Source organism: Pseudomonas sp. G(2018) (assembly GCF_005502415.1).
Taxonomy (GTDB): domain Bacteria; phylum Pseudomonadota; class Gammaproteobacteria; order Pseudomonadales; family Pseudomonadaceae; genus Aquipseudomonas.
In genome coordinates this window covers 1-115,343 of sequence record NZ_SCOO01000002.1, presented here as the reverse complement: position 1 = coordinate 115,343, position 115,343 = coordinate 1, and the positions used below count along the sequence as shown (strand labels likewise).

The window sequence follows — 115,343 nt, the reverse complement described above, 5'->3', positions numbered from 1 at the left end:
CGGGGTCACAGCAGGGGTCGGCGCGGTAGCGGAGTTCGATGCGCTGACCGGAGCGGCCGGGGTTGCCGGTTTGGCGGCTGCCACTGCCGGTTTTGGTGCGGCGGCTTTTGGAGCGGCCGGCTTTTTCACTGCAGGCTTCTTCGCGGCGGCAGGTTTTGCTGCAGGTTTCGCGGCTGCGGTTTTTGCTGCTGCAGGCTTGGCAGCAGGTTTCGCTGCCGGTTTAGCCGCGGCTTTCGCTGCTACCGGTTTGGCTGCAGTCTTGGCAGCAGGTTTTGCAGCAGCAGTTTTGGCAGCGGGTTTAGCCGCAGCTTTGGCCAGTGGCTTGGCTGCGGTCTTGGCGGCCGGTTTGGCAGCTGGTTTGGCTGCCGCGGTTTTCGCCGCAACAGGCGCAACCTTGGCACCGGTCAGTTTTTCGATTTGCTTGGTCAGAGTATCGACCTTGCTGTGCAGTGCCTTGACCTCATTGCGGCTCGGCACGCCCAGACGCGAAATGGCGCTGTTCAGACGCTTGTCGAAAGCCCCTTCCAGTTCATCCCACTTGCCCAGCGCCTTGTCTTTCACGCCGCTGATGCGCGACTTGGCCGAAGAGGCAGAGCCCTTGGCGCTGTCCTTGGCAGTGTCGACTTTCTTGCCAATCGCCTTCTCGGCCTTCTCGCCGTCTTTAACCAATGCATCGAAGATTTTGCTGCCGTCAGTGTCGATCTTCGAGTACACGCCTAAACCAGCCAGCCAGATTTTGCGGGAGTAGTCTTCGACTTTCCCGATCCACGAGCTGCCTTCTTTTTCGGTGTTCTTTTTAACAGCCATCCCGTTCTCCTTAAGATTTACGCGCGACGCGTTCGAGCAATGCCGTCAGCTCATCGAGCTTGACAGAGAGTGTCTCCACGTCATGTTTAGACGGAATGCCGATACGATTCAAGGCACTTGCAACGCGCGAGTCAAAAGCCTTCTCGACCTTGTCGAGCTGAACTTCAACCTTGCCCTTGAATGTACTCACTTCGCTCTTGGCTTCATCGATCTCGGCATTGGCCGCTTCGAGCTTCTCGGCAACTGCTTTTTTTCCTTTCGTTTCAACAGTTTGACCAGCCTTGATCAACTCTTGAAAGTACTCGCTACCCTCTTGGCCAACCTTGGCGTAGGCACCCAGGCCTGCCAGCCAGATCTTGCGGGCATACGATTTGACGTCGCCCAGAGCGGTAGTCGAAGCGTCGATTTTTTTCTTCAAAATAACTTTGGCCATGGTGCACCTCACGCGCAGAAGGTTTGAGGAACTGCCCGCGAAAGTGTCGGGCTCCGGCACAAAGTAGGGAGAAAAATTAGAAACGGCACCCTAACAACTGACATGAAACTTTGGGCACACCACAAACAAATGTGGGAGCCAGCCTGCTGGCGATAGCGATTTATCCATCAACACCAATGTTGACTGATGCACCGCCATCGCCAGCAGGCTGGCTCCCACAGGGGATGTGGCTCGACTCGGAAATCAGACGAGGGCTTTATCCAGCGCCTTCTCGATCTCGCCTTTGATCATGCCGCTCATGGCCGACATCATCAGGCCCAACTCCACATCGACCCTGATCGAGCCCTCGCTTACATACACAGCACCTTTCACACCCGGGCGCGTGAGGTTCAGGGTGTCGCCGGACCATTGCGGCTCCAGGCCATACTGGTCGGAGAGTTTCTGCGCCAGCTTGTCAGCCTTCTCGCGCGCCGCTTCCTTACCCAGGCCATGGGCACGCTCAACACTAATACGGGCCATCGAATGACTCCTGTTCTATGAATACTGATTCGGTGGATCCTGACCGCTGCTGCGGCAAAACGTCCCGAGGTTGACCCATCTTACCTTCAGCCTTGCCAAGACAAAGCATCCCATGGGGATTAGAATGTCGCGCATTCTCTTTTGGTGACAGCGATATGACTGATCAGCGCAAAGGCAGCGATGCCGAACCCACCACTCACTTCGGCTTCAAAAACGTTCCGGAAAGCCAGAAAGCGGAAAAAGTCGCTGAAGTTTTCCATTCGGTAGCGGCCAAGTACGACCTGATGAACGACCTCCTGTCGGGCGGCATGCACCGTCTGTGGAAGCGTTTCGCGATCGAACTGTCGGGCGTGCGCGCCGGCAACCGCGTGCTGGACATCGCCGGCGGCACCGGCGACCTGACCCGCAAATTCTCGCATCTTGTTGGTCCGACCGGTCAGGTCGTACTGGCCGACATCAACGAATCCATGCTCAAGGTCGGTCGTGACCGCCTGCTGGACCTCGGTGTGGCCGGCAACGTCGAGTTCGTCCAGGCCGACGCGGAAAAACTGCCGTTCCCGGATAACCATTTCGACTGCGTGACCATCGCGTTCGGCCTGCGCAACGTAACGCATAAAGAGGACGCCCTGCGTTCGATGCTGCGCGTACTCAAGCCCGGCGGCCGCCTGCTGGTGCTGGAGTTCTCCAAGCCGACCAACGCGCTGATGTCCAAGGCCTACGACGCCTACTCGTTCGCCTTCATGCCGTTGATGGGCAAGCTGATCACCAATGATTCGGAAAGCTATCGCTATCTGGCCGAATCGATCCGCATGCACCCCAACCAGGAAACCCTGAAGTCGATGATGGTCGAGGCCGGTTTCGACCGCGTGACCTATCACAACATGACCGCAGGCATCGTCGCCTTGCACCGCGGCATCAAACCCTGATGCTGCTCGCCGGCCTGCTCGCCAGCGTTGAACTCGGTCTGAACCGGGTGCTGCGTCTCGACAGCACGGCGCTGCCGCGGCTCGCGCATTTGAGCGGCAAAGTGATTGCCGTCGATTGCCGCAGCCCGGCGCTGCAATTGTTCATCCTGCCCAGCGATGAAGGCCTGATGCTCGCCTCCCAGTGGGAAACCGGCGCCGATTGCACCTTGCGTGCACCGGCCTCCAGCCTGTTGAAACTGGCGATGAGCAAGGACAAGACTGCGGTGCTGCATGCACCCGAAGTCGAGCTCGATGGCGACAGCGGTGTGCTGCTGGAACTGGCGGCTATCCTGCAGGACCTCGAACTGGACTGGGAGTATGAACTCTCACGCTGGCTCGGCCCCGTCGCCACACAACTGGTCGGCGGCCACCTGCGCAGCCGCGCCCGCTGGTATCAACAAGGATTTGCCAGCCTCAACCAGAAACTCGCCGAATACCTGGCCGAAGAGTCGCGTACCCTTGTCGGTCAACGCGAAGCTGAAGCCCGATTCAGTGAACTGGACCGGATCAAACTCGATCTGGAACGACTTGAGGCGCGTTTCGAGCGCCTTTCCCGATCCCTCGACCCAAGCGATAACGCATGAAGCTGCTTGCCGTCCGCCGTCTGTTGCGCATCCAGCGCGTCGTGATCCGCTACCGCCTCGATGACCTGCTGTTCGCCCTGCCGCTGCCCTGGTTTTTGCTGGTGCTGCGTTATGCCTTGCCGTGGCGCTGGTTCCCGCGCAAGACCCTGGACCTGAGCCGTGGCGCCCGATTGCGCCTGGCGCTCCAGGACCTGGGGCCGATCTTCATCAAGTTCGGGCAGATTCTGTCCACCCGTCGCGACCTGCTGCCCGAAGACATCGCCGATGAATTGATGATGTTGCAGGACCGGGTGCCGCCGTTCGACTCGCAAGTGTCGGTCAAGCTGATCGAAGAGCAGCTCGGCAAAAAGATCAGCGAGGTGTTCAGCCGCTTCGACGTTGAACCGCTGGCCTCGGCCTCGGTGGCGCAGGTGCATGCCGCGCAACTGAAAACCGGTGAAGAAGTGGTGGTCAAGGTGATCCGCCCGGGCCTCAAACCGGTGATCGCCCAGGATCTGGCGTGGCTGTTCATCCTGGCCCGCGCCGCCGAAAAAGTTTCGGCCGATGCGCGCCTGCTGCATCCGGTGGACGTGGTCAGCGACTATGAAAAAACCATCTACGACGAACTCGATCTGCTGCGTGAGGCGGCCAACGCCAGCCAGCTGAAACGCAACTTCGAGGGTTCGCCGCTGCTGTACGTGCCGCAAGTCTATTGGGACTGGTGCCGGCCGAAAGTACTGGTGATGGAGCGCATCTACGGAATTCAGGTCACCGACCTGGCCACCCTGGCCGACCAGCGCACTGACATGAAAATGCTCGCCGAGCGCGGCGTGGAAATCTTCTTCACCCAGGTGTTCCGTGACAGTTTCTTCCATGCCGACATGCACCCCGGCAACATTTTCGTCAGCACCGTGCAGCCGTGGAGCCCGCAATACATTGCGATCGACTGCGGCATCGTCGGCAGCCTGACACCGGAAGACCAGGATTACCTGGCCCGCAACCTGTTCGCGTTCTTCAAGCGTGATTACCGTCGTGTCGCGCAATTGCACATCGATTCGGGCTGGGTACCGGCGGAAACCAAACTCAACGAATTCGAAGCGGCGATCCGTACTGTGTGCGAACCGATCTTCGAAAAACCGTTAAAAGATATTTCCTTCGGTCAGGTGTTGATGCGCCTGTTCCAGACGGCCCGGCGCTTCAACATGGAAGTGCAGCCGCAGCTTGTTCTTTTGCAGAAAACCCTGTTGAACATCGAAGGCCTCGGCCGGCAGCTGTACCCGGACCTCGATTTGTGGAACACCGCGCAACCGTTCCTCGAGCGCTGGATGCGCGAGCGCGTCAGCCCCAAGGCCTTGTTTGGCAACGTTCAGGGCCAGATCGAGCAGATCCCGCACCTGGCCAACATGACCCGCGACTTGCTCGAACGCCTGTCCCAGCCCCACGCCAGCGACCCGTCGCCACCCTGGCACCGACGCCGCGACGACTGGTTCCTGCGGTTACTCGGCACCGCCCACCTGGCTGGCGGCGCGATCCTGGCTGCAGGCGGCCCATTGAACGACCTGGCCTACTGGCCGGCGGGCATCATGATGGCTGTCGGTTTGTATCTGGTCGTTCGCCGATAGCCAGTTGTGCTGCGCACTGGCACACTGTTTCAACGTTGAGCCCGGCTAATGAAGTGCCGGGCTCGCTGTCGGAGTCGAAGATGAAAAACTGGCTGGACGAGATCAAGTGGGACGCCGATGGCCTGGTGCCGGCAATTGCCCAGGATCACAAGACCGGGCGCGTCCTCATGATGGCCTGGATGAACCGTGAAGCGCTGGAACTGACCGCTGCCGAGAACCGTGCGATCTACTGGTCACGCTCTCGTGGCAAACTGTGGCGCAAGGGCGAAGAATCCGGCCATGTGCAGACCCTGCACGAGATGCGCCTGGACTGTGACGCTGACGTCATCATTTTGATGGTCGAGCAAATCGGCGACATCGCCTGCCATACCGGCCGTCAGAGCTGCTTCTACCGCGTCTACGAAAACGGCGACTGGACAACCGTCGACCCGGTCCTCAAAGATCCGCATGCCATTTACTCCGCAGGACACAAACATGAGTGACACACTGACCCGTCTGGCCCAGGTGCTGGAAGAGCGCAAAGGCGCCGCCGCCGACAGCTCGTATGTCGCCAGCCTGTACCACAAGGGCTTAAACAAGATTCTGGAAAAAGTCGGCGAAGAGTCGGTCGAAACCATCATTGCCGCCAAGGATGCCGCCGTCAGCGGCGACTGCAGCGATGTGATCTACGAAACCGCCGATTTGTGGTTCCACAGCATGGTCATGCTCGCCCAATTGGGGCAGCATCCACAGGCTGTACTCGATGAACTGGACCGTCGCTTCGGTCTGTCCGGACACGCTGAGAAAGCCTCGCGTCCGTCCGCTTGAATAACTATTAGAGAGGAGCAGCAATATGGGCATTTTTGACTGGAAACACTGGGTCGTCATCCTGGTTGTTGTCGTGCTGGTATTCGGTACCAAAAAGCTGAAAAACCTCGGAACCGACGTTGGCGAATCGATCAAGGGCTTCCGCAAGGCCATGAACGACGACGAAAAGCCGGCCGATCCGACCGCGACTCCAGCCCAACCGGTTCCGCCTGTTCAGCCACAAGCCACACAGTCGGTAAACCAGCCGCACACCATCGACGTGCAGGCACAGAAAGTCGAAGAGCCGATCCGCAAAGACGTGTGAGCACTGACTAATGTTTGGTATCAGCTTCTCTGAACTGCTGCTCGTCGGCCTCGTTGCCCTGCTGGTGCTGGGTCCCGAGCGCCTGCCGGGCGCTGCGCGCACCGCCGGCCTGTGGGTCGGGCGCCTGAAGCGCAGCTTCAATGCGATCAAACAGGAAGTTGAACGTGAAATCGGTGCCGACGAAATTCGTCGGCAACTGCACAACGAACACATTCTGTCTCTGGAGCAGGAGGCGCGGAAGATTTTCACGCCGACCCAGCAGGAGCCGACACCGGTCGAGCCTGTGGCGACGCCGACGATTCATGCGCCTGCCGCCACCGAGCCAGCACCGGTTACAGCGAGCGTGGAACCCGCGCCCGTTGTTGCAGCGCCCTCGACTGAACCTGTTGCTCCAGCCGCTGCGCCTGTCGCGCCGGCCCCTCAAGACCCAACATTGCCGGCGCGAGCCCCATGAGCGATCTTCCTGAAAACGACCAGCACATGCCGCTGGTTTCGCACCTCACCGAGTTGCGTACCCGCCTGCTGCGCTGCGTAGCGGCGGTGTTCATCATCTTCGGCGGGTTGTTCGCCTTCACCCAGCAGATCTACACCTTCGTCTCCACGCCTCTGCGCCAGTACCTGCCAGAAGGTGCAACGATGATCGCCACCGACGTGTCGTCGCCGTTCCTGACGCCTTTGAAGCTGACGATGATGGTGTCGCTGTTTCTGGCGATCCCGGTGATCCTGCACCAGATCTGGGGTTTCATCGCGCCGGGCCTGTACAAGCATGAAAAACGCATCGCCGTGCCCTTGCTGGTTTCGAGCATCGTTCTGTTCTACGCCGGCATGGCCTTCGCCTATTTCCTGGTGTTCCCACTGATCTTCAAGTTCTTCGCTGCCGCCACCCCGGCCGGTGTGGAAATGATGACCGACATCACCAGCTACCTCGACTTCGTCATGACGCTGTTCTTCGCTTTCGGCGTGGCGTTCGAAATCCCGGTGGCCGTAGTGCTGCTGGTTTGGATCGGCGTGGTTGACGTCAAATACCTGAAGAAAATCCGCCCGTACGTGATCATTGGCTGCTTCGTGGTCGGCATGATCCTGACACCACCGGACATCTTTTCGCAGACGCTGCTGGCCGTACCGATGTGGCTGTTGTTCGAAATCGGCATCCTGTTTGGCGGCTTGATCAGCAAGCGCGGAGAACATCCGGATGACCAGCCGGCTGACGATCACAACGACCAGCCGCCAGCGACCCAAGCGTGAACCTGCTGCTCCTCATCGAGGCCGACTTCATTGCGGCCGACCGGGTAATCCTGCGCGATCGCCGGTTGACCCACATGCAGGAAGTCCATCGCTGTGAAGTCGGTGACCGCATGCGCGTCGGGCGGATCGGCGGGTTGATGGGCTCGGCCGAAGTACTGCGCCTGGACGCCGCCGAAGCGGAATTGCGCGTCACTCTCGACCAGCCACCACCGGCCAAGCTGCCATTGACCCTGGTTCTGGCCCTGCCACGCCCCAAAATGCTTCGCAGGGTGTTCCAAACCGTGGCCGCCATGGGTGTGCCGCGCATCGTGCTGGTGAACAGCTATCGCGTCGAGAAGAGCTTCTGGCAGACCCCGTTCCTGGAACCGGAAGCCATTCGCGAGCAGTTGATCCTCGGTCTCGAACAGGCCCGGGACAGTGTGTTGCCGGAGGTCATCATCGAAAAGCGCTTCAAGCCATTCGTCGAAGACCGTCTGCCAGCGATCAGCGAAGGTACCCTCGGGCTGGTTGGCCATCCCGGCAACTACCCGCCCTGCCCCCGCGCGCTGACTGAACCGGTGACCTTGGCCATCGGCCCGGAAGGCGGCTGGATTCCTTACGAAATCGATTTGCTCGGCAAGTCCGGCCTGCAACCGGTGCAGTTGGGTGAGCGCATTCTGCGCGTGGAAACGGCCGTTACCGCACTGCTGGCACGCCTTTTCTAACAGCAGACACTATCCCCTGTTCGCGAAAGCGGTGTTTCAGCTACTGACATGTCGGCTGACACTCCCTCTTCGCGAGCAAGCCCGCTCCCACAGGTCTTCACTTGCATCCGCCCGTCCATCGGGTGCCGCCTACAGAACCCCACTCCCCTGCCGATACAACCCCCATAAAACCAATAGATGGTCCGAGGGAGTTGCAGCATGTACCAATGGCTGGCCGAGAAACTAGGGAATGTAAGCGTCAATCGCAAACTGGGTGTCGGCTTTGGCCTGGTGCTGCTGCTGACATTGCTGATCACCGTCACCGGCTGGACCGGACTGAGCGATGTGACCAGCCGCGGCGACAAGCTGGGGTTCATTTCCGATATCAACGGTTTGACCAAAGACCTGCGCATCGCCCGCCTGGACTATGAAATGCGTCGCGGCGAGCAAGGCCCCGGCATCGTCAACGACTTGCTGGCCAAGATCGACACCAGCCTGCAGGCCGCTCGCCAGATGATTGAGCAGCCCGCCGACGTGGCCATGATCGACCAACAACTGGCTGCCCTCAGCCAATACAAACAAGCCTTCGGCACCATGACCCAGGCCGGCGCCAACCGTGAAGACGCCCGCAGCAAACTCGGCGCCACTGCCGACAATGCCGTGGCCAAGGTCGCCGAAGTCGAAAAATCCATGTTACAGGGCGACAGCGTTGCGCAGTTCAACAGCGTGATCGACCTGAGCAAACTGATCCAGCAAGCACGCTTCCAGGTTCGCGGCTACACCTACAGCGGCAAATCCGAGGCCGAACAGCCAGCGCTGGATGCCATCGACAATGCCCTGAAATACCTCGAAAGTCTTCCGTCGAAACTGCCGGAACAACACATCGCCAACTTGCAGCAAGCGACCGACTCGCTCAAGGCCTACCGCGCTGCCGTCAGCCAGTACCGGGATTCCCAGGTCGCCGCAGCCGAAGCGCTCAAGCACATGGCTGCCCAGGGTGAAATCCTGCTCGACGTCAGTAAGAAGCTCACCGCTTCGCAAACCCTAGTACGCGATACCGACGTGGCGCACGCCAAAAATATGCTGCTGCTGGCCACCGTCCTGGCCTTGATTTTCGGTCTGTTCGCCGCTTGGGCCATCACCCGTCAGATCGTGATTCCGCTGAATCAAACCCTCAAGGTAGCCGAACGCATCGCCGCCGGCGACCTGACTCACAACCTGACCTCCAAACGTCAGGACGAATTGGGTCAGCTGCAACGCGCCATCCAGAGCATGACCCAAGGCCTGCGCGAGCTGATCGGCGGCATTAGCGAGGGCGTCACGCAAATCGCCAGTGCCGCCGAAGAGCTTTCGGCGGTCACCGAGCAGACCAGTGCCGGAGTCAACAGCCAGAAGGTCGAGACTGACCAAGTGGCCACCGCCATGAACGAAATGACCGCCACCGTGCAGGAAGTCGCGCGCAACGCCGAGGAAGCCTCCGAAGCCGCCGTCGCCGCCGACCAGCAAGCCCGCGAAGGCGACAAGGTGGTCGGTGAAGCCATCACCCAGATCGAACGCCTGGCCCTGGAAGTCGGGAACTCCACCGAAGCCATGGGCGAGCTCAAGCGTGAGAGCGATAAGATCGGCAGTGTGCTCGACGTGATCAAGTCCGTGGCCCAGCAAACCAACCTGCTGGCGCTCAACGCCGCCATCGAAGCCGCCCGCGCCGGTGAAGCCGGACGCGGGTTTGCCGTGGTCGCCGACGAAGTCCGCAGCCTGGCCCAACGCACCCAGAAATCCACCGAAGAAATCGAAGAGCTGATCGTCGGCCTGCAAAACGGCACCCAGCAAGTGGCGACCATCATGGACAACAGCCGCAGTCTGACCGACAGCAGCGTCGAACTGACCCGCCGTGCCGGCGGCTCACTGGAGAGCATCACCCGCACAGTGTCGGCGATCCAGGCCATGAACCAGCAAATCGCCGCCGCTGCCGAGCAACAAAGCGCCGTGGCCGAGGAGATCAACCGCAGCGTGCTGAATGTGCGCGATGTGTCGGATCAGACGTCGGCGGCGAGTGAAGAGACAGCGGCGTCCAGTGTTGAGCTGGCAAGATTGGGGACGCATTTGCAGATGCTGGTGGGCAAGTTCAAGACCTGAGGCTAATGGGTGGAACATCGCACAAACAACCAAGTGCTGAACCTACAAAAAATACAAGAAGCGGCTCAGCCTCCAATGCTGTCGAAGCGGTTAAATAAACCATAAACAACTTTTAGCGAAAAATATGATGCAAGGATGACAGCAAATAAAAAAGTCAACACAAACGGTGTCAACCCATTGTAGAGAGCGTCCATTGCTACAGAAGCAAAAACAAGCATTGGCAAAACTGAAACCAGAACGTAAGACAGTGTTTTTGAGTAAAAATGTTCAGGTAACAATGCAAATGTAAATATCGAGGCGTGGATATAATCAACGGGCAAATCACGCTGAGTAATGAATGAAAACGAGCTCAGCCCCAAAAGGAAGGTTATACCCGCCACCACTCCAGCCATCAGCGTGATCACATACAGCACTGTATTGACCGCGCTGACAGCAAAAGAATGAAAATCGATTTTGTTCGAAAGCATGCACATTACAATGAGCAGGAGAGCGACCAGCAGATAAGACACTTGGCACCACCTGAACAGAATCAACACTAGTAAGTTAAAAGGTCGCACCAGAAGAATATCTACCCGCCCGAGTGTTAGCTGTCGAAAAAAATCTGTAATGCCTGAACTAAAAAAACTGATTACCAAGCCTCCCAATGCATACGACATAAAAAAATCAGCAACCAGTTGGCATCGGTTTTGTCAGCCTTAACCAATGACCCTATGACATCAAAAAATATGAACTGCAGGCTATAAAGGGTAAAAAGCGCCAGAATAGAGCCGAGAAAATTGGCCTTATACCTTGCTTCTTCTTTTATTGAATTGAGGATCAGATTACACACACTCATTTAACCTCCCGCTCCTGCATATCTGTTACTGGCAAAACCGAATATGGTTTTACAGGCCGCCAGCAATATTAAAAACCAAACAATGTACAAACATAAGAGTTCGAGCAACAACCCACTACTTGGGCGCAATAGGAATTCCGCGGGGCCGCTGATAATAAGTCGAAATGGGTTATATCTCATTAGAGGTTCGAGATAGGCAGGCCAATATGCGATGGGCAATAGAGTACCGCCAATAACACTCGCCAGCACGACCTGAAGGCTAAGTATCATATCAGGACGAGTAAGCCAGAAAGTAAACAGCGACATGAAAAAACCCAATAAAAAACAAAAACCCAAATTTACAATACTCAAAGAAACGAATCCCAGAACGCCAATCCACTCTCCGCGCCAAGCCGTCACAAAAAATGCGATCATAACAACAGGAATATAGTAAAGAATACTTCCACCGACAAAGAGAAAAAAATTGTATTTGAAATAGCTGATCGGCTTTATAAGTATCCCCTCCAACTGCCCTTCGTGCACATGTGTAGACACCCGCACGATAAGATCGTAAGCATTATTCAATCGATTGAGGGCCAACACTGCAACATAATAGAGATAAGTTTCTTCCAGGCTATATTGCGAAACCATATCAGTGGCGGCCCCTTCGTAGACAAATCGCCAGATTGCGAACTGTATGAGAAATGGCACGCCCGTGGCGATCAAGAGGTCCGTAATCAACATGGACCGGTCTCTATAGACCGAGAGCAAACCTGTTTGCACCAATTTAAAATAAGCAGCACTATTCACGACTCACTCACCAGACCATGTCTTGAAAAGATTCACCACATTGCTTTCAAAGTCCATAGGGGAAACCTCTAGACAATAAACTCCCCCTTGAAACTTATCAAATATCGCTCCTAACGATATCTTTGGCACATGGTAAGCTATTTGATTTTGCCCATCATTTATAATGCCGACACCTTGAAATACCTCCATCGCCTTTTTAAATTCGGTTAATCTGCCCTCACTCTGGACTGGATCTAGCGTAGTAACTATTAACTTCACGCCAGCTTTGAAATTTTCGCTGAGTTCGCGCATTGAACCATCAAATCGTATTTTTCCTTTATCGATAATAATAGCGTCATCACAACACGATTCGATATCACCAAAATCATGACTTGTAAGAAATACTGAAAGATCGCCCTGACTCCTTTTATAATTCAAATATTTTCGTATTTCATACTTTGATGTAACATCCAGACCAACAGTCGGTTCGTCCAGAAAAATAAGCTTCGGAGAGTGCAAAAGGTTCAATGTAAGCTCACATTTTACGCGCTCACCTAAACTTAAATTGCGCACTGGTTTGTGAAGAGTCTTACCAAGGTCCAACGCCTCAGCTAGCTCCGAAAGTCGCTCGTGATAATCAGAATCTTTAATGTTATAAATTTTTTTATATGTATCTAAACTAGTCTTTACCGGAAGATCCCACCACAACGAAGTTTTATGTCCAAACACAACACCTATTTGATTGAGAAACTCTTTTTCTCGAAGTGCTGGATCATAACCAAGAACCTTAACGGAGCCTGATGTAGGTTTTTGTATCCCACATAATATTTTTATCAAGCTGGATTTGCCCGCCCCGTTTGGCCCAATAAACCCAACTGCCGCACCTTTAGAAATATTGAAACTTACCTCGTTCAAAGCCTGAAACGATACGTAGCTCGGCTTCATGACCTGCTTGCACCATTCCATAATGCTGCGCGATTCCTTGGCCAAATAATATTTTTTGTCGACGCAATTTAAATCGATCAGAGTTTCCATAGGTCCCTTTACTTTCGCCTGAAATACTGGCGCACCCTATTTCTTAGCTGACGCCGTACAGAACGGGATGAGCCAAGTTAATGTACTTGGTTTGAACTCAATTCTCTCAACTGCCCATTCGAAACTTCAAAAAAGCGAGTACTCACGTTTTCGATGAATCGCACATCATGAGAAACAATTATTGCCGCGGGATCCAGGCGTTGAATCTCGCTCTCCAAAAATTCTTGAGAACTTATATCCAAATGATTGGTTGGCTCATCCAAAATCAAAAAATTTGGTGATTTCAAGCGAAGTGCTAACATGAGAAGGCGTGCACGCTCACCGTAGCTAAGATGCCCAATCATTTTTTTCGACTCCAAATAAGAAAAACCAGAGGACGCGAGTTTATTAATTGCCTGCTGCCGATCGAGCTCAAAATTAACCGCAAAAAATTCCAAAATTTGTAGATCTAGCGGCAACGAAGAAAGCTCTTGATCAACAACACCAACTTTAATGGATGGTCCCATTCGGATTTGGGGGCACAAATTTAATATCGCTTTGAGAAAAGTACTTTTACCGCATCCATTAGCTCCAGAAATTACCAATCGATCACCTCTATTAACAACGAGGGACTTAATGAAAAACAGTAACTCTCCTTCAGGTGAGCACAACGATAAATCATCAATCTGAAGTATTTTTCTGGCGCTTAACTCATCTACCGCCAAGGTGACGCAATTTTTTTTGGATACGGGCTTGCCAGGCACTATCGACTCAAGCATTTTAATTTTTCTTTCGATTCTTTTTGCCTTCTGCAGCGCCTTGTCACTATAATTATTTACGCCTAACTGGCGCTGGAACTGCGCACTCTTTTTTAATCTTTGGATTTCATTAACGGTTTCGATTCTTGCACGTAACAACTCCTTTTCATTCGCCAGAAACAACTTTCTAGACGGCGTGAAAGAAGCTTTAAAATGAGCCAACATTTTATTATTCAGGATAAATGTACTTGAGGTTACGGAGTCTAAAAAATATCGATTATGACTCACCACGGCGAATGTCGGCGCAATACTGTTATCTTTAAGCAAACTAGTTAGTTTCTCGATATGAACCTTATCCAGGTGATTCGTTGGCTCATCCAACAACAACAGGTCTGGTTCCAAAAGCACCGCTCTGGCAATCATTAACATCTTTTTCCAGCCACCGCTCAACTGGCAGAATCTCAGTGTACGGTAGTCCTTCGGAAAACCAATTAACTCGAACACATACTCGGCTTTCCATTTATCTGAGACAGTTTTATGCAGACAACTCTCCAATATCTCCAGAGCAATTGAATCATCCCAACCCGAGGAAAAGCCCTGCTCTACGTATTGACAACGCAGCCCTCTTGAATGGCTAATATCCCCCTCATGCTCATCCAGTAATTTTGCTATGCTGCGCAGTAACGAGCTCTTTCCAGAACCATTGTCACCAATGATACCTATTCTGTCTCCACTATTTATGGAGAAGTTTAGATTCGAGAAAATCGTTTTTTCGCCTAGAGATAACGACACATTATCGAATTTAACCAAAGACATCGTCAATCCAACTCCCACTCTCGCACGATGCTTCTACGTTTGTATGAGTTTTGCTCTGGGAGAGTGTCAACTTCGAAGTGCAAAAGATTGACCGTGTATCCGAATAATGAGGAAAGCCTGATTTTCAACTGCTCCAACATTGTTGGCATATTTTTGTTTGGCTCACCAATATATTTAGTCAACAACTCTATCGTGTCTGAACTTGTCTGAACCAAACGGAACGCTCCCAACGTTCTGTCGGTTGCAAGCAATATATCGTCTACTGCGGCAAGAATTGATGCGCTGGGAACGAGTTTGTGTTCGTAAGTACGGAAAGCATCATCTCGTCGACCATTTATTTCTTTAAGCGATGTACAAAGGCTACCGCACTCACAACATTTTTGATCTCGAACTCCCTTCGCAACATCACCATGGTCATATCGTATCAATGGCATCAATTCATTACTTAGGCCTGTGCAGATAACATTGCCAAAACCCTGTTCATCTTCATTTACAATCTCCAGGAAAACATTATCCTCTGCTACATGATATTGACCATGAGGACACTGTGTTGCAATCATGCCAATTTCCTCAGAACTATACTCGTCGAATACAGGAACCCCCAAGGCTTTCGAATAGTAGGTTCGTTCCAGCTGCGTGCTACTTTCAGAGTTAGTTAAAACGGCTTCAACGCCACTCATTATAAGCTCAGCCTTATGCCGAAGTATTATTGGAAGGTAGCTCGGTAAGGTGACGAGCAGTTTTGGTCGCAAGAAGAGCAAGTGCTCGCCCAATGGTGTGTCTGGAAGTAAATCTGGTAATTGAAACGTCCTGTACTTTCCATGAAGTGACGAAAATGCCAGTCCTGCGTGATGGATCATATAAATCCAGTCATGCTCCCGCAGGGGAGTTTGCAGGCATGAATTATAAAAACGCATTAAATGCAAGTGCTCCAGCACAATGTAATTATCATCTCTGTACACCGAAAAAGGCTTGCCGCTTGAACCTGATGTTCGAGCGATATGTGCTCTTTCAATAACGTCCGGATTGTTCACTCTAGTGCTGTCGTCGAAACTGTTAAGAATAGCTTTGGAGACGATTGGCAGCTGTTCGAAATCGGAAAAGCTAGATATACCACCCTCAACATACCCACATGCCCCATAAAACTCACGATAAAAAGGGACATTGTTATAAGCACTATCAACCAGGCTTTTAACTCTTGACAGCTGAACCTTTTTCATAGCTTCTTTAGACTTACATAAAAATTCCTTCATTGACTCCATGCTCGTTGACCATCTCTGGAGCGTTTCACCTTGAAGTCTATGATTATCGGTCGGTCGCTTAAACGCCTGCTTAGCTAATTCATTGATCAGCGTTAAATTGCCAGTCTCCAACTGCGAAGCATAGATTGTTTCTGACTTCTGAAAGCTGCTCACTTGAAACCCCTAATAAAATGTTGAAGTATGTCTATTACGAAGAAAAAGTATTTCAGGATGCCGGAATTTTCCGCCTTGCAAACAACGCGAAAATCATCAAAAACTTGAATTAGACCTTTCCAAAAACATCGTCAATAGTGATTGCGCATCACTACTATTTCTTCAAGGACGAAGGTACCCCTATGGTTTATTTCAACAAGCTCATACCAGAGCTGATCGTTTCAAACATAAAATCTAGTTTAAAATTTTATTGCAAAGTACTTGGCTTCATTGTTGAGTACGAGAGACCGGAAAATGGCTTTGCATTCATCTCGTATAACGGAAGCCAATTGATGTTAGAACAAGACAATCTCGATCCGTCACCTTGGCGAGTGGAGCCTCTGGAACAGCCTTATGGACGCGGGATGAACCTTTCAATCGATTGCCCGGATGTCGCTACGCTGGCGAAAGCAATAACCCTATCTGGATACAAACTGCACAAGCCCATAGAAACATCATGGTATAGAGAAAATAAATCCCTTCTTGGTGAAAGTAATTTCCTTGTACTGGATCCTGACGGCTACCTGCTGCGATTTGCTCAGGCTCTAGGTTCAAAACCTGTTGTGCGTGATGAGCTGTGACGTTTTAAAACAACTTCCACATTCTACATTTTAATATCAACCGATTTTTGAGCTTTCGCTACGGCGGGAGTTCAAAAACCGGTGACTATTCAGCCAACTTTTAAAAGTAGTCCATATTTTTTATCCAGCCCCAGCCGATCAACAATGCATCAATATAGATGCGCTACAGAGCTTTGGCCGAGTCCGATTTGACTATTTTAGTCGATCACAACCAAATTCAAGAATTCGCCGTACTGCTTGAGCAAACAACTTATTAACGGTTTCTTTTTCTTGCGCTGCCAAGTGCGATGTCACAATCAGACTTTTGCTGGGAAGCGTAAGCAAACCATGTGCATCATTATACTGGCCTTGATTTCGAACCCACTCACTATAATACCCATCCATAAAACAGAATGCTTCAGAATTGCACAAAAGGTACTTCTTCAAAGCAACGGGACAAATTATATTCGAATCCGACAAATTAAATATTTTCAACTCCGACGATGCCTTTTTTAAAACTGCCTCATCAATCAGATGGTAAGTCTCATCGCAACTCGTAATAAGAATGCATAAAACATCAACGGTGTTAACTATATGATCCAAAGATTCGTATCGTAGACCCAACGAAGTCTCCAACTCGACCTTCTGACTTCTAGACCAATAACTTATGTTTCTACACCCTCGCAGGTGAAGCTGGTGAGCCATTTCGCTACCGATACCACCCATGCCAACAAAACCGAAACTCAACTCAGACAATGAACGCCAGGGTGTTTGAATCCACTGTGTCCCGTCTTTCACGCGTTCGACACTTTCAAACACTTTTGCCAGGCAGGTTGTCATCATGGCCAGCGTGAACTCTACTACCGCCTGGATGTTCATATGCGGGGTATTGGCTATTCGAATACCTTTTTTCGTAGCGTATTCGATGTCCACGAAACTGGCGGTACCGGTTCCCATCACAACCAAGTTTTCTAGCCGAGTTGCGTGATCTATAAAACGAGCAGACAAATACTCCGGCCCACCCAAAATATAGTCCTGGACATCAGACAAGACGTCTAAAATTTGCTGCTCATCGATTGGACATCGAATATGAATGAGCTCGAAATCCTCTGGAAATACATTATCTCCAATGGAAAAATCTCCTGTAACCAGAATCTTTCTCAACACACACCCTCCACTAAACTCTTGCGGTCCGAAGCATTTGCATCTTTAAGCGCTTTGAGCGCTTTCTTTAAACGCAGAATTGAAGGGCCGAACTGGTCATCCGGTTTAAGAAGCGCAATTCTGATACGATTATGTCCCGCGACTTGATGACTATTCCAATAAAAATACCTGCCTGGCAAGACTGCAACGCTGTAGGTTGCAAGATATTCAGTCAATTCAAGATCAGATAGCCCGGTTTTCTCAATATTTAGCCACATGATTGTCATCGTGGAGTCTGGTTCCAGCGCTTCGATGGTGATCATCGAATCTTTTAGCTCTGACGTCGCGATTTCGATATTTCTGGAGATGATCGACTGGATGTAAGAAAGCCCTCCTTTTTTCAGGGTCGCATCAATAAATGCGATGATCAATCTCAATGAAAAATTTGAACAGCACAGGTATATCTCTTCATAAATATTACGGATATCACGCGCCAAATTTTCGCTATATGAAAGTAAGCTGGCTTTGGTATCCAATGTCGGCCACTGCTTGCCAGTGTCCTCCAGAATGATAAAGGAGCAGCCCTTTTCTATAAGTAGCGCATACTCATCTATGTCGGTCTTGTGGCAGAAGCGGAAAGAAGTGTCTAGTATCAATACCACGTCTAGCCGACTGCACAACTCGACAATGTTCGACATCGTGGCTGCATCGATAACTAAACCTGTTGGATTATTTGGGTTTACCATGAACAAAGCATCAAGCTGCTTGCTACAAAGCAACTCTTCCAGCAAAACCATGTCAGTAATCACAACTTCTGAAATGGCTTCCAACTCCACTTCCCTACGACGAAGCAACTGCGCAAGATTATCAAAAGCGGGTTCGACAAGCCCAACTTTGTAGTTCATTGATCGCGCCCAGGCACCGACGATATCTATGCTATTGGATGCCGTTGGGCATACCGAAAAATGTGTGTGCTTGCTCAAACCTTCCAGAGCGAAGTATTCTGCAAATTTATTCTTGAAGAGCTTTTCCATCTCTGGCACAGAAGTTTCAACAGCCGAACTCCATAACAAAGGCAATTCAGACAATACCGTACTGAAATGCTTCTCGGCTGAAATATAACTGTGTCCATCTGCAAGATTATATTGTGCCGACAGGCCGAAAACCTCGAGCTCAGTCAGATTGTTATTTTGGTGACTAGACAAAACTTTCATCTTGGATTGCGACCCCATCAGGTAGTTGGCATTCAGACAATAGCTATTCAGTTCCAGCCCCTGAATCCTAATAATCTGAAATCCACGTGTAAAGTTGATGAAGCTTGATACTGTCTATCCAGATATTTCCTCTCTGACTCCGCCCTTCATATTAATATTTTTAATTATTACTACCGCGACATTTTCGAGAGAAATCACCATCCACTTTAATTTATCAATAGATTTTTTATTTCTTAACTATTCTGGCCAAGCCTATCCTCGACATATCTGAAATATAAAATTGGGAATTAAACTCAAGGTATTTCCAGGTCATTTCCCATCAGTCGCATTACTTTACAAGTATGTGGAAACAGTTTGCACAAGGTTATCCGGCAAAGCATTCCATCATCTGCTACTCCTGATGAAAAAAAACGAGTGGATGGCCGTTTTCGAAAAGACAAACAAGCCGACGCTTCCCCAGTAATCACATCACAACAGAGTTCCAGAATCACAGTTTTGCCAAGGAGACCGCGCAAGACCTAGCAGATCTGATAGGTAGACATCATTCTCATTCCAGTGGAGTCTGCCTTCATAACCTAACTACCTGAAGTTGCCCCATGTCTCACGCCCCTGAAAGCTTATTAATTCACTACCATTACGATGCTCTCGACCGTTGTATCAGTTGCGTGCCCAATGGGCAGCTCCGTCAGGAACGCTTCTATCAAAAGGAGCGGCTGGCTACGGAAATCCAAGGCGATGTTCAGCAACAGATCTTTCAATTCGAGGACGTATTGCTAGCAGAACTGCATAAGGAGGGTAGTCAACGGACGGCACTGCTGATGACCGATAGGCAACGTTCGGTGTTACAGACTACCGACGGCGATTCGGCCTATACACCTTACGGTCATCGCACCGTCAATGAGGGATTGCCGAGTCTTCTTGGCTTCAATGGCCAACGTTCGGAACCGGTCACCGAACGTTACTTACTTGGAAATGGGCACCGTGGGTTCAGTCCGATTCTCATGCGCTTCGATCGTCCAGACAGCTTGAGCCCATTTGGAGAGGGTGGCTTGAATTGCTATGCGTATTGCGGGGGAGACCCGATCAATCGCACAGACCCCACAGGACGAAGCTGGTACGGATGGGCTTGGTTCGGAAATGCGGCCCTGGGTGCTGTGAGCGAATATTTGGTTCGCTTCACCCCCAGAGCACTTGTTTCTGGATTGAGAGGCAAGACATTTGGGCAGGTTACAAAAGCCATGGCAGGGGTAAGCGGATTGGCTGCGACTGCAATTTATCTGGTCATGAACCGCATTGAAGCCGGGCATCCTGAATCACCCGCTAATGACCCGCTCTTCTTCGCTTTTTTGACGGCCAGCACTTTCAGCACCGTAATGGGGGCTGGTTTTACCCTGCATAAAATAGCCCGGCGAGCGCCTAAATCGCCACCGCCACGACTGATACGATCCCAATCGCTTCCCAACATCGGCAGCTCCACGCCATCCCAGTTACCTGCGCGTCCCGTCACACGATCCGGGTCGCAACCCAACATTCATCAAGGATTCGGTGGTAGAACGTCTGACCCAGTCAAGATTTCGAATGAGCATAAATTCGACGTGATGATGAAGTTTGGTCGGAGCCCGTCAAGACCGGGATCGGGTGTTGCGCAGAACGCCACCACGATCCGGGAACCCAGTCGCTGATCTTCAGCCAAACAGATTGTCGAAGCCCGCAACGCCGAAGCGATTGCGTGTGTCGCATTGACTCACAACACCTGCCGCAAAAACGCCTGCGCCCGCAGGTCCTTCGGTGCATCGAAGAACTCCGCCGGCGAAGCATCTTCAAGCAACTTGCCGTGATCGAAGAACAACACCCGGTCCGCCACTTCCCGGGCAAAGCCCATTTCGTGGGTGACGCAGACCATGGTCATGCCTTCCAGGGCCAGGTTTTTCATCACGTCCAGCACTTCGCCAACCATTTCCGGGTCCAGCGCCGAGGTCGGTTCGTCGAACAGCATGACCTTCGGCTCCATGGCCAGTGCGCGGGCAATCGCCACGCGCTGTTGCTGGCCGCCGGACAGGCGCGACGGAAACTCGTTGGCCTTCTGCGCAATCCCGACTTTCTCCAGCAGCGCCAGCGCCTTGGCCTCGCGCTCTTTCTTGCCGCGCTTGCGCACGACCTTCTGGGCCAGGCACAGATTCTCCAGCACGGTCATGTGCGGAAACAGGTTGAAGTGCTGGAACACCATGCCGACTTCGCGGCGATAGGCGTTCACATCGGTTTTCGGGTCGGCCAATTGCAAGCCATCGATGCTCACCGAGCCAGAGTCGAACGCTTCCAGGCCATTGAGGCAGCGCAGGAAGGTCGATTTACCGGAACCGGACGGACCGATCACCACCAGCACTTCGCCCTTGGCTACATGGGTGGACACGTTATCCACCGCGCGCACCACCTGGCCACGGGTGTCGAAGACTTTTACCAGATTGCGGACTTCAATCACTTTGCGCGAGCCTCCGCTCAAGCCGGCCGGCGATTTTCGACAGCGGCAGGTTGATCAACAAATACAGTCCGGCAACGCAGAACAGGATTTCGAACGGCGAAAACGACGTGGTGATGACTTCACGACCGCTTTTGAGCAGTTCGGTAATCGCGATGACCGACACCAGCGAGGTGTCTTTCACCAGACTGATGAACTGCCCGGCCAGCGGTGGCAGCACGCGTTTGAACGCTTGCGGCAGGACCACGTGACGCATCGACTGGCCAGCGCTCAAACCCAGGGAGCGCGCGGCTTCGTTCTGGCCACGGGCAATCGACTGCACGCCGGAGCGGATGATTTCCGCTACGTAAGCGCCGGTGAACAGTGACAGCGCGGCAATCCCGGCGAATTCCCGGGACAGGTTCATCACCGTACCGATGAAGAAATAGAAAATGAAGATCTGTACCAGCAGCGGTGTGCCGCGCACCAGTTCGACGTAAATGGTCGAGAGGTCGCGCAGGGTCGGGTTGTTCGAAAGCCGGCACAGGCCGGTGGCGAGGCCGATCAGCAGACCGAGCACGCCAGACACCACGGACAACCACAAGGTCGTCCAAAGCCCCCACATCAATGGCCCTGCGGCCCAATGGCGGGTTACGCCGATCACATCGCCTTCAGCCACATCATCGCCCTGGGCGACTTGCAGGCTGTTTTCGTCAACGGTCAGGTGTTGCTCGTCGCCCGCGTCGTTGCGCAAGGTAATTTCAGCCTTGTCGCCCTTGCGCACCAGTTCGCTGACGGTGGAGATGTCGGCGGCGCGCTGGGACTCTTCGGCGTGGTAGGCGAAGTACTGCGGCACACGGTTCCAGCGCCATTCGTAGGACATCAGCGAGGTGGCGTAATACAGCGCGCCGGCCAGGCCGATCAGCACCAGCACGGTCAATACGTGCCAGGGCCATTGGGCTTTTTTATGCTTCATTGCAAATTCCGGGATTTGTGTTGCCTGTCAGGCCGTCATCGCGGGCAAGCCCGTTCCCACAGGGATCTGGCTGTGCACAAGATTTGTACTCACCGCAAAACACTGTGGGAGCGGCGGTGCGACGATTCGACTTGCCCGCGATTGAAGGCGACTCGGTCTAACTGACCGGGTTATTCCATGTCCTTGAGCCACTCGGTGCTCTTGAACCACTTGTCATGGATGCGATCGTAGGTGCCGTCTTCGTGGATCTGGTGCAGGAAGTTGTTGATGAAGTTGAGGCTGTCGTAGTCACCCTTCTTCAGACCGAAGGCCAGAGGCTCGTAGGTGAACGGCTTGTCGAGGAACACCAGTTTGCCATTACCCACCTTGTTCAGCGCCACGACGTTGTAAGGCGCGTCGTAGATAAAGGCATCAGCCTTACCGTTGACCACGTCGAGCACGGCTTCCTGCTCATTGTCGTAGCCGTGGTACTTGGCTTTGGAGATCAGCTTTTTGGCGACCATTTCGCCGGTGGTGCCGAGCTTGGAGGTGATGCGGTAATCGGCAGTATTCAGGTCTTTGTAGGACTTGATGGTGCCTTCCAGCTCCTTGCGGATCAGCAGCGTTTGGCCGACCACAATGAAGGGGTCGCTGAAGTTCAGGCGCAGGTTGCGCTCCTGGGTCAGGGTCATGCCGCTGCCGATCATGTCGAATTTGTCGGTCAGCAGGGCCGGGATAATGCCGTCGTAACCAGTGGACACCAGTTCCAGCTTGACGCCCATGGCCTTGGTCATGGCCTTGAGGATGTCGACTTCGAAGCCGATGATCTCGCCGCGTTTGTTGGTCATTTCGAACGGCATGTAGGTCGGATCCATGCCGACCTTCAATGTGCCGCGCTTGACCGCGTCATCAATGGCACCTGCCTGCGCCGCGCTGACTGCAACCAATGCCGTGACGCCGACCAGCAGCATCGACAGATACTTCTTCATCTTCAAGTCCCCAAAACCATTGCGTTTGCGGCGCGAAATCGACAGTTTTCCAGTGAAAACCGATAGATACGGACACAAAACGGTCCGGGCGCACCAATTCGGGGACGGATGCTAACGCACTCGCTCGATTGCACAAGGGTTTAGGCTGGATTTTGGACAATAAAAAACCCGCTTTCGCGGGTTTTTTATCATGCCATCTGAGGCTGTACGCTCAGCGGCCTGAGCGGCAGCAGCGGTGCATGGGGATCGGCCTTGACCGACTTGCGCCATGCGCCCAGCCACTCGGCGTGACCTTCGTTCCAGACCTGATCATGCAGGCGAGCCAATGCCACCGGGTCGCTCAGCAACTGCACACGCTCGTTGTTGGTCAGGCCTTCCGGTCCGACCTTCATAGCGTGGCGTACCCGATCCACCCGCAACCATTCGATCGGCTCGGCCTCGCGGTGACGGGACGTCGCCAGCGAACACGCCAGGGCGTTCTGCTGTGGATCGACCACCGAACGGATGAAGCCGTCGTTCAGTGCGTGCCAGCGATTTTCGTGGGTGTACTGGTCGGTCGCCAACAACGCCTGTGGCGGATTGTATTCCTCGGGGATGAGGAACAGGCTCTCGTCACGGGACTTGAGGCCCAGGCCGACACGACTGGAAATCACCGACACCGGGATCGACAGCATCAACGAACCGACGATTGGCACCAGCCACCACAGGAAGCTCGGGTTCAGCCAGATCACCAGCAAGGCCCAGAAGAAGCCCAGCAAGGTTTGCGGACCGTGGCGCTTGACCGCTTCGCTCCATGGCGTGGAGTCATCGTCACGCTGCGGCGAGTTCCAGGTCGCGGCCCAACCGAGGAACGCGGCGAGGACAAAACGGGTGTGGAAAATCATCCGCACCGGCGCCAACAGCATGGAGAACAGCATCTCCAGCAGCATCGACAGCGTCACCTTGAACTTGCCACCGAACTCTTTCGCGCCCTTGGCCCAGATCAGGATGATGCTCAACAGCTTCGGCAGGAACAGCAGCACGATCGTGGTCGAGAACAGCGCGATTGCCTTGTCCGGGTGCCATTGTGGCCACAGCGGGTAAAGCTGGCGCGGTTCGAGGAAGTACTGCGGCTCCATCAGCGTGTTGACCGCCAGCAGCGCCGTCGACAACACAAGGAAGAAGAACCACAGCGGCGCCGACAGGTAAGACATCACGCCGGTCAGGAACACCGCACGGTGCACCGGGTGCATGCCCTTGACCAGGAACAGGCGGAAGTTCATCAGGTTGCCGTGGCACCAGCGACGGTCGCGCTTGAGTTCGTCCAGCAGGTTCGGCGGCAGCTCTTCATAGCTGCCCGGCAAGTCGTAGGCAATCCACACGCCCCAACCGGCACGGCGCATCAGCGCGGCTTCTACGAAGTCGTGGGACAGGATCGCACCGGCAAACGCGCCTTTACCGGGCAGCGGCGCCAGGGCGCAGTGCTCGATGAACGGCTTCATGCGAATGATCGCGTTGTGACCCCAGTAGTGCGATTCGCCCAGCTGCCAGAAGTGCAGACCGGCGGTGAACAGTGGACCGTACACCCGGGTAGCGAACTGCTGCATGCGCGCATACAAGGTGTCCATACCCGACGCACGCGGCGCGGTCTGGATGATCCCGGCATCCGGCGTAGCTTCCATCAGACGCACCAGGCTGGTCAGGCACTCGCCACTCATCACGGAGTCGGCGTCGAGTACGACCATGTATTTGTAATCACCACCCCAGCGCCGGCAGAAGTCGTCGAGGTTGCCGCTTTTACGTTTTACGCGACGACGGCGGCGGCGATAGAAGATCTTGCCGAAGCCCTTGGCTTCGCGGCAGACGTCCAGCCAGGCCTGCTGCTCGGCGACGCAGATGTCGGCGTCGTTACTGTCGCTGAGGACGAAGAAGTCGAAACGATCGAGGTCACCCGTGGCCGCGACCGACTCGAACGTCGCGCGCAGACCGGCGAACACCCGCGGCACGTCTTCGTTACAGATCGGCATCACCAGTGCAGTGCGCGCGTCCTTCGGAATCGGCTCGTTGCCGGCGCTTTTGCCGGAAATGCGGTATTTGTCGTGACCGGTGAGCAACTCGAGGAAGCCCATCAGCGCCGTCCAGAAACCGGCCGAAACCCAGCAGAACAGAATCCCGAACAGGATCAGGATGCTGGTCTGCAACGCATACGGCAGCACTTGCGTGGCGGTTTGCAGGAGCGGTTGGTGCAGGACCTCTTCTAGGTCGACGAACGACCAGCCCTGGTAAGGCATGATGCCTTTCATGTACCAGCCGGCGACGATGGTCTGGCCGAGCATCAGCACCAGCAGGATGTAACGGCGGATCGAACCGACGGTGCGCCAGCGTGCCGCCGGAAGTACGTTTTCGTCTTTCGGCGGTTTGGGCGGATTGGTGCGACCGGTCAGGCGCCGCCAGCCGCGCACCAGAATGTTGGTACGCCATGGCTCCGGCACAACCTTGGTCCGGCGAATCGGTGGGGTTGCCTTGAGGCAGACCCGACCGCTGGCGTCGAGTGCCAGCATTTCGGCGTCCTGCAATTCTTCGGCGGTGCTGAGCGCCAGGCGCTTGCCGACCGAAGCCTGGGCGGCCTCGGTCGGCGCGTCGAATGTCGAAGACGACAGACGCTCATGCAGTTCACTGAAGGACCTGCAGCCCGCGAGTTCCGCGCGCTGCTGGTCGGTCATCGGCAGATGCGCCAGATACTCGGAAAGCGTCTCTGGCTGTACTTGAGAATTACTCATCGGCAGGCAACTGATAGCTCCAGGTCTCGGTCAGGACTTCTTCAGTCGGTGCCGATTCCGGTGTGGCTGGGGCCGCGTCGGCAGCAGCAGGCTGCTTGGCGTCATTGTTGTTCGCCTTGTCCTTGGCAGCTGCGACTGGCTTGGCTTCGGCCTGCTTGGCTTCGGCGGCTTTCGCTTCCTTGTCCGCTTTCTCCGCTTGCTTGGCAGCTACCTTGTCGGCCTTGGCAACGGAAGAGTTGGACGCAGGAATCGAAGTCTTGGCCAGATCGGCAGGCACGATGTTCTGCACCAGTGCAGCACGCATCTCGGTGGACTTGCTCGGGTCCTTGATCTTCATGCGCAGGGTCAGGCGCCAGCCCTTGGTTTCAGGGTTGTAGCGCACGCTGTTCTCGACCAGTTCGGCGTTTTCGCCGACGCTGACCTGACTGCGCACATCGGTGTCCGGTGCCAATGCCGCCAGGGACGGACCTTCGAAGTCCACCAGATAGGCAACGCTGCCGTCCGGCTGACGAATCAGGTTGGACTGTTTGACGTCACCGGTGGATTTCAACGTCTGACTGACCCAGGCACTGTCCGGTGCGTGCAGCGCCGCTTCGTCCATGGTCCAGTGCATGCGATAGGCGAAGTCCAGCGGCTGGCCTGGCTCCGGCATCTTTTCCGGGCTCCAGAAAGCCACAATATTGTCGTTGGTTTCGTCGGCGGTCGGAATCTCGACCAGATCGACGGTGCCCTTGCCCCAGTCGCCTTTCGGTTCGATCCAGGCGCTTGGACGCTTGTCGTAGCGGTCGTCGAGGTCTTCGTAGTGGCTGAAGTCACGGCCACGTTGCAGCAAGCCGAAGCCGCGCGGGTTCTCGACCGAGAAGTTGCTCACCGCCAGGTGTTTCGGGTTGTTCAGCGGGCGCCAGATCCACTCGCCGTTGCCGGCATGGATCGCCAGGCCGCTCGAATCATGCAGCTCGCGACGATAGTTGAGGATTTTCGACGGCTGGTTGGCGCCGAACAGGAACATGCTGGTCAGTGGAGCGATACCCAGTTTGCCGACCTTGTCGCGGAGGAACATCTGCGCCTTGACGTCGACAATGGTGTCGCTGCCCGGACGCAGGGTCAGACGATAAGCACCGGTCGCCCGTGGAGAATCCAGCAGCGCGAAGATCACCAGATGCTTGTCGCCCGGCTTCGGCTGCTCGATCCAGAACTCGCGAAAACGCGGGAATTCTTCACCGGACGGCAACGCGGTATCGATCGCCATGCCGCGAGCGGACAAGCCGTAAACATGCCCCTTGCCGACAACGCGGAAGTAACTCGCGCCGAGCATGGTCATGATTTCGTCTTGCTTGTCGGCCTTATTGACCGGATACAGCACGCGGAAACCGGCATAGCCCAGTTGTTCGGTGGCCTTGGGGTCGAACTTGACGTCGCCGAAATCGAAACGACTTGGGTCGTATTTGATCTCTTCGACGGTGTTCGCGGTAATTTCGTTGATTTTCACCGGCGTATCGAAGTGCATGCCCTGGTGATAAAAGGACAGCTTGAATGGGGTCTTTTGATCCGCCCATTCGGCTTTTTCCGTCAGAAAACGAATTTTCTGATAATCGGCGAACTTCATTTCGCGGAATTCGGTCGGCAGGTTACTGCGCGGCGCTTCGTACTTCTGACCGGCCAGCTCTTTTGCCTTGACCGACACATCATCCAGATTGAATGCCCAAAGCTGGCCCGCGCTGAGCAGGCAGAGCATTGCCGAGCCCGCTACCAGAGCGCTACGTAACCGTTTGGCAGACAATTTTGGTGCGTTACAGGGACTAACAATCACGAGCAACCCTCGCCGAAAACAGATCAAAAAACCAACGGCCAGTTAAAGGGTCTGTACGGTGTCCGGTGTGAAAAACCCGGCCTTGCAGACCACTCTTGCCAAGTTGGCGAGCATTGTTCCGACTCCGATGGGGCGAAATGATTCCCCAAACGGTTCAGGACAAGTCTCTACCTAAGTCAAAATGGACCAACGAACGCTGATCCCCGTAGCGCGCGATTATCTAGTAGGCCGCGTTACAACGCATCAGGGGTAACAAAGTATTTATCGGGAAAAACGCCTGTTTTCATTCGAAAAGCGCTTAAAAAGATGTTTCAAGCGCTTTCAGGTCTGTAACAGGAAGGTTACCGGGCCATCATTGACCAGGTGCACCTGCATATCCGCGCCGAATCTACCTGATGCCACAGTGCCATGCACCTGTTTCGCTTTAACTAATAGATAGTCGAAAAGCTCCTCACCCAAGGCCGGGGGGGCTGCGGTCGAGAAACTCGGGCGCAACCCGCTCTTGGTGTCGGCGGCCAGGGTGAATTGCGAGACCAGCAGCAACCCGCCGCCCACATCCGACAGGGACAGATTCATCTTGCCCTCAGCGTCGCTGAACACCCGATAGTTAAGCAGCTTATTGAGAAGTTTGTCGGCGCTGGCCCGGGTGTCCTCAGGCTCGACGGCCACCAGCACCAACAAGCCCTGGTCGACCGCACCCACCACCTCCCCCGCTACCTCGACTCGCGCGCCGCGCACGCGCTGCAGCAGTCCCTTCATGCTTCGTCGGGGGCCAGATCGAGCAAGCGCCGCGCCATCCGATCGGCAGCACGCACCAATGCATCGGTAATCCCCGGTTCAGCGGCGGCATGACCAGCGTCACGGATGATTTGCAACTCGCTATTCGGCCAAGCCTGGTGCAGTTCCCAGGCGTTATCCAGCGGGCAAATCACGTCATAGCGACCATGGATGATCACGCCGGGCAAATGAGCGATTTTGTCCATGTCGCGAATCAACTGATTGGCTTCAAGGAACGCATTGTTGGTGAAGTAGTGGCATTCGATGCGAGCGATGGATAGCGCACGCTGGGGCTCGGAAAAACGATCGACCACCAAGGGGTTCGGCCGCAGGGTCGCGGTCCGGCCTTCCCACGTGGACCAGGCCTTGGCCGCGTGCATCTGGGCGATCTGATCGTTGCCGGTCAGGCGCTTGTGGAATGCGGTGAGCAAATCGCCGCGCTCGTCCAACGGGATTGGGGCGATGTAGTCCTGCCAGTAATCGGGGAACAAGCGGCTGGCGCCAGCCTGATAGAACCACTCGATTTCCTGCGGACGGCAGAGAAAAATGCCGCGCAGGATCAGACCGTGTACACGCTCCGGGTGGGTTTGCGCGTAGGCCAGCGCCAGGGTCGATCCCCAGGAGCCGCCGAACAGCACCCACTTGTCGATGCCCAGATGTTCGCGGATTCGCTCAAGGTCGGCGACCAGATCCCAGGTGGTGTTGTTTTCCAGACTGGCGTGGGGTGTGGAGCGACCGCAACCACGCTGGTCGAACGTCACGATGCGGTACAGATTGGGATCGAAGTAGCAGCGACTCGCCGCATCGCACCCGGCGCCGGGACCGCCGTGTATGAAAACCACCGGCAATCCTTCCGGTGAACCGCTTTCGTCGACATACAGCGTGTGAGTCTCGTCGACGGCCAGATCGTGCCGGGCGTGAGGTTTGATCTGCGGGTACAAAGTCTGCATTGCGCGCTCCGTAAGGGGTCGAGGTCATCCCTGGGGGGACTTCTATTATTCTGCCGTCCGGCATCATAAACCCGAATTACGCCAATGAGCATGCCCTTGCAGAGTCAGAGTTTTGCCGCCAGAAAACCAATCAATGTTTCATACAGCGCATCGACCTCGGCCGCCTGCCCTCGCGCCCGTAAACAACCATGAACCAGTCCATTGCCGTAGTACAGCGTCGTGGGCACGCCGGCGGCGTTGAGTCGTTCGGCATACTGCACGCCGTCATCGCGCAGCGGGTCGAACTGCGCCACGGCTATCCAGGCCGGGGGTAATCCGCTCACATCCCCGGCCAGCAACGGCATCGCGTAAGCGCCCGGCTTTGGTGTGCCACGCAGATACAACGCCTGATAACAATCCAGATCGCTGCTGCCCAGCAACGGGGCGTCAGCGCATTCGCTGCGTGACGGTAACCGGTGATCACCACCGAGTCCCGGATAAATCAGGACTTGAGCGCATGGCACCGGCTCGCCGGCATCGCGTAGCGCCAGGCACAGCGCAGCGGCAAGATTGCCGCCGGCGCTGTCACCGGCCACCAATGTGCGCTCTGGGTCGAGCCGAAACGGCCCGGCACGCAACGCCCGCCAGACAGCCAGGCAGTCATCGAAGGCGGCCGGAAACGGATGCTCCGGCGCCAGGCGATAATCGACGGCGATCACCAACACACCCAGTGTCGAGGCCAATTCGGCGCAGATGAAATCGTGGGAATCAAGATCCCCTACCACCCACCCACCGCCGTGCAGGTAAACAACGCAGGGCACACCGCCAGCAGAGGGTGAATCCGGGGGTTGATACGAGCGAACGCAGACACCCGCCAACTCGAAATCGACCACGTACAGCCCGGCCGGACGGGGTGGCGTGAACGCCCGGCACATCTCGCTGTAGGCCTGGCGCAATCCCTCCAGACTCGTTTCAGTGCTGTTGAAACTGACGGTTTTCTCGACGAAAGCCTGCATCTGTTCAGAAAGCGGGTAAGGAGCCATGAGCCTGGTGCCCGTTGAGGGAAAATATAGGGGGCCAAACCGTGTGGGAGTGAGCCTGCTCGCGAAGGCGGTGTGTCAGACAACATCCATTTTGGCTCGCACACCCTTTCGCGAGCAGGCTCGTTCCCACAGGTTTTGCGGTTGCCGTCAGTTTTTCAAACTGGCCTGAACCGTGGCCACGCCGTCCTTGCCATCAAAACTGCTGACACCCGCCAGCCAGCGCTGCAAATCCTGCGGATGCTCGCGCAGCCATTTTCTGGCGACATCCTGGGGCGTCTGGCGCTCCATGATGGGCACCATCAACTGGCTTTCCTGGGCGGCGGTGAAGGTCAGGTTTTCCAGCAAGCGATAGACGTTCGGGCAACGTTCGGCGTAGTCGGGGGCGGTTACGGTAGAAACGGTCGCCGCGCCCTCGTTCGGCCCATAGACGTCTTCACTGCCGGTCAGGTACGCGATGTTCATGTTGATGTTCATCGGGTGCGGGGTCCAGCCGACAAACACCACGAACTCCTTGCGGTTCACGGCCCGTTGCACCGCGGCGAGCATGCCGGCCTCACCGGATTCGATCAGCTTGAAGTCCTTGAGACCGAAGTGATTGGTCTCGATCATGGTTTTGATCGTGGTGTTGGCACCGCTGCCCGGTTCGATGCCGTAGATCTTGCCACCGAGCTGATCCTTGAACTTTGCGATGTCGGCGAAGGTTTTCAGGCCCGCGGCCGCCACGTAATCAGGGACCGCGAGGGTCGCCTGGGCATCGGCCAGGCTTGGCCGGTCCATGACCTTGACCTGATTGGCAGCCAGGAACGGCGCGATGTTCTTGTCCATCGCCGGTTTCCAGTAACCGAGGAAGATGTCCAGGCGCTTGTCGCGGATACCGGCAAAGATGATTTGCTGCACGGCGCTGGTTTGCTTGCTTTCATAACCGAGGCCATTGAGCAGCACGTCGGCCATGCCGCTGGTGGCGATCACGTCGGTCCAGTTGACCACGCCCATGCGCACGGCCTTGCAGGAAGGGTCGTCAGCGGCCAGGACGCTGGCGCTCAGAAAAGCAGTGCCGCAGAGGATTGAGAGACAGCGGGTGAACAGACCTTTGATGCTTGTCATGGGGAGCATTCTCGTGCGGCAGCGGATTATTGTCGGGCCGGTGTCTTTGTGCACCGTGCCGGAAACATTACGCAGCAGACGAGCGGTAAAAGCGACCTGTGGCGACCGTGTTTTGCACGGTGGCGACTGTCTTGCCCCGCAATCAAGCGAACGCACAGCTAATGTGACAGCGGGCTTGCTCGCGAAGTCGGTGTGTCAGTCAATACATATGTTGATTGATCTACCGTTTTCGCGAGCAAGCCCGCTCCCACAGGGGTTATGCGTTGTAGTGCTTTTCGCCCCAGGCCAGCAGGCCTTGCAACAGTTCCTTGAGCACCACCCGCGTTGGCTCCGCCAGATCCGCGCGATAACGGAACGGCTCGAACTCTTCCATATACGTGCACTGGCCCAACTCCAGTTGCACCGCATGAATGTTTTCCGCTGGATTGCCGTAATGGCGGGTGATGTGGCCGCCCTTGAAGCGCCCGTTCAGCACATGGCTGTAGTCCGGGTGTCCTGCGCAGATCGCTTCCAGCTGCGAAGCCAACTGCGGATCGCAACTGGCGCCGTTGAAGGTGCCGAGGTTGAAGTCCGGTAGTTTGCCGTCGAACAGGTGCGGGATCAGCGAACGGATCGAGTGCGCGTCGAACAGCAGCGCATAGCCGAACTCGGCTTTGAGACGCGCCAGTTCCTGCTGCAAGGTGCTGTGGTATGGCGTCCAGATCTGCTCCAGATAAGTCACGCGCTCGGCTTTCGAAGGTTCCAGCCCTTCGCGAAACAGCGGCACACCGTCAAACAGTGTCGCCGGGTACAGACCGGTGGTGGCGCCCACGTACAACGGCTTGTCGTCGGATGGCCGGTTCAAGTCGATGACGAACCGCGAATATTCGGCGGCCAGGGTGCTGGCGCCCAGTTCGGCGGCGAAGTCGTACAGTTGCGGGATGTGCCAGTCGGTGTCCGGCAGGCTTTTCGCCTGGGGGATCAACCCGGCTTCGACCGCCGGGGTCAGACGCACACCGGCGTGAGGCATGCTGATCAGCAGCGGCACGCGGCCTTGTTTGAAGTTCAGAACCTTATCCACAACTGCTCTCCTACACGCTTGTTTCGACGCCGTGGCGCACGACGCGTTTTTCCAGATCGCCGCCCAGCCAATACGACAGATCGGCTGGACGATCAATTTGCCAGGCGACGAAATCCGCCACTTTGCCGGCCTCGATCGAACCGTGGGTGTCGGCCATGCCCAATGCCGTAGCCGCATGGATCGTCGCGCCTGCCAGGGCTTCTTCCGGGGTCATGCGGAAACAGGTGCAGGCCATGTTCAGCATCAAGCGCAACGACAGCGCCGGCGAGGTACCGGGATTGAGGTCGCTGGCGATGGCGATTTTCACGCCGTGCTTGCGCAGGGCGTCCATCGGCGGCAATTGGGTTTCGCGCAAGAAATAGAAGGCGCCCGGCAGCAACACTGCCACGGTGCCGGACTCGGCCATGGCGATGGCGTCTTCTTCTGTCATGAACTCCAGATGATCAGCGGACAGTGCGTGATAACGCGCCGCCAGTCTGGAGCCGTGCAAGGATGACAACTGTTCGGCGTGCAGCTTCACCGGCAAGCCCAGTTTCTGTGCGGTGATAAACACGCGCTCGACCTGCGCTGGCGAAAACGCCAGGTATTCGCAGAACGCGTCGACCGCATCCACCAGCCCTTCGGCGGCCAGGGCCGGGAGCATTTCGGCGCAGATGTGATCGATGTAATCGTCGGCGCAATCCTTGTATTCCGGCGGCAGGGCATGAGCGGCCAGGCAGGTGCTGCGCACGCTGATCGGCAGTTCGGCGCCGAGGCGTCGGGCCACTCGCAACATCTTGCGTTCATTGGCCAGGTCGAGGCCGTAGCCGGATTTGATTTCGATGCTGGTGACGCCGTCGCGCATCAGGCTTTTCAGTCGCTTGGCGGCGCTGGCGAACAACTCGTCTTCACTCGCGGCGCGGGTGGCGCGCACGGTGCTGGCGATGCCACCACCGGCAGCGGCAATTTCTGCGTAGCTGACGCCCTGCAGGCGCTGCTCGAATTCACCGCTGCGGTTACCGCCAAACACCGTGTGGGTATGGCAGTCGATCAGGCCTGGCGTGACCCAGGCTCCTTTCAAATCGTTGACCGCCGGGTATTCGCCGGACGGCAGTTCACTGCGCGGGCCGACCCACTCGATGTGCGCACCGGACGTCACGATGGCCGCATCCTCGATGATCGAGTAGACGCCTTGCGCCATGGTTGCGACGTGGCAGTGTTGCCAGAGGGTTTTCATCCCTTAGTCTCCACAGTAGTCAAAATCGAATCGCCAGCAGGCTGGCTCCCACAGAGGTACGCATTGCAACTGTGGGAGCCAGCCTGCTGGCGATGAGTCCATCACAGGCTAGGTAAAAGCTTGGTAGTGATCAGCTCATTCAGGCAACGCGAAGCCAACAAATCGCTGGCGGCATTGATGTCCGGCGCGAAGAAACGGTCCTTCTCATAGAACGGCACTTCCTTACGCAGAATCGCCCGAGCCTTTTCCAGTTTCGGCGAGGTCTTCAGACCGTTGCGCAAATCCAGGCCCTGGGCCGCCGCCAGCCATTCCACAGCCAGAATGCCACGGGTGTTTTCAGCCATTTCCCACAGGCGCTTGCCGGCAGCCGGGGCCATGGACACGTGGTCTTCCTGGTTGGCGGAAGTCGGCAGGCTGTCCACCGAGTGCGGATGGGACAACGCCTTGTTTTCGCTGGCCAGAGCAGCCGCAGTCACCTGGGCGATCATGAAACCGGAGTTCACGCCGCCATTGGCCACCAGGAACGGCGGCAGTTGCGACATGTGTTTGTCCATCATCAGCGAGATGCGGCGTTCGCTCAGGGAGCCAATTTCAGCGATGGCCAGCGCCATGTTGTCAGCGGCCATGGCCACCGGTTCGGCGTGGAAGTTGCCGCCGGAAATCACGTCACCTTCAGCGGCGAACACCAGCGGGTTGTCGGAGACGGCGTTGGCTTCGATTGCCAGCACTTCGGCGGCCTGGCGGAACTGCGTCAGGCAAGCGCCCATGACTTGCGGCTGGCAACGCAGAGAGTACGGGTCCTGGACCTTTTCGCAGTTCTCGTGAGAATCAGAGACTTCACTGCGTTCGCCCAGCAGATCGCGGTAAGCGGCGGCGGCATCAATCTGGCCTTTCTGGCCACGGGCGGCGTGGATGCGTGCGTCGAATGGCGAACGCGAACCGAGTACCGCTTCGACAGACAGACCACCCAGGGCCAGGGCACCGGCGAACAGGTCTTCACCTTCGAATAGACCGCGCAGTGCAAACGCGGTAGACACCTGCGTGCCGTTAAGCAACGCCAGGCCTTCTTTCGCGGCCAGGGTCAATGGTTTCAGGCCAGCGACTTTCAGGGCTTCGGTGGCTTCCATCCACTCGCCCTTGTAGCGAGCCTTGCCTTCACCCAGCAGCACAAGCGACATGTGTGCCAGTGGCGCCAAGTCACCGGATGCACCGACCGATCCTTTAAGCGGAATGTGCGGGTAAACCTCGGCGTTGATCAGGGTGATCAACGCGTCGATCACCACGCGGCGAATACCCGAGAAGCCACGGCTCAGGCTGTTGACCTTGAGTACCATGACCAAGCGCACCAGCGCGTCGCTGATCGGCTCGCCGACACCGGCGGCATGGGACAGCACCAGCGAGCGCTGCAGGTTTTCCAGGTCTTCGCTGGCGATGCGAGTCGACGCCAGCAAGCCGAAACCGGTGTTGATGCCATAAGCGGTGCGGTTTTCGGCGAGGATCTGTTCCACGCAGGCGACGCTGGCTTCGATCTGGGCCGAGGCGCTGTTGTCCAGGGTAAGTGTCACCGGCTGCTGATACACATCACGCAGTTGGGCGAGGGTCAGTTGGCCGGGAATCAGGTTTAGCGCAGTCATTTTGTTCTCCTTTTGAGAGTCTTCTATTAACTACCAGACGCTCCGGAAATATCCGTTGTCCGTCGCTTCCCCCTTTTTGAGGGGGCTGGCGCCTTGGCACGCTGGCTTTTTATGGAAATCAGTTCAAATTCGGCAACGTTTTTTGCAGCAACACAGGATCTTTCAATACACCGGCAGCGGCAGCAATGTCCGGCGCCAGCCAGCGATCCTGATCGTAGGCAGGAACGCGCTCACGCAACAGACGCCACGCCGCATCGGTACCGGCGCCGAAGCGTTGCTCTTTCAAGAACTCAAACGCCTGGGCCGCCAGCAGGTACTCGATGGCGAGGATCTGCGTGCAATTCTCCAGCGCGCGATGCAGCTTCAACGCGGCGTTGGTGCCCATGCTCAGGTGGTCTTCCTGCAAGCCCGAAGTCACGTAGTTATCGAGTACTGCCGGTTGCGCCAGCTGACGGTTCTCCGCGCACAGCGAAGCGGCGACGTATTGCACGATCATCATCCCGGAGTTCACCCCCGGGTTGGCCACCAGGAATGCCGGCAGACCACTGACGTGCGGGTTGATCAACCGGTCCAGGCGTCGTTCGGCGATGGAGCCGATTTCCGCCATGGCAATGGCCAGCAAATCCGCTGCCAGCGCCACCGATTGACCGTGCGGGTTAGCCTGGGACATGACGCGAAAATTGTCCGGCGTACCCAGCAGCAGCGGGTTATCGGTGCAGCCGTTGAGTTCGGTTTCGACTTGTTTGATAGCGTGTTCGAGCTGATCGCGAGCGGCGCCATGCACCTGCGGGATAGAGCGGATGCTCAGCGCATCCTGAGTACGGATGCCTTTACTCTGTGCAATCACTTCACTGCCATCGAGCAGCGCCCGCAGGTTGATCCCGACCTGTTGCATGCCTGGATGCGGCTTGAGCGCGATGATCTCGGCATCGAATGCAGCGATCTGCCCACGCTGGGCCTCGAAGCTCATGGCACTGATCACGTCGGCCCACTGCAACAGACGCGTGGCTTCGGCAATTGCCAGACAGCTGAGACCGCTCATGCACGGCGTGCCGTTGACCAGGCACAGACCATCCTTGGCGCCGAGCTGAACCGCTTGCAGGCCTTCTTCGGCCAACGCCTGTTGTGCGGAAATGACTTGCCCGCGATAGCTGACGTTGCCGACACCCAGCAACGCAATGCTGATGTGGGCCATGTGAGTCAGGTAACCGACCGAACCCTGGGAGGGCACTTGCGGGGTGATGCCGCGATTGAGCAGCGCCAGCAGGGCTTCGACCACCCGGCGATGCACGCCGGATTTGCCCTGGGTGAAATTGAGGATGGCCGCACACATGATCGCGCGGGTCTGCTCGTCGGCCAACGGAGCGCCAACGCCACAGGCGTGACTGAGCAGGGTGTTGCGCGACAGTTGGCTGAGTTGCTCGTCCTTGAGCGAGACATTGCACAAGGCACCCAGGCCGGTGTTCACGCCATAGGCGCGTTCGCCGCTGGTGACGATGCGCTGGACGATTGCCTGGGCATTCTCGATCCGCTCCCAGGCCTGCGCCGACAGCTCCAGCTGTGCGCCATGACGGGCGACCGCGACCACATCCTGCCAACGCAACGGGGCATCGGCGATAACGATTTTTTCAGCCTGGGACATTATTAACCTCATGCGTACAACCTGAATATTGATGCAGCTCTGCTCGCGAAGAGGCCAGCTCAAACACTGCAAATCTTTAAACCACCGCCGCCCGCCGCTGTACGAACCGGTCGACATACTCATCCGCCGGCGAATGCAGGATCTCTTTCGGTGTGCCGACCTGGATCAGGCGGCCGTCCTTGAGGATCGCGATGCGGTTGCCGATGCGCACGGCCTCGTCGAGGTCGTGGGTGATGAAAACGATGGTCTTGTGCAGGGTCTTTTGCAGTTCCAGCAACTGGTCCTGCATTTCGGCGCGGATCAGTGGGTCGAGGGCACTGAAGGCTTCGTCCATCAGGATGATGTCCGTATCCGCCGCCAAGGCGCGGGCCAGGCCCACACGCTGACGCATACCGCCCGAGAGCTGGTGCGGGTATTTGTTTTCGTAGCCCTTGAGGCCCACGGTGTTGATCCAGTGCAGCGCGCGCTCGGTACACATCTGCTTGCTCTCGCCGCGCACTTTCAAGCCGTAGGCGACGTTATCCACCACGGTTTTGTGGGGCAGCAGGCCGAAGCTCTGGAACACCATGCTGATCTTGCGCCGACGAAATTCGCGCAGGGCTTCCATGTCGTATTGCAGGATGTCCACACCGTCCACCAGGATCGCACCGCTGGTCGGGTCGATCAGCCGATTGAAGTGGCGTACCAGGGTCGACTTGCCGGAACCCGACAGGCCCATGATCACGAAGATCTCGCCACTACCGATACTCAACGACAGGTCGTTCACACCGACCACGCAGCCGGTTTCGGCCAGCACTTGGTCCTTGGTCTTGCCCTGGCCGACCATGGCCAGTGCATCCTGGGCGCGGTTGCCGAAAATCTTGAAGACGTTTTTGACTTCGATCTTGCTGATGGCTTCGTTGCTGTTCATTTGCTCACCTCATGCCGTGCGCGACCGTACGCCTGTGTAATGCGGTCGATCACCACTGCCAGAATCACGATCGCCAGACCGGCCTCCAGGCCACGTCCGACGTTGAGGGTCTGAATCCCCACCAACACGTCTTCACCCAGGCCACGGGCGCCGATCATCGAGGCGATCACCACCATCGACAGGGCCATCATGGTGGTCTGGTTGATCCCGGCCATGATGCTCGGCAGGGCCAGCGGCAGTTGCACGCCGAACAGTTGCTGCCAGCGGTTGGCACCGAAGGCGTTGATCGCTTCCATCACTTCACCGTCGACCTGGCGAATCCCCAGATCGGTCAGGCGGATCAGCGGTGGCGCGGCATAGATCACGGTGGCGAAAATCGCCGGGACCTTGCCCAGGCCGAACAGCATCAGCACCGGGATCAGGTACACGAAACTCGGCATGGTCTGCATGATGTCCAGCAGCGGCATCAGCACCGAACGCAGGCGATTACTGCGCGCCGAGAGTATGCCCAGCGGAATGCCGATGAGTACCGAGATGACCGTTGCCACCATCATCAGCGCGAGGGTTTGCATCAGCTTGTCCCAGAGGCCGACCGCGCCCACCAGGAACAGCAAACCGACGATGACCGCTGTGGTCACCACTTTGCGCGTCGCGTGCCAGGCCACGCCGGCAACGATCGCCAGCATCAGCCACCAGGGCGCGGCGCGCAGCAGCCCTTCAAGATTGACGATGGCCCACAACAGGGTGTCGGAGATGCTGCGGAACACATCGCCGTAGTTGGTGACCAGCGAATCGACCCAACCGTTGACCCAGTCGGCGATGGAAAAAGTAAAGCTTTCGGGAAACATAAGAGACTCTCAATCAAGGGGTTGCGATCAAGCATCCGACTGCCGTCGCCGGCAGTCGGTGAGGCTCAACCTACAAGGCCGCGTCGATCTTTTTGGCTGCGTCTTCGCTCACCCATGCGTGCCAGACTTCAGGATGTTCCTTCAAGAAGATCTTGGCCAGTTTTGGCGACTCGATTCGCTCTTTGCTCATGCGACCCAGGTTCTGGTTCAGCAGGTCGATTGGAACGTTGACCTTTTCCAGCACGGCCACCAGCTCCGGCGCTTGCTCGTGGAAAGTTTTGGACAGGCCGACCTTGATGGTCACGGTCTTGTTCACGCCGGGTTTCTCTTCGAGTTTCACTACGTCGACCTGGCCCATCAGCGGCGTAGGCGACCAGTAGTAGAACAGGATCGGCTCGCCACGCTTGTAGCTCGACAGCACGGCGGCATCCAACGCCGGGCCGGTGCCTGGGCGGAAGTTGGTGTAGGAGCTTTCCAGGCCGTAGCTTTTCAACATTTCGCTGTTGTCGAGTTCACAGGTCCAACCGGCCGGGCAGTTGTAGAAGCGGCCCTTGGAAGGTTCTTCGGCGTCCTTGAACACCGCCGAGTACTTGGCCAGATCGGCAATGTTTTTCAGGTCTGGCGCCTTGGCTTCGAGTTTGCGCTTGGCATCGCCTTCGATCACGTAACGCGGCACGTACCAGCCTTCGACGGCACCGACGACCGGAGCGCCGACACCGACGACTTTGCCGGCCTTCTCGGCCTTGTTCCAGACCTCGCTGCGGCCCACCCACTCTTCGGCGAACACCTGGATGTCGTTGCTGCTCAAGGCGTTTTCCATGGTGATGGAGTTGCCCGGCAGGCTGTCGGTCTTGCAGTCGTAACCCTTCTCCAACACGACTTGCATCACGTCGGTCAACAGCATGGCGCTTTCCCAGTTCAGGCCGGCGAATTTCACCGGTTTGCCCGACTCGCACCAACCCGCCGCCTGAGTGGCGCCGGCGCTGGCCAGCAGGCCCATGGAAAGCAATGTGGTCAGCAGGGTCTTGTTCGATTTCATTGTTGTGACGCTCCTAATCATGAGTTGGCTTACGGCAGTCAAGAGGCATCCAGCCCTGTCCACGTCCAGTCGGGCATTGCACCGCAGCGACGCGGCCTGCCCCACTCAGCTTTTGTTCAGTGATCGCGTCCTGCTCGACCGGCAGGATCCAACGGTCTGGTATTAGGTTATGCCACTGCCTGGCCAGTGAGAGCGAGCGTGCTCGCTCTCACATAAAAGCAGCTCTCACAGGTTTGGCATTACTTGCCGGTAATCATCGGCAGGTTCAGCCCTTGTTCCTTGGCGCAGTCGATGGCGATCTGGTAACCCGCATCGGCGTGACGCATGACGCCGGTCGCCGGGTCGTTGTGCAGTACGCGAGCGATACGCTCGGCCGCTTCGTCAGTACCGTCGCAGACGATCACCATTCCCGAGTGCTGGGAGAAGCCCATGCCGACGCCGCCGCCGTGGTGCAGGGAAACCCAGGTCGCACCGCTCGCGGTGTTGAGCAGGGCGTTGAGCAATGGCCAGTCGGATACGGCGTCGGAACCGTCCTGCATCGATTCGGTTTCGCGGTTCGGGCTCGATACCGAACCGGAGTCCAGGTGGTCGCGACCGATCACGATTGGAGCGGACAGTTCGCCGCTACGCACCATCTCGTTGAACGCCAGACCGAGCTTGGCGCGCAGGCCCAGGCCAACCCAGCAGATACGCGCCGGCAGACCCTGGAAGCTGATGCGCTCGCGCGCCATGTCCAGCCAGTTGTGCAGGTGAGCGTCGTCCGGGATCAGTTCCTTGACCTTGGCGTCGGTTTTATAGATGTCTTCAGCGTTGCCCGACAGTGCAGCCCAGCGGAACGGGCCGATACCACGGCAGAACAGCGGACGGATGTAGGCCGGTACGAAGCCCGGGAAGTCGAATGCGTTTTCCACGCCTTCTTCTTGCGCCATCTGACGGATGTTGTTGCCGTAGTCGAAGGTTGGAACGCCCATTTTCTGGAAATCCAACATCGCTTTAACATGTACGGCCATCGATTGCTTGGCGGCTTTCACAACAGCAGCCGGCTCGGTCTTGGCGCGAGCGCGGTATTCGTCCCAGGTCCAGCCGGCCGGCAGGTAGCCGTTGAGCGGGTCGTGGGCGCTGGTCTGGTCGGTGACCATGTCCGGACGCACGCCGCGACGGACCATTTCCGGGAGGATTTCAGCTGCGTTGCCGCACAGAGCGATAGAGATCGCCTTGCCTTCGGCGGTGTACTTGGCGATACGCGCCAGGGCATCGTCGAGGTCTTTGGCTTGCTCGTCGACGTAGCGGGTTTTCAAGCGGAAATCGATGCTCACCTGCTGGCATTCGATGTTCAGCGAGCAAGCGCCGGCCAGTGTTGCGGCCAGAGGTTGGGCACCGCCCATGCCGCCCAGGCCAGCGGTCAGGACCCACTTGCCTTTCAGGTCATCGTTGTAGTGCTGGCGACCGGCTTCGACGAAGGTTTCGTAGGTGCCCTGGACGATGCCCTGGCTGCCGATGTAGATCCAGCTGCCAGCGGTCATCTGGCCGTACATGGCCAGGCCTTTGGCGTCGAGTTCGTTGAAGTGTTCCCAGCTCGCCCAGTGTGGCACCAGGTTGGAGTTGGCGATCAGTACGCGCGGGGCGTTGCTGTGGGTCTTGAACACGCCGACCGGCTTGCCGGATTGCACCAGCAGGGTCTCGTCGTCGTTCAGGTTGGTCAGGCTTTCAACGATCTTGTCGTAGCATTCCCAGTTACGTGCCGCACGACCAATGCCACCGTAAACCACCAGTTCTTTAGGGTTCTCGGCGACTTCCGGGTCGAGGTTGTTCATCAGCATGCGTAGCGGCGCTTCGGTCAGCCAGCTCTTGGCGGTCAGCTTGTTACCGCGAGCAGCGCGGATTTCAACGTCACGAAACTTTGTAGGTTTATTGTCAGTCACGAAAAAGACTCCTCAGCGATCAATCCAAACCAACCCTGGCGGTAGGTAAGCCAGCCTGTGCGCATTGTTGCGCTACAAGCGAATCAGTGGACGTTGCGGGGAGTCTCGATCGACTCATACGCATACGTCTTTACTTGTACATACAAGCATATGCAATCAAGCGGCCAACTTGTTGGATGGGCATTCAAGAAAAATTCTGAAATGGCTGGAGAGCGCCTGAATCAAGGGTTCTGGCGTAGATGAAATTTTTTGAGGGGATCTGCTGGAGGGAGTGGGCGCTGTTACTTGAGCGTGTTTTTGCGCCACGCTGGGGCGTTCGGTAACAAAGTGGTGCGCTTTCGGGAACGGGTGTGTGTGTCGAAAAGCATCGCGGGCAAGCCCGCTCCCACAAGATCTTCACCGGACCTGTGGGAGCGGCGGTGCGGCGATTCGACTTGCCCGCGATAGTGTCACTTGAGTTTTGGATCAGCGTGCGGTGAGTTCGATCACGCAGCAGGCGCCGTTGCTGGCAACTTCCAGCAACCCGGTGTTACCCACCAGTTGCAGACAATCATGACGACCCAGTTGTGAAGCACTGTTACCGACCTTCACCTCCAGCGCATCGCTGATGCTGAACACCAGTACGGTCCCAGCCTCACTGAAAAACCGCTGCTCACCGCTCAACCATTGCAGCCGCGCGCTGTAACGCTTTGGCGCATAAATCAGGTTGAAATCGCGAATCGGTCCGCCGAGCAATGTGCAGGACACCTGGCTCTCGCCGCTGAAGGCAAACGGATCGATGGGTAACAACGGCCGCGTCACCTGACCGTCAACCGACAAGGTCATGCCGTCGCCCTGCAGTACGGTGATGATTCGCTCATATCCGGCGAAGGTGGAAAATCCGCCTGATTCGCCGATGTCGGCAATCGAGAGGCGCCAGCCGAAGCCGTCCAGGCCGGTGCCGGCGTCGCGGGTGATTTCTTCGGTGCTGCCGCCGCCGTTTTTCCACGGCATGCGCGGGTAATCAACTGCGCGTAAAACCTTCAAGCTGCTCATTTATGGAACCGACCTTCCAGACGATGACGGGAACCGGGGTGGATCAAACGGGCGGCGGTCACCGGCTGGCGGCCGGACCAGGTGCGGCGGCGGATCAGCAGGCACGGCTCGCCCTTTTCAATCTGCAACAACTTGCATTCGGAAGGTTCGGCCAGTATTGCCTCGACCACATGCTCGCCTTCGGTCAACGGCGCAACCTGATTCAGGTAGGCATAAGGCGTTTGCAGGGTGAAGTCCTGCTTTAGGTATTCCGGCGCCACCAGTGCGTTGACGAAACGGTCTTCGATTTGCACCGGGATGTCGTTTTCGAAATGCACGATCAGCGAGTGGAATACTTTCTGCCCTTCACGCATATCCAGGGCCAGGGCGCGCTCGGACCCCGCGGCCTCTTCTTCAAGCGTGATGACCTTGCACGTGTGGCGGTGACCACGGGAGGCGATTTCGTCGGCGATGTTGTGCACTTCAAACAGGGCGGACTGGCTTTTCGGCTCGGCGACGAACGTGCCGACGCCTTGCATGCGCACCAACAGGCCATCGGCGGTCATCTCGCGCAGGGCGCGGTTGATGGTCATGCGGCTGAATCCCAGCTGGCTGACCAGCTCGCTTTCCGACGGAACGCGGTAGTGCGGCGGCCAGTTTCCACTGTCGATTTGCTGGGTGATCATTTGTTTGACGCGGGCGTACAAGGGCGCCGGACTGTCGCCCATGTTCGCGGCCAACGGAGAAACTGGAGGCGGAGTCGGCACGGTGGATCCTTGTTCGTTGAAGAAAGATTGCTAGCTTGCCGGAGTTTACCGGGCAGGCAAACGTCTGTATATGTATATACAAATAACACACGATGGGGTGCTGAACCATGTCCGCCTTCTTTGCCGAACGCGCGCTGCTGCCTAGTGGATGGGCCAACAATGTACGTCTTGAGGTCAGCGCCGATGGCGTCCTGACCCATATCCAGGCCGATTCCCATGCAGATGGCGCCGAGCGGTTGAGCGGTCCGCTGCTGCCGGGCATGCCGAATCTGCACTCCCACGCCTTCCAGCGGGCCATGGCCGGACTGGCGGAAGTGGCGGGTAATCCGAATGACAGCTTCTGGACCTGGCGTGATCTGATGTATCGCCTCGTCGGAAAAATCAGCCCGGAACAACTCGGCGTCATCGCCCGTCAGCTGTACATCGAAATGCTAAAGGCCGGTTACACCTCGGTCGCGGAATTCCACTACGTGCACCATGACACCAGCGGCCAGCCCTATGCAGACCCAGCCGAACTGGCGTTGCGTATCAGCCAGGCGGCCAGTTCCGCAGGTATCGGTCTGACGCTGCTGCCGGTGCTCTACAGCCACTCCGGTTTCGGTGGCCAGACCCCGAATGATGGCCAGCGCCGCTTTATCAACAGCACCGAAAACTATCTCAAGCTGCAATCGCGCTTGCAGCCAATCCTGGCGCAGCAGAAAGCCCAGTCGCTGGGATTGTGTTTCCACTCGTTGCGAGCGGTCACCCCGCAGCAGATCAGTGAGGTGCTGGCGGCCAGCGACAAGCAATGTCCGGTGCACATTCACATCGCCGAACAGCAGAAGGAAGTCGACGACTGCCTGACCTGGAGTGGCCGTCGTCCGCTGCAATGGCTGTATGAAAACACCGAGGTCGATCAGCGCTGGTGCCTGGTCCACGCCACCCACGCCAACCCGGAAGAAGTCACGTTGATGGCCAGGAGTCGCGCCATCGCCGGCCTGTGCCTGACCACCGAAGCGAATCTGGGCGACGGGATTTTCCCGGCGGTGGACTTCCTCGCACAGGGCGGACGGATGGGCATCGGTTCCGACAGCCATGTGTCACTGAGCGTGGTGGAAGAACTGCGCTGGCTGGAATATGGCCAGCGTCTGCGCGATCAGCGGCGTAATCGCTTGTATGGGGCAGAGCAACCAATGGTCGGTCGCACGCTGTATGACGCGGCGCTGGATGGAGGCGCGCAAGCGTTGGGTCAACCGATTGGCGCGCTGGAAGTCGGCAAGCGGGCGGATTGGCTAGTGCTGGATGGAAACGATCCCTATCTGGCAACCGCCAGTGGTGACGGGATATTGAATCGGTGGTTGTTTGCCGGGGGCGATCGCCAGGTACGGGATGTGCTGGTCAATGGTCAGTGGGTCGTGCGTGACGGGCGGCATGCCGGGGAAGAGGAAAGCAACCGCGCCTTTACCCAAGTCCTGCGCGAATTGCTGGGCTGACACAAAACAAAATGTGGGAGCGGGCTTGCTCGCTCCCACATTTGATAGGCGCTAACCGCTAGTTCGAGGTCTTGGCCATCTGCGTATCCGACGCCCGCCAGATCAACCGCGTAGTGTCGTAACCCTGCTGACGCGCCTTGCTCAGCAACTCCTCCCGCACGACACCATTGACGGTCGGGGTGCGTGACAGCAGCCACAGGTAACGACGGCTCGGATCGCCGACGATGGCGGTCTTGTAGTCTTCGCTGACATACAACACCCAGTATTCGCCCTTCGCAACGCCCGGAATCAGCCTGGAGAACCAGGTATCGAACTCGACCCACAATTTGTCGGTCTTACCCGGCACCTGTGGATAAGCCGTGCCCTTGACCTCTTCCCACTCCCACTGCGGCGTCAGGCAACGGTTGAGCACCGCCACATTGCCGTCAGGCTTGAGCGTGTAGTGAGCTTCGGATTGCGCGCAGTTACGCTGGAAATACATCGGTAGCCGCGCCAATTCGTACCAGGTGCCCTGGTAACGCTTGAGATTGACGCTGTTGGCTGTCTTGGGCGCCAACGGATCCTGGCCAGAAGTGGCACAGCCGGCCAATACCAGGCCGGCAAAAAGCATGATCAACAACCGCTTCATTATTTTTCTCCCGTGGGCGCTCGGCCCCGGTTTACTTCAGGCCTTGGCCGGAAAACATCAGCACTTTGTCACCGGCATATTGCACGCTGATAAAGCTGTTCTTGTCGCCCCAGGTGCAGCTGGACATGCCGAGCGCGCCTGAACAATCGGCGGGTTTGCCCAGCAGGGTTTCAACTTCGGCCTTGTCCATGCCGGACGAGAGCTTCGAGTAGTTTTCCTGATTGACCTTGCTGCACGCAGCCAACAACACGCAGAACGAAAGCAGGGCGATGGATCGCAGCGACATGGTGTAACTCCAGGGGCAAAGGGGATTGGCATGGCTGCCAAGCAGAACCTTAGAAGAGAAAACCCCTTTCTGGTTCCATCACCCGCCGTGTATTTATAGGGCCGCTCGTCTGCCTGCGCCGATTAATCAATCACTTTGCAGGGCTATCGGACATTTCGTCGGGTTTCGTCAAAAAACGCCTAATCTTTGGCGCGACTCAGTCGACATACAGGGCAGCGCAATGCCCACTTGCGAGGCATTTGCCCCCTTTGTCGACGAGTCTTTCCGCGGTAGCTCATTTAATGACCAGAAACATGAAGTTCAGCCACAAGATCCTGTTGGCTGCTGCCCTCGTGGTGGCCGTTGCATTCGCTTGTTTCATCCTGTTCAACGACTATCGCCAGCGTCAGACGTTGCGTAGCAACACCGAGGCCTCGATGCAGGAACTCGGCAGCCTGACCACCAGCAACATCCAGACCTGGCTGGAAAGCCGCATTCAGTTGCTGCAATCGCTGTCCCAGCAAATCGCCGTGGACGGCAGCGCCCAGGCTAACCTCAAACGCGCCATCGACCTGCCTGCCTATACCGGCAACTTCCAGCTGAGCTACTTCGGCGGCACCGATGGCGTGATGTTCTCGATTCCGGCTGGCAACCGCGCAGCGGACTACGACCCGCGCGCCCGTGGCTGGTACAAAGCAGCCAACAGCGCACAGCAGACCATCGTTACCGAACCGTACATCGCGGCGTCCTCCGGCAAACTGGTGATCACAGTCGCCACGCCAGTAAAGCAGCAAGGCCAGATGATCGGCGTCGCCGGCGCGGACATCGACCTGTCCAGCGTCAGCGCGATCATCAACTCACTGAACTTCGGCGGTCACGGTCATGCCTTCATCGTCGGCGCAGACGGCAAAATCCTGATCCACCCCGACAGCAAACTGGTACTCAAGAACCTGACCGACGCATACCCCAATGGCGCACCGAAAGTCAGCCCGGGCATGAAAGAAGTCGAAATCGATGGCAAGCGCCAGTTCATCTCCTTTACCCACGTCAACGGCGTACCGTCGGCGGATTGGTATGTGGCGCTGGTTCTCGACCAGGACACCGCCTTCTCGATGCTCAGCGAATTCCGCACCTCGGCGATCATTGCCATGGTGATTGCGGTGGTGATCATCATCGCGTTGCTGGGCATGCTGATCAGCTTCCTGATGCAACCGCTGCTGACCATGGGCCGCGCCATGCATGACATCGCCGAGGGCGAAGGTGACCTGACCAAACGCCTGACCATTCACGGTCACGACGAATTCGGCGCACTGGGGCTGTCGTTCAATCGTTTCGTCGAACGGATTCACACTTCGATTCGTGAGGTGTCCTCGGCCACTGGCCAGGTCAACGAAGTGGCGCTGCGTGTGGTAGCGGCATCCAACTCGTCGATGTTCAACTCCGACCAACAGGCCTCGCGCACCAGCAGCGTCGCTGCGGCGATCAACCAGCTCGGTGCCGCCGCCCAGGAAATCGCCCAGAACGCCGCCCTCGCCTCCCAGCATTCGAGCGATGCCCGTTCGCTGGCCGAAGAAGGCCAACAGGTGGTGGATAAAACCATCTCCGCGATGCATCAGCTGTCGGCGAAGATCAGCGATTCGTGCGGCAACATCGAGACGCTCAACAGCAACACCGTCAACATCGGGCAGATTCTGGAAGTGATCACCAGCATCTCCCAGCAGACCAACCTGCTGGCCCTCAATGCCGCCATCGAAGCCGCGCGCGCCGGTGAAGCCGGGCGCGGGTTTGCGGTGGTGGCCGATGAAGTGCGCAACCTCGCTCACCGCACCCAGGACTCGGCGCAGCAAGTGCAAAAGATGATCGAAGAGCTGCAGGTCGGCGCCCGTGAAGCGGTGGGTACCATGACCGAAAGCCAGCGCCATAGCGAAAGCAGCGTGAACATCGCCAACCAGGCCGGCGAACGCCTGGGCAGCGTGACCCAGCGCATCGGCGAAATCGACGGCATGAACCAATCCGTGGCGACGGCGACGGAAGAACAAACGGCCGTGGTGGAATCGATCAACGTCGACATCACCGAGATCAACACGCTGAACCAGGAAGGTGTGGAGAACCTGCAGGCCACCCTGCGCGCGTGCTCCGATCTGGAACAGCAGGCGGCGCGGTTGAAGCAGTTGGTGGGTAGTTTCCGGATCTAAGGCGCTCTCACTGGCCTCTTCGCGAGCAGGCTCGCTCCCACACTGGATCTGTGTCGTTCACACACCCCCTGTGGGAGCGAGCCTGCTCGCGAAGAGGGCATCAGCCGCAATAAGGATTCAGAACCTTGAGCCCGGCTTCGAAAGAAACACTAATTCCTCAGCTGTAGATTCTCGTCCCAACACCGCATTGCGATGCGGAAACCGTCCGAACTGCGCGATCACTTTCTGATGCTGCTCGGCGTAATCCAGGTAATCGGCAAACAACGCCCTGTCTTCTTCCGGCTGCTGCGCCACCAGATCCATATAGCGTGAGACCGCTTCGTTCTGCACCGTGAGGTTTTCGCAGTGTTCGAACACCAGGTAGATAAACACCCGCTGAATCGGTTGCAACTGCCGATCGAAATCCGCCGCAATGCCTTGCGCCACCAGTGCCTGGGCCCGGGCATCACCGGAGTAAGTCTTGGGAGAGTCGCGAAAGATCATTCGAGGCAGTTGATCGAGCAGCAGCACCAGAGCCAGCCAACCTTCGGGGCGTTGCGCCCACTCGGTCAAACCGCCGGCCAGTGCCTGCTCGACCTGGCCCCCGAAACGCTCACGCGCTTCGAGGTCCTGGCTGTCACGCTTGCCGAACCACAACTTGCCCTTCTGTGCCGCCACTTCCTTCGATGATTCAGAGTTTCCGAACCACCATTCGAGCAACGGCTGCCAGGGCGCGTTCATGGTTTATTCCTTGTGGTATGCCGTGACGCGTGCAACTTCTTCTTTCGAGCCGAGGAACACCGCCACACGCTGGTGCAGGCCTTCAGGCTGAATGTCGAGGATGCGCTGGTGGCCGTCGGTGGAGGCGCCGCCCGCTTGTTCGACGAGGAACGACATCGGGTTGGCTTCGTACATCAGGCGCAGTTTGCCCGGCTTCGACGGCTCGCGGCTGTCGCGCGGGTACATGAACAGACCGCCACGGGTCAGGATGCGGTGCACGTCCGCGACCATCGCGGCCACCCAGCGCATGTTGTAGTTCTTTTTCAGCGGACCTTGGTCGCCTGCCAGCAGTTCGCTGACATAACGTTGTACAGGCGCTTCCCAGTGACGCTGGTTGGACGCGTTGATCGCGAATTCCTGGGTGGACTCAGGAATGGTGATGTCTTCGTGGGTCAGGACAAAACTGCCCATTTCACGATCCAGGGTGAAGCCTTTCACGCCGTCGCCCAGGGTCAGCACCAACATGGTCTGAGGGCCGTAGATGGCATAACCGGCGGCAACCTGTTGGGTGCCTGGCTGCAGGAAGGCCTTTTCATTCAGCGCTTCGTTCTGGCTCAGGTATTCATTCGGGCAACGCAGCACCGAGAAGATCGTGCCGACCGGGGCGTTGATATCGATGTTCGACGAACCGTCCAGTGGGTCAAATACCAGCAGGTACGCGCCCTTCGGGTATTTGCCCGGGATCTGGTAAGCGTTGTCCATTTCTTCGGACGCCATGCCGGCCAGGTGACCGCCCCATTCGTTGGCTTCGAGCAGGATTTCGTTGGAGAGTACGTCGAGCTTCTTCTGCACTTCGCCTTGGACGTTTTCAGTGCCCATGCTGCCCAGAACACCGCCCAGGGCGCCTTTGGAAACGGCGTGGCTGATCTCCTTGCAAGCACGCGCCACCACTTCGATCAGGAAGCGCAGATCGGCAGGTGTGTTGTTGCTGCGGGTCTGCTCAATCAAATAGCGACTCAAGGTAACGCGGGACATGGAAGGCTCCGGAGGAATGGGGGGCTTAAAAACCCGCGCAGTTTAGCGCGAGTCGGGGCGCATTTCCTCCTATCAGACGTGATCGGTCGAAGAGAGTTCATGCGCGGGGTTCAGCGTAGTAGGAAATGGATCGAATGTGGGCCCAAGAGTAGCGGTCATTTCAGCGTCTTTGTCGACTGATCGAGCGCTTTCGCGAGCAGGCTCGCTCCCACATGGGAACGTATGATCCTGCTCGCGAATGGGTGCAAAGCACCCGCCTTCAGGGCTTGACTGGTGGCTTGCGCAGCAAACTGAAAGCCATCGCCGCCAGAAAAAGCACGCTGAGCAATAACACTGCCCACAGGCCAAATTTCTTCCAGTCAGTGCCGGTCGGTGCCGGCACGGTCGCAGCAGCCGGGGTGACCACCGCCCCACCATCGACCGAAGCCCTGCCCAATGTCGCCAGCTTCGCTGCGCTGAAATCAGGAATCAGCGTCGACAACGGCAAATTCGCAGCCTTCGCCGTCGCACTACCCAGCGCCAGCGTAAAAGGTCCCGCCCCCCGCGCCAGAAACACCAATTGAGTGGCGCGTACGGCAAATTTCAGCGTGGGCGCCTGCCCCCCCAGGCCACCGCCGCGCTCGTCCACCACCAGTTTCAACTGCTGCACGGTTTGCCCCGACAACTGCAATTCGTTCTGCAGCACGTCCTGGCCGTTCTGGGTCAGGCGATACAACAAGCCGCTGCTCATCGGCTGCCACGGCAGGCTGCTCTCCCGGCGACCGGACAACACCACGGGCGCCAGGCTGTTGGGCTGGTCCAGTACGATCTGAACGCGCTCGACGTTCAGCCCCATCGGCAATTGCCAGATGTACTCCCCGGCCTTGACGCTGCTGCCGGCCAACGCTTGCGACCAGACCAACGGCAGCGGCAGGCTGCGTGGGCTGGCGCTCTGCAGCTGCGCCGACGTCAGGATCGGCGCCGCTTGCGGCGTGTTCCACAACAATCGCAGATAGCGCGCCGATTGCCCCGGCAGTCCGACTTCATGCTGCTCCACCCGTTCGTCGGCAAAGGTCAGCCGCGCCACTTGCCCTTCGCCCCAGGACTGCCAATGCTGCAAATCATCGCTGGCCTCGATGCTGAACCGCTGGAATCCGTCACGCTCGCTGGTCCAGTCGAGGATCAACTGCTGCAATGGCGCCTTGATGCCGCTGGCGTCGAGCAACCAACCGCGCAGTACTTCTTCACCCGCCTCCAGCTGACGGGACGGCTGCACTTCGACCAACGTGCCGTTTACGTTTGATTGCACTCGTACGCCCGGTGCACGCTCGGTGTCATCCGCCGAGTCGTACAGGGGGAACCATTTGACGTCGGTCAGCGTTCGATTGTCGTCGACCTGGGCAGTTTCCCGGGCCAGAGCATAGGCTTGCGGCTCGCCGGCAGCGTTGAACACGCGTACATCGCTGAGGTCGGTCTGCCGTGCATTCAGCTGAACCGCCAGGGGCAATTCAAGGCGATACCACGGACCTTCACCGCTCACGGACAATGGTACCTGCGTGGCGAAATCCGCCGGTTTTTCCTGAGCGCCGGCTGCCAGCGCCATACCCATTGCAACAGCGCCTAACCAGCCCAGGTTCAGCTTCTGACTCAAGACGACACTCCTTCGGTTTCCGGTGCCGGTTTTTCTGCTTCCGGCACGGCTTCAACGCGTTTGGGCGGCAACGGGGCGAAGTAGCCCACCACCAGCAGCAATACGCCAACGCCAATGAACGACACAATCCGCGCCAGCCCGCCGCGGTTGCTCAATTCGATAAAGAACAGCTTGGCCACGACTACCCCGATCAGCACGGCGCCCACCAGCCAGACCTCTCGACGACCACGCAGATGACCGCCGATCATCAGACTCAGGGCCATCAAGGTCCAGACGATGGACAGGCCAGCCTGCACCCGCATGGATTCAAGCAGCCGATCAAGCTCGAACGGCACGCCACTCCACTGGTGCGCCGTGCGCATGACCAATGCGGTGAAGAATACGAACAGCGAAACACCCGTGATCGCCAGAATGGCTTTGGCTGCGGATTCCCTGCCCACCCCAAGCTGTGTCACGGCACTGCGGGACCAGACATACACGCCGAATAACGCAAAGATCAGCCCCAACTCCAGCGGGTTGATCAGCGGCACGTAGGGCAATGGCTCGGCGCTGCCATCACTGAAGGCGTTCGCCAACCAGAACCAGGCAAGCATCAACAACGCCAGCGGTGCAGCAGCGTACACGCGGTATTCACGATTGCAGGCCGACACCGGCCACGGCCAGGCGCGCGGAGCCGCCATCAGCACCAGATACAGGCTTGGCAGAATCGCCCAGCCCAACCAGCGCCAGGCGTTGTATTGCTCGGACAACAGCAGCAAGCCGTAACGCAATTCCAGCGCCAGCACCCCGATCAACAACCAACAACCGAGTACATGAGCAGCACTCAAAACCCGCGCCGGCAACATCGGCCCCAGGCGCCGCAGGGAGATGAAATGCACCACGAACAACGCTGACCAGACCAGCCAGCCAAAATGGGCGGCCGGGTGATAGCGCGGGTACCAGACCCCAAGCAACACCAGTGCGGCAGCAGGGATCAACACCGTGCAGAGTACCCCCAGCGACGGCCATTTCAGACGCAGCGCCAGCACTGTCCACATCGCAACGCTTACGACCGCAACGATCAGTAGCAACGTCCCCTGCAGCGGCAACGGTGCAAAGCGCATCACATCACTGACCCACGCCAACATCCACCAAGCCGCGCCCCACACCAGCAATATCCGGGACAAACGCTGCAGACTCAAACCTTCAGACGCCATGGCAGGATTGCCGATGTGCAAACACCAGGCACCGACCAACGCAGCCAGCCCCAGCAAGAGCGGCGCCCAGAACCCACCATGGGTCAATGGCCTTAGCGCCTCACTGGACGGCGGCCAGGATACGAGGAACAGCACGCCACCCAACAATTGCACGGCAAGCGCGCTGAACAGGACTGCACGCGACTCAATGCGCAGACCGACAACTAATGTCACTAGCCCCGCCAAGGCCCAACTGATCACCGTGCCGTGGCTAAAGAAAAACAGCGGAGCCAGCAGATAGAGGAACACCAGACCAAGACAGGCCAACACCGGCATGCCCAAGCGCTCCCAAGGCTTGGTTCGCTCCGGCAACGCCTTATGCAACTGGTAGAAACTGAACAACAGGGCAACGCCCAGCATCAGAGCGCCCAACGGTGTGCCGTCGAGCAGGCTGCCCTCGCCGCCGCGCAGCTCGCTGAGAAACGTCAGCGCCGCCCCCAGTTGCAGCAGCAAGGCAAAGGCCCGGGCCAACGGCCGTTGCTGACGCAGGCCGAGCCAGAAAATCCCTGCGCCTTCCACCGCCCATGCTGCGGTGGTCCAACGCGCATCCAGCCCCAGCGGGATTGCCAGACTGGTGAAAATCACCCCCAACGCCAGGCAGGTTTCCCCCAACAACATTGCACGGCCAACCCTCAACAAACGGGCCAGCCCCATGTAGATCATGCCCAGCGCCAAAGCGCTGAAGGCAGCGGCAAACTCCAGATGCTGCACCAGGGCGAACTGCAACCCGAAGCCCACCAGTGGCGGGCCGAACAGCAGCGTGCCGTCAACGTAGTCGCCCTTGCGGGCCGACCAGCGCAATAGCGCTTCGCGATTCTCATCCGCAGGGGCGTCGCTCGTCCCTTGCAGCTTGCGACGGGCGAACAGCAACCCGATGGCCAGGTACATCAGGAAGAACAGAATCAGAAACGGCTCGGTACTCCACAGCAAATCCGGCGTGTAGGAACGCAAACCCCAAGCGAAACCGATGCCGAAGGTGCCGACGAAGCCGATAACGTTCAGCAAGCGCCAGGCCTTGAACCAGGCGATGGCCAGGATGCCGGCATTGAGCAAAGCGAAATAGCTGAACAGCGCAACGTGACTACCAGCGCCGGTGGAAGCCAGGATCGGTGCGGCGAACCCGCCCAGCGCGGCGACGGCCGCCAACCCCATGGCATTCTGGGTCAGGGCAAGAATCGACGAGAACACCGTGATGGCAACCAGGACGCCAAACGCCGCCGAAGGATCGAGCAACGGGTGCAGGCGCATCGCCGCAAACACCGTCAGGTACAACACCGCGATCCCGGCGCCTTGCAGCATCAAGGCGTAATTGTTGTTGCGCGTTCGCAGCCACCAACCCAGCCCGAGCAGTCCCAGTGACGCCGCCGCGACACCGGCGTAACGCAATTCGATCGGCACCACCATGCCTTCGGTGGCGTAGCGCAGCAGGAAGGCCAGACCGAGGAACAACAGGACCAAGCCCACCCGCAATACAGTGTTGCCGCCGAACAACCACGCGCGGGCAGCGCTAATGGCGCGTTCGATGAAATTGGGGCCGAGGGGGATCACGGGTTGTTGCGATTCGCGGGAAACCGGTTGCGGTTTCCAGGGGTCGACCGGCAACGGACGACTGGCTTCGGTGACGGGTTCGAGTTCGAGTTCGGGCGGGAGCTCCCAGACCAGCTCCGGGGTTTGCGCAGCGGTTTGCCCGACAATGCTGTCCGGGGCCGCAGTGGTTTCGCTGATGACAGGTTCAGCGTTTTCAGGGGCGGTGACGCCAGACACCTCCAGAAGCGCCAGCCGTTGCTCGACGCCATGCAGTGCCACCTGCGCCTGCTCCAGCTGACGGCGATGCTCATTGGCTTGCGAAGCCAACCGACTGATACGAATGGCCTGGCCAATCGCCAAACCGAGCAATGCGCCCAGCAGCGCGTCGCTGAACGACTCGTCGAGCATCCAGCCCAGCACCAGGCCAATCAGCATGAACATCCATTGCATGGTCGATATCCCTAAGCGGCCCCCTTCATGGGGCGAGTCCAGGCGGTACAGCGTCTGACCTGAGTCTAGTGCGCAACGGCACAAAACATGTGGGAGCGAGCCTGCGCAGTTTCCTGACTCTGGATGTACCCTGCCACCCGGTAAAACTGATGCTTAGTATATCGATCAGGCCCAACAAACGCCGGGCCTTGCTCGCAATTACTGTTGAAAGTCAGCCCAAAGCCTTCCAGATATCCGTGGCGTACTCGCGAATCGTCCGGTCTGACGAGAACCAGCCCATCCGCGCCGTGTTCAACACCGCCGAACGCCACCACTCCTTCGAATCATGCCAATGGGCTTCGACCCGCATCTGCGCGTTCCAGTAGGAATCGAAATCGGCGCAGACCAGGAAGCGGTCGTAGTCCACCAACGAATCGATCAGCCCTGTGTAACGCGACGGATCATCCGGCGAGAACACCCCACCGCGAATCGCCTGCAACACGTCGTTGAGACGGTGGGATGCAGCGATGTCCGGCACCGCACTGAACTCGTGGTTCTGCTTGCGTGCTTCGACCTGTTGAGCGCTGAGGCCGAAGATGAACATGTGCTCGGCACCGATGCGCTCGCACATTTCCACGTTGGCGCCATCCAGCGTACCGATGGTCAACGCACCGTTAAGGCCGAATTTCATATTGCTGGTGCCTGACGCTTCGAAACCGGCCGTGGAAATCTGCTCGGACAAATCCGCCGCCGGAATGATGCTCTCCGCCAGGCTGACGTTGTAGTTGGGCAGGAACACCACCTTGAGCAAGCCGCGCACCGTCGGGTCATTGTTCACCACCCGGGCGATGTCGTTGGTTAGCTTGATGATCAGCTTGGCCTGGTGATAACTGGCCGCTGCTTTACCGGCGAAGATTTTCACCCGCGGCACCCAGTCGATTTCCGGCTCCGCGCGAATCGCCTGGTACAACGCTACGGTGTGCATCAGATTGAGTAACTGGCGTTTGTACTCGTGGATCCGTTTGACCTGCACGTCAAACATGGCCGCCGGATTGACCGCCACTCCCAGCCGTTCGTGAATGATGTGCGCCAGGGCTTTTTTGCTGTGCAGGCGCTGTTCGGCAAAAGCCTTGCGGAACGCGGTCTTCTCGGCAAACGACTCCAGATCGATCAACTGCTGCTCGGGATTGTCCAGCACCTGCGGGCCGAGGGCGTCGACCAACATTGAGGTCAACTCCGGGTTCGACTGATACAGCCAACGGCGGAAGGTAATGCCGTTGGTCTTGTTATTGATCCGCTCCGGGTAGAGTTTGTGCAGTTCGGAGAACACCGTTTTGCGCATCAGTTGCGTATGCAGTCCGGACACGCCGTTGACGCTGTGGGAGCCGAGAAACGCCAGGTTACCCATGCGTACACGACGGCCGTTGTCCTCTTCGATCAGCGACACCGCACGCAGCACGTCGAAATCGTGGATGCCTTTGGCGCGCAACGAGTCGATATGCTGGGCGTTGATCAGGTAAATGATCTGCATGTGCCGCGGCAACATGCGCTCCATCAAACCGACCGGCCAGGTTTCCAGCGCTTCGGGCAGCAACGTGTGGTTGGTGTAGGACAACGTATCGACCGTGATCTGCCACGCCGCGTCCCAGGCCACGTCATAGACGTCGACCAATTGACGCATCAGCTCGGCCACGGCAATCGAGGGGTGGGTGTCGTTGAGCTGGATCGCCGCGTGATCGCCCAGGGTCAGCACCGAGGTGTGCATGTTGCGATGGCGGCGCAGCAAGTCCTGCAGGGACGCGGCAACGAAAAAGTACTCCTGGCGCAGGCGCAGTTCCTGGCCGGCTTCGGTGCTGTCCGCCGGATAGAGTACGCGTGAAATACTTTCGGCCCGAGCCACTTCGGCAACCGCACCCAGGTGGTCACCGGCGTTGAAACGCTCCAGGTGCAAATCTTCCATGGCCCTGGCGCGCCAAAGACGCAAGGTGTTTACGCTCGCCCCGCGCCAGCCGACCACCGGTGTGTCGTAGGCAATGGCCCGCACGGTTTCCGCCGGGTGCCAGACTTGCTTGGACTTGCCGGCGTCATCGGTCACGGTCTCGACGCTACCGCCGAAGCTGATCCGATATGCCACCTCTGGCCGCTCAAACTCCCATGGGTTGCCGAAATCCAGCCAGTTTTCGGTCTGCTCCTGTTGCCAACCGTCGACGACGGCCTGACGGAACAAGCCGTGTTCGTAACGAATACCGTAGCCATGACCGGCGATACCCAGGGTCGACATACTCTCCAAAAAACATGCCGCCAGACGCCCGAGGCCGCCGTTGCCCAGCGCCGCGTCGGGCTCCAGCAGGCGAATGCGCTCGATGTCGACACCGAGTTCCGTCATCGCCTCGCGGGCCACATCGAGCAGGCCGAGGTTGCTCAGACTGTCGTAGAGCAGCCGGCCGATGAGAAATTCCAGGGAGAGGTAGTAAACGCGTTTCTGACCCTTGCGGTAGATCTGCCGCGTGTGGTCCATCCAGTGCTCGACCATGTGATCACGCGCCGCCAGCGCAATGGCTTCGAACCAGTCATGGTCAAAGGCGTGATCAGGGTCTTTGCCCACCGCATAGGTGAGTTTGGTCAAGACGGCGTCGCGGAATGCGGCCACCTCTGCTTCGCGAACAAGTGGTTCTTGAGTCATCGATAGGACCTCGAGCGAGCTTGGAGTTGTCTGAGCCTAGACGGTCTGACAGGCGGTAGAGGCTCTGGTTCGGCAGTTTTCCTGATAAGCGAATTGATCGGCAATACATTGTCGGTTACATCAATCAATGCAGGGGCCGTGCCGGATTAGCGGTTTGCTGGACGACGCAGAAAAAAATCTGGCGAAAGGTTGTTCAAAAATCCACCAGTCCCGGTATGATCGCGCGCCCTGATGCATACGCCTGGTAAAACCCTCGATGATGAAGCCCAACCTGATTGCCGCAGCCGAGATCGATCGTCTCGATACCTGGGCCAAATATTCGGCCCCGATGTGCGGCTCGTGTATCTCCAGCTGCTGCACGCTGCCGGTGGAAGTCAAGATCAAGGACCTGGTCCGTATCGGCGTGGTCGACGAATTCGAGCTGGGCGATCCGCCCAAGAACATCGCCAAGCGTCTGCAGAAGGAAGGGTTGGTCGAACGCTTCAACCAGAAATCAGGCATCTTCACCCTCCAGCGCATGAGCAACAACGATTGCTACTACCTGGATCGTAAGAGCCGGCTATGCACCATTTATGACAAGCGCCCGGACACTTGCCGCAACCACCCGAAAATCGGACCACGGCCGGGGTATTGCGCGTACAAGCCCAAGGAAGTGGTGCGCGAGAACAGCAATAGTCACCGGACGCTGGAAAAGTTTTAACCACCGTTCAGGTGCATCCCTTAGTACGGGCAGCCAATCAAACCCGGCTAGCGGCCGACAAGCTGTACGGGGCTGGGCAAAAGTGCCTGCCCCTTACTTCATCTCAAGTAGCGAACACGCCTACTGCAAATGACCGCTATACATTTACTCCTACACTAAAAACCTTAAATGAATGTAGGAAACTTCCTGAAGTTTGATAGGAAGTTTAATACATGGCGCCCCTCAGATACGTTGTAATTCTCTCCCCGGACAACATTCAACATTGTCAACAAAGCCTGGCGCCTCTAACCACCGCCCGCGCTTCCCGCCGCCTTCCGCAGAGCAAGAGCCTTTCGCTGACACCTGCAACAGTGTGAATTACTTCCACACTAAACTTATGAATTCCTGATAACCAATCGTTAATGCACGACCAACAAGATCGGCGCACTCACCCTGAACTTGCATTATCCGTTGGCAATCAACCTTCCCCTGTTTCAACTTCAAAGAAGCTTGGTTCCTTACAGGATCGATTTCTCCGGCGAGAACTTCCAATATAAAGGGAATTATCACCATGCCATCACACAAAATACGCCGGACTTTGATCAGTGTCTCGTTGACTCTTTTCAGCATGATCATCGTCGGCAGCATGGCCTACTGGCTCTGGCCAGACAGTTCAACACCCACCCCGGCAACCGCTCCGGCAGTGCCGGTCACCGCAGTCGAGATCGGCCGCCGCGACGTTCCCATTCTTATCCATTCCATCGGTAACGTGCGCTCGGTGCGTAGCGTCGATATCCGCCCCCAAGTGGATGGATTGCTGCTGGAGCTGCCCGTCAACGAAGGGCAATACGTCAAAAAAGGTGATCTGCTGGCACGCATCGACGATCGCGGCATCGTTGCCGCCCTAGAGCGTGCCAAGGCCCAACAGTCAGTTGCACAAGCTCAGTTGGCGTCCGCACAGCGAGACCTCAGGCGCTATCGCACCCTGGCAAACACGCAAGCTGTCTCGGCACAAACACTTGATCAACAAAACGGACTCGTTGCCCAGCTGGAAGCCTCCGTAAAGAGCGAGAGAGCCACGGTGTCGGCCACTCAGGTGCAGCTGTCACATACCCGGATTCACGCGCCTGCCGATGGTCGCATCGGCATCCTCAACCGCCATGAAGGCAATTTCGTGAGAGCAAACGACGCACAGGCGCTGTTCTCGATCGTCCAGCTAGACCCGATCAGCATCGAGTTCTCCTTGCCCCAGGCCCGCCTTCCACAGTTGCAGGCGCTGATGGCCAATGCCGATAAATCGTCAATGATCTTGCGCGTTTACTCTGGCGACGGCGGAACGCTCCTGGGAGAAGGCCCCCTGGACCTGATCGATAACCGGGTGTCCGATGCTACCGGGACGGTGCGGGTCAAAGGAACCGTCGCCAACCCGCTGGGGCATCTGTGGCCGGATCAGTCGGTCGTGATCAACCTGCAGGCGGGCACCTTACTCAATGCCTTGGTCGTACCGCAGCGGGCGCTACGTCAGGGAGCGAAAAACCCGTTCGTCTGGCATGTCAGGGATGGCAAGGCGTTCCCCCAGCCAGTCCAGGTCACGTACTCCGACACGAACATCGCCGTGGTGGAGGGCATCCAGACTGGCGACCTGGTCGTCACTGATGGCTATTCGCGGCTGCGCCCCGGATCGGTTGTGAACCTTCTCGAAGCCCGCGATGCAGCGGTTACTCCCGTCGCCAGCCGGAGTACGCCATGATGGTCAACCGTTCTGTTTACACCTGGTGCATGGACCGCCCGGTTGGCACCATTTTGTTGAGTGTCGCCCTGGTTTTGCTCGGTGTACTCGCCTACTTGCGCTTGTCAATCGCGCCGCTGCCCGAGGCCGACTTCCCCACGATTCAGATTACCGCCACCTTGCCCGGTGCCAGCGCTCAAACCATGGCGTCCTCCGTAGCGACTCCCCTGGAGGTGCAACTGAGTTCAATCCCGGGCATCACCGAAATGACCTCGACCAGTTCGCTGGGGAAGTTGACGTTGACGCTGCAGTTCAGCCTGGAAAAAAGCATCGACACGGCGGCTCAGGAGGTGCAGGTGGCGATCAACACCGCTTCGGCTCGCCTGCCGAGCGACATGCCCGGCTTGCCGGTCTGGCGCAAGGTGAATCCGGCGGACGGCGCGGTCATGATTCTCGGTGCCTGGTCCGACACCCTTTCCCTGAGCGAAGTCAGCGATCTTGCCGAAACTGTGCTATCGCGTCGACTGAGCCAGCTTGACGGGGTCGGCCTGATCAACGTGATCGGCCAACGCCGCCCGGCGATACGAATCCAGGCTCGCCCCGAGGTACTCGCCGCGGCAGGCGTCACCCTGGCGGATATCCGTGAAGCGGTGCAGCAGGCCAGTGTCAACCTGCCCAAGGGGGCGCTGTTCGGCGGACACCGGGTATCGAATCTGGAAGTGAACGATCAATTGTTCGAACCTGCGGAGTACGACAACGTTATCGTGACCTATCGCAACGGTTCCGCCATCCGGGTGCGCGATCTGGCGCGTGTCAGCCTGGGATCGGAAGACGACTATGTGCAAAGCTGGCCCAACGGCCAGTCCGGTGTGTCGCTGCTGATCCGGCGTCAGCCGGGCGCGAACATCGTCGCCACCGCCGATCGCATAAAGCAAGCCCTGCCCAAGCTCCAGGCACTCTTGCCGGCGGACATGACGGTTCAGGTACTCAACGATCGCACCCGCACCATCCGCTCGTCATTGCATGAAGTCCAGTTGACGCTGGCCATTGCCATTTTCCTGGTGATTGGCGTGATGGCGCTGTTTCTGCGGCAGTGGTCGGCGACCCTGATCGTCACCACGGTACTGGGCGTATCCATCGTGTCGACGTGTGCAGTGATGTACCTGGCGGGATTCAGCCTGAACAACCTCACGCTCGTTGCCATTGTCATCGCCGTCGGGTTTATCGTCGATGATGCGATCGTGGTGATCGAAAACATCCATCGCCATCTGGAGCTGGGTGAGGGTAAGCGCACCGCAGCACTCAAAGGCGTTAGCGAAATCGGCTTCACGGTAGTGTCGATCACCGTGTCGCTGGTCGCCGCGCTGATCCCCTTACTGTTCATGGGGGGCGTGGTGGGACGACTGTTCAGTGAGTTCGCCCTGACCGTGGTCGCGTCGCTCGTGATTTCAGTCCTGGTCTGTCTGACCCTGGCGCCGACACTGGCCTCGCTGTTCATGAAGGCTCCCACACACCCCGCTCAAACCGACAAAGACGTCTTCAACCGGCTGATCGGTGCCTATGATCGCATTCTGGTTTGGGCGCTCGGGCACCAGCGCTTCATGCTGGGCGTGTTTTTCACCAGCGTGGCACTCAGCGTTGGCAGCTTCGTGATGATTCCCAAAGGGTTTTTCCCCTTGCAGGATACGGCCTTCATCATGGGATTCACCCGGGCATCCGCCGATATTTCCTTTGAGGAGATGGTCGCCAAACACAAGCAGCTGGAGGCGATTTTCAGCAAGGATCCGGCGGTGACTGATTACAACCATGCCGTCGGGGGCAGCACCACCGACTCAATCGGCAATGGTCGGGTGTGGTTGGTACTGAGCGATCCGGGGCAGCGCGACGTGACCGTCAGCCAGGTCATCGACCGACTACGCCCACAGTTGGCACAGGTGCCTGGCATCCAGATATCCCTTCGCGCGGTTCAAGACATCAACCTCAGTGCGGGCCAGCCCAGGGCTCAGTATCAATACGTGCTTCTAGCGCAGAACAGCGACGAACTGGCGACCTGGGCCAACGCCCTCGTCGAACGCCTTCGCACAAGCCCGTTGTTCCGTGATGTTTCTCACGACTTGCAACGAGATGCCAATATCACCCGAATCACACTCGACCGGGACGAGGCCGCTCGCTACGGTTTTTCAGCACGTGACCTGGATAACGCGCTTTATGATGCGTTCGGACAGCGTCAAATCTCCGAGTATCAGACCGAAGCCAATCAATACAAGGTCGTGCTCGAACTCAGCACTGCGCAACGTGGCAATACCGAAAGCCTGAGCTATTTCCACTTACGCTCGCCACTGACAGGTCATTTGGTTCCCCTGCTGGCGTTTGCGCGGATAGAACCTCCCAGCAGCGGTCCGGTTGTAATCAATCACAATGGCATGCTGCCAGCGGCCAATCTGTCGTTCAATCTTGCCCCCGGCGTCGCCTTGGGCCAGGCAGTGGCCACGCTTAAGAGCATCGAACTGGAGATCGGCATGCCGATTTCGGTGAGCGGCACCTTTCAGGGTTCCGCCCAGGCATTCCAGTCTTCGCTGGCCAGTCAACCATTCCTGATCCTCGCTGCGCTGGTTGCCGTCTACATCATTCTCGGGGTGCTCTATGAAAGTCTGGTGCACCCGCTGACCATCCTTTCCACTCTGCCCTCGGCGGGAATCGGCGCGATTGTATTGCTGTGGATGTGGCAACTGGACTTTTCAGTCATGGCGCTGATCGGCTTGATTCTGCTGATCGGTCTCGTCAAAAAAAACGGCATCCTGCTGATCGACTTCGCCTTGCAAGCCCAGCGCGAACACAACCTGTCGCCACGGGAAGCGATCCATCAGGCCTGCCTGGCGCGTTTTCGCCCGATCCTGATGACCACCCTGGCAGCCCTGTTCGGCGCCGTGCCGTTGATGCTGGCTTTCGGTACCGGCGCGGAGCTGCGCGAGCCACTGGGGGTGGTTATCGTCGGAGGGCTGATGCTCAGCCAGGTATTGACCATGCTGACCACTCCCGTGGTGTTCCTGGCGCTTGATCGCCTGTTCCATGGAAACAAACGCCGCAAGGTCGCCAATCTGGAGCATGCCAAATGATGAAAAAGACATCTCTGCTCACGTTGCTGCTGTTGTCTGCCCTGACAGGTTGCGCCAGCCAATCGGACTCCGCGATACCCCGGCAGGAAATTGCGCCGGTTAAAGAGTCCGGCCCCGCCCTGGCGTCCCTCGCACAGCGCTGGTGGGAAAGCTTCGAGGACCCGGTACTCAATCGCCTCATGACCGGTGCACTTCGCGATAACCTGGACCTGGCCTCAGCGGTTGAACGGGTCCGGGAAGTGCGCGCTCAACACAATCTGGCCGCCACCGGGCTGTACCCCGAGATCGGTATCGCCGCCAGGTACGGTCGATCCCGAACGGCACTGGAGGGTACGAACACTCAGTATTCCTACGGCGCGGACCTGGCCTGGGAATTGGATCTGCTCGGCCGCCTCAAAGCCCTGCGCAATGAAGCCAGTGCTCAGCTGGAAGCAACCCGGCAGGATTATCTCGGCCTGCGGCTCAGTTTGATGACGGAGGTGGCCAACAATTACCTTCAGTACCGACTGGCGCAGCAATTAATGGACATCGCGACCGAGACAGGCGTTAACCAGGCGCAAACCGCCCGTGTCACCCGTGCTCGACTGGAGCAGGGGTCGGCCAATCGACTTGATCTGGAACGTATCGAATCCCAAGTCGCGATCACCCAGGCCGAAATACCCACGGCGCGGCAACAGGCACAGGCTGCCAGCTACAACCTCGCTTACCTGCTGGCCAGCGATCAGGCTCGGATAGACAGTCTTCTTGCCGAGCCACCTGCCCCCTCCGTGGGATTTTCCGAGTCCGCACTGCCGCAGCTGCTGTCGATTCCCGCCGAGGTACTCCGCGAGCGGCCGGATGTGCGGGCGGCAGAACAACGGTTGCAGGCCGCCGGTGAATCCCACGTTGCCGTCAAGGCCGCACGCTACCCTCAGTTGACCCTGAGGGCATTGGCATTGTTTGAGCAAGGGGGTGCAGCGCCATGGTCATTGACCAGCCAATTGTTCCAGCCGCTGTTCGATTTCGGCCGGATCGACTCACGCATTGAAGCCAGCGATGCCCGCCATGAACAGGCCAGGCTCGCTTACCGGCAGAGTCTTCTGCAGGCTCTGCGGGACGCACACACCTCGATTCACGCTTATGGTCAAGGCGTCAGTCGACAAAACGAACTCGACAAGGCCACCGCTGCCGCCGCCCGCGCCGTCGATCTGACCAGACAGCAGTACCAGGCGGGCACAGTTTCCATGCTGGATGTACTGGATGCCGAACGTAGCCTGTTCAATGTGCAACGTAGCCAGGCTCAGGCAAAAGTGGAGGTCGCACTGCGTTGGGTGGACATCAATCGAACCCTGGGGATCGCCCCTGAAACGGAGAACGAAAACGGCGAGGTCGATTCCGATCAGAAAACCTGATCTTCAAACAAGCGCCGTGTTTCAGAGCGACGCCACCAGGCATCGCAAAAGAAGCACAAACAAAAACGCCCCCGGTCTTTCGACCGGGGGCGTTTTCATTCAGCCGGGGCTAGTTACGCCTTGGCTTTCTTGGCGGCGCGGGTACGCTCGCTTTCGTCCAGGATCTTCTTGCGAAGACGGATGGACTTAGGCGTCACTTCGCACAGCTCGTCGTCCTGGATGAATTCCAGAGCCTGTTCCAGGGTGAAGCGAACAGGTGGAACCAGGGCGATGGTTTCGTCTTTACCCGAAGCACGCATGTTGTCGAGCTTCTTGCCCTTGGTAGGGTTAACGCCCAGGTCGTTGTCACGGCTGTTCAGACCAACGATCTGACCGTTGTAGATTTCCTGACCGTGTTCAACGAACAGCTTGCCACGCGCCTGCAGGGTTTCCAGGGAGTAGGTCAGCGCCTTGCCGGTTTCAACCGAAACCAGAACGCCGTTCTGACGGCCGGACATGTCGCCGGACTTCATCACGTCGTAACGGTCGAAGATCGATGTCAGGATGCCAGCACCGTTGGTCAGGGTCAGGAACTGGTTACGGAAACCGATCAGACCACGAGCAGGGATGTTGTATTCCAGACGTACACGGCCTTTGCCATCCGGCACCATGTTGGTCAGGTCGCCCTTACGCAGGCCCATCTCTTCCATCACCTTGCCCTGGGATTCTTCCGGCAGGTCGATGGTGACGTTTTCGTACGGTTCGTGCTTCACGCCGTCAACCAGACGGATGATCACTTCCGGACGGCCTACAGCCATTTCGAAGCCTTCGCGACGCATGGTTTCGATCAGTACCGAGAGGTGCAGTTCACCACGGCCGGAAACCTTGAACTTGTCAGCCGAGTCGCCTTCTTCAACGCGCAGTGCAACGTTGTACAGCAGCTCTTTGTCCAGACGTTCCTTGATGTTACGGGAAGTCACGAACTTGCCTTCTTTACCGCAGAATGGCGAGTCGTTGACCTGGAAGGTCATGGAAACGGTTGGCTCGTCAACGGTCAGAGGCTTCATCGCCTCCGGGGTGTCCAGCTGGCACAGGGTGTCGGAGATGAACAGCTCGTCCATACCGCTGATGCACACGATGTCGCCTGCTGCAGCTTCTTCAACGTCTACACGGTGCAGACCGTGGTGACCCATTAGCTTCAGGATACGACCGTTGCGTTTCTTGCCGTCGGCGCTGATAGCCACAACCGGGGTGTTCGGTTTGACGCGACCACGAGCGATACGGCCAACGCCGATAACACCCAGGAAGCTGTTGTAGTCCAGTGCGGAGATTTGCATCTGGAACGGACCGTCGCGGTCAACAGCCGGCGCCGGTACGTTGTCGACGATCGACTGGTACAGCGGGGTCATGTCGTCAGCCATTTCGTTGTGGTCCAGACCGGCAATACCGTTCAGGGCCGAGGCGTAGACGACTTTGAAGTCCAGCTGTTCTTCGGTGGCACCCAGGTTGTCGAACAGGTCGAAGATCTGGTCCAGAACCCAGTCCGGACGCGCGCCTGGACGGTCAACCTTGTTGATGCACACGATTGGACGCAGGCCGGCTTCGAACGCCTTCTTGGTCACGAAACGGGTTTGCGGCATAGGGCCGTCTTGAGCGTCAACCAGCAGCAGAACGGAGTCGACCATCGACATTACGCGTTCAACTTCGCCGCCGAAGTCGGCGTGGCCCGGGGTGTCCACGATGTTGATGTGGTAGCCGTTCCAGTTGATGGCGGTGTTTTTCGCCAGAATGGTAATACCGCGCTCTTTTTCCTGGTCGTTGGAGTCCATCACGCGCTCGTCGTTGAGCTCGTTGCGCTCCAGGGTGCCGGATTGACGCAGGAGTTTGTCTACCAGGGTGGTTTTACCATGGTCAACGTGGGCAATGATGGCGATGTTGCGTAGATTTTCGATCACTTGTGTATCTCGATCAGAGGATTCGGTGTGCTGACAAGTCTTGGCAGCGATTAACAGTAGCGTCCGTGAAAGCCGTTACAGCTTGACGGTGGCATCGGGGGGCCGGTGACGCAGGCCACAGGCAAACAGCCCCGGGCACTTAGCTCGGTCGATAAACGCGCACATTGGCATGCCCCTCACTGAGCAAATGGTGGGCATGCAGGCGACTCATCACGCCTTTGTCGCAATACAGCAGGTACTGGCGAGTAGGGTCCAGTTCCTTGAAACGAGCGTTCAGAGCATAAAACGGCATCGTTTGTACCTCGATACCAGCGAGTTCCAGCGGGTCATCCTCGGCGGCATCCGGGTGGCGGATGTCGATCACGATCTGACCGGCCAGCGCTTCGCTGACTTCTTCAATCTGCAAGTCCTGGCCCAATTCATCGATCACGCGGTCGATCGGCACCAGCTTGGCGTTCTCGAGCGCACGCTCAAGGACTGCCATGTCGAATTCTTTCTCTTCGTGCTCCACGCGGTAGCGCTTGGCGGCGGTCTTCGGATTGACCGAAATGACCCCGCAATACTCCGGCATGTGCCGGGCAAAATCGGCAGTGCCGATTTCGTTGGCCGTGTCGATGATGTCCTGCTTGTGGCTGGCGATCAGCGGACGCAAGACCAGCTTGTCGGTCACGCAGTCGATCACGGACAGGTTCGGCAACGTCTGGCTCGACACCTGGGAGATCGCCTCACCAGTTACCAGCGCTTCGATGTGCAGTCGATCGGCAATTTGGGAGGAAGCGCGCAACATCATACGCTTCAATACTACGCCCATATGACTGTTATCGACTTTGCCGAGAATTTCTCCCAGCACTTCCTCGAACGGCACACTGACAAATAACACGCGTTGCGAGCTGCCGTACTTCTTCCAGATGAAATGCGCGACTTCCATGACGCCCAGTTCGTGGGCACGCCCGCCCAGGTTGAAGAAGCAGAAATGCGCCATCAGCCCGCGGCGCATGATCTGGTAGGCAGCGACGGTGGAGTCGAAGCCGCCGGACATCAGCACCAGCGTCTGCTCCAGCGCGCCCAGCGGATATCCGCCGATGCCATTGTGCTGGCTGTGGATCACGAACAACCGTTGGTCGCGAACTTCAATGCGGACTTCGATTTCCGGCTTTTTCAGATCGATCCCGGCAGCACCGCACTGACGGCGCAACTGGCTGCCGACATATTTCTCGATATCGATGGAGCTGAATGGGTGCTTGCCGGCGCGCTTGCAACGTACCGAGAAGATCTTCCCGGCCAGTGCATCACCGTAGTGCTGCTTGCATTTTTCGACGATGTCGTCGAAATCGCCCAACGGGTATTCGTCGATCTGCAGGAAGTGCGCGATGCCGGGCATGCAGCTCAGGCGCTCACCCATCTCTTTCAGGGCCTTGGGGTCGCTGATGCGGGTTTCCAGCTCGAGGTTGTCCCATACGCCGTTCACCACCACAGCCGGGTCCAGATCGCGGAGCACGGCACGGATGTTCTTGGCCAACTGGCGGATGAAACGCATCCGTACCGGGCGGCTCTTGATGGTGATCTCGGGAAAGACTTTTACGATTAGTTTCATGAAAACAGCGCGCGCTGGGCCAGCCGAAAAAGGGGGGCGCGGATTATAGCGGAAATTGCTCAAGGTTTAACCAGTTAATGTGCAGAAGGTTTTGCGCGCACCAAAACAGGTCACTTTTTGCTTTCCACGCTACATTAAGGGGCGAGAATTTCTGCTTTAAGACGCTTTGCACCTCTATAAGCGTGAAATTGGGGCAAAAAACCCATGCTGGGGCACTGGCATGCAATTTGCTCCCTTGTGAGGCAGGTTGCCTTGGCAGAGTATTCGCGCCGGCATCACAAACATTTAAGGGCATCCACTACCCGCCCTAATCCACCCGGAGGACACTATGTCGAAGTCGGTTCAACTCATCAAAGATCATGACGTCAAGTGGATTGATCTGCGCTTCACGGACACCCGCGGCACTCAGCACCACGTGACCATGCCGGCTCGCGACGCGCTGGATGAAGACTTCTTCGAAGTCGGCAAAATGTTCGACGGTTCGTCCATCGCTGGCTGGAAAGGCATCGAAGCCTCCGACATGATCCTGCTGCCGGACGACTCCACTGCCGTACTGGACCCGTTCACCGAAGAGCCGACCCTGATCCTGGTCTGCGACATCATCGAACCTTCGAGCATGCAAGGCTACGACCGCGACCCACGTGCGATCGCCAAGCGCGCCGAAGAGTACCTGAAAGCCTCCGGCATCGGTGACACCGTATTCGCTGGTCCAGAGCCAGAGTTCTTCATCTTTGACCAAGTGAAGTTCAAGTCCGACATCTCCGGTTCCATGTTCAAGATCTACTCCGAACAAGGTTCGTGGATGTCCGATCAGGACGTGGAAGGCGGCAACAAAGGTCACCGTCCAGGCGTCAAAGGTGGCTACTTCCCGGTTCCGCCGTTCGACCACGACCACGAAATCCGTACCTCCATGTGCAACGCACTGGAAGAAATGGGCCTGACCGTCGAAGTTCACCACCACGAAGTGGCAACTGCCGGCCAGAACGAAATCGGCGTCAAGTTCAACACCCTGGTGAAGAAAGCCGACGAAACCCAAACCCTGAAGTACGTCGTGCACAACGTTGCCGATGCCTACGGCCGCACCGCTACCTTCATGCCTAAGCCTCTGTACGGCGACAACGGCTCGGGCATGCACGTTCACATGTCCATCTGGAAAGACGGCAAGAACACCTTCGCAGGCGAAGGCTATGCCGGCCTGTCCGATACCGCTCTGTACTTCATCGGCGGCATCATCAAGCACGGTAAGGCCCTGAACGGCTTCACCAACCCGGCGACCAACTCCTACAAGCGTCTGGTTCCAGGCTTCGAAGCCCCGGTAATGCTGGCCTACTCGGCCCGTAACCGTTCCGCTTCGATCCGTATTCCTTACGTATCGAGCCCGAAAGCCCGCCGTATCGAAGCGCGCTTCCCGGATCCGGCTGCCAACCCATACCTGTGCTTCGCAGCACTGATGATGGCTGGCCTGGACGGTATCCAGAACAAGATCCACCCTGGCGACGCAGCTGACAAAAACCTGTACGACCTGCCGCCTGAAGAGGCGAAAGAGATCCCACAAGTTTGCGGCAGCCTGAAAGAAGCCCTGGAAGAGCTGGACAAAGGTCGTGCGTTCCTGACCAAAGGCGGCGTGTTCTCCGACGACTTCATCGACGCTTACATCGCTCTGAAAAGCGAAGAAGAAATCAAGGTACGTACCTTCGTACACCCACTGGAATACGACCTGTACTACAGCTGCTGATCCAGTGACGCCTGCGCAAGCGGCGTAAAAAAGAGGCCTTCTTCGGAAGGCCTTTTTTATGCCCGCGATTTAACGATCACTGAAGATCTCCTGTGGGCGCGGGCCTGCTCGCTCCCACAGGGGACCGCTGGCAAATCCATATCCGATTGTTTACAAGCTAGGCCAACCACGCCTCCTGCCCTATGCTGCACCCCATCGCTTTTAGTTTCCGGTCGATTTTATGGGTCGTGGTTTTCTCTTCATCCTGCTACTGATCGCCCTGCCCGCCTCAGCGCAGATCTATAAGTACACAGATGCCGGCGGCAACACCGCCTACAGCAATCAACCGCCGGATGGCGTGAAGGCTCAGCCGGTCGAGTTGCCACCGCTCAACAGCGTTGAAACCCAGCCACCTGGCAACCCCTCACCCGCCGCCGAAGCCCGCGAACAACCTCAGAGCGCCTACGAGGTACTCGAACTCACGGGCCTGCCCACCACCGAAGCCCTGCGCGCGAATAACGGCACGTTTACCGTCAATGTGCTGATCAAACCACACCTGGAAGGCCCGCATCTGTTCCGGCTTCTGCTGGACGGTAAACCTTACGGCCAGCCAGGCAACGTACCGGCCCTGCAACTGGTGAACATCGACCGTGGCCTGCACAGCCTCGCGGTGCAAGTGATTGACGGCGCAACCGTGATCCAGCAAAGCCCCACAGTGACATTTGCCGTGCAACGGGTACACAAGCGCTGAAGCCCTGACTGCTGATTGCCTGCCTGTTCGCATTGCCTGCGTCAGCGGTGGTCTTCACGTCCATTGACGACTACGGCCAACGGCCGGAATGTCCGCTCATCGATAAACCAGCCGAAGAAAAAGCCGGTTCCTGCCGATCTTCTAACTTTGCTTAGCTTTGCGCACTATATTGGTGCGAATGGTTGCGCCGCGCTCGAAATCCAACCCATTTTGGTTCGAAAGTACCCGCCAAGGCCGATCGAACGCCACGCAATCGAGCGTCAAACGCCCGTTTCAGGCGTTGAACGCTTCTTTTCGGAGCCTTGGTTTGGTTTTTGCAGTTTCCTGGCATCAGCTCTTTATCCATGCGCCAAAAGAGGTCCTGAATGACCATCAGCGACGCACTGCATCGTTTGCTACTCGACAACCTGACGACCGCCACCATCCTGCTCGACGCCGAGTTGCGACTCGAGTACATGAACCCGGCGGCGGAGATGCTCCTGGCCATCAGCGGCCAGCGAAGCCATGGTCAATTCATCAGCGAGCTGTTCACCGAATCCACCGAGGCACTGAACTCGTTGCGTCAGGCGGTTCAGCAGGCGCATCCGTTCACCAAGCGTGAAGCAATGCTCACCGCGCTCACCGGCCAGACCCTGACGGTGGATTACGCGGTCACGCCGATCCTGAGCAATGGCGACACGCTGCTGCTGCTTGAAGTACATCCCCGCGACCGCCTGCTGCGCATCACCAAGGAAGAAGCACAGCTGTCGAAGCAAGAAACCAGCAAGATGCTGGTGCGCGGTCTCGCCCACGAAATCAAGAATCCGCTGGGCGGTATTCGTGGCGCGGCGCAGTTACTCGCCCGTGAGCTGCCGGAAGAAAGCTTGCGCGACTACACCAACGTCATCATCGAAGAAGCGGACCGCCTGCGTAATCTGGTAGATCGTATGCTCGGCTCCAACAAGCTGCCGTCGCTGGCCATGTGCAACGTCCACGAAGTGCTGGAGCGCGTCTGCCATCTGGTCGAGGCCGAAAGCCAGGGCTGCATCACGTTGGTGCGCGATTACGACCCGAGCATTCCCGATGTTTTGATCGATCGCGAACAGATGATCCAGGCCGTGCTGAACATCGTGCGCAATGCGATGCAGGCCATCAGTAGCCAGAACGAGCTGCGTCTGGGCCGTATCAGCCTGCGCACCCGCGCCATGCGTCAGTTCACCATCGGCCATGTGCGCCACCGCCTGGTGACCAAGATCGAAATCATCGACAACGGGCCGGGCATTCCTGCGGAACTCCAGGAAACCATTTTCTTCCCCATGGTCAGCGGTCGTCCGGACGGTACCGGGCTGGGCCTGGCCATTACCCAGAACATCATCAGCCAGCACCAGGGCCTGATCGAATGTGACAGCCACCCCGGCCACACCACTTTCTCGATCTTTCTGCCACTGGAACAAGGAGCCACATCGACATGAGCCGTAGTGAAACCGTGTGGATCGTCGATGACGACCGTTCTATCCGTTGGGTCTTGGAAAAAGCCTTGCAGCAGGAAGGCATGACCACGCAAAGCTTCGACAGCGCCGATGGCGTAATGAGCCGCCTGGCGCGCCAGCAGCCGGACGTGATCATCTCCGACATCCGCATGCCCGGCGCCAGCGGCCTGGATCTCCTGGCGCGGATTCGCGAACAACACCCCCGGCTGCCAGTGATCATCATGACGGCGCACTCCGATCTGGACAGCGCTGTCGCGTCCTACCAGGGTGGCGCGTTCGAATACCTGCCCAAGCCGTTCGATGTCGACGAAGCAGTCTCCCTGGTCAAGCGCGCCAACCAGCACGCCCAGGAACAGCAAGGCCTGGAAGTCGCTCCGACCCTGACCCGCACCCCGGAGATCATCGGCGAAGCGCCGGCGATGCAAGAAGTGTTTCGTGCCATCGGTCGCTTGAGCCACTCCAACATCACCGTGCTGATCAACGGCGAATCGGGAACCGGTAAAGAATTGGTGGCCCACGCCCTGCACCGCCACAGTCCACGCGCGGCTTCGCCATTTATCGCGCTGAATATGGCGGCGATCCCGAAAGACCTGATGGAGTCCGAGCTGTTCGGCCACGAAAAAGGCGCGTTCACCGGTGCCGCCAACCTGCGTCGCGGTCGCTTTGAGCAGGCGGATGGCGGCACGTTGTTCCTCGACGAAATCGGCGACATGCCGGCCGACACCCAGACCCGCCTGCTGCGGGTATTGGCCGACGGTGAGTTCTATCGGGTTGGCGGACACGTACCGGTGAAGGTCGATGTACGGATCATCGCCGCGACCCACCAGAATCTGGAAACCCTGGTTCATGCCGGGAAATTCCGTGAGGACTTGTTCCACCGCCTCAACGTGATCCGTATTCACATCCCGCGGCTGTCAGACCGTCGTGAAGACATCCCGACCTTGGCCAAGCACTTCCTCAGCCGCGCCGCGCAAGAACTGGCCGTCGAACCGAAACTGCTGAAGAACGAAACCGAGGAATACCTGAAGAACCTGCCATGGCCCGGCAACGTGCGTCAGCTGGAGAACACCTGTCGCTGGATCACCGTGATGGCTTCCGGTCGCGAAGTGCACATCGGTGATCTGCCACCGGAGCTGCTGAGCCTGCCGCAGGATTCGGCACCGGTGACCAACTGGGAGCAGGCGCTGCGCCAGTGGGCCGACCAGGCCTTGGCCCGCGGCCAGTCAAGCCTGCTGGACAGCGCAGTGCCGACCTTCGAGCGGATCATGATCGAAACCGCCCTCAAACACACGGCGGGCCGCCGCCGGGATGCCGCGGTTTTGCTGGGCTGGGGACGTAATACCCTGACGCGCAAGATCAAGGAATTGGGGATGAAGGTTGATGGTGGGGATGATGATGAGGGGGATGAGGGTTAATTAGCCTTGGTTCTTCACTGACCGTCACATCCCATTCGCGAGCAGGCTCGCTCCCACAGTGGATTTGCAGTGTTCTCACTATTGAGTGAACACCACCGAACCTTGTGGGAGCGAGCCTGCTCGCGAATCTTTTGGGGCCACTGTGCACCGCACGAATGCACCGTGAACCGCAATCGCGCACGGTAACTGATCCGAAATCCCGCCTCCGTTCGCAATCGAACCCCTATCGAAAAAACACGAAAGCCCCGAATTACAGGGCTCTCAGCATTTCTATACGCCTTTCTGTTTCAACTTGTTAAAACCTGGCACGCCCCCTGCAATAGTCTCATCAGTGATTCAGTTCACTACCCAGTTTCGGGGACCTTGGTACAGGCAGGCCGGGGATTCCCCTCTTTACACCGGGCTCACACCGCATAAGCGACGAGCCCTGCCGTTTTGGGGTCCTTGGTACAGGCAGGCCGGGGATTCCCTCTTTACACCGGGTTCACGACGCCATGCGCGAACCCTGCCGTTTTGGGAACCTTGGTACAGGCAGGCCGGGGATTCCCTCTTTTATTGCTCCCGGAGATGGATCTCCAGCCGCCAGCGGTCATCGACTTCGCTGCCGGTCCACTCCCCTTGCAGGGGCCGAGCCGCCACCGCCGTCAGCAACAATCCCCCGTCACTCGAACGCACCCGCCAGTTCACGCTTTTGTCGTTGAGTTTGAGCTGGCCTTGCTGTGCCTTGCCTTGCGCTTCGAACAGCAATGCAACGCTGCCGTCGACGATCTCGCCGTGGGTCTTGGGTTCGTTGTTGAACCACACCACCAACCCGTCATTCGTCACCTCGACCTGCTGCAGTTCGCTAGGGTCGGGTGTGGTCAGGCGACCGATCATCAGCCCCACCATCACCCCGACAATCGCCAGCGATGCCATCACCCGCGGGAATAGTTTCGAACGAGGATCGGGTTGCGGCGTAGAATGCCGCTCATCTTTACCTTCGGAGCCGTGCATGTTTCACGTCATCCTTTTCCAACCAGAAATTCCGCCGAATACCGGCAACGTTATCAGGCTGTGCGCCAACAGTGGCTGCCACCTGCATTTGATCGAACCGCTGGGCTTCGAGATGGACGACAAGCGCCTGCGCCGGGCCGGCCTCGACTATCACGAGTATGCCACCCTGCAACGCCACGCGGACCTGGCCAGCTGCCTGGAAAGCCTGGGTAACCCACGAGTATTCGCCTTCACCACCAAGGGCTCGCGGCCGTTCCACGACGCCAGATTCGCCCCCGGCGATGCGTTCCTGTTCGGTCCGGAAAGCCGGGGCCTGCCGGCCGAAGTGCTGGACGCCCTGCCCGGCGAACAACGCCTGCGCCTGCCGATGCGTGAAGGCTGCCGCAGCCTGAACCTGTCCAATACCGTGGCGGTTGCGGTGTACGAGGCTTGGCGTCAAAACGGGTTCAAGTAGTCCCAAATCACTTTCGCCTGACAGAAACAATCGCGGGCAAGCCCGCTCCCACGGGTTTTGCATAATCCTGTGGGAGCGGGCTTGCCCGCGATTTTCAGCAGCGCAGATTATTGAACGGTAGGCGTCTCGCCAGCCGCCTGCATGCGTTGCAGTTCTTGTGCGTACAGCGCGTCGAAGTTCACTGGCGCCAGCATCAGGGCCGGGAACGAGCCACGGGTCACCAGGCTATCCAGTGCTTCACGGGCATACGGGAACAGGATGTTCGGGCAGAACGCGCCCAGGGTGTGGCTCATCGAAGCATCGTCCAGGTTCTTGATCAGGAAGATCCCGGCCTGTTGCACTTCGGCGATGAACGCCACTTCTTCACCATTCTTCACGGTGACCGACAGGGTCAGAACGACTTCGTGAAAATCGTTTTCCAACGTCTTTTGACGGGTGTTCAGGTCCAGACCGACGCTCGGCTCCCACTGCTGGCGGAAGATCGCCGGGCTTTTCGGGGCTTCGAAGGACAAGTCACGTACGTAGATGCGCTGCAAGGAGAATTGCGGTGCGGTTTCTTCTTCGCTAGCTGCAGTGTTCTGTTGGTCAGTCATCTCAGATCCTTTCTGATCTCGGGTCTTTTATTGGGTACGGAATTCAGGCCTTGAGCATCGCGTCGAGCTTGCCGGCGCGCTCCAGGGCAAACAAATCATCACAACCACCGACGTGGGTGCTGCCGATCCATATCTGCGGCACGGACGTACGTCCGGCTTTCTGAGCCATGGCGGCGCGCACCTGCGGTTTGCCATCGACCTTGATCTCTTCGAAGGCCACGCCTTTGTTCTCGAGCAGGTATTTGGCTCGCGAGCAATAAGGGCAGTAATCGCTGGAATAGACGACGACGTGACTCATATCACTTCACCAGCGGCAGATTGTCGGCTTTCCAGCTGGAAACACCACCGGACAGCTTGGCGGCGGTGAAGCCGGCCTTCACCAGTTCGCGAGCGTGGGTGCCGGCGGTCTGGCCCATGGCGTCGACCAGGATGATGGTCTTGGCCTTGTGTTTTTCCAGCTCGCCAACGCGGGCAGCCAGTTTGTCGTGAGGAATGTTCAGCGCGCCGACAATGTGACCGGCGGCGAAATCCTTGCTCGGGCGAATGTCGATCACCACGCCTGCGTCTTTGTTGACCAGGCCTGTCAGTTCGCCAGTGCTCAGGCTGCGGCCGCCGCCTTGCATCTGATAGGCAATCAGCAGTGCCAGCAGTACGACGAAGATACCGACGAGAATGTAGTGATTGGTGGCAAATTGAATCAGGTTAGCAACCATCGAAGGAGGTTCCAGGGCGTTAAAATGTCGGCCAGTATACACAGCCCCCATGGTGGGCCAAACCCCGTCCGGCGGTGACGTGGCCGGAACTTCGCTTTAAACTGCGACTCCCTTTTTCCATCGCCTCTTTTAACTTAAGCCAGAGTGGATTCCATGACTACCACGCCCAAACCTTTGGTCCTGATGATTCTCGACGGCTTCGGTCACAGTGAAAGCCCTGAATCCAACGCGATTTTTGCAGCGAAGAAGCCCGTGCTGGACCGTCTATGGGCCACCGTGCCGAACGGCCTGATCTCGGGCAGCGGCATGGACGTCGGCTTGCCGGATGGCCAGATGGGCAACTCCGAAGTCGGCCACATGAACCTCGGCGCCGGTCGCGTTGTGTACCAGGACTTCACTCGCGTCACCAAATCGATCCGCGACGGCGAGTTCTTCGAGAACCCGACCATCTGCGCCGCGGTGGATAAAGCCGTTGCCGCCGGCAAGGCCGTGCACTTCATGGGCCTGCTGTCCGATGGCGGCGTGCACAGCCACCAGGATCACCTGGTGGCCATGGCCGAGCTGGCCGCCAAGCGCGGCGCGAAAAATATCTACCTGCACGCCTTCCTCGACGGCCGCGACACGCCGCCGAAAAGCGCGCAATCGTCGATCGAACTGCTCGACGCCACCTACCAGGCACTGGGCAAAGGCCGCATCGCCAGCCTCATCGGTCGTTACTATGCGATGGACCGTGACAACCGCTGGGACCGTGTGTCCCAGGCTTACAACCTCATCATCGACGGCGCTGGCGAATTCAACGCCGCTACCGCACAGCAAGGCCTGCAAGCCGCGTACGAGCGTGGCGAGAGCGACGAGTTCGTCAAAGCCACGTCTATCGGCGAGCCGGTGAAAGTCGAAGATGGCGACGCCGTGGTATTCATGAACTTCCGCGCCGACCGTGCCCGCGAGCTGACCCGCGTCTTCGTCGAAGACGATTTCAAGGAATTCGAGCGCAGCCGCCAGCCAAAACTGGCCGGCTTCGTGATGCTGACCCAATACGCCGCCAGCATCCCAGCACCGTCGGCCTTCGCTGCCGGCAGCCTGGAAAACGTGCTGGGCGACTACCTGGCGAAAAACGGCAAGACCCAGCTGCGCATCGCTGAAACCGAGAAGTACGCTCACGTAACCTTCTTCTTCTCCGGTGGTCGCGAAGAACCCTTCCCGGGCGAAGAACGCATCCTGATTCCATCGCCTAAAGTCGCCACTTACGACTTGCAACCGGAAATGAGTGCGCCGGAAGTCACCGACCGTATCGTCGATGCCATCGAAAACCAGCGTTACGACGTGATCGTGGTCAACTACGCCAATGGCGATATGGTTGGCCACAGTGGTGTATTCGAAGCCGCGGTGAAAGCCGTTGAGTGCCTGGATCAGTGCGTCGGCCGCATTGTCGATGCCCTGGAAAAAGTCGGCGGCGAAGCGCTGATCACCGCCGACCACGGCAACGTCGAGCAGATGTCAGACGAAACCACCGGTCAGGCGCACACCGCGCACACCACAGAGCCCGTGCCGTTCATTTATGTCGGCAAGCGTGACCTCAAGGTTCGCGAAGGCGGCGTGCTGGCGGACGTGGCACCGACCATGCTGAAACTGCTGGGCCTGGAAAAACCGGCGGAAATGACCGGGACATCGATCCTGGTGTAACTCGCCCCTTCAAACGCAGCTAACCCTGTGGGAGCGGGCTTGCCCGCGATAGCAATCTGACAGCCGACATCACTGTTGAATGTTAAGACGCCATCGCGGGCAAGCCCGCTCCCACAGTGGTTTTTGGTGGTTTCGAAGATTTATTAACGCTGCTTTCCAGCCCAGTTATCACACAACCCCATTTGGGCGTTTTTTTTGCAGCGTGGGGCGGGCATACTAGGCTGTCCCTTTCTCTGGTGTCGCCCGCCTCTATGCTTCGCGTCCTGATAGCCCTTGCTCTGACTTGCCTGCTCCAACCGGCCTTCGCTGACGAGCGCGCGCAAACCCAACAACAGTTGGACGCCACGCGTCAGGACATTGCCGAGCTGAAAAAGCTGCTGGGCAAGCTGCAGGAAGAGAGATCCGGCGTACAGAAGGACCTCAAGGGCACCGAGACCGAGATGGGCAAGCTCGAGAAGCAGGTCGATGCACTGCAAAAGGAGCTGAAGAAGAGCGAGTCCGAGCTGCAGCGACTCGATGCGGAGAAAAAAAAACTCCAGAGCGCACGCACTGAACAGCAAAGACTGATCGCGATCCAGGCTCGGGCGGCCTATCAGAACGGTCGTCAGGAGTACTTGAAGCTGTTGCTCAACCAGCAAAATCCCGAAAAATTCGCCCGCACCCTCACCTATTACGATTACCTGAGCCAGGCCCGCCTGGAGCAGCTGAAGAATTTCAACGAAACGCTGCGCCAACTGGCCAATGTCGAACAAGATATCGCCCAGCAACAAGCGCAGTTGCTGGTGCAGAAAAGCAGCCTCGACAGCCAGCGCGAAGAACTCGACAAAGTCCGCCAGGAACGCCAGCAAGTCCTGGCCAAGCTCAATGACGACGTAAAAGCCCGCGATCAGAAACTGGCAGCCCGCGAGCAGGATCAGGCAGACCTGTCTAAAGTCCTTAAAACCATTGAAGAAACCCTGGCCCGCCAGGCTCGTGAGGCAGAAGAGGCGCGGCAGAAAGCGCTGATCGCCCAGCAGGAAGCCGAAAAAAAGCGTTTACGTGAGGCTCAGGCTCAAACAGAAGCCACTGACGCCCCACGCAAACCCGTCAAATCGACACCCGGCGCTCTGGTTTCAAGCTCAGGCGAAACCTTCGGCGGACCTTTTGCTTCAAGCCGCGGCAAACTTCCATGGCCTGTCGACGGTCGACTGCTTACACGCTTCGGTGAAAGCCGTGGCGACGACGCCCGGACCAAGTGGGACGGCGTGATGATCGGCGCATCCGCCGGCAGTGCGGTGCATGCGGTACACGGCGGCCGCGTGGTGTTCGCCGACTGGTTACGTGGCGCAGGGCTGCTGGTGATTCTGGATCACGGCAATGGTTTCTTGAGTCTTTACGGTCACAACCAGACACTGCTCAAATCGGCGGGTGACGTGGTAAAAGCCGGCGAGTCCATCTCCACTGTCGGTAACAGTGGCGGGCAGGACACGCCAGCATTGTATTTTGCGATTCGTCAGCAGGGTCACCCGAGTGATCCGGCGCAATGGTGTCGCGCGCAAGGATAGGCGCGCTACCTAATTCAGGAGTTCGTTCGACATGCTGCATTTGTCCCGCCTTACCTCGCTGGCCCTGACGATCGCCCTGGTGATCGGCGCGCCCCTGGCGTTCGCCGCTCAACCGGCCCCGGCGGTCGCGCCTGCGGGCACTGCCGCGACTACCAAGGCACCATTGCCGCTGGAAGAGTTGCGCACCTTCGCCGAGGTCATGGATCGGATCAAGGCCGCGTATGTCGAACCGGTGGACGACAAGACCCTGCTGGAAAACGCCATCAAGGGCATGCTCAGCAACCTTGATCCGCATTCCGCTTATCTGGGACCGGAAGATTTCGCCGAATTGCAGGAAAGCACCAGCGGTGAATTCGGCGGCCTGGGCATCGAAGTCGGCGCCGAAGACGGGTTCATCAAGGTAGTTTCGCCGATCGATGACACCCCGGCCTCCAAGGCGGGCATCCAGGCGGGCGACTTCATCGTCAAGATCAACGGCCAGCCAACCCGCGGCCAGAGCATGACCGAAGCCGTGGACAAGATGCGCGGCAAGATCGGCCAGAAGATTACCCTGACCCTGGTGCGTGACGGCGGCACGCCGTTCGACGTGACACTGGCCCGCGCGATCATTCAAGTGAAGAGCGTGAAGAGCCAGCTGCTGGAGTCCGGCTACGGCTATATCCGCATCACCCAGTTCCAGGTCAAGACCGGCGAAGAGGTCTCCAAGGCCCTGGCCAAGCTGCGCAAGGACAACGGCAAGAAGCTCAATGGCATCATCCTCGACCTGCGCAACAACCCTGGCGGCGTGCTGCAAGCAGCGGTGGAAGTGGTCGACCACTTCATCACCAAGGGTCTGATCGTCTACACCAAGGGTCGTATCGCCAACTCCGAACTGCGTTTCTCGGCCACCGGCAAGGACGAAAGCGAAGCCGTGCCAATGGTTGCACTGATCAACGGCGGCAGCGCCTCGGCTTCGGAAATTGTCGCCGGCGCCTTGCAGGATCAGAAGCGCGCAGTCGTCATGGGCACCCCAAGCTTCGGCAAAGGCTCGGTGCAAACCGTACTGCCGCTGAACAACGAGCGCGCGCTGAAAATTACTACGGCGCTGTATTACACACCGAACGGTCGCTCGATTCAGGCCCAGGGCATCGTCCCGGACATCGAAGTACGCAAGGCCAAGATCACCAGCGAGCAGGACAGCGACTACTTCAAGGAAGCCGACCTGCAAGGTCACCTGGGCAATGGCAACGGCGGTGCCGACAAGCCGACAGGCTCTAGCACCAAGGCCAAGTCGATGCCGCAGGATGACGATTACCAACTCGCCCAGGCGCTGAGCCTGCTCAAAGGGCTGAGCATCACGTCCGGCCGCTGAGGATGGCGTTGCGCTTCATCCTCGTCCTGTTGTGCTGCCTGGCGGGCACTGTTCACGCAGATCCCGCCGGGTCGACGCCTCACAAGGTCTATCTGAGCCTGATCATCGATGACCTGGGGCAGAACCTGCACCGGGATCGCCGCGTATTGGCCCTGCCCGGCCCGGTGACCACGGCGATCATGCCCGATACACCCCACGCCACCGAATTTGCCCGCGAAGCCCATCGCGCCGGCAAAATCGTCATCCTGCATATGCCTATGGACCCGGCCACAGGTCCGTTCGCCTGGCATCCCGAACTGCCCACCGAAGAACTCGAAAAACGCCTCAATGCCGCCTTCACAATGGTGCCTTACACCGCTGGTATCAATAACCACATGGGCAGCCGCATGACCACACAACCGGCCGCCATGACGTGGTTGATGGGCGAGCTTCAGCGTAGGCACAAGTTTTTCGTCGACAGTCGCACCAGCGCACAGACCGTGGCAGCGCAACAGGCACAGAAGATCGATCTGGCGAGCGTTTCACGGGATGTATTTCTTGATGACGAGCCCACCGAAGCAGCGATCCATATCCAGCTGCAGACGGCGATCAACCTGGCGCGCAAACAGGGGTCGGCGGTGATGATCGGCCATCCTTATCCACAAACCCTGGCAGTGCTGGAGCGGGAATTGCCGAAGCTCAAGGCGCAGGGAATTGAGTGGATCGATATCCGGCAGATGATCAGCGTGCGCGGCAATCGCGCAATGACCGCGCATGGCCAAAACGGCGTTTATCGGTAACACCCTGCAACGACCTATACATAGTTACCGCCAGGCGCCTCGCCCGCTTCCTGATAGTGAGACCTCCAACAGGTCACGACTCCTCGAGTCGTCTTTCGCAATCAGGACAGACTATGACTACGAATGAAAATGGCGCGCTGCCCACCAGGCAAATGGAAGCCATCAGGCTCGACAACCTACTGATCAATTTCACGACGGAATTCAATCGGGTTCTGGACACCAAAACCCTGCGCTCGAGTACCGCCGGTTTCTGGCGACCCGCACCGGCACCGGATGAATTGCCGGGCTATTTCCCCTTGGGCGATTTGGCTGTTTCCGGCGAAACCAACATCAATGGCCTTAGGGTAGCGGCCGTTGTTCGCGAGAGTGGTTCACCCAGTGCCGACAGCACCAAGGGCAATGCACTCAGCCGACCGGACGATTTTGAACGCGTCTGGACCGACGCTGGCTCCGGCGCCACAACGGACGCGTCGATATGGCGCCCGATTCCTCCTGCAGGCTACGTTGCATTGGGAATGGTGTGTTCCAACGACCACGTAAAACCTTCGCTTAACGCGGTACGTTGCGTGCGGGCGGATCTGGTCATAGCTTCACATGTCGGCAGTTTTATCTGGAGCGACGAAGGCAGTGGTGCACGGCAGAATTTCAGCGCCTGGAACATCGAGCCGCCGACCGCAGCAGCGGGTGAGATCTACTTTGCCCCAGGCACCTTTTTTGGTGTCCAGAGCCATAACAAACCCGCAACTCCCCTTGCCTACGCATTACGCATGCAGATCCCTCTGGAAGTTACCTCGGCGCCAACGGCTCCGGTGCTATACGGATACGAAGCGCCTTCAGCGGTCGAAACAGGCAAGATGACTCAGGCGGCCAAACTCCCGTGGTTTGCCGTTAGAGACAACATGCACCCTGTCGAGCAATTACGTACGTCCCCACACTATCGCCTGGAAAGAACAGACGAATGGGTTCTCGTCGGGCATGGTCGCAACACAAGCGACAAGGCCCGCCCCATCAAATGGACAGCATTTCGGGCTCAAGACACAACGAGATCGAAAGCCTTCAGCCTCCTTACCTCTATCGAAATCGGAAGTGCCTGGCCAAGCGAGTCCGGCAACTATGTCCGGGCGATAAGTTTCTCGGCAAAGCTGAACCAACGCTTCGCACACTCCGAAACGACCTTAAGCAGTTGGTGGAACACAGCCCCCAGGGACGTCATCGCCATGGCGGCGAAAAACAAGGCCGTGGCGGTTTATCAGATGCAGAGTACTTACGAGTTGCTGCGCGAAGACGGCACACCCGCGACCATCAGCATTGAGTACACAGATGACGAAAGCTTGCATTTGAGTGAGTTCCCGTCAGATGAAAACGGCAACCTCCCCCTTTCTCCTCCACTGACAACAGACTCGACAAGGGGCGAAGACACCCCTGAGCAAATCAGTGATATCAACGTCACTCCGCAACCTATGGAGCAATGGCCAACATCTACAGATACCGTGCCATGATGTCGTCCACCACGCCTTCCTTGCGCAGCTGATCCAGCGCAGCCTGCAGCTTGGCAACGGTTTCGTCCGGCACATCCTTGTTCAGCGCCAGATAAAGCTCGGCGCTGTTGAAGCGCAACACCGTCTTAAGCCCGGTCACGCCGTCCTGTCGAGCCAGGTATCGGCCGGCCGGGTCGCCTGTGGCCCACAGGTCGATCTGGCCGTTGACCAGTTTCTTCGCGTTGTCCTGGTCGCGCAGCACGACCACCGGGTTCAAGCCTTGCTTGGTCAAGGTCTCGGCAATCGCATCGCCCTTGTACGCACCGATCCTGTACTTGCGCGCGTCATTCAGCGTTTCGATGGTGATCTTGCTGTCAGCCTTGGCCAGCATGATCCAGTCGTCCGGGCCGATGGGACCGACCCATTTGAACAACTTTTCCCGATCGGGTAGCCGCGCCATGACGAACACGCCGTAACCGGGTTTTTCCAGGGTGAGTTTATAGATACGTTCCCAAGGAAAACGCAGCGTCAGGCTGTAGGTAATGTCGGCGCGTTTAAAGATTTCACGGACGATATCGGTGGCGATGCCATTGATGTTTTCGTCCTGAGCGAAGTTCTTGCCGTTCTTCGCCATGTTGTACGGTGGGAAGTTTTCCGTCAGCAACACCATGTCGGTGCCGGGATTGTCTGCAGCCTGCCCTCCACTAACGAACAACAGGGAAGCGCTGGCAAGGACGAGAAGAAGGCGTTTAAGCATGTCTGGCTACCGAAATCCATGGCGTACCCAAGAGTGCCTTGAGCCCGCCATGATGTCCACTGGCCTGCATCGGAATGTCTAGGTTCTTTACGAAAACTCGCCGAGCGGCGATCAGGCGAACCTGTTTTTAACGTAGCTGATCGTCGCGCAGGCAGTTTTCGTATGAGCCTAGCGCATAACGATGCCACGATGAGCCATATAGGCCTTGGCTTCCTGCACGGTGTATTCACCGAAGTGGAAAATACTCGCCGCCAACACTGCACTGGCGTGGCCTTCGAGAATGCCATCGGCCAAATGCTGCAGGTTACCAACGCCGCCGGAAGCGATCACCGGAATGCCCAGTGCGTCGCTGATGGCACGGGTTACACCGAGGTCGAAGCCGTTTTTCATGCCGTCCTGATCCATGCTGGTCAGGAGAATTTCACCTGCACCCAGACCTTCCATTTTCTTCGCCCACTCGACGGCGTCGAGGCCGGTCGGCTTGCGGCCGCCGTGGGTGAAGATTTCCCAGCGCGGGGTTTCGCCAGGACCGGAAACCTTCTTCGCATCGATGGCAACGACGATGCACTGCGAGCCGAAATGCTGCGCGGCTTCACCGACGAATTCCGGGTTGAACACCGCCGCCGTGTTGATCGATACCTTGTCCGCGCCGGCATTGAGCAGGTTGCGAATGTCTTGCACGGTACGCACGCCACCGCCGACGGTCAGCGGAATGAACACCTGGCTGGCCATGCGCTCGACGGTATGCAGCGTGGTGTCGCGACCATCGACGCTGGCGGTGATGTCGAGAAAAGTAATCTCATCGGCACCCTGCTCATCATAACGACGGGCAATTTCCACCGGGTCACCGGCGTCACGGATGTTCTCGAACTTGACACCCTTGACCACCCGGCCGTTATCCACGTCCAGGCAAGGGATGATGCGTTTGGCCAGAGCCATACTTAATCTCCGATTAAGAGTTGCAAGCTTCAAGCTTCAAGCTGCAAGTACAAGCGGATCGCGGTCGCGCCTTTAACTTGCAGCTTGTAGCTTACAGCTTGGAGCTGGTCGCGTAGCCATCACAGAAAGCTTGAGCCTCAGCAACATCCAGAGTGCCCTCATAAATCGCGCGACCTGTGATTGCGCCGATGATGCCTGGCGCCTTGGCGTCGAGCAGCGTCTTGATGTCACCGAGGTTGTGGATGCCGCCGGAGGCGATCACCGGGATCTTGGTGGCAGCGGCCAGCGCAGCGGTGAACGGCACGTTGCAGCCCTGCATCATGCCGTCTTTGGCGATGTCGGTATAAACGATAGCGGACACGCCATCGGCTTCGAACTGCTTGGCCAGGTCGATCACCTGAACGGTGCTGATTTCAGCCCAACCGTCAGTGGCGACGAAACCGTCTTTGGCATCCAGGCCAACGATCACCTTGCCCGGGAACGCACGGCAGGCTTCGGCAACGAAGGCCGGATCTTTCACGGCTTTGGTTCCGATGATCACGTAGCTCACGCCCGCTTTCACGTAGTGTTCGATGGTTTCCAGCGAACGGATGCCGCCGCCGATCTGGATCGGCAGGTTCGGGTAGCGTTTGGCGATGGCGGTGACCACTTCGCCGTTGACCGGCTGGCCTTCGAACGCGCCGTTCAGGTCGACCAGATGCAGACGACGGCAACCGCCCTCCACCCACTTGGCAGCCATGCTCACCGGGTCATCGGAGAACACCGTGGAATCTTCCATGCGGCCCTGGCGCAGACGAACACAGGCACCGTCTTTAAGATCGATAGCGGGAATAATCAGCATCTGGCAAACCTTCAAAATTGAATGTTCAGCTTGGCTCGGAAATCAGTTTTTCTCGAGCGCCCACAGGTCGCTTTCGATGCTTTCGAACCTCTCCTTGAGGTGCGCCTGCACATCGAAAATCGCCCTGTTGTAATAGTGCGGAGCAATTTCGCGGGTAAACAGCTCAAGAATTTCCGCCGCCTCGAATGAACCCAGGTCCAGTTCGAAGCGATCTTCCATGAACCGCTGAATCTTGTGATTGGCCTCACGCTCCTGTTCCGGCGTGAGGGTCAGGATCGGCGGTTTGGACTTCTTGACAGCCATTTACCAGCGACCGTCCCACGCAGCGAAGTTCTGCAAGAGTTGCAGGCCATGGGTATGGCTTTTCTCCGGGTGGAACTGCACGGCGAAACGCGAGCCGTCGGCCAGCGCTGCGGCGAAATCGACACCGTAATGACCGCCACCCACCACCTGGCGCGCGTTAGCGGCCGCGATGTAGTAGCTGTGCACGAAATAGAAACGCGCCAGGTCCGGAATGTCGTGCCACAGCGGGTGACTCACCTTCTGCTTCACTTCGTTCCAGCCCATGTGCGGGACTTTCAGGTGTTCGCCGTCTTCATGCAGGTCCTTGCCGAAGAATTTCACCGCGCCGGGAAACAGGCCGATGCAGTCGACGCCGTCGTTCTCTTCACTGGTGTCGAGCAAGGCTTGCATGCCGACACAGATGCCGAGGAACGGACGGTCCTGGCTGACTTCACGCACCAGCGAGTCGAAGCCGAGGCGACGAATCTCCGCCATGCAATCGCGAATCGCGCCGACACCGGGGAAAACCACCCGGTCGGCTTCGCGAATCACGCTGGCATCGCTGGTGATCAGCACCTTGCCGGCACCGACGTGTTCGAGGGCCTTGGCCACCGAGTGCAGGTTGCCCATGCCGTAATCGATAACCGCGACTGTCTGCATTACAGAACGCCCTTGGTCGACGGCATCTGACCGGCCATGCGGTCATCGAGCTCTACGGCCATGCGCAGCGCGCGGCCGAAAGCCTTGAACACGGTTTCGATCTGGTGGTGGGTGTTGTGGCCACGCAGGTTGTCGATGTGCAGGGTGACGTTGGCGTGGTTGACGAAGCCCTGGAAGAACTCCTGGAACAGGTCAACGTCGAAACCGCCGACGGTGGCACGGGTATAGGGAACGTGCATCTGCAGGCCAGGACGGCCGGAGAAGTCGATCACTACGCGCGACAGCGCTTCATCGAGCGGCACATAGGCGTGGCCGTAGCGACGGATGCCTTTCTTGTCGCCGATGGCTTGGGTGAATGCCTGACCCAGGGTGATACCGACGTCTTCCACCGTGTGGTGGTCATCGATATGCAGGTCGCCTTTGCTGACGATATCCAGGTCGATCAGCCCGTGACGGGCGATCTGGTCGAGCATGTGCTCAAGAAAAGGCACACCGATATCAAATCGGGCCTTTCCGGTGCCATCCAGGTTGATCGAGGCTTTGATCTGGGTTTCCAGAGTGTCGCGCTCGACTGACGCCTTACGTTCGGCCATCACCAGCTCCGCAAAATCATTGGGCGAAAAAGGCAACCATTATAGGGGCGCGGGCGCCAAACAGAAACACGGGAGGTGATATCGCTGACGGATAGAATCCCCGGCCGTCGGGGATAGACATGTCCATACAAGCCATTTGCATGGAACACAAAACAAATGTGGGAGCGAGCCTGCTCGCGAAAGGGACTGCACATTCAACATCTCTGTCGACTGTCAGACCGCATTCGCGAGCAGGCTCGCTCCCACAGGGTTTGGTGTTGGCCTGAAGATACCAGGCCAGACCCTCAGCTTCTTAGTGGAACAGAACCGCCGTTTTCTGCAGGGTCACCCAGACACCCCACGCCAACGGAAGACCGACCACCAGCCAGGCTGCCACTGCCAGCGGCTTGGTGCCCGCGGCCGCTTTCCACTCCAGTGAGGTGCTGCTATCAGTACCTTTGTCGTGGCCCAGCGCCTGTTCGGCGGCCAGCTCGGCATCGGTCATGAAGTACTTGTCGGCCACCGGGCGCACCAGCAGGTTGCAGATGAAACCCAGCACCAGCAGGCCCGCCAGGATGTACAAGGTGATGTCGTAAGCCGCGGCACGTTCAACGCCGATGCTCAGCTGATACTCACGCAGGTAGTTCACCAGCACCGGACCCAAGACGCCCGCCGCCGCCCACGCCGTCAACAGACGACCATGGATCGCGCCGACCATTTGCGTACCGAACAGATCCGCCAGGTAAGCCGGAACGGTGGCAAAACCACCGCCGTACATCGACAGAATGACGCAGAACGCCGCCACGAACAGCGCAACGCTGCCCAGATGACCGAGGTTCGGAATCAGCGCATACAGGGCAAAGCCCAGGGCGAAGAACACGAAGTAGGTGTTTTTACGGCCCAGGTAGTCCGAGAACGATGCCCAGAAGAACCGGCCACCAATATTGAACAGACTCAGCAAACCGGTGAAGCCGGCAGCAATGGCGGCGATCGAGGCCAGTTGCGAAGCGTCCAGTTGACCAAACGCCAGATCGTTACCCAGCAACTTGCCACCGAAGACTTCCTGCAACAGCGGCGAAGCCATGCCGAGGATGCCGATACCAGCCGATACGTTCAGGCACAGCACCAGCCATACCAGGCGGAATTGCGGAGTTTTCCAAGCAACGCTCACGTGCACGTGACGGTTGGTGATCATCGCATTGGAGGCTTTTTTCGCCGGAGCGGTCCAGCCTTCAGGCTTCCAGCCGGTTGGCGGAACGCGGTAGGACAAGGCACCACCGATCATGAACACAAAGTAGATCGCAGCCATTGCCACGAAGCTCTGCCAAACCCCAACGCCTTCCGGCGAACCGAAGTGGCTCATCAAAGCCGTCGCCAGGGGTGCACCGACCATCGCACCACCGCCGAAGCCCATGATCGCCATGCCGGTTGCCATACCGCGCTTGTCCGGGAACCACTTGATCAGGGTCGACACCGGCGAGATGTAACCCAGGCCCAGGCCGATACCACCGATTACCCCGGAGCCGATCCACATCAGCCAGATCTGGTGGGTATAGATCCCCAGCGCAGAAATCAGCAGACCGCCACACCAGCACAGTGCCGATACGACACCAGCCTTACGCGGCCCGGCATGTTCCAGCCAGCCGCCCCAGATGGCTGCAGAGCAACCCAGGAAGATGAAGAACAAGGTGTAGATCCAGCCGAGCATCGAGATCGGCCAGTCGCATTGCGAAGAAAAGACTTGAGCGATGAAGCTCATGTCCGGCGCGCAAGCTACCGCTTTGGTGATGCCCAAGGCCTTGGACAGTGGCAGCCAGAACACCGAGAAGCCGTAGGCCATGCCGATGCAAAGGTGGATGGCCAGCGCGGCCGGTGGCACCAGCCAACGGTTGAACCCGGGCTTGGCGATGATGCGTTCCTTGGACAGGAACGAGGGCTGGTCGGCATAGCCGTCCGCCGCGATACTCGTGGTCATTGTGTATCCCCCAATTATTAGTATGGTTCGCCAGCCACTCTTCACCCCCAGCCTTGTTGCACGCAGGCATGACTGTCTTTTTCAGGGCAAAGCTCCGTTTTGGTGCGACATCAGGTCGCAGAAGGACCGACGAACGGGCGAAGGTTACCATTTGCACGTGACAGAAAAACCAAACTGATATCACCTTTTTCAATGTTGTCTGTTCTCGTACCTCAGAAGGATTGTCCATGCCCATCGTTGTCGAGTCGCTGAACGAAGCCACCTGCCAGGATCAGCAAGATCTGCAGAAAATCTACCGTGACGCTCCACAGTGGCTGTTCGCGCCATTTACAGGGGATGCACAGCTGATTGAGGCCTGCCTGCAGGAAGGCTCGATGATCGCGGGGCGCTTCAACGATCGACTGTTGGGCGCGGCACGCCTGCAACGGCACCCGGACGTCTGGCATTTGTCTCAATTGTGTGTACGAAAAGTCACCCGTCGCCGTGGCGTCGCGGAGCGACTGGTGCGTGAAGCACAGGCCATGGCCGCGCAATCCGGCGCCACCCTGCGCTTGCTGGCACCTGCCGGGCACCTGGAAGCCCAGACATTGGCAGACAAGTTGAACGTGCCGCTGGATGCCACGCCAAAGTGATCGATGACCGGTCAAACGTTTCGGGGCGCTATACTCCTCGGCTAAATTTCGAATTCGACTAACTACAAGGACTCGCCCATGAAAGCGTTCGGCAAAATCCTGGGTCTGGTACTTCTCGGGTTACTGCTGATCATTGTGGCGCTGGGCTTTGCCCTGACCCACCTCTTCGATCCCAATGACTACAAGGAAGAGATCCGCCAGATTGCCCGCGACAAGGCCCACATCGAGCTGACGCTCAATGGCGATATCGGCTGGAGCCTGTTCCCGTGGCTGGGCCTGGAATTGCACGACGCCGCTGTGGCGACCCTGGCCAAACCCGCCGAACCCTTCGCTGATTTGCAGATGCTTGGTCTGTCGGTCCGCGTGCTGCCGCTGCTGCGCCGGGAAGTGCAGATGAGCGATGTGCGCGTCGAAGGCTTGAACCTGCGCCTGAGCCGCGACAAGGATGGCCACGGCAACTGGGAAGACATCGGCAAGGTCCCGGCCACTTCGAACACCGCCGGCACCCCTCCCGCCACCACCAGCGAGCCTGAACCGCAAACCACCGCTCAAGCAGAGAAACCGGCTCAGCCCGTCCGCCTGGACATCGACAGCCTGACGGTCAACAACGCCCGCGTCGAATACCGTGACGAGAAAACCGGCCGCCAATTCAGCGCGGAAAGCATCCAGCTGAGTACTGGCCCGGTGCATGACTCGACCAACATTCCGGTCAAGCTCACCGCGTTCCTGGGTACCAACCAACCGGTTCTGCGGGTCCGTACCGAGCTCAACGGCGAACTGCGTTTTGAGCGTGCGTTGCAGCGCTACAAGTTCGAAGACATGAAACTGTCCGGTGAAGTCGCCGGCGATCCGTTGCAAGGCAAGACCATGACGTTCGCCGCCCAGGGCCAGTTGCTGCTGGACAAGGCCGCCAATGTCGCTGAATGGACCGGCATCAAGATTTCCGCCAACCAACTGCGCGCACTGGGTGAACTGAAGGTCAATGACCTGGACAAGACGCCGCAGGTCAGTGGCGGCCTGTCGATTGCCCAGTTCGATCTGGCAAAGTTCGTCGACAGCATCGGCCAGAAACTCCCGGCGATGGCCGAAGGCAGCCTGAGCAAAGTCGAACTGGTGAGCCGTCTGGCAGGCACGCCCACCAGCATCGTACTGGATGACATCAACCTGAAAGTCGACGACAGCACCTTCAGCGGGCGCATTGCCGTCGAGGACTTCGCCAAACAATCGCTACGCGCCACCCTCAAGGCCGACACCTTCAACGTCGACCGTTACCTGCCGCCGAAGTCGGCCGAGGCCAGCAGCGTGAAACAGGTGCGCCAGGCCGAAGTCGCCAGCACCGAAGCCGATGCCATGGCGGGCGCCGGCAGCACCCCGCTGCCGCCGGCACCGACCAAAGAGGCGTGGAGCAATGAACGCCTGTTGCCGGTGGAACGCCTGAGCAAACTGGATGTGGACGCCGACCTGACTTTCGGCCAACTGACCCTGGAAAAACTGCCAATCCACAACGCTGTACTCAAGGCCAACGGCCAGGGTGGACTGCTGACGCTGGCAAACCTGCGCGGGGACTTGTACGAAGGCAACTTCGAAGCCAAAGGCACGCTCGATGTGCGCCAGCAAACTCCCGTACTGAATTTGCAGACGCAAATCAGCCGGGTGCCGGCGGAAAAAATCCTCGAAAGCCAGGGCAAAAATCCACCGGTCAAAGGCTTGGTCACATTCAACAGCAATGTGACCGGCAGCGGTAACAGTCAGAAAGCACTGATCGAAACCCTCAATGGCAACGCCAGTTTCGTCATCAACGATGGCGTGCTGCTCAACGCCAACCTCGAACAACAGCTGTGCAAAGGCATCGCCACGCTCAACCGCAAATCCCTCAATGGCGAGCCGCGGGGCAAGGACACGCCCTTCCAGGAACTCAAGGGCAACCTGAATTTGCGTAACGGCGTGGCCAGCAACCCGGACCTGAAAGTGCGCATCCCGGGCATGACCGTCAATGGCAACGGTGATGTCGATTTGCGGGTACTGGGCATGGACTACCGCGTGGGCATCATCGTCGAAGGCGACAAGAGCGACATGCCGGACCCGGCTTGCCAGGTGGGCGAGAAATTCGTCGGCATCGAATGGCCGCTACGCTGCCGTGGCCCGCTGGAACTGGGCGCCAAGGCCTGCCGACTGGATAACGAGCGCATGGGTCAGGTCGCGAGCAAACTGGCTGGCGAGCGGATCAGCGAAAAAATCGACGAAAAGCTTGGCGACAAAGTCAGCCCGGAACTCAAAGACGCACTCAAGGGGCTGTTCAAGCGATGAGAGCCGAGCAGTTTTCAATGGCGGTGCTGGATTGGTACGACCGCCACGGCCGCCATGATTTGCCGTGGCAACAGGACATCAACCCCTATCGGGTGTGGGTCTCGGAAATCATGTTGCAGCAAACCCAGGTCAGCACGGTGCTGAACTATTTCGACCGTTTCATGGCTTCACTGCCGACGGTCGAAGCCCTGGCCGCCGCACCGGAGGACGAAGTGCTGCACCTGTGGACGGGCCTGGGTTACTACACCCGCGCGCGCAATCTGCAGAAAACCGCGAAGATCGTCGTCGAGCAATACGGCGGCGAATTTCCCCGGGACGTGGAAAAACTCACCGATTTGCCGGGCATCGGCCTGTCCACCGCCGGGGCCATTGCCAGTATCAGCATGGGCCTGCGTGCACCGATCCTCGACGGCAACGTCAAACGGGTCCTGGCGCGCTTTACCGCGCAAGAGGGCTACCCCGGCGAGCCGAAGGTCGCCAAACAGCTGTGGGCGAACGCTGAGCGCTTTACGCCACATGATCGGGTCAACGCCTACACCCAGGCGATGATGGATCTTGGCGCGACGCTCTGCACCCGCAGCAAACCGAGCTGTCTGCTCTGCCCACTGGAAAAGGGCTGCGAAGCGCACATGCTGGGTCTGGAAACCCGTTATCCGATCCCCAAGCCGCGCAAAACCATCCCCCAGAAACGCACGCTGATGCCGATGCTTGCCAACGGTGAGGGCGCGATCCTGCTTTACCGCCGCCCTTCCACAGGCCTGTGGGGCGGTCTCTGGAGCTTGCCGGAACTCGACGACCTCGATGACCTGCAGCATCTGGCTTCGCAGCATTCGCTGGAACTGGGCGTCCAGCAGGCATTGCCGAGCCTGGTGCACACCTTCAGCCATTTTCAGTTGTCCATCGAACCCTGGCTGGTTCAGGTCCAGGAGGCAGGCCATCACGTGGCCGAGGCCGACTGGCTCTGGTATAACCTCGCCACCCCGCCGCGCCTGGGCCTCGCCGCCCCGGTCAAAACCTTGCTCGAACGCGCGGCCGTCGTATTGAACGCAGGAGAGTCGTCATGACCCGCACCATCATGTGCCGCAAGTACAAAGAAGAATTGCCTGCCCTGGAGCGTGCACCGTTCCCGGGTGCCAAAGGCCAGGACATTTTTGACCACGTCTCGGCCAAGGCCTGGGCCGATTGGCAAAAGCACCAGACCCTGCTGATCAATGAAAAGCGCCTGAACATGATGAACGCCGAAGATCGCAAATATCTTCAGGGCGAGATGGACAAGTTCTTCTCCGGCGAGGATTACGCCAAGGCTGAAGGCTACGTGCCGCCCGCTGAGTAACCCTGTGAAATCGGGGGTCGGATCGTAAGCGACGGTAATAATTAAATTTTTTTTGAAAACTTGCTTGACGACCCCCTGAAAAACCCGTTTAATGCGCCCCGTTGCCCAGATAGCTCAGTCGGTAGAGCAGGGGATTGAAAATCCCCGTGTCGGCGGTTCGATTCCGTCTCTGGGCACCAAATACCGAAAACCCTGAATCGAAAGATTCAGGGTTTTTTTATGCCTGCAGTTTGATGTTCGCCAAATCCGGTCCTGCCTGTTGCGCAGAAAAAACCCGCCATCACTTGAACAGTGATCGCGGGTTTTGTCGTTTCAGGGAATGGTTACTCAGCGTCATTCCAGTGGAACACAAGATTGCGGGCACCGCCGGTACCCACATCCGCTGTGTCACGCCGCTCTACCCCATTACGCGTCGCGACCACGGTGTATTTGCCGGGAGGCAACTGGGCATAAACCAGTGGTCCGGCCTCGCTGAGCGCCAGCACCGTTTGCCCCGGTGCTTTCTGTATGACCAGATTCACATCGGGCACGTATTTGTTCTCCGGCCCGATAGAGAAGGTCATGTGCAGGTTGTAGCCCGTGGTTTGCTGGATAGCTCTCGACTCATCCTCGCCGATACCTCCGGACAAGTAGGCAATCCCGTTCTGCTCCTGCCGCTGAACCTGCACGCCCGTGCTGTCGATCGGTTCAAGACTGGCGGCTAGCGAGATGGCGGGAAACATCAAAACGCCGACCGTGGCGAGGGGGAACATCAGTGAATGTAAACGCTTCATGATGACGACTCCCGGGCTCCACAGAACCCAATCGTTACTTAATTGGGATTTCGGGCCGAGCAGTCGGGTTTTAGATCGATTTGTACTTGGGTCAACTACGAAACGTACTACGTGATTTGTTCTTGATGCCTTATCCGCTGTCAGGCTGGTCCTGCCGACAAGTCCGGCATTTCCTTCCTGTATCTCGGCCACACCCTGCATCCTCGGCCAACACTCTTTTGCCATCCTCTTGTGCCTGTCCAGCCAACCGCGGAAGACCAAATGAGCGCTCTAAGACCCGATGACACACACGATCCACAAATAGATTCATTACTTGGCAATCTGGGCGAGTTGATCCGCCAGGCGCGCCTGAAGGTGCAGCGAACGGTCGATGCTACTCAGGTACAAACCTATTGGCAGATCGGGCGACACATAGTGGAGTTTGAACAGGAGGGTTCCAGGCGCGCGGGTTACGGCAAACAGTTGCTGGTAAAGCTTGCCAAGGTGCTGACAGTGGAGTTTGGCAAAGGCTTTGACGAGACCAATTTGCGGAAAATGAGACTGTTCTATCAGGCGTTTCCAATTCGAGACGCACTGCGTCTCGAATTGAGCTGGACGCACTACCGCAGGCTTCTGCGAGTGGACAGTGAAAAGGCACGCAAGTGGTACATGGACGAAGCCGCGAACCAGAACTGGTCAAGCCGCAGCCTGGAACGCCAGATCAACACTCTCTATTACGAACGCCTACTGATGAGTCGCGACAAATCTCCCGTCATGGAAGAAGCCGCCACCAACATTCATGCAATGAACAACGGTCCTCGGAATTTCATCCGGGATCCTGTGATGCTGGAGTTTCTTGGCCTGCCCAATACCGGAGTCGTTTTGGAAACTAGACTCGAACAAGCGCTCATAGAGCAGCTTCAGGGATTCCTGCTTGAACTGGGAAAGGGGTTCGCTTTCATTGCACGCCAGCAGCGTATCAGTACTGAAGGTAGAGACTTCTACATCGACCTGGTGTTCTACAACTATTTGCTCAATTGCTTTGTGATCTTCGACCTCAAGCGCGGTGAATTGACCCATCAGGATGTGGGCCAAATGGACATGTATGTGCGTATGTACGACGACCTCAAACGTAGAGAAACTGACGGCCCCACTGTCGGCATCATTCTTTGCGCGCAGAAAAACGATTCTGTGGTGCGCTACTCGGTACTACAGGGTCATGAACAACTCTTCGCCAGCAAGTACAAGCTGGTATTGCCGAGTGAAGACGAACTGCGGGCGGAACTGGATCGAGAACAGGCAGTGATTGAGGAGCGGCTGCTGAACCAGATGCCTGAGTAGAACGGACAGATTGTTCATCCGCAGCACGAAGACTATCGTGGGTAACCACCGCAAAGGTCCAACGCCGATGAGTTTGCAGGAAATGTCATCACTGGCCCCTACACAAATCGAGCTGCAACTGACATCTGACGTATCGGGCGAACCCTTCAAGCAACCCGCCGCCGACGGCTTCATCCTCGGTGGTTTTACCTGGCGACACGCTGTCCGAGACACCTCGCGCCCGGTCGTTATCATCAACGCCGCCACTTCGGTCCGCTGCCGACACTATTCGCGCTTCGCCGACTACCTGTTCGCCAACGACTTCGATGTAATCACCTACGATTACCGCGGCATCGGCGAATCACGTCCGGCATCGCTTAAAGGGCTTCAGGCCTCATGGACCGATTGGGGCGCGCTGGACTTCGAGGCGATGCTGCAGCGTGCGCAACGCGACTTCCCGGGCCAGCCCATCAATGTAGTCGGTCATAGCTTTGGCGGCTGCGCAGCGGGGCTGGGAGCCTCCGGGCAAATGATCCGTCGTCTGGTGACAGTCGGCGCGCAGTTCGCCTACTGGCGCGATTACGCGCCGGCCCATCGCTGGCGGATGTTCGCCAAATGGCATGTGGTGATGCCGATAGTGACGATGATTTGCGGTTACTTTCCCGGCAAGCGCCTCGGCTGGCTTGAAGACACGCCTGCGGGCGTGGTTCGTGACTGGAGTACGCCCACTGCACACTATGAAACACGCCCCAGCGGCCGCGTAAGCCACGCAACCACCGGTCTCCTGCCCTTCGCCGCGGTCAACGCAAAAGTCCTGGCGATCAGCATCAGCGACGATCCCTACGGCACCATCCCGGCCATCGAACGCCTGCTCGGCTACTTCACAAGCAGCACCAACACCCACCTGCGCATCGCTCCCGAAGACATCGGCGAAGCAGAAGTCGGACATTTCGCCTTTTTTCGCAGCGCATACCAAGCCACACTATGGCCCATTGCATTGTCCTGGCTGCAAAACGGCGAACTGGCCCCCGACACACCCGGGCGGACAGTGCCACGCAGCTGAGCCACTGCCCTCTCAACGAATTACGGAACGACGCCCATGGCCTCCGCCAACAAGCAGCAAAAACGCGCCTCCCGCGCCAAGGCCAAGGCCAAGCAAAACCGCACCCAACGCGCCGCCGCGCCGGTCGAACTGGACCCGAACGACGATCGCATCGATTTCGAATCGGTGGACCTGACCGAACTGTTCAAGAAAATGATCGACGCGCAAAAAGTCAGCCAGCAGGCCATGTGCGTAGCCTTCCTGGAAGACCCGCTGCTGGAGCTGGTGTACGAGCAGGAGGGCGAAGAAGGCGCGATGGACTTCATCCTCGCGGCGTTGATCGAATACCGTCAATGGTCCGCCGAAACCGACGAAGCCGGCGCCCTGGCGTGGATCGAATCCCCAGCCTTCCAGGCTGACTACGTGGCAGCGTCCGACGCTATCGCAGCCCAAACCCAACAGAAACCGAACTGAGTTCCCATGGCCTCCCTGAACAAGCAACAGAAACGCGCCAAACGCGCCAAGCTCAAAGCCAGGCAAATCAATATCCACGGCAGAAAACCTGCCGCGCTGGACGATGACCTGGGTGAAATCGGCGAGCCAATCCCGGAATACACCCTGGCGATGTTCAGCAAAATGCGCGATGCGGAAGCTGTCAGTCGCAGCGAAATGCTCGCCGTGCTGCTGACGAACCTCGCCTTTATCATCATCGACCATCCAGAACTGCTGGACATGGAAAACGCCGACGACGAAGGCATGGCCGCCACCCACCTGGCCGCCGACATGCTGATCGACTACCGCATGTGGGCTGACGGCATGGACCGCGACGCCGCCCATGCATGGCTGACCGACCCACAGTTCATTGCTGACTTCGGCGACGCACTGGACGTCTACCGGCAGTCGGTGGATGTGCCCGAAGAAAAAGCCGAATAAGGTTTTCGACTCAAACAAAAACGGCCGCTTGTCATCACTGACAGCGGCCGTTTTTTTCAGATGCAAGGCTTCTAGCCCTTCGTCAGGGGCAACGTATATCCCATTGACATATCCCATTTGAAAACTATGCTTGGTCCACATGGCGCCACTAAAAGCGCAGGAGATTCAAATGGAACAAACCACTCTTTTCATGAGCAATCGAAGCCAGGCTGTTCGCTTGCCCAAAGCCGTTGCAATGCCGAGCGACGTAAAACGCGTCGATGTGATCGCCGTTGGCAGGGCACGCATCATTACCCCCGCTGGAGAAACCTGGGACAGCTGGTTTGATGGCGAAAGCGTTAGCGCAGACTTCATGACCGATCGCGAGCAACCCGCCGATCAGGAGCGCGAATCGTTTTGATGATCAAGTACATGCTCGATACCAATATCTGCATCTTCACCATCAAGAACAAACCACAGATAGTGCGCGAAGCATTCAATCGCCGTCACGACCAGTTGTGCATCAGCGCAGTCACTTTGATGGAATTAATTTACGGAGCGGAAAAATCAGCAACCCCGGAGAAGAACCTGGCAGTCATCGAGGGGTTCGTTGCTCGTCTTGAGGTCTTACCCTTCGACAATGAAGCTGCCGCGCATTCCGGAATGATTAAGTCTGAACTGGCAAGAAATGGAACACCCATCGGCCCCTTTGACCAGATGATCGCCGGACATGCACGCTCAAGGGGATTTATCGTGGTTACAAATAACACAAGGGAATTTGAACGAGTATCGGGGTTACGCATGGAAGACTGGGTTAACCCCAGCTGAACCAAACCATCACCCGCAAACAAAAACGGCCGCTTGTCATCACTGACAGCGGCCGTTTTTTATTTCAACAATCTCGATTGAGCCAGAAGACTCAGCGCGCGACTGCCGCCACGCCGCGCTCGATGCGACGACGGCGAGCAACCAGCAAGCCGGCAGCCACCACCAGAGCGCTGAGCAGGCCGGTCGCAAGGATTTCCACGCGATGGGCATCCTGGAACAGCATGATGGTCAGGGCCGCGACGATGAATACGATCACCGCATAGGTCAGGCCCGGGAACAGCCACATACTGAAGACGATTTTCTCGCCGCGAGCCATGCGCTGTTTGCGCATGCGCAGTTGCGAGATCGCAATCACCAGGTACACCAGCAGTGCGATGGCACCGGAGCTGGCCAGCAGGAACTCGAACACAGCAGCCGGGGCCACGTAGTTGGCGAAGGTTGCCAGGAACGCTGCGCCAGTGGACAGCATGACCGCCCAGTACGGGGTGCCGCTCTTGTTGGTGCGGGTGGACACGGCCGGTGCATCTCCGCGCTTGCCCAGGGAGAACAACATGCGCGACGACGTGTAGAGCGCCGAGTTCAGGCAGCTGGTCACGGCGACCAGTACCACAATGTCGACGATCATCTTGGCATTCGGGATGCCCATGCGTTCAAGCACAGTCTGGTAGGAACCGACGCTGGCCAGTACCGGATCGTTCCATGGCACCAGGGCCACGACGATGAAGATCGATACGAGGTAGAACAAGCCGATCCGCCAGATCACCGAGTTGGTGGCCTTGGAGATTTGCTTGCCAGGGTTCTTCGATTCCGCGGCCGCGATGGTCACGATCTCGGTGCCCATGAAGGAAAACATGGTGGTCAGGATGGCACCCAGTACCGCGCCCATGCCGTTTGGCAGGAAGCCTTGGGTGTCAAACAGGTGCGAAACGCCGCTGACCTGGCTGGTCGGCAGGAAGCCGAAGATCGCCAGAACGCCCAGGACGATGAAACCAATGATCGCCACCACCTTGAGCAGGGCGAACCAGAACTCGAACTCACCGTAGTTCTTCACACTGAACAGGTTGGTCACGGTCAGTAGCATGGTGATGACCAGGGCAAAGGCCCAGATATCCACACTCGGGAACCAGGCGTGCAGGATGGTTGCGGCGGCGTTGGCCTCCAGCGGGATGACGAGCACCCAGAACCACCAGTACAGCCAGCCAATGGTGAAGCCGGCCCAGTGACCGATTGCGCGATCGGCGTAGGTGGAGAAGGAGCCGGTGTCAGGCGAGGCAATCGCCATTTCACCCAGCATGCGCATCACCAACACCACCAGCATACCGGCGGCGGCGTAGGCCAACAGCACAGCCGGGCCTGCTGCAGCGATGGCGTGGCCCGAGCCGACGAACAGGCCGGCGCCGATAACCCCGGCGATCGACAGCATGGTCACATGACGCGGTTTAAGCCCCTGTTCGAGGCCGTTAGAGCTTTGGGTACTGCTCATTGAAACTACCTTTGTAAGGAAAAGCGAATGCATGCATCCCGTTTGAATTTCCCTTCTGTAAAAAGAAACCAACGGGGCGTTCCGGAATCTGCACGCAATAATTGCGCCAAAATGTTTCAAAACCCTCTACCCCGGCGATCTCGCCCTGACCGGACAGTCATCGCAACTCATTGATAATACTGGCACTTTGCCAAAGCGTTACCCTGCGACTCACTTGATGAACGAAACCGCGCACCGGAAACACACCCCGCAATCCCTCAACGCACAATAAAAGTGCGGATCGGCAACCTTTGGCCTGTTAGCGCTTCCAACCCCCCGCCAAAGCTGGCAACATCGCGCCCTTTTTTACGCGACAGCCACCGCGCTTTTACCTGCAAGCAGGGTTCAAACGGCTGTTCGGTTGTTGATGGGGCGACAGTCTGCTGCGCCGATGCGACAACCTGTCACATGCCACCCGCTTACTGCCCGTAGCGCTGTTGGCTGCCTTTGAAACGCTATGCTAGCTTGGCCGCCTCGCCAGGAAGGCCACCAACAGCAGGAGCGAATACACAATGAGGAACGCACATGGCTGAGGCCACGCCCGCGCTTGAAATCCGCAACTTGCACAAACGCTACGGCTCGCTGGAGGTGCTTAAAGGCATCTCGCTGACCGCCCGCGACGGCGACGTGATCTCGATCCTGGGTTCCTCCGGCTCCGGCAAGTCCACGTTCCTGCGTTGCATCAACCTGCTGGAAAACCCGCACCAGGGCCAGATCCTGGTGGCCGGCGAAGAACTCAAGCTCAAGGCCGCGAAGAACGGCGAACTGGTCGCTGCCGATGGCAAGCAGATCAACCGCCTGCGCAGCGAAATTGGTTTTGTGTTTCAAAACTTTAATCTTTGGCCGCACATGAGCGTACTCGACAACATCATCGAAGCCCCGCGCCGCGTACTCGGCCAGAGCAAAGCTGAAGCCATCGATGTAGCCGAAGCCCTGCTGGCCAAAGTCGGCATCGCCGACAAGCGCCACGCCTACCCGGCGCAACTGTCCGGCGGGCAGCAACAACGCGCAGCCATCGCCCGCACCCTGGCCATGCAGCCCAAGGTCATCCTGTTCGATGAGCCGACCTCCGCGCTTGACCCGGAAATGGTCCAGGAAGTACTTAATGTCATCCGCGCACTGGCCGAAGAAGGCCGCACCATGCTGCTGGTTACCCATGAAATGGGCTTTGCCCGCCAGGTCTCCAGCGAAGTGGTGTTCCTCCACCAGGGCCTGGTAGAAGAGCAAGGATCGCCACAGCAGGTGTTTGAAAACCCACTTTCGGCGCGCTGCAAACAATTCATGTCCAGCAACCGCTAACGGAGCTACCCGCATGCAGAACTACAAAAAGGTCTTCCTGGCTGCCGCCGTCACCCTGGCCTTCAGCGCCGGTGCCATGGCTGAGAACCTGAAGATGGGCATCGAAGCGGCCTACCCGCCGTTCAACAACAAAGATGCCAGCGGCAACGTCGTTGGCTTCGACAAGGAAATCGGCGACGCCCTGTGCGCCAAGATGAAAGTCGAGTGCACCGTGGTCACCTCCGACTGGGACGGCATCATCCCGGCCCTGAACGCCAAGAAATTCGATTTCCTGATCTCGTCGATGTCGATCACCGACGAGCGCAAGCAAGCGGTGGACTTCACCGAACCGTACTACTCCAACAAGCTGCAGTTCATCGCCCCGAAAAACGTCGATTTCAAGACCGACAAGGCTTCGCTGAAAGGCAAGATTATCGGTGCCCAACGAGCGACCCTGGCCGGCACTTGGCTGGAAGACAACATTGGCGATGACATCACCATCAAACTCTACGACACCCAGGAAAACGCCTACCTCGACCTGACTTCCGGTCGTCTGGACGGCATCCTGGCCGACAAATACGTCAACTACGAGTGGCTGAAAAGCGACGCCGGCAAGTCCTACGAATTCAAGGGCGACCCGGTGGAAGAAAGCGACAAGATCGGTATCGCTGTACGTAAAAACGACCCGATCCGCGACAAGCTGAACACCGCGCTGAAAGAAATCGTCGCTGACGGCACCTACAAGAAGATCAACGACAAGTACTTCCCGTTCAGCATCTATTGATACTGACCTGCCGGACCGGCGTCGCCTTGTGATGACGCCGGTCCCCGGCCTTGCCTGCCGCGATTTGAAAAGAAATCCATGATTATCGACCTCTACGGATTCGGCCCGGCGCTCGCCGCTGGCGCGCTGATGACTGTGAAACTGGCACTCTCGGCCCTGTGCCTGGGGCTGGTATTCGGTCTGCTCGGCGCCTTGGCCAAGACTTCCCCGTACAAGCCGTTGCAATGGCTTGGCGGTACTTACTCGACCCTGGTTCGCGGCATCCCGGAATTGCTCTGGGTACTGCTGATCTACTTCGGCACGGTCAACCTGATGCGTGCCCTGGGCGAGTTCTTCGGTAACCCCGACCTGGAACTCAACGCCTTCGCCGCCGGCGTTATTGCGCTGGGCCTGTGCTTCGGCGCCTACGCCACGGAAGTGTTTCGCGGCGCGATCCTCGCCATTCCCAAAGGCCATCGTGAGGCCGGTGTGGCCCTGGGCCTGTCGAAATGGCGGATCTTCACCAAGTTGATCATGCCGCAGATGTGGCGCATCGCCCTGCCCGGCCTGGGCAACCTGTTCATGATCCTGATGAAAGACACCGCGCTGGTATCGGTGATCGGCCTGGAAGAAATCATGCGTCACGCACAAATCGGCGTGACCGTGTCCAAACAACCGTTCACCTTCTATATGGTGGCCGCGTTCATGTACCTGGGTCTGACGATTCTGGCCATGACCGGCATGCACTTCCTGGAAAAACGCGCCGCTCGCGGCTTCGCGAGGAGCACCCAATGAACTGGGAAGTCATCATCAAGTGGCTGCCGAAACTGGCCCAGGGTGCAACCCTGACCCTGGAACTGGTCGCTATCGCCGTGATCGCCGGCTTGCTGCTGGCGATTCCACTGGGCATCGCCCGCTCGTCGCGCCTGTGGTGGGTGCGGGCATTTCCCTACGGCTACATCTTCTTTTTCCGTGGCACACCGCTGCTGGTTCAGCTGTTCCTGGTCTACTACGGGCTGGCGCAGTTCGACGTCATCCGCAACAGCTCGATGTGGCCTTACCTGCGCGATCCGTTCTGGTGCGCCACGGCGACCATGACCCTGCACACCGCGGCCTACATCGCCGAAATCCTGCGCGGCGCCATTCAGGCGATTCCACCGGGCGAGATCGAAGCAGCACGCGCGCTGGGCATGTCCAAGCCCAAGGCGCTGTTCTACATCATCCTGCCACGGGCGGCACGTATCGGTCTGCCGGCCTACAGCAACGAAGTGATCCTGATGCTCAAGGCCAGCGCCCTGGCCAGCACCGTGACCTTGCTGGAACTGACCGGCATGGCCCGCACCATCATTGCCCGGACCTACCTGCCGGTAGAGATCTTCTTCGCTGCCGGCATGTTCTACTTGCTGATGGCTTATGTGCTGGTGCGCGGCTTCAAGCTGCTGGAGCGCTGGCTGCGCGTCGATGCCTGCCAAGGGCGTTGATTCCCGCGTGTTGACGGGCGAGGCCCTGCTCGCCCGCTTCACCGCGCTGGATGCTTTTCTGACAACGCATCAGGCGCTGTGGAAACCACGGCCGTTCACGCACCTGCAACTTCCCTGGGAAACTTCCTACCCTGAGTTGGCCGCGTGGCTACGCGGACGGTCGCTGGAAGATGCGGAAAACGCGCACAACCAACCTGCCCTTTTGGATGCGCCGGAGCCTTTTGCGACCTTGGCGGCGAAGTCTCTTGCGCTGAGTACCGTGGATGAATTGCCCACCCACGCACTGGAAGCGGCGGGCCATCGATTAAATGTCGATGTGCCGGGGCGCAAGTGGCAGCAAATCGAAGCCTTTGCCAGTCGCCTGCTGTTCACCCATGCGCCCAAGCATTGGCTGGACTGGTGTTCGGGCAAAGGGCACTTGGGAAGACGCTTGCTGCAAACCGGCCAACAGCTGACTTGCCTGGAATATGACCCGGCACTTGTCGCCAGCGGCCAGGCTTTAAGTCAGCGTCATCAACTGCATGCGCTGCATGTCGAGCAGGATGTACTCGCTGTCGATGTGGCCACGTTATTGAACGCCGAACATACCCCCGTCGCACTGCACGCCTGCGGCGATCTCCACGTGAGGTTGATTCAGCTCGCCAGCGCTGCAGGCTGCAAACAACTCGCCATTGCTCCTTGCTGTTACAACCGGATCAGTCTTCCCCGGTACTCGCCACTTTCCTCGGCCGCCATGGCCTCCGACCTACAGCTGTCTCTCGATGATCTGGCGTTACCGATGAGTGAAACCGTCACCGCCGGTGCACGCGTCCGACGCCAACGCGACACTTCCATGGCCCGACGCCTGGCCTTCGACCTGCTGCAACGGCAACTGCGCGGCGTTGACGAATACCTGCCAACGCCATCCCTGCCCAGCGCCTGGCTGGACAAGCCCTTCGCCGATTACTGCCAGCATTTGGCCCAACTCAAAGAGTTATCCACAATCGGCCCGCAGGATTGGCCGGCTCTGGAAGCCGCTGGTTGGCAGCGCTTGGCTGAGGTGCGCAATCTGGAGCTGCTGCGCGGACTTTTCCGACGCCCGCTGGAGCTTTGGTTGGTGCTCGATCGCGCACTTTTCCTCCTCGAGCAGGGTTACAAGGTTCGTCTAGGCACTTTTTGTGAAACACCGCTCACACCGCGTAACTTCCTGATGTTGGCAGAACGCGCCTAACGCATCCCAACCTGTGGATAACTCTGTTGATTAAATAACGTGGATCCAATATTTTACAGCTGTTTCAGGGGTGAAACGTCACTGTTCAGTTTTCGTACACTTGGATAAAAAACCCGAAAAACAGTGATTTGCGAACAGTTGAGAACGGATCCACAAATTCGTCATATGCCCCGTGCATTGCGAATCCCGTTGTGCATAAGCATTTGAGCAAAAGACATATCTGTTGAAATTTGGGCAGAACGTGAGCGTAGGAATCGTGATAGCCAGCAGCTACTATCAAAGGCCTCACAACACGAACAATCAACAGGGCCATGTTTTGAATCTTGACACCTTGGTAGAACATTGGCGGTCGGAAGTCTCGAACAAGAAAAAACGCGGAAGCCGCACAGGGCTCATCAGCAACATCCTCAAGCGGACTCGCAAGAACAACGCTCTGCGCTACTTGTTCATGTTTCGACTGGCCCAGTACTTTTATTCCGGAAACGGTTTTGCGCGCTGGTACGCCAAGCGTCTTGAGAGAAAACTCAACCTCAAGTACGGCGTCGACATCAGCATCAACGCCCAAATAGGCCCGGGCTTTCGCATCGGCCACCTGCCGGGCGTAGTGATCACCGGCGAAGTCAAAATCGGCCGCAACTTCTTCATCCGGCAAAACACCACGATTGGCATCAAGACCCTGGGGCTGGACAGCTATAACCTGGTCATCGGCGACAATGTCAGCGTGGGCGCCAACAGTTGCATCATCGCGGACACCCTGACAATCGGCGACAACGTCACCATCGGGGCCATGTCGTTCGTCAACAAAGACATCCCGTCAGGCGCCACGTTTTACAACGCTCGATGAGGCTCAACGCGCGCCAGAAATCTTCGACAAGGGCCTGCGCAAAAATAGTCAGAATTCAGGGGTTTACAGAACCAACCCAATCGCTATAATCGTCGCCCTGACACGCCGGTATAGCTCAGATGGTAGAGCAACTGACTTGTAATCAGTAGGTCCCGGGTTCGATTCCTGGTGCCGGCACCATATAGAATAAGGCTCGCAGCGATGCGGGCCTTTTTCGTTTCTGATCCGGGGTTACACCGGGGTTACGTTTTAGATAAATCGTCAGCTGTTACGATTAGCCATTTCCCCCCTTTCGAAGTCGCCCAGGCTGAGCCATGCGGCGCTCACAAGACGAGCCGCCGCGATTCAAGCCCGCTGGAGAGTTCAACGTTGTGTTTCGTGGTGGCGAGGGAGCGCTGGTACAGGGATTGCCCGGATGCGCGAATCGCTTCTGCTATTTCTCCCACGCGCGTATTGATTAAGAAACTCAGAGTGCCGGGTTTTCCGTACGATTGGCATTCATGCTCAATCTGTCGTAAGCGTATGGCGCAGCTCGTGATTGTTCCGACAATAGTCGCCCACCACAGCTACCGATTTCGGTATCGGGAGATCGTTAAGCGAAAAGTCGGTTCGGATACAAAAATGAGCAGGGGGGAGTCGCAAAAAGCCCGGAGCTTTGCCGGGCTTAGGGGGAATGGTCAGCTGATCACGAAAAAGTTGGCCATCGATGAGGGGTTGATTGGCGCGATGTTATATTTTTCGGGTTGAACGGCACCCGTTTTGACCAGACGATCAAAACGATCGTTAATCTGATCTAGACGTTGCGCCCGCTCACCTGCGCGACTGGCCGCTTCCTTTGCAAGCGTCTCTGCGGTTCGTTTGTCGAGCGTCATCATTGTTCCCCTCACAGGTTCGTCATGTGTAGTGAAGCATGAAAGCGGACTGCTGTCGTTCAGCATGCTCCGTGAGTAGCTCCGAATAAACGCGCAGATTCTGCCTTAGCCCAACATCCTGCGTATAGTCTTCGATTCTTAACTTCAGACCGCTGGTCAGGGTGTTGATTCCGATCATCCGGCCATGTGAGTGCCAGCGGTTATTGTCACTCAGATCCTTAGCTATCTGCTCTGCGCGGGCTTCCTTCTCTTGGGCGGTGACCGGCTGCCCAGCTGTAGTGGTTAAATGATGCGTCCAATCCTTGAATTTATACTTAACCAGCCACTGCTTTAGCAGGCTAACCGAAAGATCCCGTGCCTGCTCGTATCTGCGAAGCGTCGCCAAATCAAGGCGCTGAAGCATCATAAATTCGGCGTCTGTCATCTTCCCTTGTGCGGATTTATCGATCAGCTCGTTAACTTTGTCGATGTAGCCCAACGCAGGCACAAGCTGGCCATCTGAAAGGGGAACCTGGGGATCGATCGGCCCAAGAGATGACGCGTAATCCATAAATATCTTGTCCCCCGACATGCAAAAAATAGTGCCAGCGGACATGGCAGCAGTGGGGACTACGAAGAAAACCTCTGCAAAATGATGTCGAGTGACCTCGACCATTTTTTCGACCGCCTCTACAACGCCGCCAGGCGTGGAAAGGATGATGCAGATCCTCCCTTCGGCATGGGTCGGCCGTACCTGCTTCACTACCTCCTCGACTGCGGACACATACGCGTTCAACACCGCTGGGTGAATTGGCCCCGAGTAGGCAAGAACAGGGCAATTAAAATGCCCGGAGATCAAAGTACGATAATGAGTGAGCGCGGCGAATACATGATTATCAAGACTTGGCACAATCCTCTCCTTGGTTCTGTCTAGGCGCGTTCACGTACATGGTGTGTTTAGGCTAGATTTTCGTTAATGTCAATTAGCCACTGAAGGTATGGCTTAATAGATTGACCGGCGCGCGCCAACTGCCATTTCCAGTTTTCAACCTTCGAGATATGAGTCCCACATGTACATCCTGGAAATTATCTGGCGAGCAAGTGGCTATGCTCAGTTTTCTGACACCATAGCCGTGACACAAGGAAGAAGATGATGCCGATAAAAAGTGATATGAGCAGACTGAAGACTTTGGCCGATAACGCGCGAAAGCTCGGAGAGACAAAACAGGTATTGCTCTTGGATCTGCTTAATCCTGAGTTCATTTCCAAACATACCGAAAGCCCGGACTTTCTTTCGTTTTGCGAATCCGCTGGCTATAAGGTGGAGACATCCGAAGATCTTCAGGCAATCCCAGATGAGCCTTGGGATGCGTACATAGCGGCAAATTCGGACTTCGATAATTGGCGGGAAATGCAGGAGAAAGCTATCGCGGCCTGGAGCGCGGCAAAACTGATGAAAGGGCTAAAAGGCTAAAGGTAGAACGTGACGGCTGTCGTAGATCGGGGCCGCTACATCACTGATCGCCATCATTCGTCAGCCATCAGCCATCAGCTTCGCGATTAAAGGCCTGAGGCTCGTGTTCCCAGCACTCAACGCGTCTGTATGATCCAGAGAAGCCGCACCGAGTCTTTCAACTGGAAACGGAATCAAGGAATGTATCAAGCGCAATATTGGGTGGAGCTGCAAACTCTTAGAGCACATGTCTACTATCTCGAGCTCTACCAGATTAGATCTGAAAACATTGAACGGGGAATCGGCATCGTATTGGCCGTAGCGTCCGCCGGCAGTATCGGTGGCTGGGCTATTTGGAAAGAATACGCTTTTGTCTGGGGCCTTTTAATCATGCTCAGCCAGGTCGTTTCGGTCGTATACAAGTTCCTTCCATTCAAGGCCCGTATCAAGCCTCTCAGTGCTGCAGGGCTAGAGCTATCTGTGCTCGCCGACGATGCAGAAAAAGGCTGGTTCGATGTCGCGCAAGGGGAACTGACCGAGCGAGAAATCAACGAAAAACGTTTCGCGATACGAAAAAAGAAAGCGGCGGTAATGAAAGCTGCCTTTTCTGGAATGGCCGTACCTGAAAACGCGGGTCTCATGACCAAAGCCGAATCGCAGATGAGACGATATTTCCAAAGCCACTACACGGAGTTAACTAATGAGTGACAACAAATCGCAACCACCACGCCAAACCCCATCTAGGCAAGTATTTAATGATCGGGGACTACCACCTGTACAAAACACCCTTCCTATGCCGAAGGTACAGCCTCCGAAAAAGGAGAAGTGATCAGGTGATCTAGTAATATCGAAGGAGTTGATCCGCTCAGTCGCTAGCTTTCGATTGGGCGAATCCCCATGCTCGTGAACGATGAAGCATGGTGAGAAGCAGACATTCCTCGGTTGAACACCATCAACATAAAGCCCATCACTAGGCCCATTCCGCGCCGCCGCGAGAATTATTCAGCGACCTCTGAAAATCGGCATATTTCGCTTTGGGGACTCGATTCCCTTGACAGCTCGAAGCGCCAATAACCAACGTCATGCCACTTGCCGAGCCTGTAGACAACTTCGGGAAATGTCCCTATGTGATTGAATCCCAGGCTTTCCTGTAGCCCCAAGCTCCCAGCATTCGACAGTGAAATACCGGCTTAGACTGATCGAAATCCTTGTTGAGCCAGGATGGGCAACAACGATGCGTAGAGCCTCCTACCGACACCGGCACGACGTTCGTTTTGGTCGATGTACACCGTGACATCCAAGGCCTAGCGATGCGCCGCGCGAATCTGGCACCACCCGGCAGCGAGCCAAGTAGCACTTCATGACATCTCTCAAATGAAAGCTCAGGGCTGGTCTATGGTTAAGGATCGTAGCCCCGCTTAGCCAAGGGGTTCGTAAGGCGGTCATATAGGGAAATAATCATGCGCCTCAAGTCCATCAAGCTCAGCCACTTTCGGGGCTACCGCACCACCACTCCCATTCCCATCGATGACGCCATGACTGGCTTTGTCGGCCGTAATGACTATGGCAAATCGACCATACTTGAAGCGTTAGCCATTTTTTTCGAATCGGAAGGTGCAAAAGCCGATAAAAGCGATATGAACTGCTTCAGCTTAGCTGAGGGCATCGATCAGTTCGAAATTGCTTGCGAGTTCGACGGCTTTCCCGAGGCACTTGTGCTAGACGAAAATGCCGAAACGTCTTTGGCGCAGGAGTATCTACTCAATGCCGATGGGGTTCTGGAGATTGTCAAAGCCTTCAAGGCTAGCACCGGCAAGTTGGAGCGCACTGCAATCCGCTGCCAGCACCCCGCCGATGGAGAGCTGTCAAAGCTACTGAGTCTCAAGATAGCGGAGCTGAAAAAGCTCGGCGACCAGCGTGGTGTCAGCGAGCACGTAGCGGATAAACGTGTAGCTTCACTTTGGCGGCAATCTATTCGTGCTGGGGCAGAACCTATTGCCTGCCAGGAAACCCTCCTTGATGTAGGCAAAGGAATCTCGACAGACAACAAATCCATTTGGGACAAGATTGAGGATCTTCTACCGACCTTCGCTCTTTTCAAGGCAGATCGGGAAAGCAGTGATGGGGATGCTGAAGCCAAAAACCCCCTGCAACAGGCTGTGAAAGAAGCACAAGCCGCCCTTCAGGATCAAATCAGCGCACTGGAGCAACAGATCGAAGCCAGTGTGATGGATGTAGCAACCCGCACCCTCGACAAGCTGCGGGAAATGGCACCTGAGCTGGCAAATGAACTTACTCCGCGCTTCAAGGAAAAACCCAAATGGAGCTTCAACTTCACCCTGGATGGTGAAAATGGCATCCCCATCAACAAGCGAGGCAGCGGTGTTCGCCGTCTAATCCTGCTCAACTTCTTTCGTGCTGAGGCAGAGAGAGCCGTCATTGGCACACAACGTAATGTTATCTACGCCATAGAAGAGCCAGAAACCTCTCAACACCCAAACTATCAGATGATGCTGATGAAGGCCTTGCTAGAGCTTTCAGTTCAACCGAATCGACAGATCATTGTCACTACCCATGTTCCCGCCCTTGCTGGTCTGATGCCCATCCACGGCATCCGCTTCGTCTCCAAGGATGAAAATGGCACACCTTTCGTCAAGATGCCCAACGATGAAGTGCTCAAAGAAGCAGCTGAGAGCTTAGGTGTGCTTCCAGAAACGGGCATGGAACGGGCAAAAGGAGTAGTACTGGTTGAGGGTAAGTCAGACGTGACCTTTCTCCGTCACGCGGCCAATACCTTGCAGGCTGGTGGATATATTGCGTCCACTTTGGAGGAGGTAGGAATCGTTCCAATTCTAATTGGCGGCTGCGGCAGCGTGAAACACTGGGTAACCCTTAATCTGGCCGATGATCTAGGCCTGCCTTGGTGCGTTTTTTTAGATTCCGATATCGGTGGCCGACCAGAACAGAATCTGAAACGGAAAGAAGAAGTCGAGGGAAAAGGCCGAGCGTTTTATTCAACCCGAAAGCGCGAAATTGAGAACTATCTATGCCCAGACATGCTGTACGCCCAAACTGGGATAAGGGTGGACTTCACCGACCTCTCCGACGCAAAGAAGATCATCGGCCAAGCACTTAGCGTCAAAGCGGATGACGTGATCGATAGGTTTTGGCCACTGATGAATGCCGAACAGATCCTCCAGCGTTCGATGTACGACGATGGTGGTCAACAGCGCCCGGAGCTTAAAGAGTTGCTTGAGAAACTATTAGCGCTTGTTGCCTGAGCCTCGGCCACGAAGGCCTATCTGAATCACCAAGACCAGACACACGGTTGCAGATTCTGGGAGTCACTCACTCCGATTTCTCAATCAATCAACGATAACGCTCAAGAGTTTTCGGAGCAGTACGCGCGCGCGTGCGCGCGAGGGAAATTTTATAAGCGAATGGGTCGCGCACGGAACACTTTTTTGATGGGCCATGAAGGCGAGTTACGCACATAAAAAAATGCGGGACTGCGGCTCAACCAGAAAGGGCTGACCGCAGTGGCTCGCATGGTGATGGGGGATTTTGGTAGCTACAGATCAGTATGTGTTTTCTTCCGTCTCTGAACAGTAAGCAGCCAACCATTCCTCGTCTGTTTGTTCTTCCGGAGGTTTGCGTGAATGGACAGGTTCAGTAGTTGCCGTGTACACGTTTGTACTGATTAACGTTTTTACGCGGATTTCTGAACACGCACTTGGTTTTGGCTGGAAGCCTTGATTTTTCTGGGGTGGCGCGGAATCCTTATCCGGCATCCTTATCCGGCAGTTGTCCGTCACTTGTCCGGTAGTTATCTGTCCGTTGTCCGGGTGAAAGGCTTTGCGCACCTCAGCAGTAGTGATGAAAAGGGGGCGCAGAGTCCCAGTGTCCAGTCGGTTTTTCCGGCCGGCTACTAGATCTGCTGCAAACAGGATGCCCCGCAGGTTGCCCAGATAATCATGGAGCGAAGAAAGACTCTTGGGCGTGGAAAGCCCGGTTGATTGCCAAAACTGAAAGAGATGGCTTCGTGGGCTAATGCGAAAGTGCCCCTTCGGCAGAGGAGAGCCTTTTGCCCCTGCCTTGGTGGTACGTTCACGACTCAAGTCCGCGTTGAAGATGGCATGAGTTTTCATACCATCTACAAACGACGGAAACTGTACCGTCACGCCACCTGCCTTGTGAGGGCCATACAAGCCAGTCGAATAGCCGCCATACTCATAAGCTTCCATCCCGAGAAGGAGCAGGATTTCGCGCAGAAGAGCTGGAGAATGCTTGTCCTGCCAATCCAGGGGTACAGACTTACCACTGGACGGGCGAATGACGAGCCGGCCACCCTCGATACTGATTTCGTCCCCTCGGGCGAGCAATTTCTCGACGGTGACGGTCATTAGAGCGCCAATGCTTTGATCAGGTTGTCCTCCAACGCGATCAGGCCAATAACGGCGGCCAGCATCAGCAACTCAACGACCTGCGAGTGACGATGAATCCAGACTGCGACCTTCATCAGAAAAGCCGGGGCCAGCCCGAACAAGAGGGTGCGAATGTTCGACATTGGACTAACCCTCCGTGCTGTAGCGGGCGATGCGTTTCAGGTAAGCCAGCACCTTGTAGGCGTTCTCGCGTTCACTGAACGGCAAGCTATAGCGCTTCACGCGGCAAGGCTTACCCCAGCGGTTCGGGACGCGCTCGTAGTGACGCTCAATGATCAGGCCGAAACGTTTGCCCAGTACGGAGATAGTGGTATTCAGGCAATGGTCGCCCAAGTCCTCAGCCTCGAAGCGATTAAGGCTGGCACCCATCGCCATGTGGATCAGAATGCGGCCGATCTTGCACGTAGCTTCGGTGATAGACTGGCCTTGCGACGGGCTGCTCTGCTGCGATTGGGGGCGGCTCTTTTTCATTACGCGCGCACCTCACCGGTATGGCTGGCGGTGCGGCTGGCCAAGAACTCGGCAAGATCGCTGATGCGGTACTTCACCAAGCGGCCTACCTTGAAGAAAGGCAGGTTGTAACGCCCCGTGGAGCGCCAGACCGCGAGGGTAGGCGTCTTCACGCCGAGCACGAAGGCCGCTTGCTCATCGTCTACGTTGACGGGCGGGTTCTGCGGGTCGAAACCAAGCTGTACGCTGATCTCAACTTTAAGTGCTGCAATGTCGAAGGGTTTGTTGGTATTCACTGATGTTTCCTCGTTTAAGTTCAACAACAACGAGAAAAGAATCGGGCAACCAACCATACCCACGACAAGTAGGCCCCCTTACCCAATTTTTGGGTAAGGTTCTATTTTTTAAAGCCGGTCCAGGCATTGGAAAACGCCTTGCTTTTGGCTTCGCCACGTTGTTTCGCGTTGCCAAACAGCCGACCTTCTTCTGTGTAACCATGGACGCACAACCAGTCCCAGCAGGCTTGGCGTGCCCAGGGTTTCCCCCGCTCGCTTTCCGGTACCCTGAGGTTGTCTTTCGTGAATTTTTGCTGCGAATCGAGCCATTTGTGGATCACCTCAATTCGTTGCTGCATTACCGACTTGTGCCGTACGCCCTTGGCCTGAGGTTGCCCCCCCTGCGCCTCAATCACCTCAAGCAGCGCGGCCTCATTGATGGGCACGTCGTAGCCAACACTCGTTGCCCAATCAAGAAAAACCTTGAGCTCCCTTAATGTAAACGGGAAAGCGAGTACCGGCTCATATGGCCTTCCTTTGGGGTGCCGAAGAAGGTCATCCCTCTCAAGTGTTGTCAGGCAAGCCAGTACCCTTTCATCCGGCAATTTCAGATAGACGCCTTCTTTTCTGATCTCGAACCAGCCTCCGAAGTCACTCAGAGGAAGTCCGCCATATTGGTCGGGCTCCACAATCCTGATGAAGTTGTAATAGTCGATCCCAACGCCTTCGAACTCAGTGCTTTCTAAATCCACTTCAAGCTCAACGCCTTCCAGTTCGTAAAGACTCATAACATCCTCAGGTAGCATGTTGAAAAAGGTGCCCCTAAAGCGGGTGGTGGTTCGGTTATTTACGACCCTGGTTCGAAATCAAAACCAGTGAGGCGGTCTGCTTAACCCCCGCAGCTTCCAACATGGCTTGCGTCGCCGTCTCGACGGACTGACGCACCGGGTCGAGGTCAAGGCGCGCATAGATCGCAGTGGCTTGGTGGGTCTTGTGGTTGAGCGACTTCCCGATGATTGCCAACGATGCGCCAGTCTTGGCTTGCCAACTCCCAAGGGTGCGCCGCAGATCATGGATGCGCAGGTCAGTCATGTCGTAGAGCGCCGGGTCGATTTTCAGCACGGCAGCAATGGACCGATAATGCTTCTCCGCGGCAGCTGGCGCGGTTGTGATCTGCTGGTCAGCTTGTTTACGCTCCTTGGCAGACAGCTTGCCGAGTCCGCTCAGATGATCGAGAAGGCGGCGCAGACTAGCGCGCAGCAGGACAGCGGCCCATGCCTTCTTCGGCTCAACCAGATGGCCAGTCTTACCCTCGCCGGGAAACACAAAAGGAGATATGCCTATCGTGCGCTTGCGGGCCTTGAGTACGGTCACCGCTTCAGGCGATAAAGTGACGTTCTGCGGCGTACCGTTTTTGGTCATCTCGATGCGCCAGACGCGGGCCTCCAGGTCGAGGTCGCGCCAGGCCATTGCTTGTAAGTTTGAGCGGCGGGCGCCAGTAAGCAGCGCCAGCAAAAAGAAGTCACTCAAACTCGACTCGCCGATGGCTGCAAACAAATATGGCAGCTCGGCACCCAGGGCGAAGCGGTCACGCGACACCACCATGTTTTTCTGAATGCGACTGGCCGGGTTTGTGCCGCTGAAATGTTCATGCTCAGCGGCGTAGTTGAAGACTGACGAAATGATGGCAACGGCTTTGTCCGCTTGGCGTGCGCTTTTTTTGCTCACCTTGCTGTGTATCGCTTTAACCTCGGATCGAGATATATGCGACAGCTTATTATTGGCAATGGCCGACATGTGTAGCCGCGCGGTATCGAGGTAGTCCTTTTTCGTACGCGCGATGATCGGGGAGCCGTCACGTTTTTTCTTCTTATCCAGCATCTCGGCCAGCATCTCGACAAAGGTTGGCTCTTCGCGAATGGCACGGCGAACGGCTGCCGGATTAGCGCCGGCCTCAATCTCGGCATTGATGGCAGTGGCTTGCTTGCGGGCCTGTTCGACGGTCATAGTCGGGAAGCGGCCAAGCGTGACCCGCTCCGGCTGGCCTCCTTTCATGCGGCGATACACGGAAAAGGTTTTGATGCCGGTGAACGACACTCGCAACTGTAGGCCCTGAATCTTGGTGTCGTGATAGGTGGCGCGCTTGCCGGCTTCGGGGGTCGGCAATGCGGTCAGTCGTTCCTTGCTGAATGAGATATGGCTTTCGCTGCTCATGTCTTCCTCGCCAGTTACGGGGGTTACGCTGGGGTTACGTTCCAGGTCGAAAATGGTGAATTTTCGTGTAACCCCGTAAAGGCAAGAATAGGCTGAAAGCCCCATTCTGTATAGGCTAATGTAGATTCGTAAATCAGTGGGTATCGTCGAACCCTCTGACTTGTAATCAGTAGGTCCCGGGTTCGATTCCTGGTGCCGGCACCATATAGATCAACAACTTAGGCTCACCGAAAGGTGGGCCTTTTTTGTTTCTGGGGTTTGACGCCAAATTTGGTCACAGCTTTGGTCACAGCTTCTCTGTTTATCGGAGCTGGCGGCAGATATTTTTTGACCGGCACCTCGCTTTACTGCTGAGTTGGCTCCCGCGCTTGTTTTATGCCAAAAGGACTCCTCACGTTCGACAGAGTGTCGCCGACAATGCGCGGCGCCCTGGAAGCCGTCGACACGAATGAGGAATTCATCAGGATGACGCTCGCGGTCATGATGGCGCCGGATTGACTGAAATCGGCCATTTGCATTTGACTTGACCAGCACTCTTCGTGGTCCTGACCGGCAAAGAACGCCCCATAGCGGCCCTCCGTGAGGGGCAGAAACCGGCCGATTCTGTTGAAAAAGTCGGCCTTGGTTTGCGCATCAGAAAAGTACGCGTCCGAGATTGAAATCTTTATATTTGGCAAAGGCTTCCGGACTCGGATTTCACGTGGCGGC

At 57.5% G+C, this 115,343-nt stretch carries 107 protein-coding genes, 2 tRNA genes and 2 pseudogenes (1 of these 111 running past the window's edge); 51 read left to right on the top strand and 60 right to left on the bottom strand.

What is annotated here, in order from left to right; all coding sequences use genetic code 11:
- The 3 genes from FFS64_RS02625 to FFS64_RS02615 form a co-directional block, all read right to left on the bottom strand.
- Window positions 1-807, bottom strand: partial view of a phasin family protein gene (locus FFS64_RS02625; RefSeq protein WP_137804109.1) — the 5' portion only. The gene continues 42 nt to the left of window position 1, outside the view; only the first 807 of its 849 coding nucleotides appear in the window; the start codon lies at window positions 805-807; its stop codon lies beyond the left edge, outside the window.
- A gap of 10 nt (window positions 808-817) precedes the next feature.
- Window positions 818-1,240, bottom strand: coding sequence for a phasin family protein (locus FFS64_RS02620; RefSeq protein ID WP_137804108.1), 423 nt, complete (start codon window positions 1,238-1,240; stop codon window positions 818-820).
- A gap of 243 nt (window positions 1,241-1,483) precedes the next feature.
- Complete coding sequence (locus tag FFS64_RS02615; protein ID WP_137804107.1) at window positions 1,484-1,759, bottom strand: polyhydroxyalkanoic acid system family protein; 276 nt, start codon at window positions 1,757-1,759, stop codon at window positions 1,484-1,486.
- 155 nt (window positions 1,760-1,914) lie between these two features.
- Here FFS64_RS02615 and ubiE point away from each other — a divergent pair, with 155 nt between their 5' ends.
- The 11 genes and pseudogenes from ubiE to FFS64_RS32115 all read left to right on the top strand — a co-directional run bounded on the left by ubiE (window position 1,915) and on the right by FFS64_RS32115 (window position 10,084).
- Window positions 1,915-2,685: a bifunctional demethylmenaquinone methyltransferase/2-methoxy-6-polyprenyl-1,4-benzoquinol methylase UbiE gene (gene ubiE / locus FFS64_RS02610; protein ID WP_007975568.1), complete on the top strand. Its 771-nt coding sequence runs from the start codon at window positions 1,915-1,917 to the stop codon at window positions 2,683-2,685.
- Entirely contained in the window at window positions 2,685-3,308 is a 624-nt protein-coding gene (locus FFS64_RS02605) for an SCP2 domain-containing protein (protein WP_137804106.1), read from the top strand. Before ubiE ends, FFS64_RS02605 begins: the two co-directional genes overlap by 1 nt.
- Entirely contained in the window at window positions 3,305-4,909 is a 1,605-nt protein-coding gene (ubiB, locus tag FFS64_RS02600; protein ID WP_095192257.1) for a ubiquinone biosynthesis regulatory protein kinase UbiB, read from the top strand. Before FFS64_RS02605 ends, ubiB begins: the two co-directional genes overlap by 4 nt.
- 80 nt (window positions 4,910-4,989) lie before the next feature.
- Window positions 4,990-5,391, top strand: coding sequence for a phosphoribosyl-AMP cyclohydrolase (gene hisI, locus FFS64_RS02595; RefSeq protein ID WP_007989281.1), 402 nt, complete (start codon window positions 4,990-4,992; stop codon window positions 5,389-5,391).
- Window positions 5,384-5,716 (top strand): phosphoribosyl-ATP diphosphatase, encoded by a 333-nt coding sequence (locus tag FFS64_RS02590; protein ID WP_046816939.1) that lies wholly within the window; start codon window positions 5,384-5,386, stop codon window positions 5,714-5,716. The genes hisI and FFS64_RS02590 overlap by 8 nt, the downstream gene beginning before the upstream one ends.
- Before the next feature lie 25 nt (window positions 5,717-5,741).
- On the top strand, window positions 5,742-6,020 hold the full coding sequence (locus tag FFS64_RS02585; protein WP_095192258.1) for a twin-arginine translocase TatA/TatE family subunit: 279 nt from the start codon (window positions 5,742-5,744) through the stop codon (window positions 6,018-6,020).
- A 10-nt stretch (window positions 6,021-6,030) separates the two neighbouring features.
- Window positions 6,031-6,474, top strand: a complete 444-nt coding sequence (gene tatB / locus FFS64_RS02580) for a Sec-independent protein translocase protein TatB (RefSeq protein WP_137804105.1) — start codon at window positions 6,031-6,033, stop codon at window positions 6,472-6,474.
- On the top strand, window positions 6,471-7,265 hold the full coding sequence (gene tatC / locus FFS64_RS02575) for a twin-arginine translocase subunit TatC (protein WP_137804104.1): 795 nt from the start codon (window positions 6,471-6,473) through the stop codon (window positions 7,263-7,265). The genes tatB and tatC overlap by 4 nt, the downstream gene beginning before the upstream one ends.
- A complete protein-coding gene (locus FFS64_RS02570) occupies window positions 7,262-7,969 on the top strand; it encodes a 16S rRNA (uracil(1498)-N(3))-methyltransferase (protein ID WP_137804103.1) in 708 nt (235 codons plus the stop codon). The genes tatC and FFS64_RS02570 overlap by 4 nt, the downstream gene beginning before the upstream one ends.
- A gap of 177 nt (window positions 7,970-8,146) precedes the next feature.
- Window positions 8,147-9,229, top strand: a pseudogene (locus FFS64_RS32120) (methyl-accepting chemotaxis protein); the annotation flags it as partial.
- Window positions 9,221-10,084, top strand: coding sequence for a methyl-accepting chemotaxis protein (locus FFS64_RS32115; RefSeq protein ID WP_372242159.1), 864 nt, complete (start codon window positions 9,221-9,223; stop codon window positions 10,082-10,084). The pseudogene FFS64_RS32120 and the gene FFS64_RS32115, both read left to right, overlap by 9 nt.
- 65 nt (window positions 10,085-10,149) lie before the next feature.
- Here the strand turns inward: FFS64_RS32115 and FFS64_RS02560 are convergent, their stop codons facing one another.
- The 5 genes from FFS64_RS02560 to FFS64_RS02540 all read right to left on the bottom strand — a co-directional run bounded on the left by FFS64_RS02560 (window position 10,150) and on the right by FFS64_RS02540 (window position 15,690).
- A complete protein-coding gene (locus FFS64_RS02560) occupies window positions 10,150-10,740 on the bottom strand; it encodes an ABC-2 family transporter protein (protein WP_137804101.1) in 591 nt (196 codons plus the stop codon).
- Window positions 10,741-10,919: 179 nt separating this feature from the next.
- Complete coding sequence (locus FFS64_RS02555; RefSeq protein ID WP_137804100.1) at window positions 10,920-11,642, bottom strand: ABC-2 family transporter protein; 723 nt, start codon at window positions 11,640-11,642, stop codon at window positions 10,920-10,922.
- 69 nt (window positions 11,643-11,711) lie between these two features.
- Window positions 11,712-12,722, bottom strand: a complete 1,011-nt coding sequence (locus FFS64_RS02550) for an ATP-binding cassette domain-containing protein (protein ID WP_137804099.1) — start codon at window positions 12,720-12,722, stop codon at window positions 11,712-11,714.
- Window positions 12,723-12,799: 77 nt separating this feature from the next.
- Window positions 12,800-14,275 (bottom strand): ATP-binding cassette domain-containing protein, encoded by a 1,476-nt coding sequence (locus FFS64_RS02545; RefSeq protein WP_137804098.1) that lies wholly within the window; start codon window positions 14,273-14,275, stop codon window positions 12,800-12,802.
- 2 nt (window positions 14,276-14,277) lie between these two features.
- Entirely contained in the window at window positions 14,278-15,690 is a 1,413-nt protein-coding gene (locus FFS64_RS02540; RefSeq protein WP_137804097.1) for a phenylacetate--CoA ligase family protein, read from the bottom strand.
- A gap of 182 nt (window positions 15,691-15,872) precedes the next feature.
- On the opposite strand from FFS64_RS02540, the gene FFS64_RS02535 reads away from it, so the two are divergent.
- Window positions 15,873-16,310, top strand: a complete 438-nt coding sequence (locus FFS64_RS02535; RefSeq protein ID WP_137804096.1) for a VOC family protein — start codon at window positions 15,873-15,875, stop codon at window positions 16,308-16,310.
- Between the two features lie 192 nt (window positions 16,311-16,502).
- On the opposite strand, the gene FFS64_RS02530 is transcribed toward FFS64_RS02535, so the two are convergent.
- Window positions 16,503-17,453 (bottom strand): 2-hydroxyacid dehydrogenase, encoded by a 951-nt coding sequence (locus FFS64_RS02530; protein WP_171017055.1) that lies wholly within the window; start codon window positions 17,451-17,453, stop codon window positions 16,503-16,505.
- On the bottom strand, window positions 17,450-18,646 hold the full coding sequence (locus FFS64_RS02525; RefSeq protein ID WP_171017054.1) for an aminotransferase class I/II-fold pyridoxal phosphate-dependent enzyme: 1,197 nt from the start codon (window positions 18,644-18,646) through the stop codon (window positions 17,450-17,452). The genes FFS64_RS02530 and FFS64_RS02525 overlap by 4 nt, the downstream gene beginning before the upstream one ends.
- A 596-nt stretch (window positions 18,647-19,242) precedes the next feature.
- On the opposite strand from FFS64_RS02525, the gene FFS64_RS02520 reads away from it, so the two are divergent.
- A complete protein-coding gene (locus FFS64_RS02520; RefSeq protein WP_137804093.1) occupies window positions 19,243-20,328 on the top strand; it encodes an RHS repeat-associated core domain-containing protein in 1,086 nt (361 codons plus the stop codon).
- Window positions 20,329-20,390: 62 nt separating this feature from the next.
- On the opposite strand, the gene FFS64_RS02515 is transcribed toward FFS64_RS02520, so the two are convergent.
- The 19 genes from FFS64_RS02515 to hutC form a co-directional block, all read right to left on the bottom strand.
- Window positions 20,391-21,125, bottom strand: coding sequence for an amino acid ABC transporter ATP-binding protein (locus FFS64_RS02515; RefSeq protein ID WP_137804092.1), 735 nt, complete (start codon window positions 21,123-21,125; stop codon window positions 20,391-20,393).
- Window positions 21,118-22,077: an amino acid ABC transporter permease gene (locus tag FFS64_RS02510; RefSeq protein ID WP_137804091.1), complete on the bottom strand. Its 960-nt coding sequence runs from the start codon at window positions 22,075-22,077 to the stop codon at window positions 21,118-21,120. The genes FFS64_RS02515 and FFS64_RS02510 overlap by 8 nt, the downstream gene beginning before the upstream one ends.
- A 170-nt stretch (window positions 22,078-22,247) precedes the next feature.
- Window positions 22,248-23,045, bottom strand: a complete 798-nt coding sequence (locus FFS64_RS02505) for a transporter substrate-binding domain-containing protein (RefSeq protein WP_095192265.1) — start codon at window positions 23,043-23,045, stop codon at window positions 22,248-22,250.
- Between the two features lie 188 nt (window positions 23,046-23,233).
- Entirely contained in the window at window positions 23,234-25,804 is a 2,571-nt protein-coding gene (gene mdoH / locus FFS64_RS02500) for a glucans biosynthesis glucosyltransferase MdoH (protein WP_137804090.1), read from the bottom strand.
- Window positions 25,797-27,614 (bottom strand): glucan biosynthesis protein G, encoded by a 1,818-nt coding sequence (locus FFS64_RS02495; protein ID WP_137804089.1) that lies wholly within the window; start codon window positions 27,612-27,614, stop codon window positions 25,797-25,799. The genes mdoH and FFS64_RS02495 overlap by 8 nt, the downstream gene beginning before the upstream one ends.
- A gap of 321 nt (window positions 27,615-27,935) precedes the next feature.
- Window positions 27,936-28,373, bottom strand: coding sequence for a D-aminoacyl-tRNA deacylase (gene dtd / locus FFS64_RS02490; protein ID WP_137804088.1), 438 nt, complete (start codon window positions 28,371-28,373; stop codon window positions 27,936-27,938).
- Window positions 28,370-29,341: a prolyl aminopeptidase gene (pip, locus tag FFS64_RS02485; protein WP_095192269.1), complete on the bottom strand. Its 972-nt coding sequence runs from the start codon at window positions 29,339-29,341 to the stop codon at window positions 28,370-28,372. The genes dtd and pip overlap by 4 nt, the downstream gene beginning before the upstream one ends.
- A 104-nt stretch (window positions 29,342-29,445) precedes the next feature.
- Window positions 29,446-30,363: an alpha/beta hydrolase gene (locus FFS64_RS02480; protein WP_137804087.1), complete on the bottom strand. Its 918-nt coding sequence runs from the start codon at window positions 30,361-30,363 to the stop codon at window positions 29,446-29,448.
- A gap of 147 nt (window positions 30,364-30,510) precedes the next feature.
- A complete protein-coding gene (locus FFS64_RS02475; RefSeq protein ID WP_137804243.1) occupies window positions 30,511-31,458 on the bottom strand; it encodes a choline ABC transporter substrate-binding protein in 948 nt (315 codons plus the stop codon).
- A gap of 265 nt (window positions 31,459-31,723) precedes the next feature.
- On the bottom strand, window positions 31,724-32,527 hold the full coding sequence (gene hutG, locus FFS64_RS02470) for an N-formylglutamate deformylase (RefSeq protein WP_137804086.1): 804 nt from the start codon (window positions 32,525-32,527) through the stop codon (window positions 31,724-31,726).
- Window positions 32,528-32,537: 10 nt separating this feature from the next.
- Complete coding sequence (gene hutI / locus FFS64_RS02465) at window positions 32,538-33,743, bottom strand: imidazolonepropionase (RefSeq protein WP_137804085.1); 1,206 nt, start codon at window positions 33,741-33,743, stop codon at window positions 32,538-32,540.
- A 101-nt stretch (window positions 33,744-33,844) separates the two neighbouring features.
- Window positions 33,845-35,377 (bottom strand): histidine ammonia-lyase, encoded by a 1,533-nt coding sequence (gene hutH, locus FFS64_RS02460; protein ID WP_137804084.1) that lies wholly within the window; start codon window positions 35,375-35,377, stop codon window positions 33,845-33,847.
- 118 nt (window positions 35,378-35,495) lie between these two features.
- Window positions 35,496-37,019 carry a histidine ammonia-lyase gene (gene hutH, locus FFS64_RS02455; RefSeq protein WP_137804083.1) on the bottom strand — a complete coding sequence of 508 codons (1,524 nt, stop codon included), beginning with the start codon at window positions 37,017-37,019 and terminating at the stop codon, window positions 35,496-35,498.
- A gap of 76 nt (window positions 37,020-37,095) precedes the next feature.
- Window positions 37,096-37,929: a glycine betaine/L-proline ABC transporter ATP-binding protein gene (locus FFS64_RS02450; protein ID WP_137804082.1), complete on the bottom strand. Its 834-nt coding sequence runs from the start codon at window positions 37,927-37,929 to the stop codon at window positions 37,096-37,098.
- A complete protein-coding gene (locus tag FFS64_RS02445; RefSeq protein WP_008058061.1) occupies window positions 37,926-38,777 on the bottom strand; it encodes a proline/glycine betaine ABC transporter permease in 852 nt (283 codons plus the stop codon). The genes FFS64_RS02450 and FFS64_RS02445 overlap by 4 nt, the downstream gene beginning before the upstream one ends.
- 70 nt (window positions 38,778-38,847) lie before the next feature.
- Window positions 38,848-39,816, bottom strand: coding sequence for an ABC transporter substrate-binding protein (locus FFS64_RS02440; RefSeq protein WP_095192276.1), 969 nt, complete (start codon window positions 39,814-39,816; stop codon window positions 38,848-38,850).
- Window positions 39,817-40,055: 239 nt separating this feature from the next.
- Window positions 40,056-41,738: a urocanate hydratase gene (gene hutU, locus FFS64_RS02435; protein WP_137804081.1), complete on the bottom strand. Its 1,683-nt coding sequence runs from the start codon at window positions 41,736-41,738 to the stop codon at window positions 40,056-40,058.
- A gap of 465 nt (window positions 41,739-42,203) precedes the next feature.
- Window positions 42,204-42,773 carry a HutD family protein gene (locus tag FFS64_RS02430; RefSeq protein ID WP_137804080.1) on the bottom strand — a complete coding sequence of 190 codons (570 nt, stop codon included), beginning with the start codon at window positions 42,771-42,773 and terminating at the stop codon, window positions 42,204-42,206.
- Window positions 42,770-43,480 (bottom strand): histidine utilization repressor, encoded by a 711-nt coding sequence (hutC, locus tag FFS64_RS02425; RefSeq protein ID WP_170948611.1) that lies wholly within the window; start codon window positions 43,478-43,480, stop codon window positions 42,770-42,772. Before hutC ends, FFS64_RS02430 begins: the two co-directional genes overlap by 4 nt.
- 146 nt (window positions 43,481-43,626) lie before the next feature.
- Here hutC and FFS64_RS02420 point away from each other — a divergent pair, with 146 nt between their 5' ends.
- Window positions 43,627-44,991 (top strand): formimidoylglutamate deiminase, encoded by a 1,365-nt coding sequence (locus tag FFS64_RS02420; RefSeq protein WP_137804079.1) that lies wholly within the window; start codon window positions 43,627-43,629, stop codon window positions 44,989-44,991.
- A 58-nt stretch (window positions 44,992-45,049) separates the two neighbouring features.
- Here the strand turns inward: FFS64_RS02420 and FFS64_RS02415 are convergent, their stop codons facing one another.
- Together FFS64_RS02415 and FFS64_RS02410 are read right to left on the bottom strand one after the other, a co-directional pair.
- Window positions 45,050-45,619, bottom strand: coding sequence for a lipocalin family protein (locus tag FFS64_RS02415; RefSeq protein WP_137804078.1), 570 nt, complete (start codon window positions 45,617-45,619; stop codon window positions 45,050-45,052).
- 31 nt (window positions 45,620-45,650) lie between these two features.
- Complete coding sequence (locus FFS64_RS02410; protein WP_095192283.1) at window positions 45,651-45,905, bottom strand: hypothetical protein; 255 nt, start codon at window positions 45,903-45,905, stop codon at window positions 45,651-45,653.
- Between the two features lie 281 nt (window positions 45,906-46,186).
- On the opposite strand from FFS64_RS02410, the pseudogene FFS64_RS32110 reads away from it, so the two are divergent.
- Window positions 46,187-47,221: pseudogene (locus FFS64_RS32110) on the top strand (cache domain-containing protein); the annotation flags it as partial.
- 93 nt (window positions 47,222-47,314) lie between these two features.
- Window positions 47,315-48,079 (top strand): methyl-accepting chemotaxis protein, encoded by a 765-nt coding sequence (locus FFS64_RS32105; RefSeq protein WP_372242158.1) that lies wholly within the window; start codon window positions 47,315-47,317, stop codon window positions 48,077-48,079.
- 117 nt (window positions 48,080-48,196) lie between these two features.
- Here the strand turns inward: FFS64_RS32105 and FFS64_RS02400 are convergent, their stop codons facing one another.
- From FFS64_RS02400 to FFS64_RS02380, 5 genes are all read right to left on the bottom strand, one after another.
- On the bottom strand, window positions 48,197-48,799 hold the full coding sequence (locus FFS64_RS02400) for a DUF924 family protein (RefSeq protein ID WP_137804076.1): 603 nt from the start codon (window positions 48,797-48,799) through the stop codon (window positions 48,197-48,199).
- A gap of 3 nt (window positions 48,800-48,802) precedes the next feature.
- Complete coding sequence (locus tag FFS64_RS02395; RefSeq protein WP_137804075.1) at window positions 48,803-49,813, bottom strand: class 1 fructose-bisphosphatase; 1,011 nt, start codon at window positions 49,811-49,813, stop codon at window positions 48,803-48,805.
- 259 nt (window positions 49,814-50,072) lie between these two features.
- On the bottom strand, window positions 50,073-51,443 hold the full coding sequence (locus FFS64_RS02390) for a DUF3999 domain-containing protein (RefSeq protein ID WP_137804074.1): 1,371 nt from the start codon (window positions 51,441-51,443) through the stop codon (window positions 50,073-50,075).
- A complete protein-coding gene (locus FFS64_RS02385; RefSeq protein WP_137804073.1) occupies window positions 51,440-54,655 on the bottom strand; it encodes a DUF2339 domain-containing protein in 3,216 nt (1,071 codons plus the stop codon). Before FFS64_RS02385 ends, FFS64_RS02390 begins: the two co-directional genes overlap by 4 nt.
- 211 nt (window positions 54,656-54,866) lie before the next feature.
- Entirely contained in the window at window positions 54,867-57,317 is a 2,451-nt protein-coding gene (locus FFS64_RS02380) for a glycogen/starch/alpha-glucan phosphorylase (RefSeq protein ID WP_137804072.1), read from the bottom strand.
- A gap of 256 nt (window positions 57,318-57,573) precedes the next feature.
- Here FFS64_RS02380 and FFS64_RS02375 point away from each other — a divergent pair, with 256 nt between their 5' ends.
- From FFS64_RS02375 to FFS64_RS02360, 4 genes are all read left to right on the top strand, one after another.
- Window positions 57,574-58,017, top strand: coding sequence for a YkgJ family cysteine cluster protein (locus FFS64_RS02375; protein WP_137804071.1), 444 nt, complete (start codon window positions 57,574-57,576; stop codon window positions 58,015-58,017).
- Between the two features lie 550 nt (window positions 58,018-58,567).
- Complete coding sequence (locus tag FFS64_RS02370; protein WP_256660389.1) at window positions 58,568-59,746, top strand: efflux RND transporter periplasmic adaptor subunit; 1,179 nt, start codon at window positions 58,568-58,570, stop codon at window positions 59,744-59,746.
- Window positions 59,743-62,841, top strand: coding sequence for an efflux RND transporter permease subunit (locus FFS64_RS02365; protein ID WP_171017053.1), 3,099 nt, complete (start codon window positions 59,743-59,745; stop codon window positions 62,839-62,841). Before FFS64_RS02370 ends, FFS64_RS02365 begins: the two co-directional genes overlap by 4 nt.
- The gene (locus tag FFS64_RS02360; protein ID WP_171017052.1) at window positions 62,841-64,232 is read left to right on the top strand and encodes an efflux transporter outer membrane subunit; all 1,392 of its coding nucleotides are present in this window, start codon (window positions 62,841-62,843) and stop codon (window positions 64,230-64,232) included. Before FFS64_RS02365 ends, FFS64_RS02360 begins: the two co-directional genes overlap by 1 nt.
- A 113-nt stretch (window positions 64,233-64,345) precedes the next feature.
- Here FFS64_RS02360 and typA read toward each other — a convergent pair whose 3' ends face one another.
- Both typA and thiI read right to left on the bottom strand, forming a co-directional pair.
- Window positions 64,346-66,166: a translational GTPase TypA gene (gene typA, locus FFS64_RS02355; RefSeq protein ID WP_040063516.1), complete on the bottom strand. Its 1,821-nt coding sequence runs from the start codon at window positions 66,164-66,166 to the stop codon at window positions 64,346-64,348.
- A 139-nt stretch (window positions 66,167-66,305) separates the two neighbouring features.
- Complete coding sequence (gene thiI / locus FFS64_RS02350; protein ID WP_137804069.1) at window positions 66,306-67,760, bottom strand: tRNA uracil 4-sulfurtransferase ThiI; 1,455 nt, start codon at window positions 67,758-67,760, stop codon at window positions 66,306-66,308.
- A 328-nt stretch (window positions 67,761-68,088) separates the two neighbouring features.
- Here thiI and glnA point away from each other — a divergent pair, with 328 nt between their 5' ends.
- From glnA to ntrC, 4 genes are all read left to right on the top strand, one after another.
- Window positions 68,089-69,495: a type I glutamate--ammonia ligase gene (gene glnA / locus FFS64_RS02340; RefSeq protein WP_137804067.1), complete on the top strand. Its 1,407-nt coding sequence runs from the start codon at window positions 68,089-68,091 to the stop codon at window positions 69,493-69,495.
- A gap of 220 nt (window positions 69,496-69,715) precedes the next feature.
- Complete coding sequence (locus FFS64_RS02335) at window positions 69,716-70,225, top strand: DUF4124 domain-containing protein (RefSeq protein WP_137804066.1); 510 nt, start codon at window positions 69,716-69,718, stop codon at window positions 70,223-70,225.
- Between the two features lie 365 nt (window positions 70,226-70,590).
- Window positions 70,591-71,676 carry a nitrogen regulation protein NR(II) gene (gene glnL, locus FFS64_RS02325; RefSeq protein WP_056852211.1) on the top strand — a complete coding sequence of 362 codons (1,086 nt, stop codon included), beginning with the start codon at window positions 70,591-70,593 and terminating at the stop codon, window positions 71,674-71,676.
- The gene (gene ntrC, locus FFS64_RS02320; RefSeq protein WP_137804065.1) at window positions 71,673-73,109 is read left to right on the top strand and encodes a nitrogen regulation protein NR(I); all 1,437 of its coding nucleotides are present in this window, start codon (window positions 71,673-71,675) and stop codon (window positions 73,107-73,109) included. Before glnL ends, ntrC begins: the two co-directional genes overlap by 4 nt.
- Before the next feature lie 552 nt (window positions 73,110-73,661).
- Here the strand turns inward: ntrC and FFS64_RS02315 are convergent.
- Window positions 73,662-74,102 (bottom strand): hypothetical protein, encoded by a 441-nt coding sequence (locus tag FFS64_RS02315; RefSeq protein ID WP_137804064.1) that lies wholly within the window; start codon window positions 74,100-74,102, stop codon window positions 73,662-73,664.
- On the opposite strand from FFS64_RS02315, the gene FFS64_RS02310 reads away from it, so the two are divergent.
- Window positions 74,101-74,556 carry a tRNA (cytidine(34)-2'-O)-methyltransferase gene (locus tag FFS64_RS02310; protein WP_137804063.1) on the top strand — a complete coding sequence of 152 codons (456 nt, stop codon included), beginning with the start codon at window positions 74,101-74,103 and terminating at the stop codon, window positions 74,554-74,556. The two genes, FFS64_RS02315 and FFS64_RS02310, sit on opposite strands and share 2 nt — an antisense overlap.
- A 107-nt stretch (window positions 74,557-74,663) precedes the next feature.
- Here the strand turns inward: FFS64_RS02310 and secB are convergent, their stop codons facing one another.
- From secB to FFS64_RS02295, 3 genes are read right to left on the bottom strand one after another with little or no spacing between them, the layout of a single operon-like run.
- Window positions 74,664-75,149 carry a protein-export chaperone SecB gene (gene secB, locus FFS64_RS02305; protein ID WP_137804062.1) on the bottom strand — a complete coding sequence of 162 codons (486 nt, stop codon included), beginning with the start codon at window positions 75,147-75,149 and terminating at the stop codon, window positions 74,664-74,666.
- A 43-nt stretch (window positions 75,150-75,192) separates the two neighbouring features.
- Entirely contained in the window at window positions 75,193-75,447 is a 255-nt protein-coding gene (grxC, locus tag FFS64_RS02300; protein ID WP_137804061.1) for a glutaredoxin 3, read from the bottom strand.
- A 1-nt stretch (window position 75,448) separates the two neighbouring features.
- Window positions 75,449-75,862 carry a rhodanese-like domain-containing protein gene (locus FFS64_RS02295; protein WP_137804060.1) on the bottom strand — a complete coding sequence of 138 codons (414 nt, stop codon included), beginning with the start codon at window positions 75,860-75,862 and terminating at the stop codon, window positions 75,449-75,451.
- Between the two features lie 153 nt (window positions 75,863-76,015).
- Here FFS64_RS02295 and gpmI point away from each other — a divergent pair, with 153 nt between their 5' ends.
- From gpmI to FFS64_RS02270, 5 genes are all read left to right on the top strand, one after another.
- Window positions 76,016-77,545, top strand: coding sequence for a 2,3-bisphosphoglycerate-independent phosphoglycerate mutase (gene gpmI / locus FFS64_RS02290; RefSeq protein ID WP_137804059.1), 1,530 nt, complete (start codon window positions 76,016-76,018; stop codon window positions 77,543-77,545).
- A gap of 251 nt (window positions 77,546-77,796) precedes the next feature.
- A complete protein-coding gene (locus tag FFS64_RS02285) occupies window positions 77,797-79,089 on the top strand; it encodes a murein hydrolase activator EnvC (RefSeq protein ID WP_137804058.1) in 1,293 nt (430 codons plus the stop codon).
- Window positions 79,090-79,120: 31 nt separating this feature from the next.
- Window positions 79,121-80,440 (top strand): S41 family peptidase, encoded by a 1,320-nt coding sequence (locus FFS64_RS02280; RefSeq protein ID WP_137804057.1) that lies wholly within the window; start codon window positions 79,121-79,123, stop codon window positions 80,438-80,440.
- Between the two features lie 2 nt (window positions 80,441-80,442).
- On the top strand, window positions 80,443-81,219 hold the full coding sequence (locus FFS64_RS02275; RefSeq protein WP_137804056.1) for a divergent polysaccharide deacetylase family protein: 777 nt from the start codon (window positions 80,443-80,445) through the stop codon (window positions 81,217-81,219).
- 113 nt (window positions 81,220-81,332) lie between these two features.
- Complete coding sequence (locus FFS64_RS02270) at window positions 81,333-82,718, top strand: Vps62-related protein (protein WP_137804055.1); 1,386 nt, start codon at window positions 81,333-81,335, stop codon at window positions 82,716-82,718.
- On the opposite strand, the gene FFS64_RS02265 is transcribed toward FFS64_RS02270, so the two are convergent.
- The 7 genes from FFS64_RS02265 to FFS64_RS02235 form a co-directional block, all read right to left on the bottom strand.
- Entirely contained in the window at window positions 82,699-83,454 is a 756-nt protein-coding gene (locus FFS64_RS02265) for an ABC transporter substrate-binding protein (RefSeq protein ID WP_137804054.1), read from the bottom strand. The two genes, FFS64_RS02270 and FFS64_RS02265, sit on opposite strands and share 20 nt — an antisense overlap.
- 168 nt (window positions 83,455-83,622) lie before the next feature.
- Window positions 83,623-84,393 carry an imidazole glycerol phosphate synthase subunit HisF gene (gene hisF / locus FFS64_RS02260; protein ID WP_007897430.1) on the bottom strand — a complete coding sequence of 257 codons (771 nt, stop codon included), beginning with the start codon at window positions 84,391-84,393 and terminating at the stop codon, window positions 83,623-83,625.
- A gap of 91 nt (window positions 84,394-84,484) precedes the next feature.
- Window positions 84,485-85,234 (bottom strand): 1-(5-phosphoribosyl)-5-[(5-phosphoribosylamino)methylideneamino]imidazole-4-carboxamide isomerase, encoded by a 750-nt coding sequence (hisA, locus tag FFS64_RS02255; protein WP_137804053.1) that lies wholly within the window; start codon window positions 85,232-85,234, stop codon window positions 84,485-84,487.
- Between the two features lie 42 nt (window positions 85,235-85,276).
- Window positions 85,277-85,537 carry a DUF2164 domain-containing protein gene (locus tag FFS64_RS02250; protein ID WP_137804052.1) on the bottom strand — a complete coding sequence of 87 codons (261 nt, stop codon included), beginning with the start codon at window positions 85,535-85,537 and terminating at the stop codon, window positions 85,277-85,279.
- Window positions 85,538-86,176 carry an imidazole glycerol phosphate synthase subunit HisH gene (gene hisH / locus FFS64_RS02245; RefSeq protein WP_095192308.1) on the bottom strand — a complete coding sequence of 213 codons (639 nt, stop codon included), beginning with the start codon at window positions 86,174-86,176 and terminating at the stop codon, window positions 85,538-85,540.
- Window positions 86,176-86,769, bottom strand: coding sequence for an imidazoleglycerol-phosphate dehydratase HisB (gene hisB, locus FFS64_RS02240; protein WP_024778052.1), 594 nt, complete (start codon window positions 86,767-86,769; stop codon window positions 86,176-86,178). The genes hisH and hisB overlap by 1 nt, the downstream gene beginning before the upstream one ends.
- A gap of 292 nt (window positions 86,770-87,061) precedes the next feature.
- Window positions 87,062-88,723, bottom strand: a complete 1,662-nt coding sequence (locus FFS64_RS02235) for an OFA family MFS transporter (RefSeq protein ID WP_137804051.1) — start codon at window positions 88,721-88,723, stop codon at window positions 87,062-87,064.
- Between the two features lie 227 nt (window positions 88,724-88,950).
- Between FFS64_RS02235 and FFS64_RS02230 the strand changes: the two genes are divergently transcribed.
- The 5 genes from FFS64_RS02230 (at window position 88,951) to FFS64_RS02210 (ending at window position 93,174) form a co-directional block, all read left to right on the top strand.
- On the top strand, window positions 88,951-89,355 hold the full coding sequence (locus FFS64_RS02230) for an acetyl-CoA sensor PanZ family protein (RefSeq protein WP_137804050.1): 405 nt from the start codon (window positions 88,951-88,953) through the stop codon (window positions 89,353-89,355).
- Between the two features lie 78 nt (window positions 89,356-89,433).
- Window positions 89,434-91,662, top strand: coding sequence for an AsmA family protein (locus FFS64_RS02225; protein WP_137804049.1), 2,229 nt, complete (start codon window positions 89,434-89,436; stop codon window positions 91,660-91,662).
- A complete protein-coding gene (gene mutY / locus FFS64_RS02220) occupies window positions 91,659-92,726 on the top strand; it encodes an A/G-specific adenine glycosylase (protein ID WP_137804048.1) in 1,068 nt (355 codons plus the stop codon). The genes FFS64_RS02225 and mutY overlap by 4 nt, the downstream gene beginning before the upstream one ends.
- The gene (locus tag FFS64_RS02215; protein WP_095192313.1) at window positions 92,723-92,995 is read left to right on the top strand and encodes an oxidative damage protection protein; all 273 of its coding nucleotides are present in this window, start codon (window positions 92,723-92,725) and stop codon (window positions 92,993-92,995) included. Before mutY ends, FFS64_RS02215 begins: the two co-directional genes overlap by 4 nt.
- A 103-nt stretch (window positions 92,996-93,098) precedes the next feature.
- Window positions 93,099-93,174, top strand: a tRNA-Phe gene (locus FFS64_RS02210).
- A 144-nt stretch (window positions 93,175-93,318) separates the two neighbouring features.
- On the opposite strand, the gene FFS64_RS02205 is transcribed toward FFS64_RS02210, so the two are convergent.
- On the bottom strand, window positions 93,319-93,768 hold the full coding sequence (locus tag FFS64_RS02205; RefSeq protein ID WP_137804047.1) for a carboxypeptidase regulatory-like domain-containing protein: 450 nt from the start codon (window positions 93,766-93,768) through the stop codon (window positions 93,319-93,321).
- 261 nt (window positions 93,769-94,029) lie between these two features.
- Here FFS64_RS02205 and FFS64_RS02200 point away from each other — a divergent pair, with 261 nt between their 5' ends.
- The 6 genes from FFS64_RS02200 to vapC all read left to right on the top strand — a co-directional run bounded on the left by FFS64_RS02200 (window position 94,030) and on the right by vapC (window position 97,849).
- Window positions 94,030-95,088, top strand: a complete 1,059-nt coding sequence (locus tag FFS64_RS02200) for a YhcG family protein (RefSeq protein WP_137804046.1) — start codon at window positions 94,030-94,032, stop codon at window positions 95,086-95,088.
- A 67-nt stretch (window positions 95,089-95,155) separates the two neighbouring features.
- The gene (locus tag FFS64_RS02195) at window positions 95,156-96,130 is read left to right on the top strand and encodes an alpha/beta fold hydrolase (protein ID WP_137804045.1); all 975 of its coding nucleotides are present in this window, start codon (window positions 95,156-95,158) and stop codon (window positions 96,128-96,130) included.
- 36 nt (window positions 96,131-96,166) lie between these two features.
- Window positions 96,167-96,583, top strand: coding sequence for a hypothetical protein (locus tag FFS64_RS02190; RefSeq protein ID WP_137804044.1), 417 nt, complete (start codon window positions 96,167-96,169; stop codon window positions 96,581-96,583).
- Between the two features lie 6 nt (window positions 96,584-96,589).
- A complete protein-coding gene (locus FFS64_RS02185; protein WP_137804043.1) occupies window positions 96,590-97,042 on the top strand; it encodes a hypothetical protein in 453 nt (150 codons plus the stop codon).
- Between the two features lie 169 nt (window positions 97,043-97,211).
- Complete coding sequence (gene vapB, locus FFS64_RS02180) at window positions 97,212-97,442, top strand: type II toxin-antitoxin system VapB family antitoxin (protein ID WP_137804042.1); 231 nt, start codon at window positions 97,212-97,214, stop codon at window positions 97,440-97,442.
- Window positions 97,442-97,849 (top strand): tRNA(fMet)-specific endonuclease VapC, encoded by a 408-nt coding sequence (gene vapC / locus FFS64_RS02175; protein WP_137804041.1) that lies wholly within the window; start codon window positions 97,442-97,444, stop codon window positions 97,847-97,849. Before vapB ends, vapC begins: the two co-directional genes overlap by 1 nt.
- A 91-nt stretch (window positions 97,850-97,940) precedes the next feature.
- On the opposite strand, the gene gabP is transcribed toward vapC, so the two are convergent.
- Complete coding sequence (gene gabP, locus FFS64_RS02170) at window positions 97,941-99,332, bottom strand: GABA permease (protein ID WP_137804040.1); 1,392 nt, start codon at window positions 99,330-99,332, stop codon at window positions 97,941-97,943.
- A 564-nt stretch (window positions 99,333-99,896) separates the two neighbouring features.
- On the opposite strand from gabP, the gene FFS64_RS02165 reads away from it, so the two are divergent.
- The 7 genes from FFS64_RS02165 to FFS64_RS02135 all read left to right on the top strand — a co-directional run bounded on the left by FFS64_RS02165 (window position 99,897) and on the right by FFS64_RS02135 (window position 105,127).
- Window positions 99,897-100,670 (top strand): ABC transporter ATP-binding protein, encoded by a 774-nt coding sequence (locus FFS64_RS02165; RefSeq protein WP_137804039.1) that lies wholly within the window; start codon window positions 99,897-99,899, stop codon window positions 100,668-100,670.
- Between the two features lie 13 nt (window positions 100,671-100,683).
- Complete coding sequence (locus tag FFS64_RS02160; RefSeq protein WP_095192337.1) at window positions 100,684-101,433, top strand: ABC transporter substrate-binding protein; 750 nt, start codon at window positions 100,684-100,686, stop codon at window positions 101,431-101,433.
- Between the two features lie 78 nt (window positions 101,434-101,511).
- Window positions 101,512-102,207, top strand: a complete 696-nt coding sequence (locus FFS64_RS02155; protein WP_137804038.1) for an ABC transporter permease — start codon at window positions 101,512-101,514, stop codon at window positions 102,205-102,207.
- Entirely contained in the window at window positions 102,204-102,893 is a 690-nt protein-coding gene (locus FFS64_RS02150) for an ABC transporter permease (protein WP_095192339.1), read from the top strand. Before FFS64_RS02155 ends, FFS64_RS02150 begins: the two co-directional genes overlap by 4 nt.
- Window positions 102,874-104,103 carry a methyltransferase gene (locus FFS64_RS02145; protein ID WP_137804037.1) on the top strand — a complete coding sequence of 410 codons (1,230 nt, stop codon included), beginning with the start codon at window positions 102,874-102,876 and terminating at the stop codon, window positions 104,101-104,103. Before FFS64_RS02150 ends, FFS64_RS02145 begins: the two co-directional genes overlap by 20 nt.
- 316 nt (window positions 104,104-104,419) lie before the next feature.
- The gene (locus FFS64_RS02140) at window positions 104,420-104,947 is read left to right on the top strand and encodes a serine acetyltransferase (protein WP_137804240.1); all 528 of its coding nucleotides are present in this window, start codon (window positions 104,420-104,422) and stop codon (window positions 104,945-104,947) included.
- A 104-nt stretch (window positions 104,948-105,051) separates the two neighbouring features.
- Window positions 105,052-105,127 (top strand) — tRNA-Thr (locus FFS64_RS02135).
- Between the two features lie 497 nt (window positions 105,128-105,624).
- Here FFS64_RS02135 and FFS64_RS02130 read toward each other — a convergent pair.
- Window positions 105,625-105,819: a hypothetical protein gene (locus FFS64_RS02130; RefSeq protein WP_171017051.1), complete on the bottom strand. Its 195-nt coding sequence runs from the start codon at window positions 105,817-105,819 to the stop codon at window positions 105,625-105,627.
- Window positions 105,820-105,841: 22 nt separating this feature from the next.
- Window positions 105,842-106,708: a hypothetical protein gene (locus tag FFS64_RS02125; RefSeq protein ID WP_218571073.1), complete on the bottom strand. Its 867-nt coding sequence runs from the start codon at window positions 106,706-106,708 to the stop codon at window positions 105,842-105,844.
- Between the two features lie 240 nt (window positions 106,709-106,948).
- Here FFS64_RS02125 and FFS64_RS02120 point away from each other — a divergent pair, with 240 nt between their 5' ends.
- The 3 genes from FFS64_RS02120 to FFS64_RS02110 all read left to right on the top strand — a co-directional run bounded on the left by FFS64_RS02120 (window position 106,949) and on the right by FFS64_RS02110 (window position 110,532).
- Window positions 106,949-107,272, top strand: coding sequence for a hypothetical protein (locus FFS64_RS02120; RefSeq protein ID WP_137804034.1), 324 nt, complete (start codon window positions 106,949-106,951; stop codon window positions 107,270-107,272).
- A 180-nt stretch (window positions 107,273-107,452) separates the two neighbouring features.
- Window positions 107,453-107,959 carry a hypothetical protein gene (locus FFS64_RS02115; RefSeq protein ID WP_137804033.1) on the top strand — a complete coding sequence of 169 codons (507 nt, stop codon included), beginning with the start codon at window positions 107,453-107,455 and terminating at the stop codon, window positions 107,957-107,959.
- A gap of 752 nt (window positions 107,960-108,711) precedes the next feature.
- A complete protein-coding gene (locus FFS64_RS02110; protein ID WP_137804032.1) occupies window positions 108,712-110,532 on the top strand; it encodes an AAA family ATPase in 1,821 nt (606 codons plus the stop codon).
- Window positions 110,533-110,829: 297 nt separating this feature from the next.
- Here the strand turns inward: FFS64_RS02110 and FFS64_RS02105 are convergent, their stop codons facing one another.
- From FFS64_RS02105 to FFS64_RS31225, 7 genes are all read right to left on the bottom strand, one after another.
- Window positions 110,830-111,654, bottom strand: a complete 825-nt coding sequence (locus FFS64_RS02105) for a hypothetical protein (RefSeq protein ID WP_137804031.1) — start codon at window positions 111,652-111,654, stop codon at window positions 110,830-110,832.
- A complete protein-coding gene (locus tag FFS64_RS31230) occupies window positions 111,654-111,818 on the bottom strand; it encodes a hypothetical protein (RefSeq protein WP_171017050.1) in 165 nt (54 codons plus the stop codon). Before FFS64_RS31230 ends, FFS64_RS02105 begins: the two co-directional genes overlap by 1 nt.
- Window positions 111,819-111,822: 4 nt before the next feature.
- Entirely contained in the window at window positions 111,823-112,167 is a 345-nt protein-coding gene (locus FFS64_RS02100) for a hypothetical protein (RefSeq protein WP_137804030.1), read from the bottom strand.
- Window positions 112,167-112,442, bottom strand: coding sequence for a helix-turn-helix domain-containing protein (locus FFS64_RS02095; protein WP_218571072.1), 276 nt, complete (start codon window positions 112,440-112,442; stop codon window positions 112,167-112,169). The genes FFS64_RS02100 and FFS64_RS02095 overlap by 1 nt, the downstream gene beginning before the upstream one ends.
- 101 nt (window positions 112,443-112,543) lie before the next feature.
- Window positions 112,544-113,209, bottom strand: coding sequence for a hypothetical protein (locus tag FFS64_RS02090; protein WP_137804029.1), 666 nt, complete (start codon window positions 113,207-113,209; stop codon window positions 112,544-112,546).
- A gap of 55 nt (window positions 113,210-113,264) precedes the next feature.
- On the bottom strand, window positions 113,265-114,635 hold the full coding sequence (locus FFS64_RS02085) for a site-specific integrase (protein ID WP_137804028.1): 1,371 nt from the start codon (window positions 114,633-114,635) through the stop codon (window positions 113,265-113,267).
- 344 nt (window positions 114,636-114,979) lie between these two features.
- Window positions 114,980-115,343: hypothetical protein (locus tag FFS64_RS31225; protein WP_171017049.1), on the bottom strand; the 364-nt coding region annotated here is incomplete at its 5' end.

Coding starts and splice junctions, on each gene's coding strand:
- FFS64_RS02620 (WP_137804108.1), bottom strand. CDS start 1,240: ATGGCCAAAGTTATTTTGAAGAAAAAAATCGACGCTTCGACTACCGCT.
- FFS64_RS02615 (WP_137804107.1), bottom strand. CDS start 1,759: ATGGCCCGTATTAGTGTTGAGCGTGCCCATGGCCTGGGTAAGGAAGCG.
- ubiE (WP_007975568.1), top strand. CDS start 1,915: ATGACTGATCAGCGCAAAGGCAGCGATGCCGAACCCACCACTCACTTC.
- FFS64_RS02605 (WP_137804106.1), top strand. CDS start 2,685: ATGCTGCTCGCCGGCCTGCTCGCCAGCGTTGAACTCGGTCTGAACCGG.
- ubiB (WP_095192257.1), top strand. CDS start 3,305: ATGAAGCTGCTTGCCGTCCGCCGTCTGTTGCGCATCCAGCGCGTCGTG.
- hisI (WP_007989281.1), top strand. CDS start 4,990: ATGAAAAACTGGCTGGACGAGATCAAGTGGGACGCCGATGGCCTGGTG.
- FFS64_RS02590 (WP_046816939.1), top strand. CDS start 5,384: ATGAGTGACACACTGACCCGTCTGGCCCAGGTGCTGGAAGAGCGCAAA.
- FFS64_RS02585 (WP_095192258.1), top strand. CDS start 5,742: ATGGGCATTTTTGACTGGAAACACTGGGTCGTCATCCTGGTTGTTGTC.
- tatB (WP_137804105.1), top strand. CDS start 6,031: ATGTTTGGTATCAGCTTCTCTGAACTGCTGCTCGTCGGCCTCGTTGCC.
- tatC (WP_137804104.1), top strand. CDS start 6,471: ATGAGCGATCTTCCTGAAAACGACCAGCACATGCCGCTGGTTTCGCAC.
- FFS64_RS32115 (WP_372242159.1), top strand. CDS start 9,221: ATGACCCAAGGCCTGCGCGAGCTGATCGGCGGCATTAGCGAGGGCGTC.
- FFS64_RS02560 (WP_137804101.1), bottom strand. CDS start 10,740: ATGTCGTATGCATTGGGAGGCTTGGTAATCAGTTTTTTTAGTTCAGGC.
- FFS64_RS02555 (WP_137804100.1), bottom strand. CDS start 11,642: ATGTTGATTACGGACCTCTTGATCGCCACGGGCGTGCCATTTCTCATA.
- FFS64_RS02550 (WP_137804099.1), bottom strand. CDS start 12,722: ATGGAAACTCTGATCGATTTAAATTGCGTCGACAAAAAATATTATTTG.
- FFS64_RS02545 (WP_137804098.1), bottom strand. CDS start 14,275: ATGTCTTTGGTTAAATTCGATAATGTGTCGTTATCTCTAGGCGAAAAA.
- FFS64_RS02535 (WP_137804096.1), top strand. CDS start 15,873: ATGGTTTATTTCAACAAGCTCATACCAGAGCTGATCGTTTCAAACATA.
- FFS64_RS02525 (WP_171017054.1), bottom strand. CDS start 18,646: ATGAAAGTTTTGTCTAGTCACCAAAATAACAATCTGACTGAGCTCGAG.
- FFS64_RS02520 (WP_137804093.1), top strand. CDS start 19,243: ATGTCTCACGCCCCTGAAAGCTTATTAATTCACTACCATTACGATGCT.
- FFS64_RS02510 (WP_137804091.1), bottom strand. CDS start 22,077: ATGAAGCATAAAAAAGCCCAATGGCCCTGGCACGTATTGACCGTGCTG.
- FFS64_RS02505 (WP_095192265.1), bottom strand. CDS start 23,045: ATGAAGAAGTATCTGTCGATGCTGCTGGTCGGCGTCACGGCATTGGTT.
- mdoH (WP_137804090.1), bottom strand. CDS start 25,804: ATGAGTAATTCTCAAGTACAGCCAGAGACGCTTTCCGAGTATCTGGCG.
- dtd (WP_137804088.1), bottom strand. CDS start 28,373: ATGAAGGGACTGCTGCAGCGCGTGCGCGGCGCGCGAGTCGAGGTAGCG.
- pip (WP_095192269.1), bottom strand. CDS start 29,341: ATGCAGACTTTGTACCCGCAGATCAAACCTCACGCCCGGCACGATCTG.
- FFS64_RS02480 (WP_137804087.1), bottom strand. CDS start 30,363: ATGGCTCCTTACCCGCTTTCTGAACAGATGCAGGCTTTCGTCGAGAAA.
- hutI (WP_137804085.1), bottom strand. CDS start 33,743: ATGAAAACCCTCTGGCAACACTGCCACGTCGCAACCATGGCGCAAGGC.
- hutH (WP_137804084.1), bottom strand. CDS start 35,377: ATGACTGCGCTAAACCTGATTCCCGGCCAACTGACCCTCGCCCAACTG.
- hutH (WP_137804083.1), bottom strand. CDS start 37,019: ATGTCCCAGGCTGAAAAAATCGTTATCGCCGATGCCCCGTTGCGTTGG.
- FFS64_RS02450 (WP_137804082.1), bottom strand. CDS start 37,929: ATGAACAGCAACGAAGCCATCAGCAAGATCGAAGTCAAAAACGTCTTC.
- FFS64_RS02445 (WP_008058061.1), bottom strand. CDS start 38,777: ATGTTTCCCGAAAGCTTTACTTTTTCCATCGCCGACTGGGTCAACGGT.
- FFS64_RS02440 (WP_095192276.1), bottom strand. CDS start 39,816: ATGAAATCGAACAAGACCCTGCTGACCACATTGCTTTCCATGGGCCTG.
- FFS64_RS02430 (WP_137804080.1), bottom strand. CDS start 42,773: ATGAGCAGCTTGAAGGTTTTACGCGCAGTTGATTACCCGCGCATGCCG.
- hutC (WP_170948611.1), bottom strand. CDS start 43,480: ATGGGCGACAGTCCGGCGCCCTTGTACGCCCGCGTCAAACAAATGATC.
- FFS64_RS02420 (WP_137804079.1), top strand. CDS start 43,627: ATGTCCGCCTTCTTTGCCGAACGCGCGCTGCTGCCTAGTGGATGGGCC.
- FFS64_RS02415 (WP_137804078.1), bottom strand. CDS start 45,619: ATGAAGCGGTTGTTGATCATGCTTTTTGCCGGCCTGGTATTGGCCGGC.
- FFS64_RS02410 (WP_095192283.1), bottom strand. CDS start 45,905: ATGTCGCTGCGATCCATCGCCCTGCTTTCGTTCTGCGTGTTGTTGGCT.
- FFS64_RS32105 (WP_372242158.1), top strand. CDS start 47,315: ATGTTCAACTCCGACCAACAGGCCTCGCGCACCAGCAGCGTCGCTGCG.
- FFS64_RS02400 (WP_137804076.1), bottom strand. CDS start 48,799: ATGAACGCGCCCTGGCAGCCGTTGCTCGAATGGTGGTTCGGAAACTCT.
- FFS64_RS02395 (WP_137804075.1), bottom strand. CDS start 49,813: ATGTCCCGCGTTACCTTGAGTCGCTATTTGATTGAGCAGACCCGCAGC.
- FFS64_RS02385 (WP_137804073.1), bottom strand. CDS start 54,655: ATGCAATGGATGTTCATGCTGATTGGCCTGGTGCTGGGCTGGATGCTC.
- FFS64_RS02380 (WP_137804072.1), bottom strand. CDS start 57,317: ATGACTCAAGAACCACTTGTTCGCGAAGCAGAGGTGGCCGCATTCCGC.
- FFS64_RS02375 (WP_137804071.1), top strand. CDS start 57,574: ATGATGAAGCCCAACCTGATTGCCGCAGCCGAGATCGATCGTCTCGAT.
- FFS64_RS02370 (WP_256660389.1), top strand. CDS start 58,568: ATGCCATCACACAAAATACGCCGGACTTTGATCAGTGTCTCGTTGACT.
- FFS64_RS02365 (WP_171017053.1), top strand. CDS start 59,743: ATGATGGTCAACCGTTCTGTTTACACCTGGTGCATGGACCGCCCGGTT.
- FFS64_RS02360 (WP_171017052.1), top strand. CDS start 62,841: ATGAAAAAGACATCTCTGCTCACGTTGCTGCTGTTGTCTGCCCTGACA.
- thiI (WP_137804069.1), bottom strand. CDS start 67,760: ATGAAACTAATCGTAAAAGTCTTTCCCGAGATCACCATCAAGAGCCGC.
- glnA (WP_137804067.1), top strand. CDS start 68,089: ATGTCGAAGTCGGTTCAACTCATCAAAGATCATGACGTCAAGTGGATT.
- FFS64_RS02335 (WP_137804066.1), top strand. CDS start 69,716: ATGGGTCGTGGTTTTCTCTTCATCCTGCTACTGATCGCCCTGCCCGCC.
- glnL (WP_056852211.1), top strand. CDS start 70,591: ATGACCATCAGCGACGCACTGCATCGTTTGCTACTCGACAACCTGACG.
- ntrC (WP_137804065.1), top strand. CDS start 71,673: ATGAGCCGTAGTGAAACCGTGTGGATCGTCGATGACGACCGTTCTATC.
- FFS64_RS02310 (WP_137804063.1), top strand. CDS start 74,101: ATGTTTCACGTCATCCTTTTCCAACCAGAAATTCCGCCGAATACCGGC.
- FFS64_RS02315 (WP_137804064.1), bottom strand. CDS start 74,102: ATGCACGGCTCCGAAGGTAAAGATGAGCGGCATTCTACGCCGCAACCC.
- secB (WP_137804062.1), bottom strand. CDS start 75,149: ATGACTGACCAACAGAACACTGCAGCTAGCGAAGAAGAAACCGCACCG.
- grxC (WP_137804061.1), bottom strand. CDS start 75,447: ATGAGTCACGTCGTCGTCTATTCCAGCGATTACTGCCCTTATTGCTCG.
- FFS64_RS02295 (WP_137804060.1), bottom strand. CDS start 75,862: ATGGTTGCTAACCTGATTCAATTTGCCACCAATCACTACATTCTCGTC.
- gpmI (WP_137804059.1), top strand. CDS start 76,016: ATGACTACCACGCCCAAACCTTTGGTCCTGATGATTCTCGACGGCTTC.
- FFS64_RS02285 (WP_137804058.1), top strand. CDS start 77,797: ATGCTTCGCGTCCTGATAGCCCTTGCTCTGACTTGCCTGCTCCAACCG.
- FFS64_RS02280 (WP_137804057.1), top strand. CDS start 79,121: ATGCTGCATTTGTCCCGCCTTACCTCGCTGGCCCTGACGATCGCCCTG.
- FFS64_RS02275 (WP_137804056.1), top strand. CDS start 80,443: ATGGCGTTGCGCTTCATCCTCGTCCTGTTGTGCTGCCTGGCGGGCACT.
- FFS64_RS02270 (WP_137804055.1), top strand. CDS start 81,333: ATGACTACGAATGAAAATGGCGCGCTGCCCACCAGGCAAATGGAAGCC.
- FFS64_RS02265 (WP_137804054.1), bottom strand. CDS start 83,454: ATGCTTAAACGCCTTCTTCTCGTCCTTGCCAGCGCTTCCCTGTTGTTC.
- hisF (WP_007897430.1), bottom strand. CDS start 84,393: ATGGCTCTGGCCAAACGCATCATCCCTTGCCTGGACGTGGATAACGGC.
- hisA (WP_137804053.1), bottom strand. CDS start 85,234: ATGCTGATTATTCCCGCTATCGATCTTAAAGACGGTGCCTGTGTTCGT.
- FFS64_RS02250 (WP_137804052.1), bottom strand. CDS start 85,537: ATGGCTGTCAAGAAGTCCAAACCGCCGATCCTGACCCTCACGCCGGAA.
- hisH (WP_095192308.1), bottom strand. CDS start 86,176: ATGCAGACAGTCGCGGTTATCGATTACGGCATGGGCAACCTGCACTCG.
- hisB (WP_024778052.1), bottom strand. CDS start 86,769: ATGGCCGAACGTAAGGCGTCAGTCGAGCGCGACACTCTGGAAACCCAG.
- FFS64_RS02235 (WP_137804051.1), bottom strand. CDS start 88,723: ATGACCACGAGTATCGCGGCGGACGGCTATGCCGACCAGCCCTCGTTC.
- FFS64_RS02230 (WP_137804050.1), top strand. CDS start 88,951: ATGCCCATCGTTGTCGAGTCGCTGAACGAAGCCACCTGCCAGGATCAG.
- FFS64_RS02225 (WP_137804049.1), top strand. CDS start 89,434: ATGAAAGCGTTCGGCAAAATCCTGGGTCTGGTACTTCTCGGGTTACTG.
- mutY (WP_137804048.1), top strand. CDS start 91,659: ATGAGAGCCGAGCAGTTTTCAATGGCGGTGCTGGATTGGTACGACCGC.
- FFS64_RS02215 (WP_095192313.1), top strand. CDS start 92,723: ATGACCCGCACCATCATGTGCCGCAAGTACAAAGAAGAATTGCCTGCC.
- FFS64_RS02205 (WP_137804047.1), bottom strand. CDS start 93,768: ATGAAGCGTTTACATTCACTGATGTTCCCCCTCGCCACGGTCGGCGTT.
- FFS64_RS02200 (WP_137804046.1), top strand. CDS start 94,030: ATGAGCGCTCTAAGACCCGATGACACACACGATCCACAAATAGATTCA.
- FFS64_RS02195 (WP_137804045.1), top strand. CDS start 95,156: ATGAGTTTGCAGGAAATGTCATCACTGGCCCCTACACAAATCGAGCTG.
- FFS64_RS02190 (WP_137804044.1), top strand. CDS start 96,167: ATGGCCTCCGCCAACAAGCAGCAAAAACGCGCCTCCCGCGCCAAGGCC.
- FFS64_RS02185 (WP_137804043.1), top strand. CDS start 96,590: ATGGCCTCCCTGAACAAGCAACAGAAACGCGCCAAACGCGCCAAGCTC.
- vapB (WP_137804042.1), top strand. CDS start 97,212: ATGGAACAAACCACTCTTTTCATGAGCAATCGAAGCCAGGCTGTTCGC.
- vapC (WP_137804041.1), top strand. CDS start 97,442: ATGATCAAGTACATGCTCGATACCAATATCTGCATCTTCACCATCAAG.
- gabP (WP_137804040.1), bottom strand. CDS start 99,332: ATGAGCAGTACCCAAAGCTCTAACGGCCTCGAACAGGGGCTTAAACCG.
- FFS64_RS02165 (WP_137804039.1), top strand. CDS start 99,897: ATGGCTGAGGCCACGCCCGCGCTTGAAATCCGCAACTTGCACAAACGC.
- FFS64_RS02160 (WP_095192337.1), top strand. CDS start 100,684: ATGCAGAACTACAAAAAGGTCTTCCTGGCTGCCGCCGTCACCCTGGCC.
- FFS64_RS02155 (WP_137804038.1), top strand. CDS start 101,512: ATGATTATCGACCTCTACGGATTCGGCCCGGCGCTCGCCGCTGGCGCG.
- FFS64_RS02150 (WP_095192339.1), top strand. CDS start 102,204: ATGAACTGGGAAGTCATCATCAAGTGGCTGCCGAAACTGGCCCAGGGT.
- FFS64_RS02145 (WP_137804037.1), top strand. CDS start 102,874: ATGCCTGCCAAGGGCGTTGATTCCCGCGTGTTGACGGGCGAGGCCCTG.
- FFS64_RS02130 (WP_171017051.1), bottom strand. CDS start 105,819: ATGACGCTCGACAAACGAACCGCAGAGACGCTTGCAAAGGAAGCGGCC.
- FFS64_RS02120 (WP_137804034.1), top strand. CDS start 106,949: ATGATGCCGATAAAAAGTGATATGAGCAGACTGAAGACTTTGGCCGAT.
- FFS64_RS02115 (WP_137804033.1), top strand. CDS start 107,453: ATGTATCAAGCGCAATATTGGGTGGAGCTGCAAACTCTTAGAGCACAT.
- FFS64_RS02110 (WP_137804032.1), top strand. CDS start 108,712: ATGCGCCTCAAGTCCATCAAGCTCAGCCACTTTCGGGGCTACCGCACC.
- FFS64_RS02105 (WP_137804031.1), bottom strand. CDS start 111,654: ATGACCGTCACCGTCGAGAAATTGCTCGCCCGAGGGGACGAAATCAGT.
- FFS64_RS31230 (WP_171017050.1), bottom strand. CDS start 111,818: ATGTCGAACATTCGCACCCTCTTGTTCGGGCTGGCCCCGGCTTTTCTG.
- FFS64_RS02100 (WP_137804030.1), bottom strand. CDS start 112,167: ATGAAAAAGAGCCGCCCCCAATCGCAGCAGAGCAGCCCGTCGCAAGGC.
- FFS64_RS02090 (WP_137804029.1), bottom strand. CDS start 113,209: ATGAGTCTTTACGAACTGGAAGGCGTTGAGCTTGAAGTGGATTTAGAA.
- FFS64_RS02085 (WP_137804028.1), bottom strand. CDS start 114,635: ATGAGCAGCGAAAGCCATATCTCATTCAGCAAGGAACGACTGACCGCA.